Source organism: Nonomuraea muscovyensis, from assembly GCF_014207745.1.
GTDB classification, from domain to species: domain Bacteria; phylum Actinomycetota; class Actinomycetes; order Streptosporangiales; family Streptosporangiaceae; genus Nonomuraea; species Nonomuraea muscovyensis.
The window spans coordinates 282,111-392,242 of sequence record NZ_JACHJB010000001.1; the positions used below are offsets into that span (position 1 = coordinate 282,111).

General features: G+C 71.7%; 120 protein-coding genes, 1 tRNA gene and 1 pseudogene (2 of these 122 cut by a window edge). 68 read left to right on the forward strand and 54 right to left on the reverse strand.

Features of this window, described 5'->3' with window-relative positions; all coding sequences use genetic code 11:
- Window positions 1-210 carry the 3' end of a tyrosine-type recombinase/integrase gene (locus FHU36_RS01335; protein ID WP_221495728.1) on the forward strand. 492 nt of this gene lie to the left of the window's left edge, so only the last 210 of its 702 coding nucleotides appear in the window; its start codon lies beyond the left edge, outside the window; the stop codon is at window positions 208-210.
- A gap of 235 nt (window positions 211-445) precedes the next feature.
- On the opposite strand, the gene FHU36_RS01340 is transcribed toward FHU36_RS01335, so the two are convergent.
- A complete protein-coding gene (locus tag FHU36_RS01340) occupies window positions 446-661 on the reverse strand; it encodes a type II toxin-antitoxin system prevent-host-death family antitoxin (RefSeq protein ID WP_185081985.1) in 216 nt (71 codons plus the stop codon).
- A gap of 137 nt (window positions 662-798) precedes the next feature.
- On the opposite strand from FHU36_RS01340, the gene FHU36_RS01345 reads away from it, so the two are divergent.
- The 8 genes from FHU36_RS01345 to FHU36_RS01380 are packed head-to-tail and all read left to right on the forward strand — an operon-like array spanning window position 799 to window position 5,646.
- Window positions 799-1,368 (forward strand): DUF6907 domain-containing protein, encoded by a 570-nt coding sequence (locus tag FHU36_RS01345; protein WP_185081986.1) that lies wholly within the window; start codon window positions 799-801, stop codon window positions 1,366-1,368.
- Window positions 1,368-1,538 carry a hypothetical protein gene (locus FHU36_RS01350; protein WP_185081987.1) on the forward strand — a complete coding sequence of 57 codons (171 nt, stop codon included), beginning with the start codon at window positions 1,368-1,370 and terminating at the stop codon, window positions 1,536-1,538. Before FHU36_RS01345 ends, FHU36_RS01350 begins: the two co-directional genes overlap by 1 nt.
- A complete protein-coding gene (locus FHU36_RS01355; protein ID WP_185081988.1) occupies window positions 1,535-1,861 on the forward strand; it encodes a hypothetical protein in 327 nt (108 codons plus the stop codon). The genes FHU36_RS01350 and FHU36_RS01355 overlap by 4 nt, the downstream gene beginning before the upstream one ends.
- The gene (locus FHU36_RS01360; RefSeq protein WP_185081989.1) at window positions 1,858-2,760 is read left to right on the forward strand and encodes a hypothetical protein; all 903 of its coding nucleotides are present in this window, start codon (window positions 1,858-1,860) and stop codon (window positions 2,758-2,760) included. The genes FHU36_RS01355 and FHU36_RS01360 overlap by 4 nt, the downstream gene beginning before the upstream one ends.
- Window positions 2,761-2,771: 11 nt before the next feature.
- The gene (locus tag FHU36_RS01365) at window positions 2,772-2,996 is read left to right on the forward strand and encodes a hypothetical protein (protein ID WP_185081990.1); all 225 of its coding nucleotides are present in this window, start codon (window positions 2,772-2,774) and stop codon (window positions 2,994-2,996) included.
- Window positions 2,989-3,375, forward strand: coding sequence for a TraA-like protein (locus FHU36_RS01370; protein WP_185081991.1), 387 nt, complete (start codon window positions 2,989-2,991; stop codon window positions 3,373-3,375). The genes FHU36_RS01365 and FHU36_RS01370 overlap by 8 nt, the downstream gene beginning before the upstream one ends.
- On the forward strand, window positions 3,375-5,390 hold the full coding sequence (locus tag FHU36_RS01375) for a hypothetical protein (RefSeq protein ID WP_185081992.1): 2,016 nt from the start codon (window positions 3,375-3,377) through the stop codon (window positions 5,388-5,390). The genes FHU36_RS01370 and FHU36_RS01375 overlap by 1 nt, the downstream gene beginning before the upstream one ends.
- A gap of 10 nt (window positions 5,391-5,400) precedes the next feature.
- Window positions 5,401-5,646, forward strand: coding sequence for a hypothetical protein (locus FHU36_RS01380; protein ID WP_185081993.1), 246 nt, complete (start codon window positions 5,401-5,403; stop codon window positions 5,644-5,646).
- 261 nt (window positions 5,647-5,907) lie between these two features.
- Here the strand turns inward: FHU36_RS01380 and FHU36_RS01385 are convergent, their stop codons facing one another.
- Window positions 5,908-6,153, reverse strand: a complete 246-nt coding sequence (locus FHU36_RS01385) for a winged helix-turn-helix domain-containing protein (protein WP_185081994.1) — start codon at window positions 6,151-6,153, stop codon at window positions 5,908-5,910.
- Window positions 6,154-6,336: 183 nt separating this feature from the next.
- Here FHU36_RS01385 and FHU36_RS01390 point away from each other — a divergent pair, with 183 nt between their 5' ends.
- Both FHU36_RS01390 and FHU36_RS01395 read left to right on the forward strand, forming a co-directional pair.
- Window positions 6,337-6,549 carry a hypothetical protein gene (locus tag FHU36_RS01390; RefSeq protein WP_185081995.1) on the forward strand — a complete coding sequence of 71 codons (213 nt, stop codon included), beginning with the start codon at window positions 6,337-6,339 and terminating at the stop codon, window positions 6,547-6,549.
- Entirely contained in the window at window positions 6,546-6,764 is a 219-nt protein-coding gene (locus FHU36_RS01395; protein ID WP_185081996.1) for a hypothetical protein, read from the forward strand. The genes FHU36_RS01390 and FHU36_RS01395 overlap by 4 nt, the downstream gene beginning before the upstream one ends.
- Before the next feature lie 59 nt (window positions 6,765-6,823).
- On the opposite strand, the gene FHU36_RS01400 is transcribed toward FHU36_RS01395, so the two are convergent.
- From FHU36_RS01400 to FHU36_RS01460, 13 genes are all read right to left on the reverse strand, one after another.
- Entirely contained in the window at window positions 6,824-9,721 is a 2,898-nt protein-coding gene (locus tag FHU36_RS01400) for a hypothetical protein (RefSeq protein ID WP_185081997.1), read from the reverse strand.
- Complete coding sequence (locus tag FHU36_RS01405) at window positions 9,714-9,956, reverse strand: hypothetical protein (protein WP_185081998.1); 243 nt, start codon at window positions 9,954-9,956, stop codon at window positions 9,714-9,716. The genes FHU36_RS01400 and FHU36_RS01405 overlap by 8 nt, the downstream gene beginning before the upstream one ends.
- A 695-nt stretch (window positions 9,957-10,651) precedes the next feature.
- The gene (locus FHU36_RS01410; protein WP_185081999.1) at window positions 10,652-11,440 is read right to left on the reverse strand and encodes a hypothetical protein; all 789 of its coding nucleotides are present in this window, start codon (window positions 11,438-11,440) and stop codon (window positions 10,652-10,654) included.
- Window positions 11,433-11,609 carry a hypothetical protein gene (locus FHU36_RS01415; protein WP_185082000.1) on the reverse strand — a complete coding sequence of 59 codons (177 nt, stop codon included), beginning with the start codon at window positions 11,607-11,609 and terminating at the stop codon, window positions 11,433-11,435. The genes FHU36_RS01410 and FHU36_RS01415 overlap by 8 nt, the downstream gene beginning before the upstream one ends.
- A 9-nt stretch (window positions 11,610-11,618) precedes the next feature.
- Entirely contained in the window at window positions 11,619-12,032 is a 414-nt protein-coding gene (locus FHU36_RS01420) for a helix-turn-helix domain-containing protein (RefSeq protein WP_185082001.1), read from the reverse strand.
- Window positions 12,033-12,124: 92 nt separating this feature from the next.
- Window positions 12,125-12,349: a hypothetical protein gene (locus tag FHU36_RS01425; protein ID WP_185082002.1), complete on the reverse strand. Its 225-nt coding sequence runs from the start codon at window positions 12,347-12,349 to the stop codon at window positions 12,125-12,127.
- A 52-nt stretch (window positions 12,350-12,401) separates the two neighbouring features.
- The gene (locus FHU36_RS01430; protein WP_185082003.1) at window positions 12,402-12,824 is read right to left on the reverse strand and encodes a hypothetical protein; all 423 of its coding nucleotides are present in this window, start codon (window positions 12,822-12,824) and stop codon (window positions 12,402-12,404) included.
- 52 nt (window positions 12,825-12,876) lie between these two features.
- Window positions 12,877-13,071 carry a hypothetical protein gene (locus FHU36_RS01435; protein WP_185082004.1) on the reverse strand — a complete coding sequence of 65 codons (195 nt, stop codon included), beginning with the start codon at window positions 13,069-13,071 and terminating at the stop codon, window positions 12,877-12,879.
- A complete protein-coding gene (locus FHU36_RS01440) occupies window positions 13,068-13,250 on the reverse strand; it encodes a hypothetical protein (protein ID WP_185082005.1) in 183 nt (60 codons plus the stop codon). The genes FHU36_RS01435 and FHU36_RS01440 overlap by 4 nt, the downstream gene beginning before the upstream one ends.
- A gap of 9 nt (window positions 13,251-13,259) precedes the next feature.
- A complete protein-coding gene (locus FHU36_RS01445; RefSeq protein WP_185082006.1) occupies window positions 13,260-14,504 on the reverse strand; it encodes an AAA family ATPase in 1,245 nt (414 codons plus the stop codon).
- Complete coding sequence (locus tag FHU36_RS01450) at window positions 14,501-14,779, reverse strand: hypothetical protein (protein ID WP_185082007.1); 279 nt, start codon at window positions 14,777-14,779, stop codon at window positions 14,501-14,503. Before FHU36_RS01450 ends, FHU36_RS01445 begins: the two co-directional genes overlap by 4 nt.
- Complete coding sequence (locus FHU36_RS01455) at window positions 14,776-15,141, reverse strand: hypothetical protein (protein WP_185082008.1); 366 nt, start codon at window positions 15,139-15,141, stop codon at window positions 14,776-14,778. Before FHU36_RS01455 ends, FHU36_RS01450 begins: the two co-directional genes overlap by 4 nt.
- On the reverse strand, window positions 15,141-15,356 hold the full coding sequence (locus FHU36_RS01460; protein ID WP_221495729.1) for an AlpA family phage regulatory protein: 216 nt from the start codon (window positions 15,354-15,356) through the stop codon (window positions 15,141-15,143). The genes FHU36_RS01455 and FHU36_RS01460 overlap by 1 nt, the downstream gene beginning before the upstream one ends.
- A 150-nt stretch (window positions 15,357-15,506) precedes the next feature.
- Between FHU36_RS01460 and FHU36_RS01465 the strand changes: the two genes are divergently transcribed.
- Both FHU36_RS01465 and FHU36_RS01470 read left to right on the forward strand, forming a co-directional pair.
- Window positions 15,507-16,046 carry a hypothetical protein gene (locus FHU36_RS01465; RefSeq protein ID WP_185082009.1) on the forward strand — a complete coding sequence of 180 codons (540 nt, stop codon included), beginning with the start codon at window positions 15,507-15,509 and terminating at the stop codon, window positions 16,044-16,046.
- Window positions 16,047-16,059: 13 nt separating this feature from the next.
- Window positions 16,060-17,256, forward strand: coding sequence for a site-specific integrase (locus tag FHU36_RS01470; RefSeq protein WP_185082010.1), 1,197 nt, complete (start codon window positions 16,060-16,062; stop codon window positions 17,254-17,256).
- Window positions 17,257-17,375: 119 nt separating this feature from the next.
- On the opposite strand, the gene FHU36_RS01475 is transcribed toward FHU36_RS01470, so the two are convergent.
- Window positions 17,376-17,449 (reverse strand) — tRNA-Pro (locus FHU36_RS01475).
- Window positions 17,450-17,543: 94 nt separating this feature from the next.
- Between FHU36_RS01475 and FHU36_RS01480 the strand changes: the two genes are divergently transcribed.
- The 4 genes from FHU36_RS01480 to FHU36_RS01495 all read left to right on the forward strand — a co-directional run bounded on the left by FHU36_RS01480 (window position 17,544) and on the right by FHU36_RS01495 (window position 19,635).
- The gene (locus FHU36_RS01480; RefSeq protein ID WP_185082011.1) at window positions 17,544-17,969 is read left to right on the forward strand and encodes a hypothetical protein; all 426 of its coding nucleotides are present in this window, start codon (window positions 17,544-17,546) and stop codon (window positions 17,967-17,969) included.
- Window positions 17,970-18,037: 68 nt separating this feature from the next.
- On the forward strand, window positions 18,038-18,586 hold the full coding sequence (locus FHU36_RS01485; protein WP_185082012.1) for a hypothetical protein: 549 nt from the start codon (window positions 18,038-18,040) through the stop codon (window positions 18,584-18,586).
- 6 nt (window positions 18,587-18,592) lie between these two features.
- Window positions 18,593-19,429, forward strand: a complete 837-nt coding sequence (locus tag FHU36_RS01490; RefSeq protein WP_185082013.1) for a hypothetical protein — start codon at window positions 18,593-18,595, stop codon at window positions 19,427-19,429.
- An 11-nt stretch (window positions 19,430-19,440) separates the two neighbouring features.
- A complete protein-coding gene (locus tag FHU36_RS01495) occupies window positions 19,441-19,635 on the forward strand; it encodes a hypothetical protein (protein WP_185082014.1) in 195 nt (64 codons plus the stop codon).
- A gap of 108 nt (window positions 19,636-19,743) precedes the next feature.
- Here the strand turns inward: FHU36_RS01495 and FHU36_RS01500 are convergent, their stop codons facing one another.
- Together FHU36_RS01500 and FHU36_RS01505 are read right to left on the reverse strand one after the other, a co-directional pair.
- On the reverse strand, window positions 19,744-20,100 hold the full coding sequence (locus tag FHU36_RS01500; protein WP_312891386.1) for an ATP-binding protein: 357 nt from the start codon (window positions 20,098-20,100) through the stop codon (window positions 19,744-19,746).
- A 76-nt stretch (window positions 20,101-20,176) separates the two neighbouring features.
- On the reverse strand, window positions 20,177-20,950 hold the full coding sequence (locus FHU36_RS01505) for a SigB/SigF/SigG family RNA polymerase sigma factor (protein WP_185082016.1): 774 nt from the start codon (window positions 20,948-20,950) through the stop codon (window positions 20,177-20,179).
- 178 nt (window positions 20,951-21,128) lie between these two features.
- On the opposite strand from FHU36_RS01505, the gene FHU36_RS01510 reads away from it, so the two are divergent.
- On the forward strand, window positions 21,129-21,485 hold the full coding sequence (locus FHU36_RS01510; RefSeq protein WP_101782871.1) for an STAS domain-containing protein: 357 nt from the start codon (window positions 21,129-21,131) through the stop codon (window positions 21,483-21,485).
- Between the two features lie 8 nt (window positions 21,486-21,493).
- Here the strand turns inward: FHU36_RS01510 and FHU36_RS01515 are convergent, their stop codons facing one another.
- Window positions 21,494-22,201, reverse strand: a complete 708-nt coding sequence (locus FHU36_RS01515; RefSeq protein WP_246501911.1) for a GAF and ANTAR domain-containing protein — start codon at window positions 22,199-22,201, stop codon at window positions 21,494-21,496.
- Window positions 22,202-22,274: 73 nt separating this feature from the next.
- On the opposite strand from FHU36_RS01515, the gene FHU36_RS01520 reads away from it, so the two are divergent.
- The 3 genes from FHU36_RS01520 (at window position 22,275) to FHU36_RS01530 (ending at window position 25,999) form a co-directional block, all read left to right on the forward strand.
- Entirely contained in the window at window positions 22,275-24,107 is a 1,833-nt protein-coding gene (locus FHU36_RS01520; protein WP_221495730.1) for a SpoIIE family protein phosphatase, read from the forward strand.
- Window positions 24,108-24,242: 135 nt separating this feature from the next.
- Window positions 24,243-25,346: a glycosyltransferase gene (locus FHU36_RS01525; RefSeq protein WP_185082018.1), complete on the forward strand. Its 1,104-nt coding sequence runs from the start codon at window positions 24,243-24,245 to the stop codon at window positions 25,344-25,346.
- A 59-nt stretch (window positions 25,347-25,405) separates the two neighbouring features.
- The gene (locus tag FHU36_RS01530; protein ID WP_185082019.1) at window positions 25,406-25,999 is read left to right on the forward strand and encodes an FMN-binding negative transcriptional regulator; all 594 of its coding nucleotides are present in this window, start codon (window positions 25,406-25,408) and stop codon (window positions 25,997-25,999) included.
- Here the strand turns inward: FHU36_RS01530 and FHU36_RS01535 are convergent.
- Window positions 25,996-27,060 (reverse strand): PucR family transcriptional regulator, encoded by a 1,065-nt coding sequence (locus tag FHU36_RS01535; protein WP_185082020.1) that lies wholly within the window; start codon window positions 27,058-27,060, stop codon window positions 25,996-25,998. The two genes, FHU36_RS01530 and FHU36_RS01535, sit on opposite strands and share 4 nt — an antisense overlap.
- Window positions 27,061-27,135: 75 nt before the next feature.
- Here FHU36_RS01535 and FHU36_RS01540 point away from each other — a divergent pair, with 75 nt between their 5' ends.
- Both FHU36_RS01540 and pruA read left to right on the forward strand, forming a co-directional pair.
- On the forward strand, window positions 27,136-28,053 hold the full coding sequence (locus FHU36_RS01540) for a proline dehydrogenase family protein (RefSeq protein ID WP_185082021.1): 918 nt from the start codon (window positions 27,136-27,138) through the stop codon (window positions 28,051-28,053).
- A gap of 2 nt (window positions 28,054-28,055) precedes the next feature.
- The gene (gene pruA, locus FHU36_RS01545; protein ID WP_185082022.1) at window positions 28,056-29,729 is read left to right on the forward strand and encodes an L-glutamate gamma-semialdehyde dehydrogenase; all 1,674 of its coding nucleotides are present in this window, start codon (window positions 28,056-28,058) and stop codon (window positions 29,727-29,729) included.
- Between the two features lie 119 nt (window positions 29,730-29,848).
- On the opposite strand, the gene FHU36_RS45395 is transcribed toward pruA, so the two are convergent.
- Entirely contained in the window at window positions 29,849-29,977 is a 129-nt protein-coding gene (locus tag FHU36_RS45395) for a hypothetical protein (RefSeq protein ID WP_281394139.1), read from the reverse strand.
- Between the two features lie 355 nt (window positions 29,978-30,332).
- Here FHU36_RS45395 and FHU36_RS01550 point away from each other — a divergent pair, with 355 nt between their 5' ends.
- The 4 genes and pseudogenes from FHU36_RS01550 (at window position 30,333) to FHU36_RS01560 (ending at window position 35,771) form a co-directional block, all read left to right on the forward strand.
- Complete coding sequence (locus tag FHU36_RS01550; protein WP_185082023.1) at window positions 30,333-31,661, forward strand: cytochrome b; 1,329 nt, start codon at window positions 30,333-30,335, stop codon at window positions 31,659-31,661.
- A gap of 181 nt (window positions 31,662-31,842) precedes the next feature.
- Window positions 31,843-32,058: a BtrH N-terminal domain-containing protein gene (locus tag FHU36_RS44000; protein WP_246501913.1), complete on the forward strand. Its 216-nt coding sequence runs from the start codon at window positions 31,843-31,845 to the stop codon at window positions 32,056-32,058.
- A 112-nt stretch (window positions 32,059-32,170) separates the two neighbouring features.
- A pseudogene (locus tag FHU36_RS44005) lies at window positions 32,171-32,535 on the forward strand (DUF4872 domain-containing protein).
- A 128-nt stretch (window positions 32,536-32,663) separates the two neighbouring features.
- Entirely contained in the window at window positions 32,664-35,771 is a 3,108-nt protein-coding gene (locus tag FHU36_RS01560; RefSeq protein ID WP_185082024.1) for a S8 family serine peptidase, read from the forward strand.
- A gap of 1,085 nt (window positions 35,772-36,856) precedes the next feature.
- On the opposite strand, the gene FHU36_RS01565 is transcribed toward FHU36_RS01560, so the two are convergent.
- On the reverse strand, window positions 36,857-37,807 hold the full coding sequence (locus tag FHU36_RS01565; protein ID WP_185082025.1) for an RNA polymerase sigma-70 factor: 951 nt from the start codon (window positions 37,805-37,807) through the stop codon (window positions 36,857-36,859).
- Between the two features lie 256 nt (window positions 37,808-38,063).
- Between FHU36_RS01565 and FHU36_RS01570 the strand changes: the two genes are divergently transcribed.
- From FHU36_RS01570 to FHU36_RS01660, 19 genes are all read left to right on the forward strand, one after another.
- A complete protein-coding gene (locus FHU36_RS01570) occupies window positions 38,064-38,915 on the forward strand; it encodes an SDR family NAD(P)-dependent oxidoreductase (protein WP_185082026.1) in 852 nt (283 codons plus the stop codon).
- Window positions 38,916-39,791: 876 nt separating this feature from the next.
- Entirely contained in the window at window positions 39,792-40,937 is a 1,146-nt protein-coding gene (locus FHU36_RS01575) for a DUF418 domain-containing protein (RefSeq protein WP_185082027.1), read from the forward strand.
- Between the two features lie 255 nt (window positions 40,938-41,192).
- Window positions 41,193-42,365 carry a sugar ABC transporter substrate-binding protein gene (locus FHU36_RS01580; protein WP_185082028.1) on the forward strand — a complete coding sequence of 391 codons (1,173 nt, stop codon included), beginning with the start codon at window positions 41,193-41,195 and terminating at the stop codon, window positions 42,363-42,365.
- Entirely contained in the window at window positions 42,362-43,972 is a 1,611-nt protein-coding gene (locus FHU36_RS01585) for a sugar ABC transporter ATP-binding protein (protein WP_185082029.1), read from the forward strand. The genes FHU36_RS01580 and FHU36_RS01585 overlap by 4 nt, the downstream gene beginning before the upstream one ends.
- Complete coding sequence (locus FHU36_RS01590) at window positions 43,969-44,997, forward strand: ABC transporter permease (protein ID WP_185082030.1); 1,029 nt, start codon at window positions 43,969-43,971, stop codon at window positions 44,995-44,997. The genes FHU36_RS01585 and FHU36_RS01590 overlap by 4 nt, the downstream gene beginning before the upstream one ends.
- 134 nt (window positions 44,998-45,131) lie before the next feature.
- The gene (locus FHU36_RS01595) at window positions 45,132-45,923 is read left to right on the forward strand and encodes an SDR family NAD(P)-dependent oxidoreductase (protein WP_185082031.1); all 792 of its coding nucleotides are present in this window, start codon (window positions 45,132-45,134) and stop codon (window positions 45,921-45,923) included.
- A gap of 110 nt (window positions 45,924-46,033) precedes the next feature.
- Window positions 46,034-47,083, forward strand: coding sequence for a substrate-binding domain-containing protein (locus tag FHU36_RS01600; protein WP_185082032.1), 1,050 nt, complete (start codon window positions 46,034-46,036; stop codon window positions 47,081-47,083).
- A gap of 3 nt (window positions 47,084-47,086) precedes the next feature.
- Window positions 47,087-48,151: an ABC transporter permease gene (locus tag FHU36_RS01605; protein WP_185082033.1), complete on the forward strand. Its 1,065-nt coding sequence runs from the start codon at window positions 47,087-47,089 to the stop codon at window positions 48,149-48,151.
- Window positions 48,148-48,978, forward strand: a complete 831-nt coding sequence (locus tag FHU36_RS01610; protein ID WP_185082034.1) for an ATP-binding cassette domain-containing protein — start codon at window positions 48,148-48,150, stop codon at window positions 48,976-48,978. Before FHU36_RS01605 ends, FHU36_RS01610 begins: the two co-directional genes overlap by 4 nt.
- A gap of 15 nt (window positions 48,979-48,993) precedes the next feature.
- Window positions 48,994-49,950, forward strand: a complete 957-nt coding sequence (locus tag FHU36_RS01615) for an MBL fold metallo-hydrolase (RefSeq protein ID WP_221495731.1) — start codon at window positions 48,994-48,996, stop codon at window positions 49,948-49,950.
- Entirely contained in the window at window positions 49,947-50,621 is a 675-nt protein-coding gene (eda, locus tag FHU36_RS01620) for a bifunctional 4-hydroxy-2-oxoglutarate aldolase/2-dehydro-3-deoxy-phosphogluconate aldolase (RefSeq protein ID WP_185082035.1), read from the forward strand. The genes FHU36_RS01615 and eda overlap by 4 nt, the downstream gene beginning before the upstream one ends.
- Window positions 50,618-51,454 (forward strand): SDR family oxidoreductase, encoded by an 837-nt coding sequence (locus tag FHU36_RS01625; protein ID WP_185082036.1) that lies wholly within the window; start codon window positions 50,618-50,620, stop codon window positions 51,452-51,454. The genes eda and FHU36_RS01625 overlap by 4 nt, the downstream gene beginning before the upstream one ends.
- 11 nt (window positions 51,455-51,465) lie before the next feature.
- Entirely contained in the window at window positions 51,466-52,557 is a 1,092-nt protein-coding gene (locus FHU36_RS01630; protein WP_185082037.1) for a galactitol-1-phosphate 5-dehydrogenase, read from the forward strand.
- Window positions 52,554-53,618: a zinc-dependent dehydrogenase gene (locus FHU36_RS01635; RefSeq protein WP_185082038.1), complete on the forward strand. Its 1,065-nt coding sequence runs from the start codon at window positions 52,554-52,556 to the stop codon at window positions 53,616-53,618. The genes FHU36_RS01630 and FHU36_RS01635 overlap by 4 nt, the downstream gene beginning before the upstream one ends.
- Window positions 53,615-55,114: a glycerol kinase GlpK gene (glpK, locus tag FHU36_RS01640; protein ID WP_185082039.1), complete on the forward strand. Its 1,500-nt coding sequence runs from the start codon at window positions 53,615-53,617 to the stop codon at window positions 55,112-55,114. Before FHU36_RS01635 ends, glpK begins: the two co-directional genes overlap by 4 nt.
- 93 nt (window positions 55,115-55,207) lie before the next feature.
- Window positions 55,208-56,179 carry a shikimate dehydrogenase gene (locus FHU36_RS01645; RefSeq protein ID WP_185082040.1) on the forward strand — a complete coding sequence of 324 codons (972 nt, stop codon included), beginning with the start codon at window positions 55,208-55,210 and terminating at the stop codon, window positions 56,177-56,179.
- Window position 56,180: 1 nt separating this feature from the next.
- Complete coding sequence (locus FHU36_RS01650; protein ID WP_221495732.1) at window positions 56,181-56,768, forward strand: glucose-6-phosphate isomerase; 588 nt, start codon at window positions 56,181-56,183, stop codon at window positions 56,766-56,768.
- A 1-nt stretch (window position 56,769) separates the two neighbouring features.
- Window positions 56,770-57,744, forward strand: coding sequence for a phosphoglycerate dehydrogenase (locus FHU36_RS01655; protein WP_221495733.1), 975 nt, complete (start codon window positions 56,770-56,772; stop codon window positions 57,742-57,744).
- A 16-nt stretch (window positions 57,745-57,760) separates the two neighbouring features.
- Entirely contained in the window at window positions 57,761-58,681 is a 921-nt protein-coding gene (locus tag FHU36_RS01660) for a MurR/RpiR family transcriptional regulator (protein WP_185082041.1), read from the forward strand.
- 64 nt (window positions 58,682-58,745) lie between these two features.
- On the opposite strand, the gene FHU36_RS01665 is transcribed toward FHU36_RS01660, so the two are convergent.
- From FHU36_RS01665 to FHU36_RS01675, 3 genes are all read right to left on the reverse strand, one after another.
- The gene (locus FHU36_RS01665) at window positions 58,746-60,281 is read right to left on the reverse strand and encodes an MFS transporter (RefSeq protein ID WP_185082042.1); all 1,536 of its coding nucleotides are present in this window, start codon (window positions 60,279-60,281) and stop codon (window positions 58,746-58,748) included.
- 3 nt (window positions 60,282-60,284) lie between these two features.
- A complete protein-coding gene (bla, locus tag FHU36_RS01670) occupies window positions 60,285-61,265 on the reverse strand; it encodes a class A beta-lactamase (RefSeq protein ID WP_185082043.1) in 981 nt (326 codons plus the stop codon).
- A gap of 103 nt (window positions 61,266-61,368) precedes the next feature.
- Window positions 61,369-61,980 (reverse strand): TetR/AcrR family transcriptional regulator, encoded by a 612-nt coding sequence (locus FHU36_RS01675; protein WP_221495734.1) that lies wholly within the window; start codon window positions 61,978-61,980, stop codon window positions 61,369-61,371.
- Window positions 61,981-62,069: 89 nt separating this feature from the next.
- Here FHU36_RS01675 and FHU36_RS01680 point away from each other — a divergent pair, with 89 nt between their 5' ends.
- The gene (locus tag FHU36_RS01680; RefSeq protein WP_185082044.1) at window positions 62,070-63,008 is read left to right on the forward strand and encodes an oxidoreductase; all 939 of its coding nucleotides are present in this window, start codon (window positions 62,070-62,072) and stop codon (window positions 63,006-63,008) included.
- Here FHU36_RS01680 and FHU36_RS01685 read toward each other — a convergent pair.
- Window positions 62,974-63,597, reverse strand: coding sequence for an ArsR/SmtB family transcription factor (locus tag FHU36_RS01685; RefSeq protein WP_185082045.1), 624 nt, complete (start codon window positions 63,595-63,597; stop codon window positions 62,974-62,976). The two genes, FHU36_RS01680 and FHU36_RS01685, sit on opposite strands and share 35 nt — an antisense overlap.
- A 75-nt stretch (window positions 63,598-63,672) precedes the next feature.
- Between FHU36_RS01685 and FHU36_RS01690 the strand changes: the two genes are divergently transcribed.
- Both FHU36_RS01690 and FHU36_RS01695 read left to right on the forward strand, forming a co-directional pair.
- Complete coding sequence (locus tag FHU36_RS01690; protein ID WP_185082046.1) at window positions 63,673-64,944, forward strand: MFS transporter; 1,272 nt, start codon at window positions 63,673-63,675, stop codon at window positions 64,942-64,944.
- A gap of 46 nt (window positions 64,945-64,990) precedes the next feature.
- Window positions 64,991-65,797, forward strand: a complete 807-nt coding sequence (locus FHU36_RS01695) for a serine/threonine-protein kinase (protein ID WP_185082047.1) — start codon at window positions 64,991-64,993, stop codon at window positions 65,795-65,797.
- Between the two features lie 4 nt (window positions 65,798-65,801).
- Here FHU36_RS01695 and FHU36_RS01700 read toward each other — a convergent pair whose 3' ends face one another.
- Window positions 65,802-66,566, reverse strand: coding sequence for a lysophospholipid acyltransferase family protein (locus FHU36_RS01700; protein ID WP_185082048.1), 765 nt, complete (start codon window positions 66,564-66,566; stop codon window positions 65,802-65,804).
- Window positions 66,567-66,693: 127 nt separating this feature from the next.
- On the opposite strand from FHU36_RS01700, the gene dhaK reads away from it, so the two are divergent.
- From dhaK to dhaM, 3 genes are read left to right on the forward strand one after another with little or no spacing between them, the layout of a single operon-like run.
- Window positions 66,694-67,674, forward strand: coding sequence for a dihydroxyacetone kinase subunit DhaK (dhaK, locus tag FHU36_RS01705; RefSeq protein ID WP_185082049.1), 981 nt, complete (start codon window positions 66,694-66,696; stop codon window positions 67,672-67,674).
- Window positions 67,674-68,315 carry a dihydroxyacetone kinase subunit DhaL gene (gene dhaL / locus FHU36_RS01710; RefSeq protein WP_185082051.1) on the forward strand — a complete coding sequence of 214 codons (642 nt, stop codon included), beginning with the start codon at window positions 67,674-67,676 and terminating at the stop codon, window positions 68,313-68,315. Before dhaK ends, dhaL begins: the two co-directional genes overlap by 1 nt.
- Entirely contained in the window at window positions 68,316-68,696 is a 381-nt protein-coding gene (dhaM, locus tag FHU36_RS01715) for a dihydroxyacetone kinase phosphoryl donor subunit DhaM (protein ID WP_185082052.1), read from the forward strand.
- Window positions 68,697-68,738: 42 nt separating this feature from the next.
- On the opposite strand, the gene FHU36_RS01720 is transcribed toward dhaM, so the two are convergent.
- The 5 genes from FHU36_RS01720 to FHU36_RS01740 form a co-directional block, all read right to left on the reverse strand.
- Window positions 68,739-70,478, reverse strand: a complete 1,740-nt coding sequence (locus tag FHU36_RS01720; RefSeq protein WP_221495735.1) for a thiamine pyrophosphate-binding protein — start codon at window positions 70,476-70,478, stop codon at window positions 68,739-68,741.
- A gap of 15 nt (window positions 70,479-70,493) precedes the next feature.
- Entirely contained in the window at window positions 70,494-71,267 is a 774-nt protein-coding gene (locus FHU36_RS01725) for a cyclase family protein (RefSeq protein WP_185082053.1), read from the reverse strand.
- Between the two features lie 69 nt (window positions 71,268-71,336).
- The gene (locus tag FHU36_RS01730) at window positions 71,337-72,230 is read right to left on the reverse strand and encodes an endo alpha-1,4 polygalactosaminidase (RefSeq protein WP_185082054.1); all 894 of its coding nucleotides are present in this window, start codon (window positions 72,228-72,230) and stop codon (window positions 71,337-71,339) included.
- Window positions 72,231-72,285: 55 nt separating this feature from the next.
- Window positions 72,286-72,939 (reverse strand): Rv1352/Rv1906c domain-containing protein, encoded by a 654-nt coding sequence (locus tag FHU36_RS01735; protein WP_185082055.1) that lies wholly within the window; start codon window positions 72,937-72,939, stop codon window positions 72,286-72,288.
- Between the two features lie 88 nt (window positions 72,940-73,027).
- Complete coding sequence (locus FHU36_RS01740) at window positions 73,028-73,456, reverse strand: CBS domain-containing protein (RefSeq protein WP_185082056.1); 429 nt, start codon at window positions 73,454-73,456, stop codon at window positions 73,028-73,030.
- Window positions 73,457-73,614: 158 nt separating this feature from the next.
- On the opposite strand from FHU36_RS01740, the gene FHU36_RS01745 reads away from it, so the two are divergent.
- The 5 genes from FHU36_RS01745 to FHU36_RS01765 all read left to right on the forward strand — a co-directional run bounded on the left by FHU36_RS01745 (window position 73,615) and on the right by FHU36_RS01765 (window position 78,011).
- The gene (locus FHU36_RS01745; RefSeq protein WP_185082057.1) at window positions 73,615-75,009 is read left to right on the forward strand and encodes an aminopeptidase P family protein; all 1,395 of its coding nucleotides are present in this window, start codon (window positions 73,615-73,617) and stop codon (window positions 75,007-75,009) included.
- A 68-nt stretch (window positions 75,010-75,077) separates the two neighbouring features.
- Window positions 75,078-75,254, forward strand: coding sequence for a hypothetical protein (locus FHU36_RS01750; RefSeq protein WP_185082058.1), 177 nt, complete (start codon window positions 75,078-75,080; stop codon window positions 75,252-75,254).
- Between the two features lie 35 nt (window positions 75,255-75,289).
- Window positions 75,290-75,748, forward strand: coding sequence for a MarR family winged helix-turn-helix transcriptional regulator (locus tag FHU36_RS01755; protein ID WP_185082059.1), 459 nt, complete (start codon window positions 75,290-75,292; stop codon window positions 75,746-75,748).
- A gap of 59 nt (window positions 75,749-75,807) precedes the next feature.
- Entirely contained in the window at window positions 75,808-76,458 is a 651-nt protein-coding gene (locus tag FHU36_RS01760; protein WP_185082060.1) for an LppX_LprAFG lipoprotein, read from the forward strand.
- Window positions 76,455-78,011 carry an MFS transporter gene (locus FHU36_RS01765; protein WP_185082061.1) on the forward strand — a complete coding sequence of 519 codons (1,557 nt, stop codon included), beginning with the start codon at window positions 76,455-76,457 and terminating at the stop codon, window positions 78,009-78,011. Before FHU36_RS01760 ends, FHU36_RS01765 begins: the two co-directional genes overlap by 4 nt.
- On the opposite strand, the gene aspS is transcribed toward FHU36_RS01765, so the two are convergent.
- From aspS to pyrG, 14 genes are all read right to left on the reverse strand, one after another.
- Window positions 78,003-79,265, reverse strand: a complete 1,263-nt coding sequence (aspS, locus tag FHU36_RS01770) for an aspartate--tRNA(Asn) ligase (protein ID WP_185082062.1) — start codon at window positions 79,263-79,265, stop codon at window positions 78,003-78,005. The two genes, FHU36_RS01765 and aspS, sit on opposite strands and share 9 nt — an antisense overlap.
- Before the next feature lie 474 nt (window positions 79,266-79,739).
- On the reverse strand, window positions 79,740-81,146 hold the full coding sequence (gene der / locus FHU36_RS01775; RefSeq protein ID WP_185082063.1) for a ribosome biogenesis GTPase Der: 1,407 nt from the start codon (window positions 81,144-81,146) through the stop codon (window positions 79,740-79,742).
- Window positions 81,147-81,179: 33 nt separating this feature from the next.
- The gene (gene cmk, locus FHU36_RS01780; RefSeq protein WP_185084544.1) at window positions 81,180-81,815 is read right to left on the reverse strand and encodes a (d)CMP kinase; all 636 of its coding nucleotides are present in this window, start codon (window positions 81,813-81,815) and stop codon (window positions 81,180-81,182) included.
- A 163-nt stretch (window positions 81,816-81,978) separates the two neighbouring features.
- On the reverse strand, window positions 81,979-82,833 hold the full coding sequence (locus FHU36_RS01785) for a cytochrome c biogenesis CcdA family protein (RefSeq protein ID WP_312891387.1): 855 nt from the start codon (window positions 82,831-82,833) through the stop codon (window positions 81,979-81,981).
- 38 nt (window positions 82,834-82,871) lie between these two features.
- The gene (locus tag FHU36_RS01790; RefSeq protein WP_185082064.1) at window positions 82,872-83,441 is read right to left on the reverse strand and encodes a redoxin domain-containing protein; all 570 of its coding nucleotides are present in this window, start codon (window positions 83,439-83,441) and stop codon (window positions 82,872-82,874) included.
- Between the two features lie 177 nt (window positions 83,442-83,618).
- Window positions 83,619-84,752, reverse strand: a complete 1,134-nt coding sequence (locus tag FHU36_RS01795) for a prephenate dehydrogenase (protein ID WP_185082065.1) — start codon at window positions 84,750-84,752, stop codon at window positions 83,619-83,621.
- Between the two features lie 66 nt (window positions 84,753-84,818).
- Window positions 84,819-85,178, reverse strand: a complete 360-nt coding sequence (gene aroH / locus FHU36_RS01800) for a chorismate mutase (protein WP_185082066.1) — start codon at window positions 85,176-85,178, stop codon at window positions 84,819-84,821.
- A 71-nt stretch (window positions 85,179-85,249) separates the two neighbouring features.
- The gene (locus tag FHU36_RS46165) at window positions 85,250-87,163 is read right to left on the reverse strand and encodes a pseudouridine synthase (RefSeq protein ID WP_312891388.1); all 1,914 of its coding nucleotides are present in this window, start codon (window positions 87,161-87,163) and stop codon (window positions 85,250-85,252) included.
- Window positions 87,160-87,726, reverse strand: a complete 567-nt coding sequence (gene scpB / locus FHU36_RS43350; protein WP_312891621.1) for an SMC-Scp complex subunit ScpB — start codon at window positions 87,724-87,726, stop codon at window positions 87,160-87,162. The genes FHU36_RS46165 and scpB overlap by 4 nt, the downstream gene beginning before the upstream one ends.
- A 292-nt stretch (window positions 87,727-88,018) precedes the next feature.
- A complete protein-coding gene (locus FHU36_RS01815) occupies window positions 88,019-88,840 on the reverse strand; it encodes a segregation and condensation protein A (protein ID WP_185082068.1) in 822 nt (273 codons plus the stop codon).
- A complete protein-coding gene (locus FHU36_RS01820) occupies window positions 88,837-89,778 on the reverse strand; it encodes a ParA family protein (protein ID WP_101782914.1) in 942 nt (313 codons plus the stop codon). The genes FHU36_RS01815 and FHU36_RS01820 overlap by 4 nt, the downstream gene beginning before the upstream one ends.
- 117 nt (window positions 89,779-89,895) lie before the next feature.
- A complete protein-coding gene (locus FHU36_RS01825; protein ID WP_185082070.1) occupies window positions 89,896-90,801 on the reverse strand; it encodes a site-specific tyrosine recombinase XerD in 906 nt (301 codons plus the stop codon).
- 15 nt (window positions 90,802-90,816) lie between these two features.
- Window positions 90,817-91,428 carry an NUDIX domain-containing protein gene (locus tag FHU36_RS01830; RefSeq protein WP_185082071.1) on the reverse strand — a complete coding sequence of 204 codons (612 nt, stop codon included), beginning with the start codon at window positions 91,426-91,428 and terminating at the stop codon, window positions 90,817-90,819.
- Window positions 91,425-93,143: a CTP synthase gene (pyrG, locus tag FHU36_RS01835; RefSeq protein WP_185082072.1), complete on the reverse strand. Its 1,719-nt coding sequence runs from the start codon at window positions 93,141-93,143 to the stop codon at window positions 91,425-91,427. The genes FHU36_RS01830 and pyrG overlap by 4 nt, the downstream gene beginning before the upstream one ends.
- 110 nt (window positions 93,144-93,253) lie before the next feature.
- Between pyrG and FHU36_RS01840 the strand changes: the two genes are divergently transcribed.
- The 5 genes from FHU36_RS01840 (at window position 93,254) to FHU36_RS01860 (ending at window position 97,737) form a co-directional block, all read left to right on the forward strand.
- Window positions 93,254-93,919: an acyltransferase gene (locus FHU36_RS01840; RefSeq protein WP_246501914.1), complete on the forward strand. Its 666-nt coding sequence runs from the start codon at window positions 93,254-93,256 to the stop codon at window positions 93,917-93,919.
- A gap of 155 nt (window positions 93,920-94,074) precedes the next feature.
- The gene (locus FHU36_RS01845; protein ID WP_185082073.1) at window positions 94,075-95,250 is read left to right on the forward strand and encodes an NAD(P)H-dependent flavin oxidoreductase; all 1,176 of its coding nucleotides are present in this window, start codon (window positions 94,075-94,077) and stop codon (window positions 95,248-95,250) included.
- Window positions 95,251-95,299: 49 nt separating this feature from the next.
- On the forward strand, window positions 95,300-95,923 hold the full coding sequence (locus FHU36_RS01850) for a DUF4126 domain-containing protein (protein ID WP_185082074.1): 624 nt from the start codon (window positions 95,300-95,302) through the stop codon (window positions 95,921-95,923).
- Between the two features lie 577 nt (window positions 95,924-96,500).
- Window positions 96,501-97,106 carry a hypothetical protein gene (locus tag FHU36_RS01855; protein WP_185082075.1) on the forward strand — a complete coding sequence of 202 codons (606 nt, stop codon included), beginning with the start codon at window positions 96,501-96,503 and terminating at the stop codon, window positions 97,104-97,106.
- Between the two features lie 118 nt (window positions 97,107-97,224).
- Window positions 97,225-97,737: a Uma2 family endonuclease gene (locus FHU36_RS01860; protein WP_246501915.1), complete on the forward strand. Its 513-nt coding sequence runs from the start codon at window positions 97,225-97,227 to the stop codon at window positions 97,735-97,737.
- On the opposite strand, the gene FHU36_RS01865 is transcribed toward FHU36_RS01860, so the two are convergent.
- From FHU36_RS01865 to FHU36_RS01885, 6 genes are all read right to left on the reverse strand, one after another.
- On the reverse strand, window positions 97,738-98,229 hold the full coding sequence (locus FHU36_RS01865; RefSeq protein WP_221495736.1) for a hypothetical protein: 492 nt from the start codon (window positions 98,227-98,229) through the stop codon (window positions 97,738-97,740).
- Window positions 98,230-98,597: 368 nt separating this feature from the next.
- Window positions 98,598-99,332 carry a phosphotransferase gene (locus FHU36_RS01870; RefSeq protein WP_185082077.1) on the reverse strand — a complete coding sequence of 245 codons (735 nt, stop codon included), beginning with the start codon at window positions 99,330-99,332 and terminating at the stop codon, window positions 98,598-98,600.
- Between the two features lie 190 nt (window positions 99,333-99,522).
- On the reverse strand, window positions 99,523-101,631 hold the full coding sequence (gene uvrB, locus FHU36_RS01875; RefSeq protein WP_221495737.1) for an excinuclease ABC subunit UvrB: 2,109 nt from the start codon (window positions 101,629-101,631) through the stop codon (window positions 99,523-99,525).
- 35 nt (window positions 101,632-101,666) lie between these two features.
- Entirely contained in the window at window positions 101,667-101,801 is a 135-nt protein-coding gene (locus tag FHU36_RS45400) for a hypothetical protein (RefSeq protein WP_281394140.1), read from the reverse strand.
- 32 nt (window positions 101,802-101,833) lie between these two features.
- Window positions 101,834-102,067 (reverse strand): helix-turn-helix transcriptional regulator, encoded by a 234-nt coding sequence (locus tag FHU36_RS01880; RefSeq protein WP_185082078.1) that lies wholly within the window; start codon window positions 102,065-102,067, stop codon window positions 101,834-101,836.
- Window positions 102,068-102,308: 241 nt separating this feature from the next.
- Entirely contained in the window at window positions 102,309-102,476 is a 168-nt protein-coding gene (locus tag FHU36_RS01885) for a hypothetical protein (RefSeq protein ID WP_185082079.1), read from the reverse strand.
- A 182-nt stretch (window positions 102,477-102,658) separates the two neighbouring features.
- Between FHU36_RS01885 and FHU36_RS01890 the strand changes: the two genes are divergently transcribed.
- The 6 genes from FHU36_RS01890 (at window position 102,659) to FHU36_RS01915 (ending at window position 108,920) form a co-directional block, all read left to right on the forward strand.
- Window positions 102,659-104,278: an SPFH domain-containing protein gene (locus FHU36_RS01890; protein WP_246501917.1), complete on the forward strand. Its 1,620-nt coding sequence runs from the start codon at window positions 102,659-102,661 to the stop codon at window positions 104,276-104,278.
- Complete coding sequence (locus FHU36_RS01895) at window positions 104,275-105,522, forward strand: SPFH domain-containing protein (RefSeq protein WP_185082080.1); 1,248 nt, start codon at window positions 104,275-104,277, stop codon at window positions 105,520-105,522. The genes FHU36_RS01890 and FHU36_RS01895 overlap by 4 nt, the downstream gene beginning before the upstream one ends.
- A 14-nt stretch (window positions 105,523-105,536) precedes the next feature.
- Window positions 105,537-106,310 carry a sporulation protein gene (locus tag FHU36_RS01900; protein WP_185082081.1) on the forward strand — a complete coding sequence of 258 codons (774 nt, stop codon included), beginning with the start codon at window positions 105,537-105,539 and terminating at the stop codon, window positions 106,308-106,310.
- A gap of 148 nt (window positions 106,311-106,458) precedes the next feature.
- A complete protein-coding gene (locus FHU36_RS01905) occupies window positions 106,459-107,499 on the forward strand; it encodes a hypothetical protein (protein ID WP_246501919.1) in 1,041 nt (346 codons plus the stop codon).
- Window positions 107,496-108,110 carry a hypothetical protein gene (locus tag FHU36_RS01910; protein ID WP_185082082.1) on the forward strand — a complete coding sequence of 205 codons (615 nt, stop codon included), beginning with the start codon at window positions 107,496-107,498 and terminating at the stop codon, window positions 108,108-108,110. The genes FHU36_RS01905 and FHU36_RS01910 overlap by 4 nt, the downstream gene beginning before the upstream one ends.
- A 9-nt stretch (window positions 108,111-108,119) precedes the next feature.
- Entirely contained in the window at window positions 108,120-108,920 is an 801-nt protein-coding gene (locus FHU36_RS01915) for an inositol monophosphatase family protein (RefSeq protein ID WP_185082083.1), read from the forward strand.
- Here the strand turns inward: FHU36_RS01915 and FHU36_RS01920 are convergent, their stop codons facing one another.
- Entirely contained in the window at window positions 108,921-109,382 is a 462-nt protein-coding gene (locus tag FHU36_RS01920; protein ID WP_185082084.1) for an MmpS family transport accessory protein, read from the reverse strand. It lies immediately after the preceding gene.
- 31 nt (window positions 109,383-109,413) lie between these two features.
- Window positions 109,414-110,132, reverse strand: partial view of an ArsB/NhaD family transporter gene (locus FHU36_RS01925; protein WP_312891389.1) — the 3' portion only. Its footprint extends 454 nt past the window's final position; 719 of the gene's 1,173 nt are visible here — the last part of the coding sequence; the start codon falls outside the window, past its right edge; the stop codon is at window positions 109,414-109,416.

Consider the following 110,132-nt stretch of genomic DNA (forward strand, 5'->3'; position numbering starts at 1 on the left):
CATGACCTGCGGCACACCGGGCTGACCTGGATGGCCGATGCCGGCGTCCCCGTCCATGTCCTACGCAAGATCGCTGGTCATGGCTCGCTGACCACCACACAGCGGTATCTCCATCCGGACGCCCGTTCCATCGCCGATGCCGGGGAGGCGCTGAGTGCTCATCTCGCGGCCCGCCGGTCCCCAGATGGTCCCCGTCTGCGGGTCGTCTAGCTCATCGCCCGTAGCGGGCACACATACAAAAAGGTCTGTTGATCTGGGCTTTCAACCCGACCAACAGACCTTTCGACCTGTCGGGACGACAGGATTTGAACCTGCGACCCCTTGACCCCCAGAACAATGAGTCCAATCCTCTGGGGTTCATCGTGTCCATCTGTCCAGGTTTGGGCCTATTCTCTCCACCAGCGTCCACAAGGGTCCGTCTCGTCTGTGAGACAGGTGTGAGACGTCACTTCTTAGCGGCCCTATTCAGCAACTCGACAGCCGCGTCCACTCCCCCGGCAGCAACTACGGCGTCACCCAACTCCGCCGGCACGATGGCAGCTTGAGGCTTGCCCCTGCTCGTAAGGAAGTAGACGCGCCGCAGGAGACGTGCGGCGGCCAGCAGTTCGGAGAGGTTGGCGCGAGCTTCGGCGATCGGATGCTCTGTCTTCTCGGTGTCCATGCCGAGAATCTTAACATCAGGGCTTGATGTACATAAAGACGCTGTGTACTGTCAGAGATAGCAATCGGGCCTAGCCGGTGACTCCAACACCGACCAGGCCCTGAGTCCCGTCCCTGCGTACACAGAGGAGAGACCTAATGGGCAACTCTACGCCCGAGATCCCGCCCACCGTCCGTGAGCGCGCCCTGGAAGCCGGCCGCCGGGCCGTTGAGGACTACGAGCGCACCTACCAGGCGGAGATGCGCGCCCACGAGAACGCGGCCCACGCCCGCCAGTCCGGTACGGCTCAGCCCGCCCGGTGGCTGGCCGACGACCCGTGCCCCGACTGGTGCGTCGGCAGCATCGACCGCGAGGACGGCACCCACCCCGACGACCGCGCCCACTTCGGACCCACGCACATCGTGGAGCTGGTCACGATGGAATCGACCGTGTCCGGACACGACCGCTGGGAGCCGGTCGAGGCGCAGATTGCCCTCGACAAGCGGTACCGCGAGCGGGAGGCGCGCGTCATCATCGGCACCGGCGACGACACGCACGTCTGGGCGACGCTCGCCGAGGCCGAGGAGATCGCCACGACGATCCTCGACCTCGTCCGCCAGGCGCGCGGGACGTGGACGCCGGTCGTGCTGCCGTTCGACCCGAACGGCGGATGCCCCGACGCCACGTGTGCGAACTGCCACCCGCTGCCGGGCGAGGTGTCCGCGTGATGGCGGGCAAGGTCACGCTCGGGCTGCTGCTCGACGTCCAAGAAGTGCTTGAGCGGTACGGCTTCGCCCTGCCTGCCGACGAGCAGAAGCGGCACCTCGCGCACGCTGACACGGCGCTGGCGCTGGTGGCGCTGGTCGAGGCGTTCGAGGGACGGGGGGCGTCCTCGTGAGCTTCCCCCGCACCGCGGGTTGCCCCTCCTGGTGCGCTGAGCCGCACCAGGAGCCGGGCAGGCCCCACTTCGCGAACCTCGACCTCGTCGAGCACCTGGACGACTCCGACTGTCTCGTCGAGGTGAACGTCCAGCAGTTCGACGGCCGGGGCGTCGTCTTGGTGCTGTTCACCGACCGGGACGGCGAGATCAGCCGCGTGGAGATGTCGCAGGAGGCCGCCGGCGTCGTCGGCTACATCCTGCGGGAGTTCGACCGCCGCGGCGCCAAGGAGTTCGGGCACCTGCTGTTCGAGGCCGCGCAACTGCTGGAGGTGACCCAGTGAAACGCGACTGGGTTCTCATCGTCTCCGTGGTGCTCGTGGCCGCGTCCACGGTCATCGCCTCATTCACCGCTCAGGCCGGCCTCGGCGTGCTGGCCGGATGGAAGGCCGGCGTCGACGTGTTCGGCGTCGAGCTGCGGCTGTCGTGGCTTCTGCCGCTCACGGTGGACGCGTACGGCATCGGCGCTACCCGGATCGCGACGAACAAGCGGGCGTACTCAGCGGAGGTGCGCCGGCACGCGTTCGGTCACGCTCTGGCCGCGGTGGCGGTGTCGGTGGTCGCGAACGCGGTGTTCCATCTCATCGAGGCCGGCGTGATCGTGCTCGGCTCGTCGGCCTGGCTGCTGGTGGTCGCGGTGAGCATCGTCCCCCCGGTCGCGCTCGGCGGTCTGGCGCACCTGTTGAGCATCGCCGCGCGGGATGAGGTCGAGACCGTACCCGATGTACCCGCGGCTGTACCTGGCGTACCTGCAACCGTGGGCGAGAGCCCCACAGTTGAGGTCGAGAGAGTCGGCTACTCCCCCGCGACCAGTTCCACAATTGTGGAAAGCGAGCGATCCACGGCGACGGAGATCGCCGCTCCCCTTCGCTTCCCTTTCGCCGTACCTGCTGTGTACCCGCCTGTACCTGTGCAGGTCGCGCCAGTTCCCGATGCCGGGAAGTCGAACACGAGCGAGCCCGTCGAGCCCGCTGGAACTGAGGGTCAGGTACACGCCGGTACGGCCGTACTCGAGCACCCGCCGATCGTGCAGAAGGCCGTCGAGGAGTTCGCCGAGACGCTGCGCGGCGGGCAGACGCCGCCGGTCCGGGAGATCAAGGCGCGGCTCGGCGTAGGTACGGACCGGGCCCGCGAGGTACGCGTGTACCTCGACCGGCTCGCCACCTCGGGGGCGTCGTCATGAGGACCGCCTACGTGATCACCACAGCGCGCAACAGGCGGGCCGTCCGCCGTGTCCTGGCCACCGTCGTGGCCGCCGTCATCACCGCTGTCACCTGGCTCGGCCACGTCCTGGCGCTCCTGGGCGGCGCTGTCGACGCTCTGGTGACCGCGCTGCTCGGCCTGCCGCGCGTCTCGTACAGCACGCGCCGCGTTGCCGACGTCATCCGTGAGACCTGGGAGGAGGAGACCGGTGACTGAGCAGAAGGGCCACGGCCGGATCCCGGAGCTGTCGGCGATCCCGTGGGAGGGGCCGCGCTCCATCACTGACTACGCCCGGTTCGGGAGGGCGTTGTGTCGGGACCTCGGTGAGGAGTTCGCTCTCGGTTCGGAGGAGCTGTACGCGGTGCTGATCCGCTCGTTCAAGGGTCACCCGGTGCTCGCCCTGCTGGGCGCCCCGGACGTTCGGCTGCGGGCCCGCCGCGTGGTGAAGCGGCTCCAGCGGGCCGCCGAGCTGCAGAGGGGCGCCGGCGTGGAGCTGGTTAAGTTCCACGCACAATTCAGGAAAGAGTTCGTTGACGTGCTCCCGCAGGCCAAGCCTGAGAAGCGGCAGAAGACGTTCAACTGGGATGACGTGTGATGGCCGGGCGCACGAAGGACCTGGTGTCCGTCGAGACCGAGTCGAGCCTGTCGAAGGTCGCGGCCAAGGAGGTGTCCAAGCTCGTCACGCTGACGAGCCCCTGGGTGGCGTACGTGCTGGTGTTCGGCATCGGGTGCGCCTTCCACTTCATCCTCGACTCCGACGACCCGGACGTGGTCGCGTGGACGATGTTCCTGATGTCCGCCGCGGTGCTGGTGCTGACCGCGGTGACGTTCGGCCAGTCGCACGCCCGCGGCGTGTGGGGCAAGACCCACACCACGCTGACGACGCTGCTCGCCGGCCTGTGGGTGTGCGCGGCGACCGTCAACGGGCCCACCACGGTCGTCACCGGACGGCTGATCCTCATCGGCGGCGTCACCGTCGCCCTGACCTGGAACATCCGAACCGTCATCAGGATGAAAGGGCTCGACCAGCCTGGTGCCATCGCCGACCCGCTCGCGCTCCTGTTCGGTCAGGGCGCCGAGCGGGCAGGGATGCCCGCCGTCGAGGCGCGCACCGTCAAGGCGACCGCGCACAAGGTCGAGGGTGACGTGCAGTTGGAGCAGGGCCGCCAGGTGGCCGAGGACCTGACGCGGAAGGTCGGCTACGTCGAGTCGGGTATCGGCCTGCCGCCCGGCAGCATCAACACCGCGATAGACCCGGACGACGCCAGCAAGGCGAAGGTCGTCATCTCCGATCCGCGGGTGATGAAGAAGCCGATCCCGCGGAACTCCCCCTCGCGGCCGGGCCTGTCGATCGCCGACCCGCTCAACATCGCCCTCTGGCAGGACCTCGATGAGGTCGAATACTGCGTGGTCGGCCACCACCTGCAGATCATGGGGCAGACCGGTAGCGGCAAGAGCATCGGCGGAGCGTGGAACATCCTCGCCGAGGTCGTCACCCGCTACGACGTGGCGGTGTTCGCCGGCGACATCACCAAGGGAGAGCAGACGCTCGGCCCGATGCGTGAGGCGCTGCACCGGTTCGAGACGACCAAGGCCGGCGTCAAGGCGATGCTGCGCGAGCTGCAAGAGCAGGTCAAGGAGCGCACCAACTACCTGGCGTCCAAGCAACTGCAGAAGTGGAAGCGCGGATGCGGCCTGACGTACTGGATCGTCTGGTTGGAGGAGTTCCCGGACATCTTCGACTGCCTCAGCGACAAGGAGCAGGACGCGTTCCTGTCGATGCTGAAGGCGATCCGGTCCGCCGGCGGGACGATCGTCATGAGCCTGCAGCGGGCCGACTACTCGCAGATGCCGACCCTGGCGCGCGGCCAGCTCGCCAAGATGTGCTTCGGCGTCGAGTCGGCCCATGACGCGTCGTTCGGCCTCTCAGAGGCGCAGCAGGACGCCAACGCCCGCCCCGAGCTGTGGAGCAACAAGCAGCCCGGCATGGCCTACCTCGACGCCCCCAGCATCGAGGACACGCGGATCGCGATGCCGCTACGCACCTACGCGTGGGGCCTCACCGAGGAGGGGCACGTGGACGACGAGTTGGCCAACACGCAGATGCGCGCCCACGCCGCCCAGTGGCCGGCCGCTGCCAAGCCGGTCGACGTCACCACCGCGGCGCTGTCGAGGCTGCACGACGGCGGCCAGGCCGCCACGGCGCCGGCCGGGCTCCTGGAGGCCGACGCCGAGGACGACGACGAGGAGGTGCGCAACGTGGCCAGCGAGTACCTGGAGACCGACGACCCGGACCCGGAGGTGCGGGGCGGCCTCGACGACGAGATCCCCGACTTGGACGAGGGTGACCCGCCGATGCGGTTCGCGCCGCCGGCGCAGCGGATGACCGCCGAGGAACGCGGAGCGGCACTCATCAAGCACCTGCAAGACATGTGGGACGGCGGCGCCCGCGACTTCTCCAGCGGCGACCTCAAGCCGCTGTGGGAGAGCACGGACATGTCCCGCGCGTGGGTGCAGAAGACCCTCAAGAAGCTCGTCGAGGCGAACGTGCTCGGCGGATACGACGAGGACGCGCAGCGCTACCTCATGCCCGAACGGCCCGAGGTCTGAGGAGACGACCATGAAGCTGCTTCTCGTGATGTCCGCTCTCAGCGCGACGATCAGCCTCGCCGCGGGCGGCTGTGAGGACGCCCCACGCGCGGCCAAGGGCGATCAGGCCGGGATCGTCATGGGCCGGCGCGGCGACACCGAGTTGATGGTGGGGCCGCGTGACGGCTCGCCGGCGTTCGTCCGCAAGGCGACCCGCGCGCAGATCAAGGCGTGCACCAGGCGGCCGAGCATGGCCTACCCGGACTGCCTGCCGTAGGTCTCGCACGGCTGCGCGTGGGATGCGCGCAGCCGCCTTTTTGATCATGCTGCCACGGTGCCACGGTAGGGGTGCCACGCCCCTGCCACGGGGGTGCCACAAGGGGGTGCCACGGACCGTGGCACCCCCACTGACCTGTAACCCTCCCTCGCGTGGCACCCCCCAGCCCCCACACGGGTGCCACGCCCCCCGCACAGAGGTCCCATGAGGACCTGAGTGGCCGGGATACGTGCCCGACTTCTCCGCGACGCCGCGAAGAACTCAGTCGGTTGGCCAGTCCTCGACCGGCCGGACGTACACGCCCTTCTGCGGCAGGACCGTCACCCAACCCTCATCGCGCAGCACGCCAACCGCTCGCCGCGCCGAGCCGACCGCCACGCCCAGCTCTTCGGCAAGACGACGCTCAGCAGGGATCGGCATCCCCGGCTGATACTGGCCTGCCTTGATCCGGCTTATCAGCTCATCCGCAACCTGTCGCCACACATAGGCGTCCGGGCGAAGTTCCATGCACTGCACGCTACTGACCTGCAGTGATACTCATTCCAGCAGGTTGCAGCACACTGCACTAGGAAGTAGGTAGTAGCAGTGTGTAGCAGTGGGGTGCAGACTGAGTGCGGACATAGTTCGGGCCCGCCCACGCGCTGCGAACGCGAGGAACGGGCCCTCGATCGGACGGTGGAGGTCCGACCCATGAGCGAGCGTAACTCGCCCCCCGAGATCCCCGAGTGCTCTACGCACGTTGACGCCGCAGGCATCATCCACCTGCAACACAAGGGGACCGGCCGAACCGCCGAGGCGCACAGCGAACAGGAAGCAGTCCAGCAGGGGATGCTGCTGCGCATCCTCGCCGCGTACCGGAGGCCCGAGAGTGAGATCCCATTCACCACGGGCGACATGCCATGAGCCCAAGCATCATCCAGGTGTGGGCAGACAGGCACAGCCGTGTATGGGTCGACACAGGCAGGGTTCACCGCGAGTCCAAGCAGCCCATCATCGAGCTGCTGAACGGCGAAGCGTCCGGCGCCCTCGGCTGGGTCAACGCCCAGTTCGGCCCGCTACAGAACCTCTCCCTGCACAGCACCAACGAATCCAGGCGCGCGCCCGGCGGCACCCCGTAGGCACCCCATGAGCTGGTCGGCCCTGCTCGGCCGTGGAGGGACTGAGCAGGGCCGACCTTTCAACCACGAGCGTTCAACCTGAACGACAGGCGCTCCGACACCATGCCGATATCGGCCTGCTCGCGCACCTGCATGTTCTCGACCACGACCGGCGTGCGCTTCTCCATCCGGTCGATGCGGTCGACCACCGTGGCCAACTGCCGGACCACTTCCCCCATGCCAGCCCCACCGCCTGCGGCGCTGGCCGCGTCCGTCGAGCTGTAGCGGGCCATGGTGGGCGCCGACACGCGCGCTGTGTTCGACAGACCGCTGTCACCCCTGATGAAGCTGCCGCCGTAGTGGCCGGCGATCGAGTTCTCATCGACCGTCTTCACCGCGGGCTTCTTCACGTTCGGCTTGGGCCCGATAACCGCACCGGCCGAGCCGAGACCGGGCTTCTTGGTGCTGCCTACGCGCTTGCGCTTCGAGCTGCTGGCCGAGCTGGACCCCTTGCGCTTCCCGCTCTGATGCTCGGTGCGGCTTTCCGCCGAGGAGATCGCCTCAGCCACCGACGCCGCCGCCTCCGCGAGGTAGTCGACGCTGACCACGATCTGGTCAGTGGAGATCCCGACGACGTCGGCCAGGCCCGACACAGCGCCGCTCATGACCTCCGACCCGGCCGCGGCAGCCGCGCCCATCTCCGCGGACCCGGTCGTCCACGCCTGCGACATCGCGCCTGCCAGGCCGCCCGCCTCGGCGATCGTCTGCGTCAGCGACCCGGCCGCGCCCATGGTGTTCTGCAGCTCCTGCGTGGCCGCGTCCACGGAGCCGGTGATGGACGTTGTCGACATGGCCAGGCCGGTCGACAGCGTCGCGACCTTGTCTTCGGCCTCCCGGTTGAACACCTGCAGCCCGAACTCATTGGCGACGGTGCCCAGGATCTCGATGGCGCGGCCCCGGTACCGGGGGTCGTACGGGATGAACGCCTCGTCGCCGCTGCCTTCGCCGTACAGGATGCGCGGCTCGGAGGTGATGTGCGGCGGCGGCGACATCCGCCCGCCCGCCGACGCCCGGACGCCGCCGGCGGCGTAGCGTTCGATGCCGCCCATGGCGCGGTTCTTCTGCTCGACCGCCTTCCGCCCGGACGGGCTGTCGTAAATCGTCCTCACGTGGACGTCGACAGTGCCTCGCTGGCGGGCGACGTGCAGCAGGAACGCGGCGAGCTCCGCCTTACCCTTCGCCGTGTTCGCGTCGATCTCGACCTTCTTGCCGTTCGGCAGGATCTTCACGGCGTTGCCAAAACGATCGATCGCGACCGTGCCGTCCTTCGTCTTCGCGATCGTGATGCCCAGCGAGTCGGCCAGCGCGGCGATCGTCTCCCGGGCCGCGCCGTTCTTGCCCGCCCACTCCGTCAGCCGGCCGATGTTGTCCTGAAACGCCCTCGTCGCCTCCGTGGTCCTGCCGGTGCGCTCCATCTCGACCTTGGCCGCCTCGGAGATGGCCATCGTGACGTCCCGGACGCCCTGCAGCCGCTCCACCTCCGAAAGCTTCTGTTCCTTCGCGGCCCGGTTCGCGTCCTCGATCGCCTGCTTCAGCCTGATCTCGGCGTCGAGAGCCTTCGCGGCCGGGTCGAAAAACTCTTCCATCGCCTGCGACAGGTTGCGGATGCCGCCCTCGGCCGTCGTCGCGCCATCGCCGAGAGACTTCGACGCCGCCGCGGCGGCCGCCATCGCCTGGTCAACCGCGGCGAACATCGGCGGAGCGCCCTGCATGTTGCTGTAGAACTCGTCAGGCTTGACGCCGAACATGTACTCGAACGCCAGGTCGCTGCCAGCCTTCGGGTTGACCGGCAGCATCAGCGCCGCCTTGATCTCATCCGCCCACGACAGCACCTCGGCGCCCATGCTCAGGAGCTTCGTGGCGTCCTCCAGCAGGTTCGCCAGCATCGCCGGGTCCTCGTCGAGGATCTGCGAGAACGTCTCGAACGTGTCCCCCAGATTGGCCATGATGGCGGGCATCTGGTCGCCGAGGGCGCGCAGCATCTCGCCGAAGCTGCCCGACAGCCGTTCCAGGGACGGCCCGAGCGACGCGAGCCCGTCACCTACAGCCACAATGAAGGCGTCCACGTCCGGCACCAGGTCGCGAAAGATCCGCGCCAAGGTCGGCTTCAGCCGGTCGAACGTGCGCCCCGCCACGTCGGCAGCGCGGACCATGCTGTCCTCGAACGGCTCGGCAGCGTCCGCGAGGTCTCTCTTGATCGCCCCGACCGCGTCCGACCAGGCGAGACGCACCTTGTCCGACTGTGCCGCCGCCGTGATGCCCACCGCCGTCAGCGCCCCGCCGAGGGCGAAAACGATCCCCGACGCCGCGACGCTCGCCACCGCCGGGAGGGCCTGAATCGCGCCAACCGCCACCGCGACGTTAGCCGGGCCCGCCTTGCCGATCACGTCGAACGCGCCCGAGAACTTCTCGCCCAGGCCGCCCGCAGTGTCGCCGAGCATGCCCAGCCCCGCCAGGGCCGCGCTCGTGTCGACGTCCACCTTCGCCTTACGCCCGTCCAGCCGCTCAAGCTCGATCTCGACCTGGCGGAGCTGCTGCAACGCCATCCCGACGTCCGCGCGCACCAGCGGATCGGCTTCCATGTCTGACAGCTCTTGCAGTTCCCGCTCGATCTGCTGCATCTGCGACAGCGCCGAAGCGCCGTCGATGTCGACGCCGATCCGCTTGCTCGACAGGTTCTCCAGCTCGCGCCGTAGCTCCGCGAACTTGATCTCGGCCGGGCCGCTGTCCGCATCGATCTTGATTTTCGGCAGCGCTTTGGTGGCCGCTTCCAGACGCCGGCGCATCGCGTCCGCCGCGCCGCCCGTCTGCGTCATCTGCCGGCCGAGGGACTGCGTGTCCGTCGTGGCCTTCCTCATCCCCGCCTCAAAGCCGGCGATGTCCGCCCTGAGACGGATACTCACGCTCCGGTCAGCCATGCACGCCACCCCCCGTTGCCTCAGCGATGACGGCCTCGATCTCCGCCACCGTCAGCCCCTTCCGGTCGGCCACCACGGCGACACTCAGATCCTTCGCCGCGTCCAGCACCTCGACCAGACAGGCGACGTCGGCCGGCAGGTTCGCCCGCGCCCACTTCGCCATCCCGTGAACCGCGGCCAACCCCTGGTCGTCCAGAGCGTTGACCGCCTCGACCAGCCGCGCCCACGCGGCCACTGACGCCGGCACCTGCGGCCCCGGCCTGCTACTCGTCTCCATCGCTCCCTCTCAAGATCATCCCGCGAAAACCGTTCATACTGCGGCACCACGGAAATGCCTCACCCTCGGTCCTGCGCAGGTGCCTTTAGGGGGGTCGCGCCAGGTAGCTGTGTAGTCACTGTGTGTTCCATCCGCCTGGTTGCAGCTCTGCTGTTGCCTTGTCGTGGCAGGGCTTGCAGAGGCCGCGCCCGTGTCTGGGGTCGTCGGGGTCGAGTCCTTGCGCTTCGAGGTCTTTGCGGCTGACGGGCCAGTGGTCGGCCACGGTCGATGGTGCGGCCAGGCATATGACGCAGACGGGGTGCTTGGCCAGTACGGCGGCGCGGAAGCGGCGGCGGTGTCTGGTTCCGTAGCCTCGCTGTGCTGCTGTGCCGCGCGCTCTGTCGGCTGCTCGCTGGTGTTCGGGGCAGCGTCCACCTCGGACTAGGCGCGGGCATCCGGGGACCGTACAGACGCTCATGGCTTTACGCGGGGACATCTGGGACCTCCTCGCGCGCGCGTGCGTGGGGAGGTCTCAGGGGTCCGGACAGCGAGGGCTCTCCTCCCCGGTATCTGGGATGACCCGCGTTTGGGATGGCACCCCACCCCGGTGGTGCGCAGGCCGGGACGGTGCAGGAGGTGGTGACTGTCCCGGCCTGAGTCTTGGTGGTCATGGTCTAGAACCCGACCGCCTTGTACGGGGTGTTCCTGTTGGCGATGACCTCGGCGACGACGCGGGCTTGCTCGTCGGGTGTCGGCATCCACACTTCGGCGTTGTGGTCGGCGAAGTAGATGAGGGTCTGCCTGATGTTGAGGCCGTGCCAGGGTGGGCGGGCCATGGCCATGCGTGAGGGGTGCAGCTCGTCGTGGTTGCGCAGGTAGGCGTACCGGTTGTTGGGGTCTTCGGGGCAGCGGATGCCCTGATTCCACAGGGCGGCGCGGCCGGCCCTGATGGCGAGGTAGGTCTCGGCGAGCTGGTCGAGGTCGTCGCTGGCTTTGCGGACCTTGGCGGGCGCCGAGAGGAGGCGACGGGGTTCGGTGTCGCCGTGCTTGTGCAGGGTGGTCACGGCTTCGCGGATGGCTGCCCATGTCTTGTCGAGGGCGGGGGCGAGGTGGCCGGCGATGATCTGGTTGGCGTGTTCGCGGATGCAGGCGGCGACGCGGCGGGCGGCGATCTCTTGGGCCAGGCCGAGGAGTTCGATGGTGTCTTCGCGGATGCGTTCCTGCGCGCGGGCCTGCTCGATCTGCGCGGGGTCGGGGAGCGGCTGCCCTGCGTGGAGGGCGTCGACGGTGGCGACGGCGAGTTCCTGGGTGAGTTGCCAGGAGGATCGGGGCGGGACGGGCCACGGTTCGGCGAGGATTTCGGCGTGGACGTCGCGTAGCTTGAGCAGCTCGTCCGGCAGGGTGTAGGCGCTTTGGGCGGCGCCGTGGAACAGGTCGGGGCAGGGCAGGCTGTTCTCAGGCATCGGCGTTGTCCTCGCTGTTGTCGGCGGGCTCGGCGTTGTCGTGCTTGGGGGTGAGCCGGGCTTGCCGGTACAGCTCGTGGGCGATGGCTGTGCGCTGCTGGGGGCCGCGGTGGGCGAGTTCGCGGATGAGCTGGCTCATGTCTGTTGTGGGTGCGGGCTGCTCGTCCACCGGTGTCTCCTAGGCTGCTCGGCCGGCTCGGAAGTGTTCGACGTCTTCTCGTGTGATGAGCCAGCGGCCGGCGACCCGTTCGGCGGGTAGGCGTCCTTCGTGTATGGCTTTGAGGACTGCCCTGTCGGTGATGCCGAGCAGGTCGGCGGCGCTGCTGGTTCCCATCTGCGGGGAGAGTGGCACGGGTTCCGGCTGGTTCGTATTGGGAGTTCCGGTCGCGGAACTTCGCCATGCGGCGGCTGCTTGGCGGAGGGCGGCGAGGACGGCGTCGACTTCGGGGTCTTGGCCGCGGCGTTCGATGCGGAGCCGGCCGAGTTGGGCGTGACGTTCGAGCCAGGCCGCGACCCTGCCGGGCACGACGACGACGGGGCCGGTGGCGCCGTAGACGTAGTGCTCGGCGGGTCGGGGCAGGCTGTCTGTCATGGAGTCATCTCGATAGGTCGTCTGTCATGGTGCGGTTCCATGGGTACGCACCAGCCTTCTAATCGCTTGGCGGCGGACGACGTACGGCATGTCTACGAGGCGGAACGCCACTCGGCGGCGGCTCGGTCGAGGGCGGCGTATGCCGCGGCGATCGCGCTGTGGTTGTCGAGGTCGCGGCGCACGCCGTCCACGGATCGCGGTCGGTTGCGGCTGCATGAACCCTCTCCGCATCCGCATGCTGCGAGGTAGTCGCGGGCGAGGTCGCCGATGGGGTCGTTGCGGTGGGCCTGGCCAGCGAGCCATGCACCGAAAGTCATGTTGGTTCCTCTCGAAGGTGGGGTGTGGTTCTGATGGTTCCCGTCTGACGTGTCATCGGATACCTCCGATCGCGGTGATCTCGTGGTTGATGAGGACGCCGATGTACTCGCCCTTCTCCTCGGGGATGACGCCTTCCTGGATGTGGACGCCGAGCCGTACCTCGACGCGGTCGGCCATGACGTCGTCGACGAGGTCGGCGAGTGCGCGGATGGCCCAGGTGATGGCGCGGGCGTCGGCGCCGGTTATGGGGCGCGTGAACACGTCGAGGAGGAGGGCTTCGTGTACGAGGTCGAGGCCCTTGATGATCTGCTCTATGCCGCGGGCTTCGCGGTCTGCGCAGGGTGGGCAGGTCCATTGGTCGCCGTCGACGAACACGGCGAACGCCTTGATCTCGTACATGTCGCGGCAGCGCGAGCATTCGGCGTCTGCGGGGCCGGAGAACAGCGTCAGCTCGACCCGTGCGGGTGTGGCCATGGGATCCTCCTTGGAGGGCCGGGCTCAGTTCGGGTGAGCCCGGCCTTGATGGTCACGGGTGGTGCTTCTTGGCCACCGCGGCTGCGATGGCGGCGATCAGATCGTCGGTGTTGCTGTTGAGCCAGGACGTGACCGACTGCTGTACGGCGGCTTCGATGGTTTCGGGGACGCTGACGTCGTGCTGGCTGAGCCAGAAGTCCCAGGCATCGCGGACGCCCTTTGCGGTGGCGTCATGGCGCGCGGTCATGAGCGCTCCCTGATGGCGTAGGTGAGGCGGTCAACCGCCACAGCGAGGGCGAGCGCAGCGTGTACGCCAGCGGCGGCGAGGCACTCGCGGCCGGCCTCGGCGCTCTGCCCGTCCGCCTCGGCCAGGAACCGCTCGGCCTCGTCGAAGTGCTCAAGATACTTGTCGGAGAGATCGGTCACGAGGACCTCCTATTCTTCGTCGGTGTCAGGTTCGGGACCCATGCTGAGCTGGTCTTCTGACGGTTCTGACGCTTCTGACACGAGATAGAGGCCACGCTTGGGGCGTGTCAGCTTCCCAGCCTTGTAATGCCGTTCGAGGTACTTGTCTGCGTTGGCGCCGAACTCCTCGCGGACTTCCTTCGCGGTGGCGCCTTCCGGCTTCCTACGGATGAAGTCGAGGATCCCGGCGGAGGTCTCCGAGAGGTTGCTGGACTCTTCGCGCTTCTGTGCGTTGGCTTCGGCCTGCGCCAGGTTGGCCCCGTCGAGCGTCCACAGGCGACCGTCGAACTTCAGGGCGTACTCGGCTTCCGGCACGTCCCGGCCGGTGACCTTTAGCAGCCCTTCCTCGGAGCCGCGCTTACGCCCGAGAACCATGATCGTGTCGGCGGATCCGGCGAGGCCATTGGTGCCACTGACCGCCTCCACGAAGTCCTCTGTGGTCGCCTTGCGGTCGTGATGGATGACTACCAGGGACAGGCCGGGATGATCGTCAGCGATCCGCTTCAACCGGCCGCCGATGCGGTAGTCGCGGGCGTAGGCCGATTCGCCGGGTCTGGCGTCTGGCATCACCTTGCCGAGCGTGTCGAGGACCACAAGGGACGTCTCAGGATTCATGAACAGGAACGCCTCGATGACCTCGATCACCGCATTTGGCGGAACCTGAGTGACGTAGTGGTACGGGTCCGGGATGACGGCGTCCTCACTGCCGAGGATCAGCCGGCACCGGCTCTGCATGCGTCTGTCGCCATCCTCAAGCGCCAGATTGAGGACGTGCCGCGGCTTCGGGATGGGCAGCTTGCCGAGGACGCATGTGCCGTTGGCGATGCCGAGTAGGACGTTCCCGAAGAACCAGCTCTTGCCCACCTTGGGGGGCCCAATGGCGATCGTGAGCCCTTCAGGGATCAGGCCGGGCACGGAATACCGGAGCGGCGGGAAGTACTGGGCTGACAACCACGTGCCGTTGCGGACATTGACCGCGTCGAGAAGCGACTTGGCGCGAGCCTCAGGGGTGTCAGAACCGTCAGAAGCGTCAGAATCGCTGTTCACAGAGTTACGAGGTTCTGACCAGTCGGCGTTCTGTCGCTTTCCCTGAGGCTCACACTTGCAGTAGTCGGGGCGAGAGCCACAGCCTGAGCAGGCGTCGAAGCTTCCCCAGCCCTCCGTTTCGTGCTGACGGGAGACGATGTCCGCGCCGCACTTGGGGCAGGTCTTCACGCACTCTCCTCGCGGATGATGGGCTGCCCCGTCCAAAAATCGACGGGTCCGCCCCGGTACTCGCGTCCGCCGTGGCGGCGCATGCGGGCTTCGTAGATGGGGCCGCCCGGCCGGCGGCGCTCGGCGAGCTCGGCGGCCGTGAGAGCGCGGCCCGTGGCCTTCACCTTCTCGGCGAGGGCCGACCACTCGCGCTGCATCTCGGCCTCAGCTCGCCCCCGCCCGACCTCTTCGCCCTGGGCGAAGCCGAGCCGGTACATCAGCTCGTCGCCGGTCATGCGGCCACCTCCGAGTGCTGGCCGCGGTACACCCTGGCGACGACGATCCGCACGCGCTTGCCGCATCGGGAGCGGCGCATGCCGGGGATCTTCTCGGCTTCGCGGGCGTAGCCGGCGTGCCCGAGTCGGCAGTGCGGGCAGATGAAAACGGCAAGCCAGCGAGTACGACCGGGAGCGGGCGCGTACACCGACGCGAACGCGGCCGGGACACGGTCGAGGGCGTTCGCCGAGAGGGCGTGACGGCTGTCGGTCTCAGGCTGTACCGTGGCACGCGAGAGAGCTTGCGTCTGGTGGGCGTCGGTCTCGTTGCGGCCCTGGGAGGTGGTGCTCCCGGGGCCGTTCTGCTTGTCGGGTGGGTGCATCAGGCGGCACCGCCCAACGTCTCCAGGATGCTCGCGGTAACGACGCGCTTCTTGCCTCCAACGGTGATGACTCTCGCGGGGAACTCGTTCCTCTTGATCAGCTCATACACGTAGCTGCGGCTGATCCCGAACGGCTTGCCCCCGGTGACCGGATCCACCGTGGCCGGCCATGCCTTGATCTCTTCGAGAGTGGGAACGCTGATCTGCTTGTCCACCCCAACCTCCAATGAGTCTGTACAGCCTTATCGGCCCGACTTAAGGGAGTACACCGCATGGACATGTGACTCGTCAAACTCACTGGACAGACTCATGGGCCACATGAGGCAAACTTGTGGACGCTCGTGGACTGCCGTACGGTCTCCCCTATGACGCATCGCTGGCTTGTGGATCCTGACCTGCACCCGGACGTCCCGAAGGGCGACGACTACGAGCTGCAGGAGCTCGAAGCGAAGTTGAAGGAGGACTTCGGGGGCGACGAATGGCGCGTCTGGCATCACAAGAGCAGCGGCGTGCCGGGGACCGGCGTGGGTGCTGGCTACACCAAGAACGAGAGCGGCCGGTATGTGCTGTCGGCATTGGTCCTGATCGGGGACGCGATCACGACTGACATCGTCCGCAGAGTGCCCGTGGTCGCACTTGAGAACTCGATCAACATCAGCCATGACACGGTGCGGGAAGAGGTCGACAAGCTACCGCCGCTTCAGCGCACACCCGACATGAGCCCCGAAGAGTTCTCGCGGCTCGTCGCACGGCACTACCTGACGTGGGCCCGCGGCGTACCTCACCCGGCCGCGGCCATGGCAGCAGACGCGGGCGCCAAGCTGCCGACAGTCCACACATGGATCCGCGAAGCGCGACTTCGCGGGTTCCTGCCGCCAGCGAAGCGCGGCAAGTCATCAAGGTAGGGAGGAGCGTGATGTGGCCAAAGACCCCATCAAGACCGTCACGCTGAAGGACGGCACCAAGCGATATCGGTTCGTGGTCGACATCGGCCGCGACGAGAACGGCAAGCGCAAGCAGCTCACCATCACGAAGGACACAAAGAAAGAAGCTGTCGCCGAGTTGGCCCGCATCAGGCACCAGCGCAACACTGGCAGTCTGGTCGCGCCGAGCAAGACGACCGTGAACGAACTGCTGGACATCTGGGTCAAGGCGGCGACACGCGACGTCGAGGAGGGCACGGCATCGAACTATGAGAGCGCCATCAAGCCCGTCCGCGTCCGACTCGGCCACAAGAGGCTCCAGGAGCTCACCGAGGACGACATAGAGAGCCTCATTGACTGGATGCTCACGGAGGGCCGGCGCCGCGGCGGCCAGGCGGGAACCGGTCTTGGCCTTCGTACGGTCAGGCTCACACTGGGGCGCCTGCGCTCGGCGCTGAACCTCGCAGTGCGCCGCAACCTTGTAACGCGCAACGTCGCCGAGCACGTCACCATCTCTCGCGAGGCGAAGAATAAGGCGGCCAAGGCCAAGAGCAAGCCGTGGGCCGAGCCTGAGGTGAAGGCGTTCATCGAGGCCATCAAGGGGCATCGCCTGTTCGCGGTGATGCTCCTCGCATTGATCGCCAACCGGCCCGCTGAGGTGTGCGGGCTCCGGTGGGATGACGACGTGGACCTCGACGGCGCGGGCACCATCGCCATTGGCAACACCCGGACGATCGTCTACGACGCCAAGCTGAAGCAGGGCGAACGCAACAAGGTGGTGGAGAAGGGCGCCAAGTCGGACGCCGGCGAGAGGATCCTCCCAGCACCGGCACCGGTCGCTCGAGCGTTACGCGCCTTCAAGGCGTTGCAGGCCGCGGAGAAGCTGGCCGCCGGCGATGGCTACGAGAACTCCGGGTACGTCCTCGTGGACGAGTTGGGCCGGCCGTGGAAGACGGACAAGCTGCGGCGTGAGGCGTACAAGCTCATGGAGGCCGCGGGCGTCCGACGAGTTCGGCTGTATGACGCGCGGCATGCCTGCCTGTCGTGGATGGCGAACAACGGCGTCCCGGACACAGTGGTGTCGGCATGGGCGGGTCACAGCGACCTGTCGTTCACGAAGCGGGTGTACGTCCATCCCGATCCCGAGAGCCTTCGCGCCGGCTCGGACAAGCTCGCCGAGTTGCTGAGCTAGACATGATCAAAAGGCGTATGTGAGAAATTGTGAGACGGACGGCCTTAGGAAAGACCAAAGGCCCTGCCTCACCAAAGTGAGACAAGGCCCTGACCTGGACTTTCAGTCCTTCCAACCGGTCGGGACGACAGGATTTGAACCTGCGACCCCTTGACCCCCAGTCAAGTGCGCTACCAAGCTGCGCTACGTCCCGGTCTTGTGGCCGCCCCCTGCGGGGCGGGACGTCATAACCTTAGCGCACATCGAAGGGGCGCGCGTACATCGTGGGCGGGAGCGGAGGTGGGCCGGTGGGGCGGAGGCCGACGATCGACCGGGGCGAGCTGGCGAGGCTCGTGGGTGAGGGGTTGAGCGTGCAGGAGCTGGCCGCGCACTTCGGGGTGAGCGAGTCCGGGGTGCTGCAGGCCAAGCGGGCCGCCGGGCTGGCCAAGCCGATGCTGGACCACAGCCGGGCGGTGCCGTGGAAGGTGGCACGGGCGCACACGCAGTCGGGGCCGGCGACGAACCTGCGCAACCTGTCGGCCGCCGCGCAGGGCCGGCCGCCCGCGTCCGAGCGGCTGAACACCGCGTTGCGGTGGGCGCAGCGGCTCGTCGACGAGGGGCTGGACGTGGCCTACGACCCGGCCGAGGGGTTCGGGGAGGTCCCTGCGGCACCAGGGGGCTCACATGTCGCCGCGGTGCTCGCGGCGGCGCGGGAGGCACTGGAAGGGCGCTGAGGGGCGCGTTTCGACAGCGCGTTCGGGGGCAGTCGCTGGTCTCTACACAGAGACCGGAGGCGAACATCATGACCACCTTCATCTGGGTGGCTGTCGTCGTGGTCGCGGTGGTGGCGGTCGTCGCAGTCGGGTACGTGGTGCTCCAGCATCAGCAGCGCCGCAGCCGCCTCCGCGCACGTTTCGGCCCCGAGTACGAACGCCTGGTGGCCGAGCACGACAACAGGCGGGATGCGGAAGAGGAACTGCTGGCCCGGGAGCAGCGGCACGCGGAGCTGGACATCCGGCCGCTGGCGCCGGAGGCGCGTGACACCTACGCCAAGCGGTGGCGGGACGTGCAGGAGCGCTTCGTGGACGCGCCGATGTTCGCGGTGACGGAGGCGGACCAGCTCGTCGCCGCGGTGATGGCCGAGCGCGGATATCCGACGGAGGGCTTCGAGGAGCGGCTGGCCTACCTGTCCGTGGGGCACGCGGCCACGCTGGACCACTACCGCAAGGCGCATGAGATCAGCGGGCGCGCGGCACGGAAGGAGTCCTCCACGGAGGATCTCCGGCAGGCGATGGTGCACTACCGCGCGCTGTTCGAGGAACTGCTGGAAGAGACGACACGAGGACGGTGATCCGAGATGGCCGATGAGCTGAAAGTGCCGTCGCAGAAGCAGCGGGCCGAGCGGTCCGGCGGCTCGGGTGAGGACGACCTGCGGGTCGTCGTGGCCAGGGACGACGCCCCGGTGCACGGTTCCGCCGGTCACGACGACGTACGGGTCGCCTCAGGGGCCGGCGACGTGCGCGAGAGGGCGGGCGGGCACGACGGGTCACGGGCCGAGGACGAGCACGGGCGTAACCCCCACGTCGAGGACCCCCACCCCGAGAACCCCCATCTCGAGAACACCCACGTCAAGGACTCCCGCACCGAGGACACTCACGCCGAGCACATCCACTCCGAGGACATTCACGCCAAGGACTACAAGGACCCCTACACGGCGCCGCCCGAGGACGTGCCCGCGGCGGCGGCCGGGCCGGGGCCGATGGCGCGCGGGGAGGAGACCGGTGTGGCCGACGGCATGCCCGCGCACGCCGCGCCCCAGGAGACGGCGCTGTTCGATCGGGACCCCGCGGACGTGCAGGCCCGCTGGCGTGACCTGCAGGCCGGGTTCGTGGACGATCCGGGCGACGCGGTCAAGCGGGCCGACGGGCTGGTCGGCGAGGTCGTGGAGTCGCTCACGAGCGCGCTGACCCGGCGCACCAGCGAGCTGCGCGGCCGGTGGCAGGGCGCCGGCGAGACCGACACCGAGCAGCTCCGCCAGGCCCTGCGGGAGTACCGGGGCGTGCTGGAGCGGCTGCTCGCGGTGTCGAGCTCGGGCACGAGCGTGGGCACGAACGCCGGGACGGGCAGCGGGGCGGGCGCCGGCCTGAGCGCAGGGACGTACCCGAACAACACGACCACGACGACCACACGGTGAGGTGAGGTGCCATGCTCGCGATCGTCGCAGCGATCATCTTCGGCTTAGGGTTCCTGCTCGACCTCCTGGGCGCGCGGATCGCCCCCGGGATCAGCGGCACGACGTTCATGCTGCTCGGTCTGACGCTCCTCGCGCTGCACCAGGGCGGCGTCGGTACGGCCGGCGTCCGCGGCGGTGGGGGCTGGCGCACCCGTACCCGGCGATAGCCCCCTACCCGGCGAAAGCAGACAGGCCCGGCGGCTGTGCGACTCGTCGCGCAGCCGCCGGGCGTCGTCCATGGGGAAAGTCCGTCTGCCGCGGGGAAAGAAGGCGGCTCAGCCCTTGCCCTGGAAGCGCATGACGACCGTGCTGCCGTGGTCGCCGACCCGCAGGCTCAGGTCCAGGGCGAGCATGCGGGCCACCCACAGCCCCATCCCGCCCACGGAGCCCGGCATGGGCCCCGGCTTCCAGATGCCGTTGTCGTGCACCTCGACCACGATCTCGTCACCGTCGGGCCACAGGCGCACCTGACCGTCGGTGGTGCCGTGGGTGACGGCGTTGGTGGCCACCTCGTTGACCGCGATGACGAAGTCGGCGATGGCCTCCTCCGGCATCCCGGCCCCGCGCGCCCCCTCCTCGACGAACTGCCGGACCTGGGGCAGGTCCGGCAGCCGGAATCGGAGCGTCTTCACGGGCGTGCCGAGTGGCGGGCTGGTGGCACCCGCTTCCTGAGGATGGTGGTCCCCGTTCACCCGGCTATCCGCCCTCTCAGCCGACGAGCAGCTCCGTGCGGAGCTGGTCGAGGACTTTACGCAGAATCCTCGACACGTGCATCTGCGAAATGCCGAACTCCGCCGCGATCTCGGCCTGTGTCATGTTGCCGAAGAACCGCAGCAGCAGGATGTGCTTCTCGCGCGACGGCAGCGCGTCGATCAGCGGCTTGACGGCTTCGCGGTCCACCATCGTACTCAGAGTGTCGTCGTCCTCGGGGATCACGTCCCCCAGCGACGCGGCGTCGTCGTCGGCGCCGAGGGGCGCGTCGAGCGACAGCGTGCTGTAGGCGGCCGAGGCGTCGAGGGTGAGGAGGACGTCCTCCTCGGAGATGTTCATCTTGGCGGCCAGCTCCGCGACGGTCGGGGAACGGCCGAGGGTCTGGCTGAGGTCGGCGACGAGCCGGTTGAGCTCGGAGCGGCGCTCCTGGTAGAGCCGCGGCACCCGGATGGCCCAGGTCCGGTCGCGGAAGTGGCGCTTGACCTCGCCGGTCATCGTGACGACGGCGTAGCCGCGGAACGCGTGACCGAGCGTCGGGTCGAAGCCGTTGACGGCCTTCATCAGGCCGACGTACGCCGCCTGCAGGAGGTCCTCCAGCGGCTCGCCGCGGTAGCGGTAGCGCCGGGCGATCTCCATGGCGAGCGGCCGGTGCATCTCGACGATGCGCTCGCGCAGCCGTTCTCTCACGCTCTCGGGGGTGCCCTCCCTGACCATCTCGGCCAGGAGCTCTTCGGCGGTCATCTCCTCGAGAACGTATTCCTGCAGAGCCATCGCTGCTCCTCTATGGGTCGCAGGGGCGGCCTCCGCCGAATCGAAAAAAGCCCAGGCAGAGGCACACCTCGCGTCAAGTACGAGACGGAAGCCCTCTGCTGGACTTCGCCACCAGTATCCCCCGTTCCGCGGGATGTATTCACCCCCACCGCGGTAACAGTAGGGTTGCCCCGTGACAATGCCGGAGAACGGTGAGAGCTCGGCCGCCGCCCTGAGCCTGACCTCGTCGACAGCGGGCGAGATAACCGTCGTCAAGGTCGACGGCGTGCTCGACGCCACGACGCGCGAGCAGTTCGCCGACTACCTGTCCCTGGCCGGGCCGGGGCTGATCCTCGACCTGGCGGGCGTGACCTTCATGGACTCGCGGGCGCTGGGGCTGATCGTGCATCACTGGCAGACCAGCCTGACGTCGGGGTCGAAGTTCGCACTGGTCGGCGTCGAGTACTCCAAGTCCAAGGTGATGTGGATCACCGGGCTGGCGCAGCGGCTGCCGCTGTACGACACGCTCGACGACGCCCTGGCCGCCATCGGCTGACCTCGCTGTCAGGGGCGGCGGCGGGTCTTGCGCTGGTGCTCGTCGACCAGCAGCCGTGCCAGGTCGGCCACCTTGACCTGATGGTGCTGGGAGATCCGGCGCAGCTCCTCGAAGGCGGCCTCGGCCGTGCAGCCGCTCGTCTGCATGATGATGCCCTTGGCCTGGTCGATGACGGCCCGGCCGGCCAGGGCCTCCTGGAGCTGCGCGGCGTCGGTGCGCACCTCCTCGAAGTCCCACATGTTGGCCATGGCCACGCCGACCTGCTCGGTCAGCATCTCGGCCAGCGTGTGGGCGCCGAGGGGGGAGAACGCGCCGGGCCGTACGGAGTAGAGGCCGACGACGAGCAGCGCGGGCGCCACCGTGATGGGCAGGGCGAGCACCGAGCGCACCCCCCAGCGGGTGGCGAGCGCGGCGTAGCCCGGCCAGCGGCCGTCGGCGAGGACGTCGCTGACGACGACGCGGCCTCCGGTGTTGCGCGCCTCGGTGGAGGGCCCCTCGCCGAGGCTCCGCTCGGCCTCCACCAGCATGATCAGCTCGCTGTGCGAGCCCGACACCAGCACCCGGTGGTCGCGCCAGTGCTCGGCGGAGCCTCCGGAGCAGCCGGGCACGCCGGCCGCCAGGGCCGTGGTGAGCCCGCGCAACACGCTCTCGGTGGAGGTGTCGGTGCCGAGCCGGCCGAGTCCTGCCAGGTCACGGGCCAGCGCAGACGTGATCATCGCGGTGGATTCCATAGTCACAAGCCCCTACCCCTTATGGCTAGCATTATCCCATGTGGCGTAGCGTCGGAGCATGACAGTGCCGGACCTCGAACACGCTCTGGACGCGCTGAGCGCGCGCGTCTCCTCACTGCGTGAGGCGAGGACGGCTTACCCGTCCGAACTCGCGCCCACGCTCGACGCCGCGCTCGCGGAGCTGGACACGGCTGCCGAGCTGCTGGCCGAGGCCCGCGTGGAGCTCGACAAGTCAGCGCGACGGCAGAACGGCCGCAAGGACGGCCCGCAGCGCGAGCTCAAGCTGCTGCGGCAGGTGTTCCGGGCCTTCCCGGTGCCGGTGATCGTGCTCGACGGCGGCGGCGTCGTCAGGCGCATCAACCCGGAGACGTCACGGGTGCTGGGCAGTCCCGACGGCTACCTGGTGGGCCGGTCGTTCCCGCTGCTGGTGGACGTGTCGCGGCGGGCGGCGTTCCGTTCGCATCTGACGTCGGTGCTGCAGACCGGGCAGCCGGCGGCGTTCGAGACGCGGCTGGCGCACCAGGGCCGCAGCCACACCGTGCAGCTCGCGCTGACCAGGCTGACGATGCCGGGCGAGCCGCAGCAGATGGTGGCGGCCGTCGCGCTGCCGACCGAGGTGCAGTTGCCGGGGCCGCGCGCGGAGCGGCCGGAGCAGTCGGACGGCGCACTGCTCATGGCCGCCGCCCGGCGGCAGGACCTGCTGGCCCGCATGGGGGCGCTGCTGCTCGACGAGGAGGCGCTGCGCCAGCCGGTGGCGCTGCCGAGGGCCGCGCGGCTGCTGGCGGCCGACTGGGCCGACTGGGTGATCGCCGACATGGTGCGCGACGGACTGCCCCGGCGGCAGGTCGTGGTGGCGCCCAAGGACCACCCGCTGGGCGGCCTGGTGCGCCAGGTCGAGAAGGCCTCGCCGGCCATGAGCCAGGTGGTGACGCAGATCCTGGACCGCGGCACCGGCAGTGTGCACGAGATGGTCGACGACGAGACGCTGCTGGGGTTCTGCGCCGACGGGCCGCTGCTGACGGCGATGGGCGCCGGCTCGCTGCTGTGCGTGCCGATCGGTTCGGGCGACGGGGCGCTGACGCTGGTCAGGGAGCACGACCGGCCGCCGTTCACGCTGGCCGACCTGGCCGTCATGCAGGAGGTCGGGCTACAGCTCGGGCTCGCCGTACGGGCGCAGAGCAGCTTCCAGAGCCGGTCGCGGGCGGCCGACGCGCTGTCGGCCAGCGTCGCGCCGCGCAAGCTGCCGGACGTGCCCGGCTACGAGGCGAGCGCGATCTACCATCCCGGCGCCTCGGTGGGGGCCGAGTTCTACGACGTGTTCCCCGTGTCCGGCGGCTGGGGCTTCGCCCTGGGCGGGGCGGCCGGGAAGGGTGAGGAGGCGGCGTCGGTCAGCGCGATGGTCCGGGGCGGGCTGCGGGTGCTGTCGACGTGGGAGAGCGATCCCGACGTGGTCGTGGGCAAGGTGAACGAGGCGCTGGTCAGGCAGGGCACCGGCATGTTCGTGATGGCCGCCGCGGGTTTCGTCGAGGGCCGCACGATCCGCCTGTCGTCGGCGGGCCACCATCCGGCGGCGCTGGTGCAGCCCGACGGGAGCGTGCGGTTCGCGGCGGGCGGCGGGGTGCCGCTGGGCATCTCCCCCGTGGCCGAGACGAGCGTGGAGGAGCTCACCGTCGGCGTGGGCGAGACCCTGGTCCTCTATTCGGAGGGGCTGATCTCGTCCAGGAACGACCGGGGCGAGCCGTACGGGGAGGAGCGGCTGGCCGACGTGCTGGGCAGGTGCGCGGGTCAGGCACCGGCCACGGTGGTCAAGGCGGTGGAGGCCGACCGGCACGCGTTCTCGGCCGGGCAGGTGTGGGACGAGATCGTGATCCTCGCCCTCCGCGGAGTCTGACGCGGGCCTGAGCGAGAGGCCCTCAATGTCAGGGTTTGCGTTCGGCGCGGTTATGGGTAAAGTCTTGAGCACAGATATCCGTGCCTAAGACGCAGGCACACCTTGAAGGCTGTTTCCACGCTGCTGAGGTGTGCCATGAATATTGCGATCGTCGCGTCCGTCTCCGGCAACAAGCGCCACCACCTCCACTCGGTAGCCCGCGAGCTGGGGCGCGAGCACAACGTCACCATCTACTCCCGTCGTGACAGCGCCGAGGGCAAGCCCAGGACGCGGGTGGCCCCGGGGGTCATGCTGGAGCACATCGACGTGGGGCCGGCCCGCAGCCTCTCCCCCGACGACGTCGTGCCGTACCTCAACGAGGTCGGGCAGCACCTGTCGAAGCGGTGGCACGAGGAGCGGCCGGACGTCATCCACGCCTACTCCTGGACCGGCGGGCTCGCCGCCGTCGCCGGGGCCAAGGACATGAGCGTGCCGGTCACGCAGACGTTCACCACGGTCGACCCGGCGCACCTGAAGCTGGAGCGGGCCCTCGGCCGCCGCGCCAACGCGGTGATCGCCGGCTCGAACGACGAGGGGTCCACCCTCATCCGGCTCGGCGTGCCGCGCAACAACATCGCCATCGTCCCGCCGGGCGTCGACACCGAGCGCTTCCACCGCCAGGGCCCGGCGGCCACGCGCGGCTCGCATCGGCGGCTGCTGCACGTCGGCCCCCTCTCCCCCGACCGCGGCGCCCACACGATCGTCCGCGCCCTGCAGGGCCTGACGGACGTCGAGCTCGTCATCGCGGGCGGCCCCGAGGCCGACCAGCTCACCGAGGACAGGGAGGCGCGGCGCCTGCGCACCCTGGCCGAGCAGCTCGGCGTGGCCGACCGGGTGACCCTGCTCGGCCAGGTGAAGCGGACCGCGGTGCCGAAGCTCATGCGCGGCGCCGACGTCGTGGTGACGCTGCCGCGCGAGGCCTCGACGGGCACCGTCGCGCTGGAGGCGATGGCCTGCGGCGTCCCGGTGATCGCCTCGGCCGTCGGCGCGCACCTCGACTCCGTCATCGACGGCGTCACGGGCCTGCTCGTGCCGCCGGACCGCCCCGCCACCACCGCGCGGCTGACGCGCGAGCTGCTGTCGGACACGACGCTGCGCACCGCGCTCGGCTACGCCGGCGCCGACCGCGCCCGCTCGCGCTACTCCTGGGAGCGCGTCGGCCAGGAGCTGGTGCGCGTGTACGAGGCCGCCTGCGCCTGACCGTAGCCCGCGAGGGCCTGCCCCCGCCCGGCAGACTGCATGGATATAGGATCAACCGCATGTTGATTCATCCTTGGGACGCCGCCGGCGAGGAGCAGGCCCTCGCGTATGTCAGAGCCCACCCGTTCGGGCAGCTCATCGCCTCGGGGCGAGGGCGGGACGTGCCCGTAGTGGTGCCCACCCAGTACCTCCTGGCCGACGACCGGACCGTCCTGCTCCACCTGGCCAGGCCCAACCCGGTGTGGGCGGCCGTCGAGGAGAACCCCAAGGTGCTGCTGTCGGTGGCCGGCCCGTGGGCCTACGTCCCCGGCGCGTGGCGGGCCGAGCCCGGCACCGACCCCCGGCTGGGCGTGCCGACCACGTACTACTCCTCCGTCCAGCTCCTCTGCCACGCCGAGATCGTCACCGACGACGCCGGCAAGCTGGAGATCCTGCGCGCCCAGCTCGCCGACCTCGAACCCGGCGCGGGCGACCCGGCGCGGATGGCGCGGCTGCTGTCCGGCATCCGGGGGCTGCGGCTGGCCGTCGAGGAGATCCGCGGCAAGTTCAAGTACGACGGGCACAAGGACGCCGCGCACCGCGCGCGCGTCGCCGAGGGACTGTCGGGGCGCGGCGGGCCCGGCGACGACGCCGCCCTGCGCCACCTGGCCTAACGGAGGCGGGCGGCCTTGAGCCCGAGGTGGACGGCGAGGCGGGCGTCGCCGTCGGACAGGTCACGGCCCAGCATCCGCTCGGCCTTGCCGAGCCGGTAGTAGAGCGTCTGGCGGTGGATGCCCAGCTCGGCGGCGGCCTTCTGGGCGTGGCCGCCCAGGTCGAGGTAGGTCTCCACGGTGTGGGCCAGCTCGGTGTCGAGCGCGGCGGTCTCGGCGGCCAGCTCGCGCAGGTCGGCCTGGCCCAGCCGGGCCAGCAGGCGGTGCACGCCGAGGTCGTCCCAGTGGGCGACGGGCGAGAAGCGGGGGAAGTGCTCGGCGATGCGCAGCGCCAGTTGCGCCTCCCGCCAGCTCTGCCACGCCTCGCCCGGGTCGTCGCGGGCGGCGCCGACGCCGGCCGCGGTGCCGTACGCGCTCTGCACGGTCCGCGCGACCTCGGCGGCCAGGTGGGTGGGGGCGAGCAGGGCGATCGGCGAGCCGGAGCGGGCGAGCACGCCGCGCGGCAGCGTCCAGAGTGCGGCGACGCGGTCGTGCGCCTCGCGGACGGCGATCGCCGTGAAGGGGCCGCGCAGCCCGCCGGACAGCTCCAGGGAGGCGTCGGCGCGCTCCTCGGGGTCGGCCGACAGCAGCGCGCGCAGGCCGCGGCCGACGTCGCGGCGGGTGCGCGCCTCGCGGGCGAGCGCCGCGGCGGCGCGGGCGACGAGCGGCTCGGCCCGGCGCAGCACGTCGTCGGTGAGGCTGCCGGAGTCGAGCAGCCACAGGTAGCCGTAGGTCACGTCCTGGTGCCGCAGCGGCCAGCAGACGCGGGCCAGCACCTTCAGGTCGGCGTCGGCCGGGATGCGCACGGGGTGGCCGGCGCGGGCGATGCCGTAGCGCTCGAAGTAGTCGCGCACCTCCGGGGTGGCGCGCCGGCGCAGGATCGACTCCTGGCGCACGGTGTCGATGTCGCCGTGCTGGGCCCCGTACGCGAGCAGCCGGAAGGTGCGGTCCTCCAGCGTCGCCGACGCCCCCAGCACGCGGGCGATCTCGTCGACGGTCTCCTGCAGATCAGCCGAATTGTCCATGTGTATGACAGCCTGCCACAACCGGCGTTACGCGCGTCGATGGCCTCGCCTGAGCTGCGGTTTTAGGCTGGGGACATGCTGGGTCAACTGCTACTCGCCACATCACGGAGCGCCCTGGTGCGCCGCTCCGTGACGGGTCTCCCGCTCACCCGCAAGGTGGTCGACCGGTTCGTCGCCGGCGAGACCACCGGGCAGGCGCGCGACACCGTCGAACGGCTCAGCGACATGAAGCTGGCCGTGACCGTCGACCATCTCGGTGAGGAGACGCTCGACGCCGGCGCCGCCGCGGCCACCGCGAAGGCGTACGTGACGCTGCTGGAGGCGCTGCACCCGCTGGGGCTGGGCGACCGGGCCGAGGTGTCGGTGAAGCTGTCGGCCGTCGGCCAGCGGCTCGACGAGGCGATGGCGCTCGCGCACGCCCGCGAGATCTGCGCGGCCGCCGCTGCGGGCGGATCGCCGGTCACGCTCGACATGGAGGACCACACCACGGTCGACTCGACGCTGCGCGTCCTGCGCGCGTTGCGCGAGGATCACCCGTCGACCGGCGTGGCGATCCAGGCGTACCTGCTGCGCAGCGAGGACGACTGCCGCGAGCTGGCCGGCGAGGGCAGCCGGGTGCGGCTGGTCAAGGGCGCCTACCGCGAGCCCGCCTCGGTCGCCCACCAGAGCAAGGCGGCCGTCGACCGGGCCTACGTGCGATGCCTGCGGATCCTCATGGCGGGGAAGGGTTACCCCATGGTGGCGACGCACGACGACCGGCTGATCGCGGTCACGGAGCTGCTCGCCGACCGCTTCGGCCGCGCGATCGGCGACTACGAGTACCAGATGCTCTACGGCATCCGGACCGACAGGCAGCAGGCCCTGGCCGGAGCCGGCCACACGGTCCGCGTGTACGTGCCCTACGGCGACGACTGGTACGGCTACTTCATGCGCCGGCTGGCCGAGCGCCCCGCCAACGTCGCCTTCTTCCTTCGCGCCCTTGGGGGTAAGTGAAAATGGACGCCATCAGCAACGTGCCCACCCCCGCCAACGAGCGGGTGTACTCCTACGCGCCGGGCAGCGCCGAGCGGGCCGCGCTGGAAGGCCGGATCAAGGAGCTGGCCGGCGCCTCGATCGACCTGACCATGACCATCGACGGCCGGCAGCGGATGGGCGGCGGCGCGCCGATCGACGTGGTGCAGCCGCACAACAAGGCGGCCGTCCTCGGCCGCACCCACGACGCCACCGCCCAGGACGTCCAGGAGGCGATCGACACCGCGCTGGCGGCGGCTCCCGCCTGGCGGTCGCTCTCCTTCGACGAGCGGGCGGCGATCTTCCTCAAGGCGGCCGAGCTGCTGTCCGGGCCGTGGCGGGCGACGCTGAACGCCGCCACCATGCTGGGGCAGTCGAAGACCGCGCAGCAGGCGGAGATCGACGCGGCGTGCGAGCTGATCGACTTTCTGCGGTTCAACGTGGCGTACGCGCGCCAGCTCTACACCGACCAGCCGATGTCGTCGCCCGGGGTCTGGAACCGGATGGAGTACCGGCCCCTTGAGGGGTTCGTGCTGGCGATCACGCCGTTCAACTTCACCGCCATCGCCGGAAATCTGCCGACATCTGCCGCTCTCATGGGCAATGTCGTCGTCTGGAAGCCGTCGCCGACGCAGCAGTTCGCCGCGCACTTCACGATGCGGCTGCTGGAGGAGGCCGGCCTGCCGCCGGGCGTCATCAACATGGTGACGGGCAACGGCCAGGCCGTCTCCGAGGTGGCGCTGGCCCACCCCGACCTGGCGGGCATCCACTTCACCGGTTCGACGGCGACGTTCCAGCACCTGTGGCGGACCGTCGGCACCAACATCGGCTCCTACCGCGGCTACCCGCGTCTGGTCGGCGAGACCGGCGGCAAGGACTTCGTGCTCGCCCACCCGTCGGCCGACCCGGGCGTGCTGTCGACGGCGCTGCTGCGGGGCGCCTTCGAGTACCAGGGCCAGAAGTGCTCGGCCGCCTCCCGCGCCTACGTGCCGCGCTCGATCTGGTCGGGCCTGCGGGACGACTTCGTGTCGATGGCCGAGTCGCTGACCGTGGGCGACGTGACGGCCGACCTGTCGACGTTCATGGGCGCCGTCATCGACGGGCGGGCGTTCGCCAAGCACAAGGAGGCCATCGACCGGGCCAGGCAGGACTCCGGCGTGGACGTCCTCACCGGCTCCTACGACGACTCGGCCGGCTACTTCGTCAGGCCGACGGTCCTGGAGGTGGCGGACCCGGCGCACGAGGTGTTCGTCAAGGAGTACTTCGGGCCGATCCTGGCCGTGCACGTCTACGACGACGGCGACTTCGACGCGGTGCTGGACCAGATGGAGGGCGTCGCGCCGTACGCGCTGACCGGCTCCATCATCGCCCAGGACCGCTACGCGATCGCCTCGGCCTCCGACCGGCTGCGCTTCGCGGCGGGCAACTTCTACGTCAACGACAAGCCGACGGGGGCGGTCGTCGGCCAGCAGCCGTTCGGCGGCGCCCGCGCCTCGGGCACCAACGACAAGGCGGGCTCGATCTTCAACCTGATCCGCTGGGTGAACGCCCGCACGATCAAGGAGACGTTCGTCCCCCCGATCATCACGCCACCGTTCAGGGGCGACATCCCTCAGTCCGGATTCGAGCAGCCGGATCTGAAGAAGCTCGGCTACTAGACGAACCGCCCGAGCAGCCGCCGAACAGACGAAACACCCCGGGGCTCGATCTGAGCCCCGGGGTCGCGGCCGCAGCCGGGGCAGTGCCCGACCCCCGGAGAACGAGAGCGACTGCCTTCTCACCGGCCGAGCCCTGAAGATGTCCGCGACCGTCGCGGCACCCGCAGGGTCCCCGTCGCCGCCGACCAGGTGCCGCTGACCACCTCGTAGCCGAGCTCGTCGTTGTCGACCACCACCTCGTGGCGCACGTCGGCCCGGGACGGCGCGACGATCAGGCTCAGCGCGTCCAGCGAGACCAGGCTGCCACCGCCGCGACCCTCCCCGGACGCGGTGAACCGGATCTTGTGCGGGCCGGGCTTCAGCCGGACGTCGCCGAGAGGCGCTCGGCGCCGGCCGACTCCGTTCGGCCCCCATCTGGAGCGCTTTCCGCTGACTCCCTCTATATGACGTAACTCACCCTCGCCGATGGCCCATTGGATGTCACATTTCCCCGGCGATTTCCGTCTATTGCATGGAGTCGAAACGAGGAGGGGCCCAATGCACTCATGGGTGACGAAACGTCGGTCGTTCCGGTTCAGCCATTGGTCATTCATGTTCGCCGAAGTGGCGATCTGGTCTTTCGTCGTCCTGGTGCTGACCGGTCTGTTTCTCATGGTGTTCTTCAAGCCCGACATGTCTCCGGTGCTCTACCAGGGCGTTTACACGCCTCTGCGCGGCATTCCGGTCAGCAGGGCCTTCGACTCGACGATGCACCTGAGTTTGGAGGTGCGCGGCGGCCTGTTCGTCCGGCAGGTGCATCACTGGTCGGCGCTCGTGTTCGCGGCGGCGGTCGCGCTCCAGCTGTTGCGCATGTTCGTCACCGGCGCATTCCGCCGCCCACGCGTGCGGCAGTGGCTGATCTGGGTGACACTGCTACCGCTGGGAATGGCCGCCGGGGAGAGCGGCAACATTCTGCCCGACGACATGCTCTCCGGCGGGAGCCTGTGGTTGATCCAGTCAGTTCTCCTGTCGGTCCCCGTGGTGGGCACCCACGCCGTGCAACTGCTGTTCGGCTCCGAGTTCCCCGGGGAGAGCATCATCCCGGTGATGTACTGGGCGCACGTGCTGGTGATCCCGGCCGCCGTCGCCGTGCTCCTCGGCGCCCGCGAATGGCTGGTGCGACGGAACGGCCACTCGCGGTTCGCCGCGTCGGTGCCGGGGCGGCGGTCCGCACGCCCCGTGATGGCGGGCGCGACGCTCGGGGTCCTCGTCGTTCTCGGGGTGGCATTCCAGATCGCACCGATCTGGTTGTACGGCCCGGCGGGGCCGGGCCAGATCTCGGCGGGGTCGGTGCCCGACTGGTACATGGGGTTCCTCGACGGCGCTCTGCGGATCATGCCGGGGTGGGAGCTGACCATCGGCGTGTACACGCTCAGCCTCGCGGTCCTGGTGCCCGCGCTGGTGGTGCCCGGAGTCTTCTTCACCGTCCTGGCCGGCTACCCCATGGCGGAGCGGCTCATCCTCCGGCGCCTGGCCCGGCACGACGCACTAGGCCGGCCCAAGGCCAAGGGCCGCATGGCCAAGGAGGGGACCGGCCCCGCCACGCTCGACCGGCCGCGCGAGGCGGCGGTGAGGACAGGTGTCGCAGCCGCCGGCGTCGCCTTCTACGGACTGTTGTGGGCCGCCGCGGCCAACGACCAACTCGCTCACGAGTTCCAGCTCTCGGTGGAAGCAGTGACGATCTTCTTCAGGTTCGCCGTGGTCATCGGCCCGTTCATCGCCTTCTGGGTGACCCACCGGCTCTGCCTGGGCCTGCGACTGCGTGATCGGCACATCAGGGAACACGGACCGGAGAGCGGAGTGATCGTCCGGGGCGCGCGGGGTGGGTTCCACGATCGGTCCGGCTCGGACGATCACGGTCGGCTGCCGGCCGGCGCCGCGCCGCCCAGGTGATCCACGGGACCGAGGGAGGGCCGGACGGAAGGGGCCGCCGAAGCCGCCGCTGCCCCGTCGTGCGGCTGGACTCTCCCCCTGTGGGAGGCCTCATGCTACTCCCAGCGGTCCCCACCCGCGGTTGATCACGCAGGTGGGAACGGTGTGACCGTTCGCCGCGTCAGCATGAGGAGAGCGACGCATGACCATCGTGAAGGACATCGAGGCCCGCGGCATGCACCACTGCGAGACGACGGCGCTGGGGGTGCTGCTGCGGCATGAGGGGCTTGATCTGTCCGAGCCCATGCTGTTCGGGCTGGGCTCGGGCCTGTCCTCGTCTACTGGGACAGCAAGGGCATGGCGTCAGCCGGGCCAGCCTCGCCTCGGCGCGGGCCGAACGCGGCCCGATGACCGCTAGGCACCGATCCTTCACCATCACCCTGCCGGCTCGCCCGCTTTCCTGGTAGGACCAGGCCATCCCCGCCATCAAGGCCTGCGCCGACGCCTTCCTCACCGCGCCCATCGCAAACCTGGGCCAGCGGGGCATCGAGAAGGCCGGCAAACTGGTGCCCGGGTGGCTGGCGCGCGTCGGCGAGCCGCAGCAGGACCTGCCGCAGGCCGCCCTCCTCGTGGAGAAGGGCGGCACCGGTGGCGCCCTGTTCCGCGCCTCTATCGCGACTTCCTCGACGAGTGCACCCGGCTGATCGACGACGGCGACCTCCGCGCCGGTCACCAGCTGTACGCCGAGGCCGCCGCCCTGTGGACGGACGTCTCCGGCTTGATCGCGAAGGCTGGGGAGAGCGGCGACGCGGGATACCTCGAGCAGGCCGGCGTCATCCTGCACGATCTTTCGCGCATCGAGAAGGACGCCATGCAGCTGCTGCGTCAGTTGTAGCTCGAAGGAAGGCGTGACGGGCGATCTCGGCGGACGCGACACAGCCGGCCGGCACGCCTTGACCATACTCCGTTCAACGAAGTATTGTCGCTGCCGCATTCAAGATCACCTCTTGATGGAGGCAGTTCATGAGCTTAGGCGGCATTCTCGCATCCGCCCTACTCGCCGGCACGATCACCGTGGCGCCGCCGCCGCTGGACCGGCCGGCGCCCGCCGCGCCGGCCGGCGCCGTCACCCTCATCACGGGCGACCGTGTCGTGGTCACCGGCGGCGGCGTACGCGTGGAGCCCGGTCCGGGCAGGCCGGCGGGATTCGCCCGGCAGGTGATCGGGGGCCACCTGCACGTGATCCCGTTCGACGCCCGCCCGCTGCTCGCTCAGGGCGTCCTGGACCCGCGGCTGTTCGACGTGACGCAACTGCTGCAGTGGCGATACGGCGACGCCCACCGGCCCGACATCCCGATGATCGTCCAGTCGGTGGACGTGCCGGGAGCGCGGCGGCTCGCCGGGCTCGGCATGGCCACGCTCCGGATCCCGAAGAAGAGCACCGCCCAGACGTGGAGGGACCTGACCGGCGGTGGCACGCGGGCACTGACGGCCGGCAAGGCCAAGCTCTGGCTGGACGGCCTGCGTCCGTGGACTCTCGACAAGAGCGCCAAGCAGATCGGCGCCACCGAGGCATGGAAACAGGGCATGACCGGCGAGGGCGTCACGGTGGCCGTGCTCGACTCCGGCTACGACCCCGATCACCCCGATCTGAAGGGTGTGGTCGCTCACGAACGAAACTTCTCCGACGAGCCCGACATCCGTGACACCGTCGGTCACGGCACCAACGTCGCCTCCATCGTGGCCGGAGCCGGCGCCCAGTACCGGGGAATCGCCCCTGGCGCCCGGCTCGCCATCGGCAAGGTCGGCGGCCGCTTCGGTGCCACCGACTCCTCCATCCTGGCCGGCATGGAGTGGGCCGCGACCGAGGTCAAGGCCAAGGTCGTCAACGTCAGCCTGGGCAGCCCCGACACCCCGCAACTCGACCCCGTCGAACAGGCGGTGAACACGCTCTCCGAACGGACCGGCACGCTATTCGTCGTCTCCGCGGGCAACACCGGCCGGGCGCCGGTGCTCAGCCCCGGCAGCGCCGACGCCGCCCTGACGGTCGGCGCGGTCGGCGGCGACGACCGGGTCGCCGGCTTCTCCAGCAGAGGTCCCCGCGAGGGCGACCACGCGATCAAGCCGGACGTCACGGCGCCCGGCGTGGACGTCATGACCGCCGAGACGGGCGGCGCGCACGCGCCGTTCAGCGGCACCTCGGCGGCCGCGCCGCACGTGGCCGGCGCCGCGGCGATCATGGCCCAGCGGCACCCCACGTGGACCGGTCGGCAGCTCAAGGCCGCCCTCATGGGCAGCGCCGTCCCCACGCCGGACGCCACACCGTACGAGCAGGGCGCCGGCCGGATCGACCTCGTCCGGGCCCTCGCGCGGCAGGTCGTGGCCGAGCCCGCCGGCGTGTGGGCGGCCTTCCCCTGGGAAGGTAAGGGTGAACGCCTCTCGACCGGGACGATCACGTACACCAACTCCGGCGACGCCCCCGTCGCCCTGGACCTGAGCACGCAGGGCGCCGAGGTGCTGAAGCTGTCGTCGCAACGCCTCGACGTGCCCGCCAACGGCACGGCGTCGGTGACGCTGACCATCGACGCCACCGGCAAGGCCCCGGGCGACCACGTCGGAGTCGTCGCCGCCGCCACCGCCCAGGGCGAGATCCGCACCCTGGCCGGCGCGTACGTCGAGCCGGAGTCGTACGACGTGACCATCACCGCCGTCGGCAGGGACACCGACGAGCCCGGCGCCTACGCCCAGCTCTACGACCCGAAGACCGGCGCCGTCCGGACGCCGGTCTTCCAGGGCGGCACGGCGAGGATGCGACTGCCGGAGGGACGGTGGAACCTCTACGCCGAGATCAACGAACCCGCCTCGGTGACGGTCACCCACACCGCCGTCCGGGTCGACGACGGCGACCAGCGGATCACGCTCGACGCCCGCCAGGGCCGGCCGGCCCGCTTCACCGTCGACGACCCCACGGCCACACCCAGGAACGTCACCGACTTCACCGTGGGGCTCGGCCCGTGGTCGTTCGGCTGGCGGGAGTACGCCGACCCGAGCAAGGAGTTCTACGCGGTGCCCACGCGCGAGGCCGGGCTGCGCTACCACCTGAGGTCTGTCTGGGACTCCACGACCGGCGCCCTCTACGACCTGGTCGACCACCGCGCCGGCGGTTTCCCGGCGGACATGGGGCAACGGGCCGAGCGTGCCGAACTGGCGAAGGTGGAGGCGACGTTCCTCGCCTCCGGGGTCGCGGCGCAGGGCCAGCCCTACTTCACCCCCAGATTCGGTGAGGAACCGGGCAACGAGATCTACGCCACGCTCCCGCAGGCCGTGGCAGTCCCCGGCACCGTGACCTACTACCGCACGCCCGGGCTCACCTGGGCCAGCGCCTGGGTCACCGACACGTCGGACGTGCGGGACTCCGGCAAGGTCATGAAGCGCGGCCGCACGACCGAGGTGTGGAACGCCGCCGTCACCGGCCCCTCGTTCGCGGAGCCCAACGGAACCCGCACGGGCGACGAGCTCTCCTTCGACCCCGGCCGCCTGTTCGCCGACGGCGTCGAGGGCCGGACCGGCGTGGACGACGCCGCGACCGGCACCGCGACCCTGGCCCGTGACGGCCAGACGATCGCCGAGACCGCTCTGGCCGGCTGCCTGTTCCAGCCCTGCGCGCTGACGGCCGCGCTGCCCCCGCAGCGGGCCGAGTACACGCTCACCACCTCGATGCGCCGGCAGGTGCCCCACACGGCGCTGTCGTCGAGCGTGGAGTCCGTCTGGACGTTCTCGTCCGCGCGCACGCCCAAGACGAAGCCGCTCCCGCTGATCGCGGTCCGCTACGCTCCGGCCGGGCTCGACGCGTTCAACCGCGCCCGTCCCGGCACGGTGACCAAGGTGCCCGTCCGGATCGAGCGCAACCCCGGCGCGTCCCAGGCCAAGGTTGCCTCGCTCAGGCTGGAGATGTCCACGGACGACGGCGCGAGCTGGCTCCCCCTGCCGAGCGTCCCGACCGCCTCCGGCTGGACGGCCGTCGTGCCCAACCCGCGCACGCCCGGATTCGTCTCCCTGAGGGGCACGGCGACCGACACGTCGGGGACGACCGTCAAGCAGACTGTCATCCGCGCCTACGCCGTCGGCTGACGCGCGCACCGGGAACGGCGGAAGGCCCCGTCGATGTGCGCAGGCCGATAGCGCACCGGCCGGTGAACCTCGCGGAGTCGAGGGTGGCGAAGGAGGGCCGCCACCCTTGTCTCCCTTGCTGCCCGGGAAACGGCCGGGTGGCATCGGGGCACCTGACAGGGGATTGCCGATGAGCATCATGGCGACGGCGCCGAGTCCGAAGCCGACGTATCCGAGCAGTGCCTCCAGCCCGAGGATGCTCAGGGAGGTGGCCGCGATGGTCAGGGCGATGGCACCGCTGTTGACCCAGTAGGCACCGTTGAGCGAGCCGAGCCAGAACTGCAGGACCGCTGCCACGGCCAGGCCGCCGGTGATCGCGAAGGCGAGCGCTCCGGTGACCCGGCGGGCGGTGCCGCGGACGAGTCTGGTCAGCAGTATCACGGCGAGCAGCCCGCCCATCGCCAGGGGCAGGGATCCGGCGGCCAGGCCGGCGCCGCGCGGGTCGTCGGCCGGCAAGGCGGCGAGGTCGCGGATTGCGACCTTGGCGTTGGCGGTCTGTGCCTGCGCCTGGCTGAGCCCGGTCGCGACGCTCTGCAGGCTCTGGGCGACCGCTCCGCTGGCGGCGGAGGCGATGATGACCTGCGGGGTGCCGGCGCTGACGTCGATCGCCCCGTACACCTCCCGGTCGCGGATCAACCATTCGGCGGCTGCGGTGTCGGCGACCACAGTGATCTCGAAGCCGTCCGGCAGGCGTCGGCCGAGAGCGGTGCGGACTTGCTCGACCGCCGTGGCCGGACCGGCGACGGCGATCGGCACACCGTGGACCGACGAACGCACCGACGGCCAGGCGAAGGCGGTGAGCAGCACGGAGATGATCGCCGTGAGCAGGACGACTGCTGTGGCCACCGTCGGCCAGGGTGACGGCGGCGTGTCGGCTGCCAGGGGGGCCTCAGCGGCCATGTCTACTCCTCGAAGAGAACGTTCGCGTGCTTGGCACGTGGTGACGGGGCCGCCGAGCCTCTAGGCGCTTCTGCCGATGAGCAGACCTTCGCTCAGGGTGCTCCGCGCTTTGGCGATATCGTGATCACGGCGCGGCGGCTGAAGGACTACGTCAGCGTGAGTGGGGTCTCGGATGCGACGCGGGTGAGCTTCTCCGGGTTGCGGACGTAGTAGAGGCCGGTGATGCGGGCGTCCTCGACCCGGACCGCAATGACGCCGTCGATCTCGCCGTCCACGTAGAGGAGGAGTGCCGGGTTGCCGTTGACCACGGTGTGCTCACTGGTGAGCGCGACCCGGGCCTTGCCAAGGCCGCCGACGATCATGCGGGCCACCTTGTCGGCGCCGGTGATCGGCCGCGGCGCGGCCTGCTTGACGCCGCCGCCGTCGCTGATCAGGACGACCTCGGGGGCGAGCGCGTCAAGCAGGCCCTGCAGATCCCTGGTTTCGAGCGCGGCCTGAAACGACTCCAGCACCGCCCGGGCCTGGTTCGGGGCGACCTCCTCGCGAGGGCGGCGGGCATCGACGTGCCGGCGGGCGCGGCGCGCGATCTGCCGGACGGCCGCGGGGCTCTTGCCGACAGCGGCCGCGATCTCGTCGTGACTGATACCGAAGGCCTCACGCAGCACGAAGACGGCCCGCTCGGTCGGCGACAGCGTCTCCAGAACGATCATCAGCGCCATCGACACGCTCTCGGCGAGCTCGACGTCCTCGGCCACGTCCGGCGTGGTGAGCAGCGGCTCCGGCAGCCAGGAGCCGACGTACGCCTCCTTGCGGCGACTCATGGCGCGCAGCCGGTCGAGCGAGCGCCGGGTCGTGATCCGGACCAGGTAGGCGCGCTGGTCGCGCACCTGCCCCATGTCGACCTTCATCCACCGCAGCCAGGTTTCCTGGAGAACGTCTTCGGCGTCGGCAGCCGATCCGAGCATCTCGTAGGCGACGGTGAACAGCAGGTTGCGGTGGGCGACGAACGCCTCGGTCGCCTCGGTGGCGGAGTCCGTCCGGCCACCCCCGGCGAGCGGCTCGGCTCTGCCCGTCGTCGTCTCGCTGCGCTCGTTCATGGCCGGCTCCCGCCTGTTCGCCCTCGACTGTGCTCCACGCACAAGACGCCGGCCCGCGCCACTGTGTGACACCCCACGCTCGGTGGCGTACATCACATGACCGCACTGTCACAGAACCCGGGTCGCCGGCGCCTCATGGTCGTCAGGACGCCGCGCGAACGATCCGCGCGGAACGCGACTCCACGAGTGACCGCCTTGGCACCGTCGCATGGCGACCGCCGCGCGACCGCCACCGCGGAAAGAACGGAAGGACATCATGAGCAAGGTCTGGTTCGTCACCGGTTCGTCTCGCGGTCTGGGCCGCAACTTCGTCGAGGCCGCCCTGTCACGCGGCGACAAGGTGGCCGCGACCGCCCGGAACGCCGCGAGCCTTGACGAGCTGGTCGCCGCCTACGGCGAGGCGGTGCTCCCGCTGGAGCTGGACGTGACCGACAGGGCCGCCGTGTTCGAGAGCGTGCAGCGGGCCGGACAGCACTTCGGCCGGCTCGACGTCGTCGTGAACAACGCCGGCTACGCGCAGGTCGGCGCGATCGAGGAGCTGACCGAGCAGCAGTTGCGCGACCAGCTGGAGACCAACGTGTTCGGCGCGGTGTGGGTGATCCAGGCCGCGCTGCCCCGCCTGCGCGAGCAGGGTGCAGGGCACGTCATCCAGCTGTCCTCGGCGGCCGGGCTCATGGCGTTCGCGCTCAGCGGCGCCTACAGCGCCTCCAAGTGGGCCCTGGAAGCCCTGAACGAATCCCTCGCCCAGGAGGTCGCCGGCTTCGGCATCAAGGTGACCGTCATCGAGCCCGGCGGCTTCGCCACCAGGTCCGGTAAGAACCCCGATCCCCTCGACAACGGCCACATGGCCGAGGCCGACCCGATCTACGACGGCCTTCGCCGCCGTCTCGCCGGGTTCGCGGGCAAGCAGCCCGCCGGCGACCCGGCCGCCGCGGCCCAGGCACTCCTCAAGATCGTCGACTCCGACGACCCGCCCCTGCGGGTGCTGTTCGGGCAGGGCTTCTACCCGATGCTCCAGCAGGTCTACGCCGACCGGCTCAAGACCTGGGCCGACTGGCAGGACCTTTCGGCGGAGGCTCACGGCAACCTCGATCAAGAAGATCGGTGACCCTCGCGACGATCCGGGCCGAGCCCTGATTCCGCCGCCTGCGCTCGGCGTCCGGCAGCCCTGGCCACCCGGGAGGGCCCCTGCGGCTACGGCGTTCCGGATGGACGGGTGGCGCCGGCGCCGTGGCAGAGCCCGTGGCCTTGGTCCTTGACCCGCCACCGTGGCGGAGACACCCGGCCTCCTGAGTGCATGGTGCGGTGACACGACGACGGAACGATGGGTGTCGGGCGGCCGTAGATGGTCTGCGTGATGCGCAGGCGCGGAGGCCGGTGAGGACGATCGCCTCGCTCTCCACGCGGCGGTCGGGGGGTGGCCGGCCCGCAGGTCGGGGGGTGGCCGGCCCGCCGTTCGCGGTCAGCCTGAGCCTGGACGCGCGGTCCGGGCCCGGCCCGAGACGGGGATGTGGGGGTGCGCAGCCGGCGCGAACCCCTCGCGGCATGCCCGATACGGGTGTAATGTCCGAATTTGGGCTTCTTAGCCTTCGGGGGAGGAATCATGGCTAGGACGCATTTGTCACAAGGAGTCGACTTCAGGCACGATCCATGGCACCGCCGTCGCTGGTGGCGAGGTGGCGGCTGCCGCCGTCGCTGGTGGGGCGGCGGAGGCTGGGGCTGGGGCGGCGGAGGCTGGGGCGGCTGGTGGTAGGCCGACCGCGCCAGAAGCTCTAGCCGCACAGCCGGCAACCCGTGATCGGACTCCGGCCCTCACCTGCACCACACCCACCGGCAGGTGAGGGCCGGAGGCTTGCCGGTCGCCGCCGGGGGGCACGGTGCCGGCCGGCAGGTGGGCCAGGACACGGCAACCTGACTTTGGTCTCACGGGCCCCGACCAAGGGCCGATGCCGGCGAGGGCGCGCCGCGCCTAGCGTCAGGCGCCATGACGCATGTGCAGACGCCGCAGGCCGGCCGGGTGCACGAGATCGACGCGCTGCGCGGTTTCGCGCTGGCCGGCATTCTCATCGCGAACATCGGCTTCTTCGCCGACCCGGGCTACGCCGTGGCCGGTTCGCTGCCCATCACGGACGGCCCGGTGGCGTACACCATCTCCGCCCTGGTCCTGACGAAGTTCTACATCCTGTTCTCGTTCCTGTTCGGCTACTCGTTCACGCTGCAGATGCGGGCCGCGGAACGCGCCGGGGCGAGCGTCCGCGCACGGACCGCGCGGCGCTGCCTGGGGCTGTTCGCGCTCGGCCTGGCACAGGGGCTGCTGGTGTGGGTCGGCGACATCCTCACCCTGTACGCCGCGCTGGGGCTGATCCTGCTGGCTTTACGCGGCATCCGCCCCCGTACGGCGGTGATCGTCGCGACGGCCGTCCTCGGCGCACTGACCCTGTTCTGGCTGGCCCTGGCCGCGCTGGTGAGCCTCGACCCCGCCGCGGCGACGTCCGCGTCGGATCCGGCCGAGGCCGACCGGATCATGGCCCTGGCCACCGGCGGCCCGCTCGACGTGCTGCGCATGCAACGGGAGCTGTATCCGCCGCTCGCCGCCTCGATCTGGCTCTTCCAGGGGCCGACGGCGCTGGCCATGTTCCTGCTCGGGCTGGCCGCGGGCAAGACACGACTGCTGGAGGAGCCCGGCCGCTGGGCACACCTGCTCGGCCGCGTCCAGTGGGTGGGTTTCGGGATCGGCCTGCCCGGTGGTGTCCTGTTCGCCCTGACGAGCGGCTCCTCGGGTCCGGTCGAGCTGCTGGGACTGGCCGTGAACGGCCTCACCTCGCCGCTGCTCACCGCCGCCTACGTGGCCACGCTGCTGCGGGTCGTCCGGAGGTTCCCGGCGGCCGGACGCGCGCTCGCGCCGGCGGGCCGGACGGCCGCGTCCAACTACCTCGGGCAGTCCGTGCTCGCCTGCCTGGTCTTCACCGGGTACGGCCTGGCGCTCGCCGGGCGGCTGGAGCCGATCGCCGTCATGGGCGTCGCCGCGGCCGTCTACACGGTGCTGCTGCTGCTCAGCGCGTGGTGGCTGCGCTCCCACCGGTACGGGCCCGTGGAGTACGGCCTGCGCCGCCTGACGAACTGGACCTGAGACCCGTCAAGCGCTCCGGCCCGGCGCCGCCTGCCGGGCCGGAGGCGTAGGGGCCGGGGCTGACAGGGCCGTGACCTGGGGGATCTTGTGTCGGCAGCATTTCGAAGAAATTTCCACCTAGTTATTGACGTCTAGCAGGAAGTACTGCGAACCTCGTGCTGAGCGCAACCAGCCGGTCGAGGCGCCCCCTCCGGAGTCACGTCGTGACCCCGCCACCGCGCCCCTCGACGCCGGCTTCAGGAAAGGAACCCAGTGATGAGCGTTCTCCGCGGATCTCCCCGCCTCCTCGCCATCGCGGCGTCCGTCGCCGTCACGGCGTTCGCCGCCGGATGCGGAGGCGGCCCGGCCGCCCCGGCCGGCGGGGCGCGGCAGGAGACCAGCGGACCCGTCGCCGCCTTCGACGCCAAGGTCAGGGCCGACGTCGACGCGGCGCTCGCCGCCCAGACCGAGCAGACCAACCCGGTGCCCGCCGAGGGGCCGGCGGTGGTCCCGGGCAAGAAGCTCGTCATCATTCCGTGCGCCATGGCGGTCGAGGGGTGCGCCCGGCCGGCGCGCGCCGCGCAGGAGGCCGCGAAGGTCCTGGGCTGGGATGCCTCCATCGACGACCCGGCCGGTGACGCGTCCAAGATGTCCGCGGCGATCAAGCGGGCGGTCTCGTCGGGGGCGCACGGCATCGTCCTCAACTCGATCGACGCCGCCGCCGTCCAGGGCGACCTGCGGGCCGCCCGGAAGGCGGGGCTGAGCGTGGTGTGCGACATGTGCGGCGACACGGGCGGCCTCATCCAGTCGGTCAGCCCGCCCCTGGAGGAGAACGAGCGCGCCGGCTACCTGCTCGCCCAGCAGGCGTACCTGCTGACCAAGGAGCGGTTCGGCAGCGCGCCCAGGTTCATCGTGATGCTGGACGACGAGTTCGCCACGGTGCGGGCCCGGGCCGCGGGCGTCAAGAGGTTCATCGGCGACTGCGAGGCCGCCGGAGCGGGCTGCGAGCTGGCCGCCGAGGGCAGGCACCTCGCCGCCGAGATCAGCACCACGGCCCCGAGCAGGGTCGTGCAGCTCGCCCGGAGCAACCCGCGGCACAACGTGCTGTTCGCGGGCTACGACGCGGCGCTGCACTTCTTCGCCCAGGGGCTGCGCCAGGCGGGCCTGGCCGATCCGGCGAAGGTCATCGGCATCTCGGTCGACGCCGACGTGGCCAACACCGACGACATCCGCAAGGGCGGCTTCCAGGCGGCCTCGGCCGGTGTGGCGATGCGGCGCGTCGGCTACGGCATGGTGGACGACCTCAACCGGCTGTTCTCCGGCGGGCAGCCGGTCGCGCAGGGCATCTCGGTCAAGCTCATCACCAAGGCCAACGCGCCGGCCTCCGGGTCCTGGGACGGCGACTTCGACGCCACGCCGCACTACCTGAAGCTCTGGGGAAAGCCGTGACCGCCGCCCGCCCCCCGGTCGTCGCCGTCAGGGAGCTGTCCAAGACGTTCCTCGGCCAGCGGGCCCTGGACCGGGTTTCCCTCGAGGTCCGCGCCGGCGAGGTGCACGCGCTCCTGGGCGAGAACGGGTCGGGCAAGTCGACGCTGATCAAGTGCCTGGCGGGCTACCACGAGCCGGACCGGGGCGCGGTCGTCGAGATCGACGGTGTGCCCATGGCGCTGCCGTACTCCCCCGTCCGGGCGACCGCCGCCGGGCTGCTCTTCGTCCACCAGGACCTGGGGCTCATCCCGAGCCTGACCGTCGCCGAGAACTTCGCGATCGGCCGCGGCTTCGACGCCGCCCCGGCGGGACGCATCGACTGGCCGGGCATCCGGCGGCGGGCACGGGCCGAGCTGGCCGTCCTGGGTCACGACATCCCGGTGGATCAGCCGGTCGGGCGGCTGCCGCTCGCCGAGCAGACCATCGTCGCCATCGCCCGCGCCCTGGCCGGCGCGGGGCCGGGGGCGCGGCTGCTCGTCCTCGACGAGCCCACGGCCGCGCTGCCGGACGCCGAGAGCCGCCGACTTTTCGCGGCCGTACGACGCGTCGCCGCGAGCGGCGTCGGGATCGGGTACGTCTCGCACCGGCTGCACGAGATCCTGGAGATCGGCGACCGGGCGACGGTGCTGCGGGACGGGCGGCTCGTGGACACCGTGGACGTGGCGGGACTGTCGGAACGGGACCTCGTCAGGCTCATCGTCGGCCACGACGTGGACCGCGCGCCGAGCCGCCCGGCTCCGGTCCCGGCGGGAGCCGGAGCCGGCGAGCCGCTGCTGACGGTGACCGGACTTCGGGGCGAGCGGCTGCGGGGCGTCTCCTTCGCGGTCCGCCGCGGCGAGGTGGTCGGGGTGGCCGGGATGCTCGGCTCCGGCCGCAGCGAGCTGGCCAGGCTGCTGGCCGGCGCGCAGCGCCCTCGGGGCGGTGAGATCCGGCTGCGCGGGCGGGTGGTGCGGCACCGCTCGCCGCGCGAGGCGGTGCGCGACGGCGTCGCGCTCATCCCCGAGGACAGGCGCCGCGACGGAGGTTTCCTGCAACTGCCCGTCTCCCGCAATCTCACCCTGCCGTCGGTCCGGCGGTTCTGGCGCCGGGGACGGATCTCGGGGCGGGCCGAGCGGGCCTGCGTCGACGGGCTCCTGACCGAGTTCCGGGTCAGTCCGGCCGCGCCCGAACGCAGGTTCGGCGTGCTGTCCGGCGGCAACCAGCAGAAGGTCGTCATCGCCAAGTGGTTCGCGACCGCCCCGGACCTCGTCGTCTTCGACGAGCCGGTCCAGGGCGTGGACGTCGGCGCCCGGGCGGAGATCTTCGGGCTGGTGTCGCGGGCCGCCGAGCGCGGCGCCGGCGTCCTGCTCATCTCCTGCGAGCTGGACGAGGTGCTCGGCCTGTGCCATCGCGTCCTCGTCCTGCGCGACGGCGAACTGGTCGCCGACCTGCCGGGCGAGCGGCTCGACCGGGCGTCGCTGACCCGGCTCGTCTACTTCGGGACGGAAGGCACGACAGGCACGGCGGGCACGGCAGGGACGACAGGCACAACAGGCACGGCGGGCACGACAGTGGAGAAGGCGTCATGAGCACCTCGACAGATCACGCGATGCCCACCCCGCCCGGCGTGCGGGTGGCCCGATCGGTGCGCCTGCCCGGCGGCCGGAGCGAGCCGCTGGCCCTCTTCCTGGCCAGGGTGGCGCTGCCGCTGCTCCTGCTCGCGCTGGTGGCGGTGTTCTCGCTGCTGCGCCCGGAGACCTTCTTCACCCTGGACAACCTGGGCACGGTGCTGAGCCTGCAGGCCGTCCTCGGCATCCTCGCCCTGGGGCTGCTCCTGCCGCTGATCGTCGGGGAGCTGGACCTGTCGGTCGCCGCGAACCTGGGGCTCGGCGTCGTGCTGGTCACGGGTCTCACCTCGCGGCAGGGGCTGCCGCTGGCCCTGGCCGTCGTGCTGGCCGCCGTCGTGTGCACGCTCGTCGGCGTGCTGAACGGCCTGCTCGTCACCCGGGTGGGCATCAACTCCTTCATCGTGACGATCGGGATGAGCACTGTCATCACCGGCGCCGTCTCCGCGTACACGCAGGGGAACGTCTTCTACGACGGCATTCCCCCGTCGCTGCCGGCCATCGGGCAGGGCAGGCTGCTGGGCGTCCCGCTCCCCGTGGTGTACGCGGTCCTGCTGGCGGCCCTGGTGTGGTATCTGCTGGCCCACACCCCCGCCGGCCGCTTCCTCTATGCGATCGGCGGCTCGCGGGAGGCCGCGCGGCTGAGCGGTGTGCCGGTGCGCGGGCTCACGCTGCTGGCCTTCGCCGGCGCCGGCCTGCTGGCGGGTGTCGCGGGGATCGTCCAGGCGGGCGTCCTCGGCAGCGGCAACCCGACGGTCGGGCCGCCGCTGCTGCTGCCCGCCTACGCCGCGGTCTTCCTCGGCGCGACCGCGATCCAGCCGGGCGTGTTCAACGTGTGGGGGACGATCATCGCCGTGGTCACCATCCAGGTGGGCGCGACGGGGCTGGCGCTGGTCGGGGCGCCGTTCTGGATCGAACCCGTCTTCACCGGCCTGGCCCTCATCATCGCCGTCGCCGCCGCCCGCTATCTGAAGGGCGAGGCCCTGTAGCACGGGCCACCCGCCGTCACCGCCGTCCCATGCACCGCTGGCCCATGCACCGTTCGTCCCCTCACCGTTCGTCCCAACGCCGTTCGTCCCATCACCGTTCGTCCCATCACCGTTCGTCAAGGAGACAGAGCACGATGCGCATCGACCTTTCAGGCAGGACCGCCCTCGTCACGGGCTCGACCCAGGGCATCGGCCTGGCGACCGCCGTGGGGCTGGCCGAGGCCGGCGCCTCGGTGGTGGTCAACGGCCGCGGCGAGGCCGGCGTGCGACGGGCCGTCGAGCGGATCCTCGCCGCGCGGCCCGGCGCGGACGCCCGGGGGGTGGCCGCCGACCTGGCGACCGCCGCCGGCATGGAGACCCTGGTGGCCGCCGTGCCCCAGGTGGACGTGCTGGTGAACAACCTCGGGATCTTCGAGCCGCGCGACTTCTTCGACGTCGAGGACGCCGAGTGGCTGCGCTTCTTCGACACCAACATCATGAGCGGCATCCGGGCGTCCCGGGCGTACCTGCCCGGCATGCTGGAGCGCGACTGGGGGCGCGTCGTCTTCGTCTCCAGCGAGTCGGCGCTGCAGGTGCCGCCGGAGATGATCCACTACGGCATGACGAAGACCGCCCAGCTGTCGGTGTCGCGCGGCCTGGCCGAGCGGTGCGCGGGCACGGGCGTCACCGTCAACGCGGTGCTGCCCGGCCCGACCGCGTCGGAGGGGGTCGGCGACTTCGTGATGAGGCTGGGGGTCGGCGGGGAGACGGCGCAGGACGCGGTGGACGAGTTCGTGCGCAACCACCGGCCGACCTCGATCCTGCGCCGGGCGGCCACGCCAGCGGAGGTGGCGAACATGATCGTCTATCTCTGCTCGCCGCAGGCGGCGGCCACGACCGGCGCGGCCGTGTCGGTCGACGGCGGGACCAGGCGTTCCATCGCGTGATCCCGGCCTGACGGCGGCCGGAGCGCCGTCCCACGTCCAGTGATCGAAGAAATTTCTACAATGCGAAACATGCAGAAAGCTACTTCTGCTAGCGAAAGAGAGGTGCGGCTATGACCCCTCACGCCTCCAAGACCGCCGTGGCGGTCCTGGCTCTGGGGCTGGCAGCGACCGGCTGCGGCGGTTCGGCCGCGGGGTCCGGGGGCGCGGCCGGCGGCGACGGCGTCCTCGTCGGCCTGGTCACCAAGACCGATGACAACCCCTTCTACGTCAAGATGAAGGAGGGCGCCCAGGCCCGCGCCGAGCAACTCGGCTACGAGCTGCGCCCGCTGGCCGGCAAGGGGCAGAGCGACAACGACTCCCAGGTCCAGGCCGTGGAGAACCTCGTGGCCGCCGGCGCCGAGGCCATCCTCATCACCCCGTCCGACTCCAAGGCGATCCTGCCCGCCATCGACAAGGCCCGCGCCGAGGGCGTGCTCGTCCTCGCCCTCGACTCGCCCACCGACCCGGTCTCCGCCGCCGACGGCACGTTCGCGACCGACAACTACCAGGCCGGCGTGCTGATCGGCCGGTGGGCCAAGGAGACGTTCGAGGGCAGGCAGGCCAGGATCGCCCTGCTCGACCTCAGCCCGGCCCAGGTGGCCGTCGACGTGCAGCGCGACCAGGGCTTCCTGGAGGGCTTCGGCGTCGACGTCAAGGACAGGACCCGGATCGGCGACGAGTCCGACCCGCGCATCGCCGGTCACGAGGTGACGGACGCCAACGAGGAGGGCGGGCGCACGGCGATGGAGAAGCTGCTGCAGAAGGACCGCGGCATCAACCTCGTCTACACCATCAACGAGCCCGCCGCGGCGGGCGCCTACGAGGCCATCAAGGCGGCCGGGCTGCAGGACCAGATCACCGTCGTCTCCGTGGACGGCGGCTGCCCCGGCGTGCGCGACGTCGCGGGCAAGGCCATCGGCGCCACCTCGATGCAGTTCCCGATCAAGATGGCGACCGACGCCCTGGACGCCGTGGCGGCGTACCTGAAGGACGGGACCAAGCCGGCAGCCTCGGCGGGCCTCGACTTCACCGACACCGGCGCCACGCTCATCACCGACCAGCCCGCTCCCGGCGTGCCGTCGCAGGACAGCGCGTGGGGCCTGAAGAACTGCTGGGGCTAGGCCATGTCCACGAACCCGACCGGCGTCGACGCCGCACTCGACGCCGGACCCACCGGCCGGCGGGTCGGCGAGACGCTGGCCACGCCGCCTCCGCCGCCGCTGGTGCGCGTGCAGCGGCTGCTGCACGCGCACGCCCTCGTCGGCCCGACGCTGGTGCTCGTCCTGGCCTGCGTCCTGTTCGGCCTGCTCATCGGCCCGCGCTTCTACCAGCCGGCCAACCTGTCGCTGATCGTGCAGCAGGTGCAGATCATCGGCATGGTCGGGGTCGCGCAGACCCTCGTCGTGCTCACCGCGGGCATCGACCTGTCCGTGGCGGCGATCATGGTGCTGACGACCGTCGTGGCGGGCAAGCTCGCGGTGGACGCCGGCCTGCCGGCGCCCGTGGCGCTGGTGGCCGGTTTCGCCGTGGGAGCGGCGGCCGGAGCGGTCAACGGGCTGCTGGTCACCAGGCTCCGGGTGCCGCCGTTCATCGCCACCCTGGGCACGCTCAACGTGTTCGGCGCGCTCACGCTGCTGGCCTCGCAGAGCCAGACCATCCGCGGCGCCGACCTGCCGGGCCTGTTCCTGTGGCCCGGCCGGACGTTCAGCGCGCTCGGCGCGGAGATCACCTACGGCAGCCTGCTCGTGCTGGCCGCCTTCGGCGTCGCCGCCCACGTCCTGCGCCGCACCGCGTGGGGTGAGCACGTCTACGTCACCGGCGACAGCCCGGAGGGCGCCCGGCTGAGCGGCATCCGCACGGACCGCGTCCTGCTGTCGGTGTACGTCGCGGCGGGTGTGATCTGCGCCCTGGCCGGATGGTTCCTGATCGGCCGGGTGGGGTCGGTCAGCCCCTTCTCCGGCGAGAACGTCAACCTCAGCAGCATCACCGCCGTGGTCATCGGCGGCACCAGCCTGTTCGGCGGGCGCGGCCACGTCGCCGGGACACTGCTCGGCGCCCTGATCGTCGGCGTCTTCAGCAACGGACTGACCCTGGCCGGCGTGGACGTCCTGTGGCAGACCTTCACCATCGGGGTGCTGGTCATCGTGGCCGTCGGCGTCGACCAGTGGACGAGAAGGGTCGGAGGATGACCGCATCGACCGCCGGCGGCCGCGCGTCGGCCGCCGCACCGGACCGGCGGGACGTGGCCGCGCTCACAGCACGCGGCCTGACCAAGAGGTACGGCCACATCACGGCGCTCGACGGCACCGATCTGACGCTGCGCAAGGAGGAGGTCCTCGCCGTCGTCGGCGACAACGGCGCGGGCAAGTCCACGCTGATCAAGTGCCTGTCCGGGGCGGTCGTCCCCGACGAGGGCGCCATCGAGGTGGACGGCCGGCCGGTCGCCTTCCGCGGCCCGCTGGACGCCCGCGCCGCCGGCATCGAGACCGTGTACCAGCACCTCGCGCTCGCTCCGGCCCGGGACATCGCCGCCAACGTCTACCTGGGCCGTGAGCTGCGCCGCAGGGGCTTCCCCGGCTGGGGGCTGCGCATGCTCGACCGCAGGGCGATGCGCGAGAACACCCGCGCGCTGCTGGAGGACCTGGGGCTGCTGACCATCCAGAGCCTGGACCAGGCCGTGGAGACCCTGTCGGGCGGCCAGCGGCAGGGCATCGCGGTCGCCCGTGCCACCGCCTTCGGCAGCCGGGTGATCATCATGGACGAGCCGACGGCCGCGCTGGGCGTCAAGGAGTCCCGCAAGGTCCTCGACCTGATCCTGGAGGTCAAGCAGCGCGGGATCCCGGTCATCCTGATCAGCCACGACATGCCGCACGTCTTCGAGGTGGCCGACCGCGTCCACGTCCAGCGGCTGGGGCGGCGCATCGCGTGCGTGCCCACCGCCGACCTCACGATGGCCGAGGCCGTGGCGCTGATGACGGGCGCGGCCCAGCCCGGCCCCGACCAGAACACCGACTGACAGGGAGGAGGGCACATGCGCATCCCCTCGACGATCGCCGCGAGGCCCGGGACCGCGCCGCTCGTCCGCGCGCCGGACGACGGCCCGGACGACGACCCGCACAGCGGCACGGACGGCGGCACGGCCGGTGGCGCGGACAGCGGCACGGCTGGTGGCGCGGCTGCTGGCACGAGCCTGTGGTGGCTCGGCCAGGCCGGGTTCGCGCTGCGGCATCGCGGGACGACGCTGCTGATCGACCCGTACCTGAGCGACAGCCTCGCCGAGAAGTACCGGGGCAGGCTCTTCCCGCACGCCCGGATGCACGCCCCGCCGGTCGATCCGGCGCGGCTCACCGGCGTCGACGCCGTCCTGCACACCCACGCGCACACCGACCACATGGACCCGTGGACGATCCGCGACCTGCTGCGCGGCAACACCCCGGTGTTCGTCGCCCCCCGCGCCGAGCGCGAGCAGGCGCTGCGGCGCGGGATCCCCGCCGGGCGGCTCACCGGTCTGACCGCGGGCGAACACCTGGTGCTGGGACCCGACATCGAGATCCACGCCGTGCCGGCCGCCCACGAGGAGCTGGAGACCGACGAGCGCGGCGACCACCGGTTCCTCGGGTACGTGATCCGGCTGGGCGGGCTCACGCTCTACCACTCGGGCGACTGCGTCCCCTACCCCGGCCAGGCCGAGCTGCTGGCCGGGCACGGCGTGGACGTCGCGCTGCTGCCGGTCAACGGCCGGGACGCGCACCGGCTGGCCAACGGCGTGCCGGGCAACTTCACCGTGCGGGAGGCGGCGCGGCTGTGCCGGGAGGCGGGCATTCCCACGCTCGTCTGCCACCACATCGGCCTGTTCGACTTCAACACCGTCGATCCCCGGTGGGCCGCCGAGCAGCTGCGCACGCACGCCGCCGGCCTCGACTGGCTGCTGCCGGACCTCGCCATGCCGTACGAGCTGCGGCACCGGACGGAAGGGGACAGGCCGTGAACGACGTAGCGGCGCACCTCGCGCGGCTGGGCGTGGTCCCCGTCGTGGCGATCGACCGGGCGGCCGACGCCGCGGGCCTGGGCGAGGCCCTGCTGGCCGGCGGGCTGCCCGTGGCTGAGATCACCTTCCGGACGGCCGCCGCCGCCGACGCGATCCGCGTCCTGCGCCGCGCCGCGCCCGGCGTCCTCGTCGGCGCCGGGACGGTGCTCGACCCCGCCACCGTGGACGCGGCGCACGAGGCGGGCGCCCGGTTCGTGGTGACGCCCGGCACGAACGCCGCGGTCGTCGAGCGCTGCCTGCGCCTCGGCCTGCCGGTCGTGCCGGGGGTCAACTCCCCCACCGGCGTGGAGACGGTGCGGGCCATGGGGCTGCGGCTGATGAAGTTCTTCCCCGCCGTGCCGAGCGGGGGCCTGCCGATGCTCCGCGCGCTCCACGGCCCCTACCCCGATGTCCGGTTCATGCCGACGGGCGGCATCACCGCCGGCACGTTCCGCGACTGGCTCGCCGAGCCGAACGTCACTGCCGTGGGCGGCACCTGGATCGCCCCCGCGGCCCTGCTGGCGGACCGCCGGTTCGACGAGATCGCCCGGCGGGCGGCGCAGGCCGCCGGCGCTGATCCGGCCGGCCGTCTCACACCTTCGATCACGAACTCACCTGAGGAGACATCATGAGTGACACCTACGTGCCCGCCCCGGGGTCCGCGCTGACCGGACGGGTCGCCGTGGTCACCGGCGGCGCTTCGGGCATCGGCGAGGCGGTCGGCCGGATCTTCGCGGCCAACGGGTGCAAGGTCCTGCTGCTGGACATCGACGGGCCCCGCCTGGACAAGGTCGTGGCCGGCATCAGGGAGTCCGGCGGCGTCGTGGAGGGCATCCACGCCGACGTCACCGGCGAGGAGCAGGTGCTGGACGCCTTCGCCTGGGTCACCCGCACCTGGGGACGCCTGGACCTGCTGGTCAACAGCGCGGGCCGCGACTCCCTTTCGCCGCCCGTCACCGAGGTGACGCTGGAGGAGTGGCACAAGACCATCGGCCCCAACCTCACGGCCGTCTTCCTGTGCTGCCGCGAGGCGTTCCGCATCATGGAGCGGCAGGAGAGCGGTGGCCGCATCATCAACATGGGCTCGTCCTCGGCGCGCGTCGCCTCGGGTCCGGGCCACAGCCCGTACCGCGCCAGCAAGCACGGGATGATGGGATTCAGCAAGAACATCCTGCTGGAGGGCAAGGACAAGGGGATCGGCGTCACCGTCATCAACCCCTCCCACGTCAAGACGCCGATGACGGAGATCATCGACAAGGGTCTGTACGACGGCGACATCCCCGCCTACCTCGACGGCTGGCTGGACGAGAAGGAGATCGAGGAGGGCATCCACGCGAGCTGCATCGACGTCGCCAACGTCGCGGAGGTCACCCTGTACGTGGCCACCCGCACGCCCGACGTCACCATCCCGCAGATCGCCCTGTACCCCACGCACAAGGCACATCGCTACGGCATGGAAGTGTGAGGTCGGCGACGATGAAGGCAGCCGTACTCAAGGCACCGAACGTCCTTGACTACACCGACGTGCCCGATCCGGAGCCGTTCGGCGAGCGCCCCGTCCTGGTGCGCGTCGGCGGGGTGGGCGTGTGCGGGTCCGACCTGCTGCGCTTCGCCCGGGGCACGGCCTACCACTACCCGCTCGTCCTCGGCCACGAGCTGTCCGCCGTGGTCGAACGGCCGCCCGCGGACAGCAGGTTCGCACCCGGCGACAAGGTGGCCGTCTTCCCGCTGCTGCCGCGCCGCGACGATCCGCTGGCGCAGGTCGGCGAGTGGGCGCTGAGCAGTGACTACGACTACTTCGGCTCGCGCCGGGACGGCGGCATGGCCGAGCTGCTGTGGGTGCCGGAGGCCAACCTGATCCCGGTGCCGGCCGACGTGCCGCTCGTGCACGCGGCCATGGTGGAGCCCGCCGCCGTGGCGCTGCACGGCGTGCTGAAGCTGCGCGTCCCCGCGTGCGGCAGCGCGCTGGTCATCGGGGCGGGGCCCATCGGCGCGCTGGCGGCACAGTGGCTGCGCGTCCTCGGCTGGACCCGGGTGCTGGTCGCCGACGTGGACGCGCGCAAGCGGCAGGTGATGGCGGAGCTGGGCTTCGAGGTCGTCGACGCGGCGGCGCGCGACACCGTCGAGGCGGCCAGGGACCTGACGGGCGGCGCAGGGGTGGACGCGGCGGTCGAGGCGAGCGGGTTCCCCGAGACGTTCCTGCAGACGCTGGAGGCCGTCGCGCCGGCGGGGCAGGTGCTCGTCCTGGGCGACCTCAAGGGTGACGTGACGATCCCGCGGGACCTGATCTCGTCCCTGATCCGGCGCGAGCTGACCGTGCTGGGCACCTGGAACTCGAAGATCACCCCCGCCGGGCGGAGCGAGTGGGAGATGGTGGTCGAGCACCTGCGCCGGGGTGCCCTCCGGGTGGCCCCGCTCATCAGTCACACCCCGTCCCTGGACGAGGTGCCGGCGGTGCTGGCCGACATGGCCGGGCGCCGGGTCTGGTCCAACAAGGTGGTCTTCGCCGTCTCCGACGAGGCGCGGCGGGAGGCCGGGGCGCGCCCCGGCGAGGGGAGCACGCGATGAGGGCGGCCGTCTTCCACGAACCCGGCAAGATCGTCGTGACCGAGGTGCCGGTGCCGCGCATCGAGGCCGACGAGATCCTCCTGCGGGTCCGGGCCGCGTCCATCTGCGGCACCGACCTGCGCATCTCCAGGCACGGCCACTTCAAGCTGCCCCCTGGCCGGCCCCGCATCCTCGGGCACGAGGTGGCCGGGGAGGTCGTCGAGGTGGGTTCGCGGGTGAGCGGCCACGCCGTCGGCGACCGCGTCTCGCTCACGCCGAACGTCGGCTGTGGCCGCTGCTCCCACTGCCGTGCGGGGCTGAACAACATGTGCCCGGACTACGAGGCGTTCGGCATCACCCTCGACGGCGGCTTCCAGGAGTACCTGCGGGTGCCGGGCCTCGCCCTCCAGCGGGGCAACGTCTTCCGGCTTCCGGAGACGCTGAGCTACACCGAGGCGGCGCTGGTCGAGCCGTTCTCCTGCTGCTACCGCGGCCAGCGGGCCGTCGGCGTCGGCTATGAGGACGTGGTCGTGATCATCGGGGCGGGCCCGATCGGCGCGTTCCACGTCATGCTGGCCCGCCTGGCGGGCGCCGAGAAGATCATCGTGTCCGGCCACGGCGGCCGGCGGCTGGAGGCAGCCGGCCGGCTCGGCGCGGACGTCGTGGTGGAGGTGCCCCGGCAGGACCTGGCCGAGGTGGTGGCCGAGCAGACGGGAGGGCGCGGCGCCGACGTCGTCATCACCGCCGCGTCGAGCCCGCAGGTGCAGTCCGAGGCCGTCGGCCTGCTCGCCACCCACGGGCGGCTCAACTTCTTCGCCGGGCTCGGCCGGGACGGCACCGTCCCCCTCGACGTCAACGCGCTCCACTACAAGGGCCTGACGCTGACCGGGACGACCGGCAGCAGCAACGCCGACTACGCCCGTTCCCTGCGGCTGGCCGGGGAACGGCGGGTACGACTCGACCAGCTCGTCACCGCCGCATTCCCGATCGAACGCATCGACGAGGCCTTCGAGCACGCGGCGTCGGGCGCCGGGATGAAGGCCATGGTCGTCTTCGACGGCGACAAGGAGGTCCTGCCATGACCGAGAGGTACGTCATGGCGTTCGATGCCGGAACCACCAGCATCCGCGCCATCCTGTTCGACCACGCCGGTGACGTCGTCACCGAGGCGGCGCAGGAGTTCCCGCAGATCTACCCGGAGCCCGGCTGGGTGGAGCACAACCCGCTCGACATCTGGCACACCCAGATCACCGTCGCGAAGAAGGCGCTGGAGCAGGCGAACACCGACGCCGCGCGGCTGGCCGCCATCGGCGTCACCAACCAGCGCGAGACGGTCGTGCTGTGGGACCGCGCGACGGGGGCGCCCGTCATGAACGCCATCGTCTGGCAGGACCGGCGCACGGCCGGCTTCTGCGACGAGCTCAAGGAACGCGGCCTGGAGACGTACGTGCGTGAGACCACCGGGCTGGTGGTGGACGCCTACTTCTCCGGCACCAAGCTGAAGTGGATGCTGGACAACGTCCCCGGCGCGCGGGAGCGGGCCGAGCGCGGCGAGCTGTGCTTCGGCACCGTGGACAGCTGGCTGATCTGGAACCTCACGGGCGGCCGGGCGCACGTCACCGACTACACCAACGCCTCGCGGACCATGATGTTCGACATCCACAAGCGGCGGTGGGACGACCGGCTGCTCGCCGAGCTGGACATCCCGCGCGCGGTCCTGCCGGAGGTGCGGCCGAGCAGCGAGGTGTACGGCCACACCTGCGAGTCGATCTTCATCGACGCCCGGGTGCCCATCGGGTCGGCCATCGGCGACCAGCACGCGGCGCTGTTCGGGCAGGCGTGCTTCGAGCCCGGCATGGTGAAGGCCACCTACGGCACCGGCGCGAGCCTGGTCATGCACACCGGCTCCGAGCCGGTCACCTCCGAGCGGGGCATGCTGACGACGATCGCCTGGGGGCTGGAGGGCGAGGTCGAGTACGCGCTGGAGGGGCTGATCTTCACCTCGGCGGCGACGGTCCAGTGGCTGCGCGACGAACTGCGCATCGTCTACGACGCCGAGGACACCGAGTACGCCGCCCGGCGGGTGCCCGACACCAACGGCGTGTACTTCGTGCCCGCGTTCGTGGGGCTGGCGGCGCCGTACTGGGATCCGTACGCCCGCGGCGCGATCATGGGCCTGACCCGCGGCGCGAACCGCAACCACGTCATCCGGGCGGCGCTGGAGTCGATCGCGTTCCAGATCAAGGACGTCATCGGCTGCATGGAGGAGGACTCGGGCATCCGGACCCGGGAGATCAGGGTCGACGGCGGCGCGGTGCGCAACAACTTCCTCATGCAGCTGCAGGCCGACCTGCTGGACGTGCCGGTGGTGCGGCCCACGGTGGTGGAGTCCACCTCGCGCGGGGCCGCGTTCCTGGCCGGTCTGGCCACCGGCTTCTGGCGGGACCGCGAGCAACTCACGGCCGCCTACCGCGTCGAGCGCGAGTTCGTGCCCGACATGCCGCCCGAGCGCCGTGAGGCGATGTACGCGGGCTGGAAGAAGGCCGTCCGGCGGGTGAGGGACTGGGAGAGGGACTAACCCCCCGCAGCACGACATATCCGCGTTCCGTGGGTGCCGGCGATGCCGGTGCCTCGGACGAGCACGCTCTCGATCAGGAGAGGGAGAAGCAGCATGCCCCGACTCGAACCGGCCGGCGGCCCCACCATGTACTTCGTCGGCGTCACCACCGGCTCGTCCTCGATCATGAAGGTCTTCCCGAAGTGGGCGGCCGAGCTGGGCCTGGACGCCGCCATCCGCGGCGTCGACCTGCCGCTCGACGACGCGGCGGACGGCTACCGGTCCGTCGTGTCCTTCATCAAGGACGACCCGCACTCGCTCGGCGCCCTCGTCACCACCCACAAGCTGAACCTCTACAAGGCGGCCAGGGACCTGTTCGACGGCGTCGGGGAGGACACCGCGCTGCTGGAGGAGGTCAGCAGCATCTCCAAGCGGGGCGCCGAGCTGTGGGGCCACGCCATGGACCCGGTGACCTCGGGCCTGTCGCTGGAGGCGATCGTGCCGGACGGCCACTGGGCGGGCGGCGGCGAGCTGCTCCTGCTGGGGGCCGGCGGTTCCTCGCTGGCGCTCACGCTCTACCTGCACCGGCGCCGGGCGCGCGGCCTCGACGTGCCGTCGAGGATCGTCGTCACCAACCGGCGGCCGCACCGCCTGGAGGAGATGCGCGCCGTGCACGCCCGGCTCGGCACCTCGCTGAACGTCGAGTACGTCCACGCGCCCCGGCCCGAGCTCAACGACGAGCAGGTCGCCGCCCTGGCGCCGGGGTCGATGGTGGTCAACGCGACCGGGCTCGGCAAGGACCGGCCCGGCTCCCCGCTGACCGGCGCGGCCGTCCTGCCCGAGGGCGGCCTGGTCTGGGACTTCAACTACCGCGGCGACCTGCTCTTCCTCGACCAGGCCAGGGCCCAGGTCGCGGCCCGGGGGCTGCGGGTCGAGGACGGCTGGACGTACTTCATCCACGGCTGGACCCGCGTCATCGCCGAGGTCTTCCACATCGACATCCCCACCAGCGGGCCCGCCTTCGACCGGCTCGCCCGCATCGCGCGGTCCACGACGGCGCGGTCCGCAACCCAGAAAGGTGCCTGACATGATGACCCCGACCACCACCGTTCCCGCGACCGTGACGGCCTTCGACCTCGTCAGCGGCCTGTCGGCCCAGCGGCCCACGTTGAGGCGCCGCCTGTCGGCGATGGCCGCCATGTACGCCGACGTCGAGGCGGCCAGGGCCCAGGTGGAGCGGGACGACGTGCTCGTCTACGAGTTCTACGACATGGGCGTGCCGGAGACCTCGGGCGATGTCGCGTACGGCACGAGCATCACCTACCCCGGCAAGGTGGGCGACGAGTACCACATGACCAAGGGGCACTTCCACAGCGTCCTCGACACGGGCGAGATCTACTTCTGCCTGCGCGGCACCGGCTACATGCTCATGGAGAACCCCGAGGGCGACTGGCAGGCGGCCGAGTTCGGGCCGGGCCAGGCGGTCTACGTGCCGCGCCGGTACGCCCACCGCAGCATCAACACCAGCGCGACCGAGCCGCTGGTCACCTTCTTCGCCTTCCCGGGGCACGCCGGCCACGACTACGGCACGATCGAGACCAGAGGGTTCCGCAAGCTGTGCGTCGAACGCGACGGCGAGCCGGTGTTCGTCGACAACCCCAAGTGGGCGGGCTGACGTGTCCGCGCCGGCCGTCGACGCTCCCGTGACCGCGCCGCGCCCCCGTCGCGGGCGCGTCGCGGTGACGCCCCGCTCCCTGTCTGCTGCGGGCCATCCCGCCCTGTCGCGGCTGCGCGAGGCCGGGTACGAGGTCGTGTACCCGGCCCCGGGCCGCACGCCCACGCCCGCCGAGTTGCTCGCGGTGCTGCCCGGCTGCGTGGGCTATCTCGCCGGGGTGGAGCCCGTCACCGGCGAGCTGCTGCGCGCCTGTCCTGGCCTGCGGGTCATCGCCCGCAACGGCGTGGGCGTGGACTCCATCGACCTGGACGCGGTCCGCGAGCTGGGCATCGAGCTGCGGGTGGCGGCCGGCGCCAACGCCCAGGGCGTCGCCGAGCTGACCATCGCGCTGACGCTGGCCGCCTTCCGGCAGATCCCCTGGTCGGACGCCCGGCTCAAGCAGGGCGAGTGGCGCCGCCGGCGCGGCGCCGAGGTGGCGGGCCGGACGCTGGGTGTCGTGGGTCTCGGGCAGATCGGGCGCCGGGTCGCCGGGCTGGCGATCGGCCTCGGCATGCGCGTCATCGGGTACGACGCCCAGCCCGGCCTCACCCTCCGCCTCGGCGACCGGTTCCGGTCCGGCTCCCTGGCGGAGGTCGCCGCGGGGGCCGACGCCATCACGCTGCACGTCCCGCCGTCACCCGAGCCGCTGGTGAACGACGCGCTGCTGCGGCTGACGCGGCCCGGCACGGTGCTGGTGAACACCGCCCGGGCCGAGCTGGTGGACGAGCAGGCGGTGGTGAAGGCGCTGCAGGAGGAGCGGCTGTCGGCGTACGCCACCGACGTCTTCCCCACGGAGCCTCCGGCCGACCTGCGCCTGGTCCGGCACGACCGGGTGATCGCCACCCCGCACGTCGGCGGGTTCACCGAGGAGAGCGTCGAGCGGGCCACCACGGCGGCGGTGGATAACATACTGAGAGTTCTTGCATGTGGTGACTGACGACGCGAGGGTGACGATGGCCGAGCCTGTGCAAGATCCGACCGCGCTCTTGCACCGGATCGCCGGCAAACTGCCCTACCTGCCGCGGGCGCTGCGGGCCATCGGCGAGCACATACTCAACGATCCCGGCGCCGTGCAGACCATGTCCATCACCCAGGTGGCGATGGCCTGCGACGTGGCCGAGTCGTCCGTCTCCCGTTTCGTCCGCGAGGTGGGCCTCGACAGCTACCAGAGCCTGCGCCTGGCGCTGGCCGAGGCCTCCTTCGTCACCCGCGCCCAGGACCGCAAGGGCGTGGCGGAGCCCGAGAGCGGGGTCTACGACGGCATCGCCCGCGACGACCCCATCGAGGCGATCGTCGGCAAGATCGAGCGCAGCAGCCAGCGGGCGATCCGGCAGACGGCCCAGCGGCAGAACGTCACGGCCGTCGAGTCGGCCGTGTCGCTGATCGAGGCGGCCAACACGATCGTCTTCTGCTGCATGGGGTCCTCCAGCATCGCGGCGGAGGAGGGCGTCATGCGCTTCACCCGGGCGGGCAAGAAGTGCATGCTGTTCCGCGACCAGAGCGTCCAGGTGATGCTCGCGTCCGTCCTGCGGGCCGACGACCTGCTCATCGGCATCAGCCACTCCGGGCAGTCGGCGCCGATCATCCAGTCGCTGCGGCTGGCCCGCGAGCACGGCGCCCGGACGATCGGGATCACCTCCGCCGAGGGAGCGCCGATCACCGACCACTGCGACGTCAGCCTCTACACCTCCAACGTGCCCACCGGCGGCGCCCACTACGGCGAGGCCGTGACCGCCAAGTGGGGGCAGCTCCTCGTGATCGACGTGCTCTACGCGGCCTACGCGGCACGCCATTTCGACGAGACGCTCACCCACCTGGAGGAGACCTACCAGGTGGCGATCCGCCAGTCGCGCGTGGACGCCCCGCCGTCCTGACCACGACGCCCCGGCGTCCCGCGGGTGCCGGCACGCACGTACCTTCGTCACGCCCGGCCCGCCGTCAGGTGCCGGGCCCGCGGGCGGTCCAGCCGGCCGACAGGGCGGCGAGCGAGGCGAGAGCGGCCAGTGCGGCGGTCGCGCCCGCCGGGCCGGCGTCGAACAGGCGGCCCACCGCCAGCCCGCCGGCGAACGCCACCATGCCCGACACGAAGTTGATCACGCCGAAGTAGGCGCCGGACCGGCCGGGCGGCGCGTGCCGGACGGTCCGCTGGAAGATCGACGGCTCCAGCAGGCCCACCGCCAGCCCGCCGCACACCGCCGCGGCCGCCAGCCCGCCCACGTCCGCGCCGGCCGAGCCGGTGGACGGGATCAGCAGCGCGTACCCGGCCGCGGAGCAGAGCAGCCCGGCGGGGATGGCCCAGCGGCGCTCGGCCCGGCGCCGGGCCGCGACCAGGGGCTGGACGGCGGCGGCCACCAGGGCGGCCGCGCACAGGTAGAGGGTGGTGTGCTCCTCGCCGATCCCCCTGAGCGGGACGACCGTCACGGGCTGCGTGACGAGCAGCGTGCTGGGCGCCGTCACCAGCGAGAACCGGACGAACGCCCGGTCCCGCAGCACCGCCGCCACTCCCCCGGCCACCCCGCCCGCCGCCTGCGCGGCCCGGGACCGCAGCCGGACGGCGCCCCTCCTGGTGACGGCCCTCCTGATGGCACCCCTCCCCGAGACGGGCGTCCCCGAGACGGGCGTTCCCGAGACGGGCGTTCCCGAGACGGGCGTTCCCGAGACGGGCGTTCCCGAGACGGGCGTTCCCGAGACGGGCGTTCCCGAGACGGGCGTTCCCGAGACGGGCGTTCCCGAGACGGGCGTTCCGGTCGCGGGCACCTGGAGGCGGTGCAGGAGCGCGAACAGGACCGCGGCGGCGATCCACGCGACCGCCGCGACGCCCGCCAGGACCCCGAAGCCGCCCTCCGGCCCGGCCGCCCCCGGCAGCCCGCCGCCCAGCCCGATCAGCTCGCCCGAGCCGACCGGTTCGTCCGACCCGGCCGGGGCGGACGGGCTGAGGAGGCCGCCGAGGGCTCCCGCCGTCAGCAGCAGTCCGATCGGCGGGCCCGCCACGGCCGCGAGCTGCCCGGTCACCGTGTACGCCGCGAACGCCCGGGAGCGGGTCACCGGCGCGACCCCGGCCAGCAGTGACCGGTTCGCCGGATGGAACAGCGCCCCGCCCGCCCCGAGCAGCACGGCCGAGACCAGCAGCCCCGCCACCCCCTCGGCGGCCCCCAGCAGCGCGAACCCCGCCGCCCGCAGCACGCACGCCAGCAGCCCGGCCGGAGCCGGCCCGATCAGGTCGGTGAGGGCCCCGACCGGCAGGTACAGCCCGTACTGCACCACGAGCCGCACCCCGAGCACCAGCCCGATGGTCCCCGCGAGCAGTCCCAGGTCGAAGCGCAGGTGCGCCACCACGTGCGCCATCGCCGCGTGGAACCCGAGCGCCGCGGTGAGCTGGACCCCCACCAGCACCGCGACCACCCGCCGGTCGGCGGCGGCCTCCCGCTCGCGGGCCGCGGGCCTACCGGCGTGGGAGCGGCGGGTGCGCACCACGGGTCAGGAGGTCCTGCCCAGCCCGCGCACCAGCAGGGACGTGGCCTTGGCGATGGTGCCGTTGTCGACCTCGGCGTCCGCGGTGTCACGCCGGACGTAGACGGCGATGATCACCGGTGCGCCGGACGGCGGCCAGGCGATCGCGATGTCGCTGGCGGTGCCGTACACGCCGCCGGTCCCCGTCTTGTCGCCGACGACCCAGTCCTTCGGCAGGCCCGCGCTGATGCGCTCGCCACCGGTGGTGTTGTCCTTCAGCCAGCCGATCAGCCGGCGCCGGTCCTCGGGGACGAGGGCCTTGCCCACGGTCAGCCTCTGCAGGTCGCGGGCCATGAACGCGGGCATGATGGTGTCGCGCTTCTCACCCGGCTTCCAGTCGTTGAGCTGGGGCTCGTAGCGGTCCAGCCGGCCGACCGGGTCACCGAGCGAGCGGTAGTAGCGGGTCATCCCGGGCGGGCCGCCGATCTGCTTGAGCAGCACGTTGGCGGCCGTGTTGTCGCTGGTGGTGATGGTCGCGTGGCAGAGCCGCTCAGGGGTCAGCCCGTTCGCGATGTTCTCCTTGAGGCCGGTGACCGGGGAGTGCGTCACGACGTCGGACTCCTTCCACTTCAGGGTCCGCTCCATCAGGCCGGGGTCGGTGGTGCGGGCCTTGTGCAGCACGGCGCCGCACAGGATCGCCTTGAAGCTGGAGTTGCTGGGGAAGCGCTCGTGGGCGCGGTTGCCGACGGTCTTGCCGGTGCCCGTGTCGATCGCGTACGCGCCGACGCGGCCCTGGTAGGCGGCCTCCAGCTTCCGGAACTCCGCGCGGAGGTCGAACTTCGCGGCGGGCGCGGCCGTCGCGGCGGCGGCGTGACGGGCCACACCGGCCACACCGGCTGTGGCCGGCGTGGCGGTCCAGGCGGCTCCGGCGATCGTGGTGGAGATCGCCAGTGCGGAGACTCCCAGCTTCCTGCTGATGCTCCGGGTCCTACGGGGGTGGTGCTGCATTCCGGACTCCCTGTTCGCACTCATGGTGGGCAACGGGAGACGAGAAGATCAGAGAGCTCCGCGTGGTGTCCAATATTGATATCGGGCTCCGAATGATACCGGCTCACGTATGTATGCAGGTCAGGGCGCCCGCCCGGGCGGCGGCGAGGGCGACACGGACCGCCTGGTCGGCCGTCGCCGCGTCCACGGGCTCGGCCGTCATGAGCAGCCGGAAGTAGATCGGCGCGGCGAGCGTCCTGAGCAGCTCGCCGGGGTCGGTGCCGGCGGGCAGCTCGCCCCGCTCGACCGCACGGGTCACGACCGGGCGGGCCCGCCGGAGCCGGTCGCCGAAGACCTGCTGGCGCGCCTCGGCGATCTCCGGGAGCCCGGCCCCGCCGGAGAACATCGCCGCGAGCAGCGCCGGCCCGCTCCCGCCCGTCACCATGGCCACCAGGGAGCGGGCCAGCGCCCGCAGGTCGCCCTCGACGGAGCCGGTGTCGGGGACGGGGACGTCGGCCGCGGCCTGCCCCGCCAGGGCGTCCACGACGAGGCTCTCGCGGTCCTTCCAGCGCCGGTAGACCGTCGTCTTGTGCACCCCGGCACGTGCGGCGACGGCCTCGACGGTCAGCGCGGCGTATCCGTTGTCCACCAGCTCGGCGAGCGTGGCGGCGTGGACCGCGGCGCGCACCTTCGCGCCACGGCCCACCGGCCGGTCGGGAGGGGAGGCGGACTCCATTGCAACTCCAAGTTGCGATATCGGCGGATCGGATGCCACGATCGTATCGCAACTCAAAGTTGCGATAGGACCTCTCGAAAGGCACCGCCATGCGTTCCTGGACCTTCGATGCCATCCCCGACCAGTCGGGCCGGCTGGCGGTCGTGACCGGCGCCAACAGCGGCATCGGCTACGTGACCGCCCGCGAGCTGGCCCGCCGCGGCGCCCACGTGGTGCTGGCCTGCCGCAGCGCCGAACGCGGCCGGGCGGCGCTGGCCCGCCTCCGCGCCGAGGCGCCCGGCGCCCGGGCCGAGCTGCGCCCGCTGGACCTCGCCGCCCTGGCGTCGATCAGGGACTTCGCCGCCGGGTGGGACCACGACCGGCTCGACCTGCTGGTGAACAACGCCGGTGTCGCGATGGTGCCCTTCGCGCGGACCGCCGACGGGTTCGAGTCACACTTCGGCGTCAACCACCTGGGCACGTTCGCGCTGACCGGCCTGCTGCTGCCCGCCCTGGCGGCGGCGCCGGCGGCAAGGGTGGTGACCGTCAGCAGCGAGGGACAGCGGTTCGCCCGGTTCGACGTGGACCGGCTCGGCGCCGAACGGCGCTACAGCGCGCCGTTCGCGTACGTGGCCTCCAAGCGGGCCAACCTGTACTTCGCCGCGGAGCTGCACCGCCGGGCCGCGGCAGCGGGGCTGGCGCTGCGCAGCCTGGCCGTGGCACCCGGGCTCACCCGCACCAACGTGCTCACCGGCGGCGCCAACGCGGCCCGCGGGCGGCTCTACCGGTCGGCCACGGCACTGCTGGTGCGCCTCGCCTTCCGGCCGGTCGCCGAAGGCGCCAGGACGTCCCTGTACGCCGCGACGGCGGACGAGGCGCCGGGCGGCGGCTACGTGGCCCCCGACGGGTTCCTGGAGCTACGGGGCGAGCCCACGACCCGGCACCGGCCCCGCGCCCTGTCCGACGTCGCCACCGCCCGGCGGCTGTGGGAGCTGTCGGAGGAGCTGACCGGCGTCAGCCATCCGCTGCCGGCCGCTCACCGCCGGTGAGGCCCACCGGGAGGACGTCGAAGTGGACGACCACGTGCCCCAGCGAAGGATCCGGCTCGCCGCGCGACTCCCCGTCCCGCTGGTCGGCCATGGCCCGGTAGCGCTCCAGCACCTCGAAGACCTCGTCGCGCATCCGCGCCGTCTCCCCCGCCGTGAGCCGCAGCGAGCGGCGGCCCAGCCCGCTGGCCCGCACCCACTCCTCGGGCGTCGCCGCCTCCTCCTCCCGCCACCGCGCCAGCTCCGCGCCGCGCCGCCGGACGAGGTCGTCGAGGAGGGCTTCGAGGGCGTTCGCCGTCTCCTCGTCGCCGGGCGGGGCCTCGCCGTAGGAGAAGCCGCCCGGCGTGATCCGCCAGTACTTCTCCTTGCCCCTGCCCAGCTCCGGCGCCTCCTCGATCATCCCGTGCCTGGCCAGCTCCCTCAGGTGGTAGCTGGTCGCCCCGGTGTTCTGGCCGAGCAGGCCCGCCAGCCGGGTGGCCGTGGAGGGGCCGTGCTCGTCGAGCAGCTCGTACAGGCTCAGGCGCAGGGGATGGGCGAACGACTTCAGCGCGTTCGGGTCGAGAGTGCGCGCGGAAAAGGGCTTGCTCGACATAGCTGTGCACACCTATCTTTGCAAAGGAATCTATGCACATCTTTCCTTACATATCCTAGCGAGAGGGCGGCGCACATGGCAGGTCTCGGGCGGTCGTTCACGCATCTGTGGGCCTCGGCGGCGCTGTCCAACCTCGCCGACGGCGTGCTGAAGGTCGGCGCGCCGCTGCTGGCCGTGTCGATCACGCGCTCCCCCACCGAGGTCGCCCTGGTCGGGGCGGCGGCCACGCTGCCGTGGCTGGTGTTCGCCCTGCCTGCGGGGGCGGTCGCCGACCGGGTGGACCGCCGGCGCGTCATGGCGCTGGCGAACGCGGGCCGCGCCGGAGGGCTCGTGGCGGCCGGCGCCCTGGCCGCGTCCGGTGTGCTGAACCTGTGGCTCATGCTGCTGGCCGTACTGGTGGCCGGCGTGGCGGAGGTGTTCGCCGACACGGCCGCGCAGGCGGTCCTGCCGATGACGGTGCCGGCGGAGCGCCTGGCGGCCGCCAACGGCCGCGTGGTGGGCGCGCAGACGGTCGGCAACGACTTCGTCGGCGCCCCGCTGGCGGGCGTCCTGGTCACGCTCCTGCCCGCCGCCGTCCTCGGCGGCCCCGCCCTGCTGTACGGCGCCGCCGCGCTGCTCCTGCTGGGCATGCGCGGCCGGTTCCGGCCCGCCCGCCCCCCGCGGGCGGACGGGCAGGGAGCGGCGTCCATGCGACGGGAGATCGCCGAGGCGCTGCGCTATCTGTGGGGGCACCGGTTCCTGCGCACGCTGGCCCTGTCCGCCGGGGCGATCAACGCCGCGAGCGCCGCCTACTTCGGCGTGCTCGTGCTGTGGCTGGTCGGCGAGGGGTCACGGGTCGGCCTGGAGCCCAGCGGCTACGGGCTGATGATGACGGCGCTGGCCGTCGGCGCGCTCGCCGGGTCGCTGGTCTCGGAGCGGATCACCAGGCTGCTCGGCGAGGGCCGGACCCTGGTGCTCATGTGGATGGTCTCCGCCCTGCTGCACCTCGTGCCCGTGCTGCTGCCCGTCGCCTGGCTGCTCTATCCCACCGCCGTGGTGTGGGGCCTGGCCGGCGCCAGCGCGAACGTGCTCGTCATCTCCGCCCGCCAGCGGCTCATTCCCGCCGAGCTGCTGGGCCGGGTCAACTCCGCCTACCGGTTGATCGGGATGGGCGGGATGCCGGTGGGCGCGGCGCTCGGCGGGGTGCTCGGCGAGTTGGCCGGGCTGCCCGCCGTCTTCCTGAGCGCCACGGCCGTCAGCGTCGCCGCCGTCTGCCTCGTGTGGCGTGTCGCACCTAGGCGAATTTCGGTGCCTTTGACCAGCGATCATACAGTTGACCCCACATCTGGATCACTTTCGGCACCCTAGATCTGTGGTGAGATGACATGATTACCCCGGGCGACGAGGGGATGGCATGCGGGAGATCGGCGGACGGTACCTCCTGAACGAGGAGGCCGGTCGTGGGGGGATGGGAGTCGTCTGGCGCGCGTTCGACCAGCTTCTCCACCGTGAGGTTGCGCTCAAGGAGCTGACGCTCACCGGCGAGGCCGAGATGGTGCGCCGCCGGGTGCTCCGCGAGGCGCGGATGGCCGCCCGGCTCACCCATCCCAACATCATCACGGTCCACGACCTCATCGAGGAGGGCGGCAAGCTCTGGATCGTGATGGAGTACCTCGACGGGCTCTCGCTGCACCAGTTACTGTCGCAGGTGGGCACGCTGCCCGCGCAGTCGGTGGCCGCGATCGGCCAGCACCTGCTGGCGGCGCTGCGCACCGCCCACCAGGCCGGGGTGCTGCACCGTGACGTGAAGCCGGCCAACGTCATGCTCACCGGCGACCGCGTCGTGCTCACCGACTTCGGCATCGCCACCGCCGAGGGCGACATCCGGATGACCACCTCACGCCGGCTGCGCGGCACGCCCGCGTTCATGGCCCCCGAGCGCCTCTACGGCGGCCCGGCCAGCAAGGAAGCCGACCTGTGGTCGTTCGGCGCCACCCTCTACAGCGCCGTCGAGGGCCAGCCGCCCTACCCCGGCCAGGACGCGGCGACCGTGCTCGCCATGGCGCGCAGCGGCGGCTACCCGACGCCGCGCCGCGCCGGGGTGATGCGCCCCCTCATCGAGGGCCTGCTGCACCCTGACCCGGTGCGCCGCTTCACCCTGGAGCAGACCGCGGGGCTGCTGGCGGGCATGCGCGCCAGCAGCTACCAGGCGGCGATCTAGCTCCCTACAGCTCGTCCGCCCCGGCCCGCTTCTTCGCGCGGGCCTCGGCCTCGGCGGCGTCCATCGCGGCGGCCTCCTCCGGGGTGGGCGCCGTGCCGCCCAGGTGGGCCGGCTGCCACCAGACGCCGGGCGGGATCTCCGGGTAGGTCCGCTGCGCCCGGTCCACCAGCCCCGACAGCCGCTCGTGCAGGTCGGTCGTGTGCTTGGTGACGTCCTCGCCGCGCTTGGGATGCATCGGCTCGCCCACGATGATCGTGATGGGCACGTGCCGCTGCGTCAGCGCCTTCGGCCGGCCCTTGGTCCACAGCCGCTGGCTGCCCCACAGCGCCACCGGGATGATCGGCGTGTTGGTGGCCTGCGCCATGCGGATGGCGCCGTTCTTGATCTCCTTGACCGTGAACGACCGGCTGATCGTGGCCTCGGCGAAGACGCCCACCACCTCGCCGGACTTCAGCTTGCGCAGCGCCGTCGCGTACGAGCCGGCCCCGGCGCCCCGGTCGACCGGGATGTGCTTCATGCCGCGCATCAGCGGCCCCGAGATGCGGTGGTCGAACACGTCCTGCTTGGCCATGAAGCGCACCAGACGCCCGGCGGGCAGCGCGGCGAACCCCGCGAAGATGAAGTCGAGGTAGCTGATGTGGTTGCTCACCAGCACCGCTCCACCGGTCCGCGGCACGTGCTCGGTCCCTTCGAGGTGGAAGCGGTAGTCGAGCACGCGAAAGAGGGTCCGCGCGGCGGCGATCACCGGCGGGTACACGATCTCAGCCATGTGCTGAAGGTAGCCTAGGTCGCCCCGTGCTGGGCAGCCCGGCCGTTCCGCCGACCTCGCCCTCCCCGGTCCCCCGCCTGGCGAGGTGACGCTTGCGGACGGGCGAAAAGGGGCAGATGTTGTGACCATGAAGAAGCTCATCAACACGGCGCAGTCCGTGGTCGACGAGGCCCTGAGCGGCATGGCGGCGGCCCACCCGTCACTGCGGGTGCACGAGCGGGTCGTCTACCGCGCCTCGGGACCGCGCGCGGGCAAGGTCGGGCTGGTCTCCGGCGGCGGGTCCGGGCACGAGCCGCTGCACGCCGGGTTCGTCGGGTACGGCATGCTGGACGCCGCCTGCCCCGGAGAGGTCTTCACCTCGCCCGTGCCCGACCAGATCATCGAGGCCACCCGGGCGGTCGACGGCGGGGCGGGCGTCCTGCACATCGTCAAGAACTACACCGGCGACGTGCTCAACTTCGAGATGGCCGCCGAGCTGTGCGACGACGTCGAGGTGGCGAGCGTACTCGTGGACGACGACGTGGCCGTGGAGGACTCCCTCTACACCGCCGGCCGGCGCGGCACCGGCGCGACCCTGTTCGTGGAGAAGATCGCCGGCGCGCTGGCCGAGCAGGGGGCCCCGCTGGCCGAGGTGGCGCGGGTGGCGGCCGAGGTGGACGAGCGCAGCCGCTCGTTCGGCATCGCGCTGACCTCGTGCACGACGCCGGCGGCCGGCAAGCCGACGTTCGACCTGCCGGAGGGCGAGGTGGAGCTGGGCATCGGCATCCACGGCGAGCCGGGACGCAGGAGGGCGGCGATGGCCTCGGCACACGAGCTGGCCACCGTCGCCATGGAGGCGATCCACGGCGACCTGCCGCTCGCGGGCGACCTGCTCGTGATGGTCAACGGCATGGGCGGCACCCCGCTGATGGAGCTGTACGTGACGTTCGCCGAGGTCGAGGCGTTCGTCCGGGGCAAGGGGGCGCGGGTGACCCGGTCGCTGGTGGGCAACTACGTGACGAGCCTCGACATGCAGGGGTTCTCCGTCACGGTGTGCCGGCTGGACGACGAGCTGACCCGCCTGTGGGACGCACCGGTCGACACGCCCGGCCTGCGGTGGGGGCGCTGATGGACATCGGCTTCTTCGTCACCTGGTTCAAGGACGCGGCCGAGCAGATCAGGCTGCGCCGCGACCACCTGACGGAGCTGGACGCCGCCATAGGCGACGCCGACCACGGGGTCAACCTCGACCGCGGCTTCACCGAGGTGTGCAAGGCGCTGGAGGACTGGCCGCCCACGGCGCCCGCACAGGCGCTGCTGACGGCGGGCACGACGCTGATCCGCCGCGTGGGCGGCGCCTCGGGCCCCCTGTACGGCTCGGCGTTCCGAGCGATGGGCAAGGCGCTGCAGGACCCGGTGACGCTGCCCGGGTTCGCCGCGGCGTTCGAGGCGGGCGTCGTCGCGGTCCAACGGCTCGGCAAGGCCGCGCCGGGCGACAAGACCATGATCGACGCGCTGGCTCCGGCGTCGCGGGCGCTGACGGCCGCCACACAGGAGGGGCTGACGCCGTACGAGGCGTTCCACCGGGCGGCCGTCGCGGCCGAGGAGGGGTCGCGGGCGACGATCCCGATGCGCGCCCGCAAGGGCCGCGCCAGCTATCTCGGCGAGCGCAGCGTCGGCCACGAGGACCCGGGGGCGGCGTCGTCGGCGCTCATCCTCGGGGCGCTGGCCGGGGTGGCGGTCAAGGAGGCGACCAAGGAGGTGGACTGAGTGGTCGGGATCGTCCTGGTGTCCCACAGCGCGGGACTGGCGGCGGAGACCGTCGCGCTCGCCCGGAGCATCGCCGGTGCGGACGTGCCCCTCGCGGCGGCCGGCGGCACCGCGGACGGCGGGGTCGGCACCAGCCTCGACCTCGTCGAGCGGGCGATCCGCGCCGCCGACCAAGGGGACGGCGTGCTGCTCATAGCCGACCTCGGCAGCTCGGTGCTGACGGCCCGGCTGGTGACGGAGCCGGGCCGGATCGTCCTGGCCGACGTGCCGTTCGTGGAGGGCACGATCGCCGCCGCGGTGACGGCGGGCGCGGGCGCGCCGCTGGAGCAGGTGCTCGCGGCCGCCGACGAGGCCCGCGGCTTCCGCAAGCTCGCCGACTGACCGCACCCGCCCCCGCCTTCGCGGACTCTGCGGCCGACCCCCTCAGTGGCCCTTGAACGCCTCCTCCAGCCACCACGACGGGTGGTCGCGGGTGACCTTGGCGTGCACGAGCAGCGGCCGGTCACGCGGCCCGTTGAGCCAGGCGGCGACTCCGGCCAGCTCCGACGGGTGCGTGACGGTCACCGCGTCGAACCCGTGCCCCCGGGCGACGGCAGCCAGGTCGGCGGGCGGGAACCGCACCAGGTCCAGCGAGTGCCCGTGCGGGCCGAAGTGATGCACCTCCGCGCCGTAGGCCTCGTCGTCGTAGACCACGACCACCATCGGCAGGCCCAGCCGGACGACGGTCTCCAGCTCGGCGGCACTCATCAGCGCCCCGCCGTCGCCCAGCGCGGCCACCGGCAGCCGGTCGGGACGGGCCAGGGCCGCGCCGATCGCGGTGGCGAGACCCAGACCGATCGACTGGAACGCCTGGGTGAAGCAGAAGCCCTGCTCGTCCGGCACGTCCAGGAACATCGACGGATAGCCCATGAAGTTGCCCGAGTCGACGGCCACGATCCGCTCGACGGGCAGGAGGTCGTCCAGGGCGATGGTGAGCGTCCTGGGGTCGATCCGGCCGCCGCCGCTCTCGTCGGCGTAGGGCACGTCACGCCACCGGCCCTCGGCGCGGATCCGCCGGGCCAGCTCGGGCGCCCGCCGATCCCGCCGGGCCACGGCCCCGCCGGCCGGCCGGAGGGCCGCGGTGACCGCGCGGGCCGTGGCCGCGGTGTCGCCCACGACGCCGAGCGCCACCTGCCGGTGCGCGCCGATGGCCCGCTCGTCCACGTCCACCTGGACGACCGCGGCCCGCTCGCCGATCAGGGTGCCGTGGCGGGTGGTCCACATGTTCAGCGCGCAGCCCCAGCCGACGACCAGGTCGGCGTCGCGGATCAGCTCGGCGGCCAGCGGCGTGGCGAACCCGCCGCTGACGTCCAGGTCCCACGGGCTGCCGCGGAACAGGCCGCGCGCGACGGCCGAGGTGGCGAGCAGCGCCCCGGTGCGGGCGGCCAGCTCCTCCAGCTCGTGCCGCGCGTGCCGGGCACCGCGCCCTGCGACGAACACCGGCCTGCGCGCGCCGGCCAGCAGCCGCACCAGCCGCGCCACGTCCGCCTCTCCGGGCACGACCGCCTCCCCGGGCGCACCCGCGCCCTCGCCCGAAGCGGCCTCGGCCTCTCCCTGCGGGGTCCCGGCCGCTTCCCGGGCGGCCCGGTCGGCGGGGCAGGCGGCGTCGGCGGGGGCCGGTTGCGGCTCGACCGTGGCGGCCTGGACGTCGAGGGGCAGGTTGAGCAGCACCGTGCGCCGCTCCCGCCGGGCGGTGCGCAACGCGGCGACGGTCTCCTCGACCGCGTCGGCGGCCGAGGAGATCCGCATCGGCACCGCCCCGACCGCGCGGGCCAGGGCGTCCTGGTCGATGTGGAAGTTGGACCGGACGTCGGTGGCCTCACCGGCGAGCACCACCAGGGGCGTGCGGCTCTTGGCCGCCTCGGCGACGCCCGTCATGGCGTTGGTGAGGCCGGGCCCCTGGTGCACCGACAGGACGGCCACCGTGCCGCTGACCCGGGCGTACGCGTCGGCCATCGTCGCCGCGCCGCCTTCGTGCCGCGCCGCGACGAAGCGCGCGCCGTGCGCCACGAGGGCGTTGGTCACGTGGAAGTTGCCGCTGCCCACCACCCCGAACACGCCCCGCACGCCCAGCACGGCCAGCGTCCGCCCGACGGCCTCGGCCACGTTCACCGGGTCACCCATCACGATGCCCCGCGCTCACCGCTCGACCAGGGCGAGCACGCGGACCGGGCTGCCGGAGCCGCCCACGATGGGCAGCGGCGGGGCGACGACCACCGCGCCGGTCACCGGCAGGCGGTCGAGGTTGCGCAGTTGCGTCAGACCGTACTTGCCCGCCCCCAGCAGGAACGAGTGACACGGGAAGGCCGGGTCGAAGGAGTGGGCGGCGCCCGCGTCCGTGCCGACCGTCTCGACGCCGAGCCCGAGGACGGGCGTCTCCTCGGCCAGCCAGCGCGCGCACTCGACGGAGACACCCGGCGTGTGCGGGCCGGTCTCGTCGGCGTTGAGGAACGCCTCCTGCTCGCCCGACCTGGTGTCCCAGCCGGTGCGGTAGAGCAGCCAGCCGCCGTCCGGCAACGGCCCGTGGACCCGCTCCCACGCCTTGACGTGGTCGACCTGGAGGAGGAAGTCGGGGTCCTTGCCCGCCTCGGCCGCGAAGTCGAGCACGACGGCCGGGGCGAGCAGGCTGGCGGGCGGCACCTGCGAGACGTCCTGCCCGTCGCGGGCCGTCACCCAGTGGACGGGAGCGTCGAAGTGCGTGCCGGTGTGCTCGCCGGTGTGAATGTCGTTCCAGTACCAGGCCGGGCCGCGGTCGTCGTAACGGCTGATCTCCTCCAGCCGGAACGGGATCGTGTTGCCGAACGGCTCCGGCAGCCGAAGGATCGGGGTCTGCGACGACAGGGGCGCTGTCAGGTCGATCACCTCGATCGCGCCGTCACGCACACCCTGGACGAGGCTCCGCAGCACCGACATGTCATCCTCCTCGATGGCCTTGGACGCATCCTCCTACGGAGGGCTCACCGCCGCCAAACACCCGGGCGCTCACTTGCCCCGGCACGGCACCCGCTTGGCGTCGAGGTCCCAGTTCTTCAGCAGCGAGTTGAAGTTCTGGGCGTTCGAGCGGGCGCAGAACTCGCCGACGGGCAGCTCGTACTCCACCTGGAACACCGCCTTGCCCGCCTTGACGAACTGGTCGTAGCCGTAACGCCCGTTCTGCGCGGTGGTGCACTCGTCGTTGGCCCAGCACTCCTCGTTCAGCGCGAAGTCGTAGTACGGCAGGAGCTGCGGGATCTGCGTGACATCGTTCTTCAGCGCGATCGACATGCCCCGCTCGTGCGCCTCGTTGGCCAGCCAGGCGTTGTAGGCGAGTTGGTCGGCCCCGGTCAGCGGGAAGCCCGTGTCGTTGACGTAGCCGTCGATGAGGTCCGGCTCGACCGCGTCGAACCCGGCCTTCTTGCACATGTCCAGCCGGGCTTCCATGATCTTGCCGAGCGGGCCCTTGTACTGCCTGATGTCGAGCCAGCGTTCGCCGGGCCAGCCGTCCAGCTTCTTGCCGAGCACGGCGGCGGGGAAGCTCCGGGCGTCCGGCCGCCAGTTCTCGTAGGAGCCGGCGCTGATGTAGCAGACCACGCCCCGGCCGGGCTTGGCGGCCTTGAGCGCCTTGACGACGACGCCGTCCCGCGCCTCGAAGCCGTCGATGTCGTACATCTGCACGTCGAGGAACGGCTTGGTCGGCGGGGAGTCGAGCTGCCACTGCCAGCTGGTGTTGAGGGCGGGCCGCCAGCAGCCCTCGCAGGGCACCGGAGCGGGCAGCGCCGCGGCCTGGGTGGCCGCGGCGCTCGCGACCCTCTCGTCGCGCGCGGCGTGGGCCGGCGCGGGCAGGAGGACGGCGAGCAGGGCGACGGCCGCGACGGCCGCCGAGAAGATCTTGTGCATGACGGGCAACACTCCCGCGTCCCCGGCCCGCTTTCAAGCGATTCGGGAAGATCCGTCACATCCTGATCCACTCGGCGCAGCCACCCGTCTGGAACGCCTTGTCGGTCGCGACGATGGTGACGGTGGCGGCGCTCTTGGGCATGTCGGCCGCGATGATGTCGGCGGCCTGCGGGACGGTGCTCCTGAGCCGGGCCCAGTAGCACATCGGCTGCCCGGCGGCGGGCCCGGTGGTGCGGTAGGTGCCCGGCTGGATGTCGACGCCGACCACGAGCGTGCGGTTGACGGCGGGCGCGCCGACGCGGCCCGTGCCGCCTGTCGCAGTGCCGCCTGTCGTTGGGCCGCCTGTCGCTGCGGGCGGGGTGGCTCCGGGAGCGGTGGCCGCGGGCGGTGTCACCGCTCCGGGAGCGGTGGCGGACGGGCCGGCGGTGCCCGGCGGGGTGGCGGCCGGATCTCCCCCGCCGGGCCGGGTCGCGGCGGGGTCGCCGGTGGCGAGCGGGTCGCCGCCCGGCCCCGAGGACTCCGGATCGACCGGCTCCTCCATGGTCACCGTGACGCGGGGGGCCGGGGGCGCGGCGACCGTCTCACCCGAGCCCAGGCCGATCACGTACCCCAGCAGGAACCCCACCGCGCACGTCAGCCCCGACACGAGCAGGATGACGCTCGCGCTGCCGGTCGCCCGGGGACGCTCGGGCGGAGGTCCGTAGATCACGCGACCAGCGTCCCACCCCTGTCAACCACGCGCCGGCGCGCCCTGTCACCCGCCCTGTCAACGCTGCGGGCGGCCGTCACCCGCCCCGTCAGCGGTGCAGGTAGTCGACCAGCGACGCCTTCTCCGTCTCCAGCTCCTCGATGGCGCTCTTGACCACGTCGCCGATGCTGACGATGCCGACGAGCCGGCCGTCCTCGACCACGGGCATGTGCCGCACCCGGTGGGTGGTCATCATCTTGCGCAGCTCGTCGACGCGGTCGTTGAGGCTGACGGTGCGCACCTCGGCCGTCATGATCGCCGACACGGGCCCGTCGAGCACCCCCGCGCCGTGATCGTGCAGGTGGCGCACGATGTCACGCTCGGACACGATGCCGGTGATCGTGGCCCCGTCGGAGGAGACCACCACGGCTCCGATGTTGTGCTCGGCCAGCCTGGCCAGGAGCTCGCGCACCGTCGCCTCGGGCGACACGGTCGTCACGTCGCTGCCCTTGGCATGCAGGATCGTCCCGATGAGCATGTGCACCACCTCGGCTCTGAGTTACCCGGGGCGCGGACCGGCTAAGCGCCGCTCCCGGGTGCTATACAGGCAAGCAACCGGCGGGCGGGGCGTCAACCCCTGGGGCGTAGGCTGCTCTCCGTATCCCCACGCCAGCCGAACCACCCAGGACGCGCCAGATGACCGAGCGGCTCAACACCGGAAGCCACGACCTGCCCATCACCGACGAGCTGGCCGCGTTCATGCGGACCGGCTGGGCCGACACGCGGCGCGCCGAGGTGTCGCCGCTGCCGATCGCGCCGTGGGCGGCCAAGCGCCGCGCCGCGCTGGCGGCGCGCTTCCCGGGCGAGCGGCTGGTCGTCCCGTCGGGCACGCTCAAGGTGCGCAGCAACGACTGGGACTACCCGTTCCGCCCGCACAGCGCCTTCTCCTACCTGACGGGCGCGGGCGAGCCGGGCGAGGTGCTGGTCGTCGAGCCGTCCGGCGAGGCCACGCTGTACGTCCGGCCGCGCTCGCCGCGCGAGGAGGGCCAGGAGTTCTACCGCGACCGGCGCTACGGCGAGTTCTGGGTGGGCCGCAGGCCCGACCTGGCCGAGGCGGCGGAGCTGTACCAGGTGGAGTGCGCGCACCTGCGCGACCTCGACCTGAAGGGTCCCGCCCGGGTGCTGCGCGGTGTCGACGCCCAGGTGGACGCCATGGTGGAGCCGGGCGGCGGCGACGTGGAGCTGGAGTGCTTCCTGTCGGAGACGCGCCTCGTCAAGGACGAGTGGGAGGTCGGCGAGCTGCAGTCGGCGGTCGACTCGACGGCGCGCGGCTTCGAGGACGTCGTGCGCGCCATCCCGGCGGCGCTCGGCCACCCGCGCGGCGAGCGCTACCTGGAGGGCGTCTTCGGGCTGCGCTCGCGGCTGGAGGGCAACACGGTGGGCTACGACAGCATCGTCGCCTCCGGCTCCCACGCCTGCGTGCTGCACTGGATCCGCAACGACGGGGCCCTGCGCCCCGGCGACATGGTGCTGCTCGACGCGGGCGTGGAGACCGACACGCTCTACACCGCCGACGTCACGCGCACGCTGCCGCTGTCCGGCCGGTTCGGCTCCGTGCAACGGCAGGTGTACGAGCTGGTGTACGAGGCGCAGACGGCCGCCATCGCGACCCTGCGGCCGGGCGCGCGCTTCCGTGACTTCCACCGGGCGGCGATGCGGGTGATCTGCGAGGGCCTGCACGAGTGGGGCCTGCTGAAGGACTCTCCCGACGCGCTGATGGAGTCGGGCCTCCACCGCCGCTACACGCTGTGCAGCAGCGGCCACATGCTGGGCCTCGACGTGCACGACTGCGCCCGCTCGCGGGCCGAGGTCTACCTGGACGGGGTGCTGGAGGAGGGCCAGGTGCTGACCGTCGAGCCGGGGCTGTACCTGCAGCCGGACGACCTGACGCTGCCTGAGGAGTTCCGCGGCCTGGGCGTGCGCATCGAGGACGACCTGGTGATCACGGCGGACGGGGCGCGGCTGATGTCCGGCGCGCTGCCCCGCCACCCGGACGAGGTGGAGTCCTGGATGGCCGGCCTGCTGCGCTGACCGTCGTGGTGGCGGTCGTCACGCCACCTCAGCGGTGGGGGGACGGGTCCCCCGGATAGACTGAAAACATGTTCTATCGCAAGCCTCTGGAAGAGCGGATCGCCGACCGCGTGGCCGCGCGCAGGCCGCTGGAGGAGGGTAAGACCTTCGAGCACGGCCCCGCGAAGTTCGTGTTCATCTCGCTCATCGTCGCCGTCGTCCTCATGCACGTCGTGGGGGTGGCGATCGTCATGGCGTTCGCCTGACGCCTGCCGACGTCCCGTGCGCTAGATTGGAGATCATGAGCGCGCCTCGCTGGCTGTCCCCCGCTGAGCAGCGTGCCTGGCGAACCCACCTGGCGCTGCACAAGCTCCTCATGCACCGGCTCGACCGCGAGCTGCAGGAGCATTCGCTTTCCGTAAACGACTACGAGATCCTCGTCAACCTCTCGGAGAGCCCCGACCGGCGGATGCGCATGAGCGACCTGGCCGACGCGACGATCCAGTCACGCAGCCGCCTGTCCCACCAGATCTCCCGGATGGAGGCCAAGGGCCTGGTCATCCGGGAGGACTGCCGCGACGACCGGCGCGGCACGTTCGCGGTGCTCACCGACGAGGGGTGGGACACCATCCAGAAGGTGGCGCCCGACCACGTGACCAGCGTCCGCGAGCACTTCATCGACCAGCTCACCGACGACCAGCTCCACACGATCGAGGCCGCCTACCAGCCGATCGTCGACCATCTGAAGAAGCTGCGCTGACACCCAACCGATATCGGCGACGGCTCACGATCGTCCCCCGCTCTGGCTACGATCCCCGCATGGTCCGAAAGATCCTGGTGGCGCTCCTCGCCGCGCTCGTCACGGCCTGCTCGTCCGGCGGCGGCGCCGAGTTGCCCGACGGTCCCGGCCTCATGAAGAAGGCGGCCGAGGCGATGAAGACGGTCAAGTCGGCCGCCTTCTCCATCTCCACCGACGGCAAGCCGAAGGTGCCGGTGCAGAAGGCCGACGGCAGGCTGACCGCCGCGGGCGACGCCGACGGCACGATCACGCTCGACGTGCTGGGGAGCCTCCAGGAGATCACCTTCGCGCTGGTCGGTGACACCGTTCACTTCAAGGGCCCGACGGGCGGCTTCCAGAAGCTCACCCGCAAGGACCTGGCGCAGTTCTACGACCCGTCGGCCATCCTCGACCCCGCCCGCGGCATCCCGCAGCTCCTGGCCAACGCCACCGACGCGCGCGTCGAGGCCGCCGAGGGCGACGCCTACCGGGTCGCGACGACGTTCTCCGGCCAGTCGCTGACCTCGCTGCTGCCCGGCGTGACGCAGGGTGTCAACGGCAAGGTCTGGATCGACCAGGCGTCGAGCAGGCTGACCAAGGTGGAGCTGCCGCTGCAGGACGGCACGGTGACGGTGTCGTTCGCCGACTACGACGCGGCGGTCACGATCACGCCGCCGCCCGCGGCCGGATGAGCGGCCCCGCCCGCGCGGGCGGTCCGGTGCGGGGCGCCCGCCGGGTCGTGCTGGGCGTCGGCGGCACGGTGGTGCTGCTCGCCGCGCTCGACGCCTACGTGGTGGTGACCGTCCTCATCGACATCGCCGAGGACGTGGGCATCCCGATCAACCGGCTGGAGCGGGCCACCCCCGTGGTGACCGGCTTCCTGCTCGGCTACGTCGCGGCGATGCCGCTGCTCGGCCAGCTCTCCGACCGTTACGGCCGGCGCCCGCTGATCCACGCCTGCCTGGCGGCGTTCGCGCTCGGGTCGGTGCTGACGGCCCTGGCGGCCGGCGAGGTGATGGTGGTGGCGGGGCGGGCGGTCCAGGGCGTCGCCGGAGGAGCGCTGCTGCCCATCACGATGGCGCTCATCGGCGACCTGTGGGACGAGCGGGAGCGGCCGGTGGCCCTCGGCGCGGTCGGCGCGGCGCAGGAGCTGGGCAGCGCCCTCGGGCCGCTGTACGGGGGCATGCTGGCGCTGGCGGTGCCGGCCACCACGGTCCTCGGGGTGGAGCTGGGCGGCTGGCACGCGATCTTCTGGCTCAACGTCCCGCTGGCCGCGCTGGCCGCCGTCGCCGTCCACGTCACCGTGCCCGGCAGGCCCGCTGCCGAGGGCGCCCCGGCCGGCGCGGACGGCAGGGGACACGTGGACGGTGTGGGCGGCGCGCTGCTGGCGCTGGCCCTGGCCCTCCTGGTGGCCGGCCTGTACAACCCCGACCCGGCCAGGGCCGTGCTGCCGCCGTGGGGCCTGCCGCTGATCGGCGCCGGGATCCTGGCCGGGGCCGCGTTCGTGTGGTGGGAGATCCGCTCCCCCGTACGCCTGCTCGACCTGTCCACCACCCGTAAGGCTCCGCTGCTCGCCACCTTGGCGGTGAGCTTCCTGACCGGGGCTGCGCTCCTGGTCACCATGGTCTTCGTGCAGTTCGCCGCGCAGACCCTGCTCGACCTGGAGGCCCTGGAGGCGTCCTTGGTGCTCGGCCGGTTCCTCGCCGCCCTCGTGGTGGGCGCGGTGCTGGGCGGACTGCTGGCCCGCCGGGCGGGCGACCGGGTCGTCTCCGTGGCGGGGATGCTCGTCGCCGCCGCCGGCTACGGGCTGATGAGCCGCTGGCCGCTGGACCTGGCCGCGGCGCGGCTGGAGACGGACCTCACCCTGGCCGTGGCCGGGCTGGGGCTCGGGCTGGTCATCGCGCCCGTGTCGGCCGCGGCGCTGCGGGTGACGCCCGCCGCCCAGCACGGCGTCGCCTCGGCGGCGGTCGTCGTGGCCCGCATGATGGGCATGCTGATCGGCATCGCGGGCGTCTCGGCGTGGGGCTTCTACCGCTTCCAGTCGCTGACCGCGCACCTCGACACGCCGCTGCCGTTCGGCGTCGACCCGGCCGAGCACGCCCGGCTGCTCGCCGACTACCTGGCCAAGGTCGACGCCGCGCTGCACACCGAGTACACGGAGATGTTCCTGGTCACGGCGGTGCTGTGCGTGCTCGGTGCGGCCGCCGCGCTGCTCATGCCGCGGCGGCCGTCCTCGCTAGGGTGACAGCCGGTGCAGGTCGCGCGGGAAGAGCGCGGCCTGCCGGATGTTGGCCGCCCCGGTCAGGCGGACGGTCCAGCGTTCGAGGCCGATCGCGAAGCCGCCGTGCGGCGGCATGCCGTGCGCGAACGCCCGCAGATACCCCTCGTACGGCTCGACGGGCTCGCCCCGGGCGGCCAGCGCCGCCACGTAGTCACGGTGGTGGTGCAGCCGCTGCCCGCCGGTCACCAGCTCCAGCCCGCGGAACAGCAGGTCGAAGCCGTTGGAGTAGCCGGGCCTGCCGGGGTCGGGATGGGTGTAGAACGGCCGCTTGGACATCGGGTAGCCGGTCACGAACAGGAACTCCGAGCCGTGCTCCCGCAGCGCCCAGTCCGACAGCCACCGCTCCTGCGCCGGTGACAGGTCGGGCTCGTCCTCGCCGGTCATCCGCTGAGCCTCGGTGAAGTGGACGGCCGGGATCTCGGCCGGCACCTCGGGCAGCCTGAGGCCGAGGGTTTCGACGGCGGCCGGGGCACGGTGCCGTACCGACTCCAGCATGCCCGCCACGGCCTCGCGCAGGACGGCCATCACGTCGCGGTGGTCGCGCACGAAGCCCAGTTCGGCGTCGAGGCTGGTGTACTGGGCCAGGTGGCGCGCGGTGTCGTGCGGCTCGGCCCGGAACACCGGCCCCACCTCGTAGACCCGCTCGAACACGCCGACCATCGCCTGCTTGAAGAACTGCGGCGACTGGGCGAGGTAGGCGGGGCGGCCGAAGTAGTCGAGCGCGAAGACGTTCGCGCCGGACTCGGTGGCCGACTCGACGATCTTCGGCGTGTGGATCTCGGTGCAGCCGAGCCGGTCGAGCGTCTCGCGGAACCCGGCGACGCTCGCCGCCGAGATCTCCAGCGGCGCCCTGAGCAGCGGGTGCCGCAGCGCGACGGGGGCGTGGTCGAGGATCGTCGGCAGCGCGGCGGGCACGACGGGCCGGTAGAGGTCGAACGGCGGCGCCTCGACCGGCTCCGCCAGCACCTCGATCTCCGGCTCGGTCAGCTCGGCGCCGCCGGGCGCCTGCGGGCTCGCCCGCACGAGGCCGGTCACCCGGACGACGCTCTCCTCGGCGGGCAGCGGCGCGGACGTGACCGCCTGGACCAGCCCGGCGCGGTCGCGGACGACGAGGAAGGACACGGATTTCAGCCGCCGGCGGCGATGGACCCAACCGGCGATCGTCACTCTCCGGCCGGCGTGCTCCGCGAGCTCCGCCGACATGACACGAGAGATCATCACAGCTCCTGGTGAGACGTGCGTGATCCCTTGGGAGTGCGGGGGAGAAGGGAACTCCCGGTGCCACCGCACTTTCGCCGCCCGAACGTGGCGGCCTCCAGGACCCGATGACGGGGGTCAGGCCGGCGGGGCATTTCCTCCCCGCACTCGGGAGTGTCTTCGCCAGGAGGCGCGGGGCCGCCTTCGCAGCTGCCGGCGGCTCTCTGGACCCGCGCGGGTTTCCTGGGTACTCGTCTCCGTCTGCGTTTGGTGGAGGATCGTAGCCGCCGGGTCCCGGGAGAGGCAACCGGGTTGACCCGCGGTGTCCGCGCGGCTCGCACCTGCGGCGTTGCAGGAAGGCGTGGTCCACGACCGCGACGCCTCCGAACCTCCGTTGTCAGCCGGTCGCGGCCGTCGTGGTGACGGCCGTGCCACTCCGCCGCCGGACGGCCGCCGCCCGGCCGGTGCCACCGGCCGGGCGCTGACCTTCGGGTGTCACTTCTTGGCCTGGCCGCCGCCCTTGCGCTTCTCGCGGATCTTCATGGTGACCTCGATGGGCGAGCCGGCGAAGCCGAACTCCTCGCGGATGCGCCGCTCGATGAACCGCCGGTAGGTCTCCTCCAGCCAGCCGGAGGTGAACAGCACGAACTTCGGCGGCTCGACCGACGCCTGCGTGGCGAAGAGGATCTTCGGCTGCTTGCCGCCCCGCACCGGCGGCGGCGTCTGCTGCACCAACTCCGTCAGGAACGCGTTCAGGCGCGACGTCGGCACCCGCGTCGACCACGAGTCGAGCGCCTTCTCCAGGGCCGGGACGAGCCGGTCCATGTGGCGGCCGGTCATGGCGGAGATGTTGACCCGCAGCGCCCACGGGGTGCGGACGAGCTGCCTGTCGATCTCCTTCTCCAGGTAGTAGCGGCGGTCCTCGTCGACCAGGTCCCACTTGTTGAACGCCACCACCATGGCCCGGCCCGACTCGGTGACCAGGCCGATGATGCGCAGGTCCTGCTCGGTGAGCGGCTCGCTGGCGTCGATCAGCACGATCGCCACCTCCGACCGCTCCAGCGCCGCGCGGGTGCGCATCGCCGCGTAGAAGTCGGCGCCCTGCAGCTCGCGGTCGCGCCGCCGGATGCCGGCCGTGTCGACGAAGCGCCAGGTGCGCCCGCCCAGCTCGATCAGCTCGTCCACCGGGTCGCGGGTGGTGCCGGCCATCGGGTCGACCAGCACGCGCTCCTCGCCTGCCAGCTTGTTGAGCAGCGAGGACTTGCCGACGTTGGGCTTGCCCAGCAGGGCCACCCGGGCCGGACCGCGCTCGGTGCCGAACGTCTGCTGCGGTGTCTCGGGCAGCGCGTCGAGCATCTCGTCGAGCAGGTCGCCGCTGGAGCGGCCGTGCAGGGCGGACACCGAGTGCGGCTCGCCCAGGCCGAGCGACCACAGCGCGGCGGCCTCCAGCTCGAGCTGCTGGTTGTCGACCTTGTTGGCGGCCAGGATGACCGGCTTGCCGGACTGGCGCAGCACCGAGCCGACGACCTCGTCGGCGTCCGTGGCGCCCACCGTGGCGTCGACCACGAACACGATCACGTCGGCCAGCTCGACGGCGACCTGCGCCTGCTCGGCGATGCGCAGCCCCATGCCGGTGGCGTCGGGGTCCCAGCCTCCGGTGTCGACGACGGTGAACCGCCGCCCGCGCCAGTTGGCCTCGTAGGTGACCCGGTCGCGCGTCACGCCGGGAACGTCTTCGACGACCGCCTCCCGGCGGCCGATGATGCGGTTGACCAGCGTGGACTTGCCCACGTTGGGCCGCCCGACGATGGCCACGACGGGCAGCGGGCCGCTGTCGTCGCCGTGGTCGCCGGACACTTCGAGGTCGTCGAGCTCAGCCTCGACCCAGTCCCCCGTTGTCACGATTTTTCATCCTTAATGAGTCCCGCACCTTGGTCAGGTGCGCTCCTTGACCAGTCTCAAGACCTCCGCGATGACCTCGTCGAGGTTCAGCGCGGTGGTGTCGAGCTCGACGGCGCCATCCGCCATCGAGAGTGGATCCGTCCTGCGTGTCGAGTCGAGCCGGTCGCGCCTGGCCAGCGCGGCCTGCTGCGCCTCCATCGTGCTGCCGGCCAGCTCGGCGTTGCGCCTGGCGGCGCGGGCCTCGGCGCTGGCCGTCAGGTAGATCTTGAGCTCCGCCTCGGGTGCGACCACCGTGCCGATGTCACGGCCCTCGACGACGATGCCGCCGTCGCCGATGATCTGCCGCTGCATCGCCACCAGGCGGGCCCGCACCTCGGGCACCGCCGCGACCACCGAGACGGCCCCGGTGACCGCGTCACCCCTGATGGGCCCGGCCACGTCGACGCCGTCGACGTGGATGGCAGGGCTGTCGGGGTCGGTGCCGGAGGAGATCTCGGGCTCGGCCGCGCGGGCCGCGACCGCGCCGGCGTCGGCCAGGTCGACGCCGTGCTCCAGCATCCACCAGGTCATCGCGCGGTACATCGCCCCGGTGTCCAGGTAGCGCAGCCCGAGAGCCTTGGCCACCCCACGCGACGCGCTCGACTTGCCCGACCCCGAGGGGCCGTCCATCGCGACGACCAGACCGGTCACAGCCTCTCCCTCTGCACGTTCCACACCCAACCTGAAGAGGCTACCGCCTCGCGGCGGTCCTCTCCGCCGCCGGAGTGGCGTCGACGGATGTGACACGGCGGAAGCAGGCGGGCCGAACCGCTCGGCCCCGCTCCCCCGGGATTCAGCGAGCGTGCCGCCGCCGCACCGCGCGCAGCACGAGCGCGCCGACGGCGAGCAGGGCGAGCACGAGAGCGATCCAGCCCGCGCCGGCAGACTCCAGCCATCCCGCGAGGGCGCCCTGCAAGGCTGTCGCGGTGCCCACGATCGGGTCATCGGCGGACCCGCCGGAGAAGACGCGCAGCTCGTACCAGCCGTAGTACATGACATACAGCCCGGCCAGGACGAGCAGTCCGCCGCTGGCCCTGGACACGTACGGCAGCAGCCGCCGCAACCTGGCGACAGCGGCGGCCCGAGCGAGCGCCACCGCCAGGGACAGGACCGCGACGACCAGCCCCATGCCGAGCGCGTAGGCCACGAAGGCCGCCACCCCGCCGAGCAGGCCGGCGCCGGACAACGAGGCCGAGGTGACAGCCAGGAAGGGACCCACCGTGCACGACAGTGAAGCCACCGCGTACGACAGGCCGTAGCCGTACAGCGACAGCGGTGAGGCGGCGGGACGGCCGGTGGCCAGCCCAGGAAGTCGAAGCAGCAACTCGCGGCCGGTCAGCAACCACACGCCGAGTCCCGCCAGCAGCCCGCCGATGACGAGCGTCACCCACGGCAGGTAGCGGCCGACCGACACGGCCAGCACGGTGACGGCCACCCCGAACAGGCCGAAGACCGTGACGAAGCCCGCGGTCATGGCGGCCGACAGCAGCAGCGCCCGGCCGAGCGGCCCACGGCGGGCCGGCTCGCCGTCGGCGATCAGGAGGGTGAGGTAGGCGGGCAGCATCGCGAAGCCGCACGGGTTGAACGCGGCCACCGTGCCCGCGGCCAGGGCCAGGGCGAGCGGCAGGTCAGCAGCTTGCACGCGCACCCGTCCAGGTTGTCGACGGTGACGGCGGCACGGTGGCGCTACCGGCCGAGGAGTTGCCGGACATGGCCGTCCAGCGCGTCCTTGTCGAGCGGGCCGGACGCCTTCGTGGTGGAGCCGTCCGGTTTCATGAACACGAACGTCGACTGCTGGCTGACGCCCAGCTTGGTCCACACCACCCCGTTGGCGTCCGCGAGCTGCACGATGTCCCCGGTGCCGGTCCGCTGGACGAACTCCTTCATCGCCGCCTCGGTGTCCATGCCCGCCACTCCGACGAACGCGACCTCGCCGAACGCGGCGACCGCGGCCTTGACGGCGGGCGCCTCGGAACGGCACTTGGGACACCACGGCGCCCAGAACCAGAAGACCACCGGCTTACCGGCCAGGCTCGCGCCCTGGAACGGCTCACCGTTCAGTGTCTTGGCGGAGAAGGCCAGCGCGGCCGGCACCGCCGGCGTCGCCGGCGCAGCTGCCGCTGGGGACGTCACCGTGGCCGACAGCGGCGCGGTGCCGCGCACGGGGTTGGCCGCGTCGTCCCGCCCGGCGCTGCCGCACGCACCCGTCAGCAAGGCCACCAAGGCCAAGGCAGCCGTCCCTCGCAGTGTGATCATGCGCCCAGCGTAGGAGCATTCGCCCCCGCGATTCCTTACCAGCTCGTGACGGCGCCGGCGCGCTGCCGCCGGGTGCCCGCGCGCGTGGAGGAGCGCCTGACGAGCCTGGAGGCGTCCCAGGCCGCCTGCCGCCACGACCGCCCCTGAGGCCGGGCGCCTCCGTGTGTGTACGGGCGGTCAGGGGACCTGCCAGCCCCGTTCGTGGAGCGCCCGCGTCAGGACCGGCGCGGCCTCGGGCTGCACGGCCACCTCGGCGACGCCCAGCGGCAGGCCGGGTGCGTGCTCCAGCCGCACGTCCTCGACGTTGACCCCGACCTCGTCGCACACCTGGAACAGCTTGGCGAGCTGGCCGGGACGGTCACCGATGATCACCTGGACGACCACGTAGGCGGGCGCCGGGCCGCCGTGCTTGCCCGGGATGCGGCCGTGACCGGCGACGCCGCGTTTGAGCAGCTGGGTGATGTCCTGACGCGCGGTGCCGTCGCCCCCGGCCATGGCCCGCAGCGCGGACGCCGCCTCGGCCAGGTCGCGCGAGACCGCCTCCAGCACCTCGGCGACCGGGGCGGCGTTGCCGGACAGGATGCCCAGCCACAGGCCGGGGTCGCTGCCGGCGATCCTGGTGACGTCCCTGACGCCCTGACCGGCCAGGCCGAGGGCGACGTCGGGCGCGTCGGCCAGCCGGGCGGCCACGGCGGAGGCCGCCACGTGCGGGGCGTGGGAGACGACGGCCACGGCCCGGTCATGCTCGGCGGCGTCCACCTCGACGGGGTTGGCCCCGCACAGCTCGACGAGCCGCAGGACAGTGGCCCTGGCCTCGGGCGAGCTCTCCTTGGTGGGGCACAATGCCCACGGCCGGCCCAGGAACAGCTCGGCCCGCGCCGCCCCGGGCCCGGAGCGCTCGCGTCCGGCCAGCGGATGGGAGGCGACGTAGGTGGTCAGGTCGCAGCCGAGCCGCGCTGCCTGCTCGATGGGCTCAGCCTTCACGCTGGCCACGTCGGTGTAGCAGGCTGCGGCGTCCTGCCGCTGCAGGTCGAGCAGTTCGGTGGCGACGTGCCCGGGCGGCACCGCGATCACCGCCAGGTCGGCCCGCTCGCCGGGCACCTCCTCCCGCTGCACCGTGCCGGACTCCGCCGTGCCCTGCCGTGCGGGCCGCCACTCCTCGCCCGCGCCGAGCTCCCGCGCCAGCCGTACGGCACCCTGGTCGCGGTCGGTGAGCAGCACGCGCACCCCTTGGCGGCGCAGCGCGAGCGCCAGGGAGGTGCCGATGAGACCGGTGCCGACGACCAGCACGGTGCGGAGTTCGGAGGCCATGTCGGAGTCCTATGGATGCGGAGGTTGTCGTGGACCCGCGCCGTTACGCGCGGCTCACTGGGCGATTCACTGGGCGATGTCCTGGCGCAGGGCCACGGCGCCGCGCAGGTAGACGTGCTGGATGTCCGCACGTGGCCGGTCGGTCTCCACGTGCGCCATCAGCCGCACCACCCGGGGCAGCGCGCCCGGCACGTCGATCTCCGAGCAGCAGATCAGCGGCACCTCGTGGAAGCCCAGCTTGCGCGCGGCCAGCGCCGGGAACTCGGCCGTCAGGTCGGGTGTGGCGGTGAACAGCACGCTGATCACGTCGTCGGTGGTCAGCTGGTTGCGCTCCATCAGTGTGGAGACGAGCTCGGTCGTCGCCTCGATGATCGCGTCGCGGTCGTCGGCGTCCACCTGGATCGCCCCGCGGATCGCCCGCACCATGTGCTTTCGTCCCCTCTATAAGCCCGGGAGCCCGTGCGGACCTCCGCACGGGCTCCTGCGTTCTGGCCAGATTACAGCTTGACGGCGGCGTAGAGTTCGCCGACCTCCTTCAGGCTCAGCGCCCGGACCGTGCCCGGCTTGGTCCGGCCCAGCTTGACCGGCCCGAACTCGATCCGCGCCAGGTCGATGACCCGGTGGCCGGCCTCTTCGAGCATCCGCCGGACGACGTGCTTGCGGCCCTCGTGCAGCACGACCTCCACGAGCGCCTGCTGGCCGTGCTCCTGGACGATCTGGAAGGAGTCGGCCCTCGCCAGGCCGTCCTCCAGCTCGATGCCCTGCCTGAGCCTGCGGCCGAGGTCACGCGGGATCGGGCCGGGCACCTTGGCCCAGTACTTCTTCTGCACCCCGTAGCTGGGGTGGGTCAGCCGGTTGGCCAGCTCGCCGTCGTTGGTGAGCAGCAGCAGGCCCTCGGTCTCGGTGTCGAGCCTGCCCACGTGGAACAGCCTGGGCGCCAGCTCCTGGACGTAGTCGGCCAGGCAGGGGCGGCCCTGCGGGTCGTCCATGGTGGACACGACGCCGATGGGCTTGTTCAGCGCGTAGTAGACCAGGTCGGGGGCCGTGGGGATGCGCTTGCCGTCGACGTGGATGATCTGCTTGGCCGGGTCCACCTTCGCGCCGAACCTGCGCACCACCTGCCCGTTCACGGTGACGCGGCCGTCGCCGATCATCTCCTCGCAGGCGCGGCGGCTGGCCACGCCCGCCTGGGCGAGCACCTTCTGCAGACGCACGCCGTCGGGCACCTCGGTGGTGTCGCGCTCGTCGGTGTAGCCCTCGGGGTAGAGGTCGCGGTCGCGCATCGGCTGGCGGGCGGTCTTGAACCGGTCGCGCGGCGCGGCCTCCCCGCGTCCGCGGTCGCCGCCGTAGCCGTCGCGCCGCGGGCCACCGCCGTACGTGGGCCGGCCGCCGATCGTCTGCACGTCGTCGCGCCTGGGGGTACGGCCGGTGCCGGGGGTACGGCCACCGGTGCGGGGAGCACGGCCGCCCTCGTCACGGCTCGGGCGCCCGTCGTCACGGCGGGAACCGCGTGAGTCGGCGCGGAACCCGCCCGCGTCACGGCGCGAGCCACGCTCGTCGGAGCGGAAGCCACCCTCGTCACGGCGAGGACCACGCTCGTCACGGCGGGGACCACGCTCATCGGAGCGGAACCCGCCCTCGTCACGGCGAGGACCACGCTCGTCCGAACGGAAGCCACCCTCGTCCCTGCGGGCCGGGGAGCGACGGTCGTCCTCGCGGCCGCCGGCGTCGGTCCTGCCGTAGCGGGCGCGGGCGGGACCCGCGGTGTCCTCGCGGCGGCCGCTGCGGTCGGCGCGGAAGGCGGGACGCTCGGCCCGGAACGTGGGCCGCTCCGCGCGCCGGTCGCCGCCGTCGCGGTCCTGGTAGCCGCGGTCGTCGCGGCGCTCGTAGCGGGAGCCACCATCGCGCCGCTCGGACCGGAAGCCCTCACGCCCGCCGGACCGGAACCCACCACGGTCCCCGTCGGAACGGAAACCCGAGCGGTCACCACGACCCTCGGAACGGAAACCCGGGCGGTCGTCGCGACGCTCAGACCGGAACCCACCACGGTCCCCGTCGGAACGGAAACCCGAGCGGTCACCACGACCCTCGGAACGGAAACCCGGGCGCTCATCACGACGCTCGGACCGGAAACCCGGGCGATCGTCGCGCGAGTCGGGCTTGCCGAACCGGGCGCGGGATCCGCTCCGGTCGGCGCGGAACGAGTCGCGGGCGGAACCGTTCTCCCTACCGGAGTCGCTCCTGCCGTACTCGCCCCTGGAGTCGCGGCCGTGGCCGCGGTCGTCGTCGCGGCGGGAACCGCCGCGGGTGTCGTCCGAGCGGTAGGCGGGACGCCCGCCACGGCCGCTGGAGCCGCCGGTGCGTCCACGACCGCGTCCATCACCGGACGGGGTGCTGCGCCTGTTGATCACTTTGTCGTCTCCTCGAGATTCTCCACGTCGTCGGGGAGGAAGGGCGCGAGCTCGGGGAGCTCGCCGATGTCCTTCAGTCCCAGACGTTCCAGGAAGTATGAGCTTGTCCGGTAGAGCACTGCCTGGCTCTCCGGGTCGGTGCCGGCCTCTTCGACCAGCCCCCTCGCGACGAGCGTCCGCATGACGCCGTCGCTGTTGACGCCGCGGACCGCGGCGACGCGGGCGCGGCTCACCGGCTGACGGTAGGCCACCACCGCGAGGGTTTCGAGCGCGGCTTGGGTCAGCCGCGTCTGCTGGCCGTCACGGACGAACCGTTCGACCAGCGGAGCGCAGTCGGCACGCGTGTAGTAGCGCCAGCCGCCCGCGACCTCTCTCAGATCGAAACCCCTTCCGGCCGCCGTGTATTCCGCGGCCAGCGCCCGGAGCGCGGCGGCCACCTCGTGGGTGGGCCGCTCCAGCACCTGCGCCAGCGTCACCTCGGCCACCGGAACGTCCACGACCATGAGGATCGCCTCCAGCGCCGCGCCGAGGCCCGGCCCGTCGTCCGGCCGCTCCGCCCCCACACCGTCGTCGGGCTCACCCTCATCAGGCTCGACCTGATGACGGTCACCGGCGTCGGGCTGGGCGTGACTCGGCGTGCCTGCCGCGGACGGCGGCTCAGCAGCGGGGGGCGCGTCCACCGGCGTGGCAGGGGTCTCGTCGGCCACACCCGGGAAGGGCGTCTCCTCGCGACCCGGGGAGGGCGTCTCCTCGCGGGGCTGCGGCGGGACCACCAGGGAGCCCGGAAGGGTCATCCAGGCGGGCAGCGCCGCGTCGGAGGGCGCGCGGGGCGGGGGCGGGACGTCGTCGGGACGGTCAGTCATCAGTGGTCTTCTCCGCGCTCTCCTCGTAGTCGTCGCCCACCGCGACGTCCCCGTCGTCGCTCCCCGTCCAGGTGACGTACAGGTCGCCCAGGGGTTCGACCTGCTCGAACGTGACCGCCGACTCCCGGAAGAGCTCCAGGGCGGCCAGGAACCGGGCGATGACCTCGAAGGTGCCCTCGCAGTCGGCCACCAGGGCCCGGAAGGTGGCCCTGCGCATGCGCCGCAAGCGCTGGACAAGGATAGCGGCTTGCTCGCGGACGCTGGCCAGCGGTTGGTAGATGTGGCCGACGCTGACCGTGGGCGGCGCCTTGGGGGTGAAGGCGCGGGCGGCGATCCGCGCGAGCTGCTCCGGCCCGATGCCGAGGATCAGCTCGGGCAGCAGGTCGGCGAACTGCGGCTCCATCGGCACGGCGCGCGGGAAGCGCAGCGCCTCGTCGGCCATCCGGCCCGCGAAGACCTTCGCGACCTCCTTGTACGCCTTGTACTGCAACAGCCGGGCGAACAGCAGGTCACGGGCTTCGAGCAGGGCGAGGTCCTCCTCGTCCTCGACCTCGCCGGACGGCAGCAGCCGGGCCGCCTTGAGGTCCAGCAACGTGGCCGCGACCAGCAGGAAGTGGCTGGTCTGGTCGAGGTCCCACTCGGGCCCGCGCGAGCGGATGTAGGAGATGAACTCGTCGGTGACCTTCGACAGGGACACCTCGGTGATGTCCAGCTTGTGCTTGGCAATCAGCCCCAGGAGCAGGTCGAACGGGCCCTCGAAGACGTCGAGGTGGACTTGGAAACCCGTGGTCTGCTGCTGTGCCTCCGCCGTCACCTGGCCATTGTGGCAGGCGCGGGCCAGCGGGAGAGCACTTCGCGCGCCAGCTCGCGGTAGGCGTTGGCGCCGAGCGAGGACGGGTCGAACGTCGTGATCGGCTCACCGGCCACCGTGGCGTCGGGGAAGCGGACCGTGCGGTTGATCACAGTGTGGAAGACCTTGTCGCCGAACGCCTCGACGACGCGGGCCAGCACCTCGCGGCCGTGCAGGGTGCGCGCGTCGTACATGGTGGCGAGCAGGCCCTCGATCTCGAGCTGGTCGTTGAGCCGCTCCTGCACCTTGGAGATGGTGTCCATGAGCAGGGCGACGCCGCGCAGCGCGAAGAACTCGCACTCCAGCGGCACCATCACGCCGTGGGCGCAGGTGAGGGCGTTGATCGTGAGCAGGCCGAGGGACGGCTGGCAGTCGATGAGGCAGACGTCGTAGTGCGGCAGCAGCGGCTTGAGCACGCGGCCGAGCACCTGCTCGCGGGCCACCTCGGTGACGAGCTGCACCTCGGCGGCGGACAGGTCGATGTTGCTGGGCAGCAGGTCGAGGCCCTCGACACCGGTCTCCAGCAGCACGTCCTCGGCGGTGACGCCCCGGTCCATCAGCAGGTTGTAGACCGTGAGGTCGAGCTGCAGCGGGTTGATGCCGAGGCCCACGGACAGCGCGCCCTGCGGGTCGAAGTCGACGAGCAGCACCTTCAGGCCGCACTCGACGAGGGCGGCGCCGAGGTTGATGGTGGTGGTGGTCTTGCCCACCCCGCCCTTCTGGTTGACCATCGCGACCACCCGCGCCGGCCCGTGCTCCCGAGGGGGCACCGGGTCGGGGAACACCGGGCGGGGGCGCCGGGTGGGCCCCAGATTCACGCCGGTGGAGGGCGCGTCGGTCTTGGTGTCACCCCAGGGGTTGTCGGGGGTCCCCGGGGTCGAACCGTTGGTCGTCACAGTCACCAGCTCGAACCTCCCTGACGATCCCGAACCGGACCGTCCGGACGGACACTATGGCGTCACCACTTAACGCGGCAAGGCGGCACGCCGGGGGCGCCGCACGTCGCAAACGACTATAGATCACTGACGGGCGCGGGGATGCGCGGCGGCGTACACCTCGCGGAGCCTGTCGACCGTCACCAGGGTGTAGACCTGGGTCGTCGTCACCGAGGCGTGGCCGAGCAACTCCTGGACCACCCTGACGTCGGCGCCTCCGTCGAGGAGGTGGGTCGCGAAGGAATGGCGGAGAACGTGCGGGGATATCCCGTCGAGTCCGGCTCGTTCGGCGGCGGCCTGGAGCACCTCCCAGGCGCCCTGCCGCGTCAGCCGGCCGCCCCGCGCGTTCAGGAACACCGCCGGCGTGCCGCGGCCGTGGGCCAGCAGGCCGGGCCTGGCCCTGACCAGGTAGGCGTCGAGCGCGGCGCGGGCGTAGCGGCCGAGCGGCACGACGCGGGTCCGCCCGCCCTTGCCGCGCAGGCGCACCTGGTCGTCCTCCAGGTCGTCCACGGCCAAGCCGACGGCCTCGGAGATGCGGGCGCCGGTGCCGTACAGGACCTCCAGCAGCGCGCGGTTGCGCAGGGTCAGCGGGGCGCCCTCGGGACCGGAGGCGGCGATGAGCCGTTCGACCTCGTCGACGGCGATCGCCTTGGGCAGCCTGCGGAGCTGGCGCGGCGGCCGCACCTCGTGGGCGGGGTCGTGGGCGGTGACGCCCTCGCGCAGCGCGAAGCGGTGCAGCCCGCGCACGGCCGAGACCGCCCGCGCGGCCGAGCTGGCCACGAGGGCGGGGTGCTCGCCGTCGCCCTCGCGCAGCGCCGCCAGGAAGTCGCGCACGTCGGCCTCGCCCACCTCGCCCAGCGTGGCGCGGCCACGCGAGCGCAGGTGGTCGAGGTAGCGGCGCAGGTCACGACGGTAGGAGGCCAGCGTGTTGGCGGCCAGCCCCCGCTCCACCGCCAGATGGGCGAGGTAGCTGGACAGCACCGGCTCCACGAGTGGGTCCTTCCGTCACGCCTCTGGGGCGTCGGCGGGGCGCAGCGTGGCGTAGCCCTCGGCCGAGGCCGCGTACGCGGCGAGGATACCGGCCACGGCCGGGGAATTGTGGATCATTCCCGCGAGGGCCCGTCGCACGGCGTCGGCCAGCGGCACCCATTCGACCGGCATGCCGATCTCCTCGTGCCGGTGGACGAAGTCGCGCTCGGCCTCGGGGATCGGCTCCAGGTCGCGGGCGAGGAAGACGCGGATCCGCTCGTTCGTCATGCCGGGCGAGGTGATCAGGTCGATGAGCGTGTGCCAGGTGGCGGCGCGGTGACCCGCCTCCTCGGCGAGCTCCCGCGCCGCACCCTCGACCAGCGACTCCCCCTCCACGTCACGCAGGCCGGCGGGCAGTTCCCACAGCAGCCGGCGGGCAGGGTGACGGTACTGGCGGATCAGCAGGACGCGGTCGCGGTCGTCGAGCGCGACCACCGCGACCGATCCCGGGTGGACGGCGTAGTCGCGGTCGGCCACCTCGTCGCCGGGCATCCGCACGGTGTCGGTGACCACCTCGATCACGTGGCCCTTGAACCGCTGCTGCGACGCGACGACCTCCCACGACTCGGGGACGTCCTCGATCCTCACTTGGCCGCCTTGGCGACGGCGGACTGCTGGGCCGCGGTGGACTGCTTGGCGACGGCGGACTGCTTGGCGGCCACCCGGCCGTCGGCGTAGGCGAGGGCCGCGCCGACGAGGCCCCTGAACATCGGGTTGGCGCGGGTCGGCCGCGACCGGAACTCGGGGTGGGCCTGCGTGCCGATGAAGAACGGGTGCACGTCGGCGGGCAGCTCGGTGTACTCGACCAGGCGGCCGTCGGGCGACAGCCCGGAGAAGACGAGGCCGACCTTCTCCAGCCGCTCGCGGTAGGCGTTGTTGACCTCGTAGCGGTGGCGGTGGCGCTCGTCGGCCTTGGCCTTGCCGCCGTAGAGCTGCCTGGCCAGCGTGCCCTCGCCGAGCTTGGCGGTGTAGCTGCCGAGCCGCATCGTGCCGCCCATGTCGCGCTCGCCGGCGACGACGTCCTCCTGGTCGGCCATGGTGGAGATGACGGCGTGCTTGGTGTCGGGGTCGAACTCGGCGGAGTTGGCCTCGGCGATCCCGGCCAGGTGGCGGGCGGCCTCGATGACCATGCCCTGCATGCCGAGGCAGATGCCGAGCAGCGGGATCTTGTTCTCGCGGGCGTGGCGAATGGCGCCGATCTTGCCCTCGATGCCGCGCACGCCGAACCCGCCGGGGATCAGCACACCGTCGACGCCGTCGAGCTCGCGCTCGGCGCCCTCGGGGGTCTCGCAGTCGTCGCTCTTGACCCAGCGGATGTTGACCCGCGCGTCGTTGGCGAACCCGCCCGCGCGCAGCGCCTCGGTGACCGACAGGTAGGCGTCGGGCAGGTCGATGTACTTGCCGACCAGGGCGATGGTGACCTCCTTGGCGGGGCGGTGCACACGCTGCAGGAGCTGGTCCCACTCCTTCCAGTCGACATCGCGGAACGGCAGGCCGAGCCGGCGCACCACGTACGCGTCGAGCCCCTCGGCGTGGAGCACCTTGGGGATGTCGTAGATGGAGGCGGCGTCGACGGCGGAGACGACGGCGTCCTCGTCCACGTCGCACATCAGGCTGATCTTGCGCTTGATCGCGGCCTGCACCGGCCGGTCGGAGCGCAGCACGATCGCGTCGGGCTGGATGCCGATGCTGCGCAGCGCGGCGACGCTGTGCTGGGTGGGCTTGGTCTTGAGCTCGCCGGACGGGCCGATGTACGGCAGCAGCGACACGTGCAGGAAGAAGACGTTGTCGCGGCCGACCTCGTGCCTGATCTGGCGGACGGCCTCCAGGAACGGCAGCGACTCGATGTCGCCGACCGTGCCGCCCACCTCGGTGATGACCACGTCGACGTCGGGGCCGGCCATGCCCCGGATGCGGTCCTTGATCTCGTTGGTGATGTGCGGGATGACCTGGACGGTGTCGCCCAGGTACTCGCCCCGCCGTTCCTTGGCGATGACGTTGGAGTAGACCTGGCCGGTGGTCACGTTGGCCGAACCGTGCAGGTCGGTGTCGAGGAAGCGCTCGTAGTGGCCGACGTCGAGGTCGGTCTCACTGCCGTCGTCGGTGACGAACACCTCACCGTGCTGGAACGGGTTCATCGTGCCGGGGTCGACGTTGAGGTAGGGGTCGAGCTTCTGCATGGTGACCCGCAGGCCGCGTCCCTTGAGGAGGCGGCCGAGGCTGGACGCCGTGAGCCCCTTGCCGAGACTGGAGGCGACACCGCCGGTGACGAACAGATGCTTGGTTTGCGATGCGCTGCGCAAAGGGGCTCCCGTGGCTCGAGGCGTGGTCGAAGTGTCCACGGGCTCTCAGGATATCAAACAACGTCCCCGACATGCCGGAACGGTATGACCTAGCGGTAACTTTGGGCGCTATGTCAGTCGTACGGCGGGTCATGGGCACGCTGATTCACCGAGCCTACGCGGCGATCCGCGAAGCCGGCGCCATCACTGCGGGCAGTCCCGCGGGGCACCGGTTCCGCCGGATCGGCGACGGGGTCAAGATCGCCTTCCCGCCGGGGGCGATCTTCGGCGAGCGGTGGATCGAGATCGGCGACCACACGCTCATCGGCGAGCGGGTGTCGATCTCCTGCGGCATGATGCCCGGCCCCGACCTCGGACCCGACGCGATCCTGCGCATCGGCGGCGGCTGCTCCATCGGCCGCGGCTCGCACATCGTGGCCCACCAGTCGATCGAGATCGGCGACGACGTCTTCACCGGGCCGTACGTCTACATCACCGACCAGAACCACGTCTACGACGACCCAGACGTGCCGATCGGCAGGCAGTGGCCGCGCAACGCCCCCGTCTCGATCGGCGCCGGCTCGTGGCTGGGCGCGGGCGCCATCGTCCTGCCGGGCACGCGGCTCGGGCGGCAGTGCGTGGTGGCGGGCGGCGCGGTGGTGCGCGGGGAGTTCCCCGACCACAGCGTGGTGGCGGGTGTGCCGGCCAAGGTGGTGCGCAGCTACGACCCGGCGCTGGGCTGGAACGCGCCGACCGGCCACCCGCTGACATCGGACCGGCGGGCCACCGCGTCCTGACCCGCGCCCGACCACCGCGCCCGGCCGCCACGCCCTGACCACCGCGTCCTCATCACCAGGTCCTGACCGCCGCACCCTGATCCCCGCGCCCTGATCGCCGACTGATGGGTCCGCGAGGCTGGACCGAACGATATTCGGACCGTTAGCGTCAGGTCATGCGGACCGCTATCTGCGAGCGCCTGGGCATCGAGTTCCCGCTGTTCGCCTTCAGCCACTGCCGTGATGTGGTGGCCGCGGTGACGAACGCGGGCGGCTTCGGGGTGCTCGGCGCCATCGCGTACTCGCCCGAGCAGCTCGACACCGAGCTCACCTGGATCGACGAGCGGGTGGGCGGCCGGCCGTACGGCGTCGACGTGCTCGTACCCAGCAAGATCGACGCTTCGGCGCTGGACGTGGACGCCCGCCTGGCCGACGCCATCCCCGAACGGCACCGCGACTTCGTCGCGCACCTGTTCTCCAAGTACGGCCTGACCGCCCCGCCCTCGGGTGTGTCACTCGGCCCCGTGGCGGGCCCTGCCGCGCGCTCCGCCGCCTCCCCGGCCGCCGGGTCGGCGGACGAGGTGGGGCGGCGGGTCACCGCGGCGGGCGCGACCGGCCTGATCGACGTGGCGCTGAAGCACCCCATCGGGCTGATCGCCAGCGCGCTGGGTCCGCCACCGGCCGAGATGGTGGCCCAGGCACGCGAGGCGGGCGTCCCGGTCGCGGCGCTGGTCGGCACCGTCGAGCACGCGCGCAGGCAGGTCGCGGCGGGCGCCGACCTCATCGTGGCCCAGGGCACCGAGGCGGGCGGCCACACCGGCGACATCTCCACGATGGTGCTGGTCCCGCAGGTGGTGGACGCCGTCGCTCCGGTCCCGGTGCTGGCCGCCGGCGGCATCGCGTCCGGGCGGCAGATGGCGGCGGCGCTCGCGCTCGGCGCGGAGGGCGTGTGGTGCGGGTCGGTCTGGCTGACCACCGAGGAGGCCGAGACGGCGCCCGCGGTGAAGCGCAAGATGCTCGCCGCCTCCTCGCTCGACACGGTCAGGTCGCGTTCCCGTACCGGCAAGCCGGCCCGCCAGCTCAGGTCGGCCTGGACCGAGGAGTGGGACGCCGCGCAGGAGAGCCCCGGCCCGCTGGGCATGCCGCTGCAACTGCTGATGGCCGAGGAGGCGATGGCCCGCATCGGCGCCGCCGCCGAACGCGGCGAGCCGGGGGCCGTGGAGCTGGCCAACTACTTCGTCGGCCAGGTCGTGGGCCAGCTCGACCAGGTGAGGCCGGCCCGTGAGGTGGTCTACGAGATGGTCAGCGAGTTCGCCGACGCCGTGGAACGCCTGCACCGCCTGTCCGGGTGACGTTCCCGCGGCCCGCTCGCGCTCCGGGGCGGGCGGGCAGACTGGAGTCATGCTCGCTGCGCTGACGGGGCTCGGGTTGTCGACGGCCGCCGGACTGAACGCCTACATCCCGCTGCTCGTCGTGGGCGTGCTCGCCAACCTCACGGACGCGGTCAGGCTGCCCGACGGCTACGGCTGGCTGTCCAACTGGGGCGTGCTCGCCGTGATCGCCGTGCTGCTGGCCGCCGAGATGGTGCTCGACAAGGTGCCGGCCGTCGACTCGGTCAACGACGCCATCCAGACGGTGGTACGCCCCGCGTCCGGCGGCGTGGTGTTCAGCGCCACGAGCGCCGCCGCCGAGCTGGACCGGTCGACGTGGATGACCGAGCACCCGTGGGCGGGCTGGCTGCTGGGCATCGTCCTGGCGCTGGCCGTACACGCACTCAAGGCGGTGTCCCGTCCGGCGATCAACGCGGGCACGGCCGGCGTGGGCGCGCCGGTGGCGAGCACCGTGGAGGACGCCGGGTCGCTGGGCATGAGCCTGGTGGCGGTGTTCGCGCCGCTGCTGGTGGTCGTGGCGCTGGTTCCGCTGGTGTTGTTCGGGTGGTGGGCGGTCAGGAAGGCCCGCCGCATCCGCGCCCGCCGCAGGCAACGCGCCGCGCCCCCGCCCTCGGGCCACCCCGCCGAGCGCTGATCGCTCCCATCCAAGGGCTCGGCGGGTGGGGCCGTCGGCGGCACCGCCGCGATCAGCCGGGAAGGTCAGTACGGTCGACGGCGCGCGGGTAGGCGCAGGGGCACAGCGCCTCGGACTTCCTCCCGACGTACACCCACAGGCCGCGAGCGGTCTTCTTCTTGCCGCCGCTCGTTGTAGCAGGTCGCGACGGCACGGACGGATCCGCTGCCACGCGTGCAGTCCGCCCAGGTCAGGTACGGCTTGACACCCTTGGGGACATAACCGGCACATCGTCCGCACGCCGGTATCCCGGCCACAACCCGCCGGAAGCACCGGCTCATCCGGGGGGCTGACGGAGTCTCCCTCTCCGGGCTGACGCGCTCACGACGAGCCCGTCCATACCATCGGCGGGCGCGGCCGATGTCCGACGCCGGCGGCGTAGGCCGCGTGTGGGCGCTCCACGGCCCCCGCCCAGACGCCCACACGCCCTACGTCCCGCCGGCTGCCTCCCGCCGTTCCGTGGCCGCATGCATTGGCGTAGCAAGGTCCACCGGCGCATCGGGCGCACTATCCTCTAGGGCAGTGACCCGATCAGGAGGTGGACGCGATCAGCGAGTTGCTTCTCATCGTGCTGGTGGTTCTGGCGTTCCTCCTGCTGCTGACCGGGGTGGGCGTCTACTTCCTGGTCAAGGTGGGCAGGAAGGCGGCGACCAAGGCCAAGCAGGCGACGACCCGGCTGACCACCCACGTCAACGCCATGGGCACCGGCGACGCGGCCGAGGTCGAACGGCTCCGGCTCGACCTGCGGCGCGAGGTGTCGCTGACCCGCCAGGCCGTCGAGCAGGCGCAGCAGCAGGGTTGGGGCCTGGGCGACCTGCCCCACCTGCTGGCCGACCTGACCCGCCAGGCCGACGTGCACGACGCGCAGCTCGGCATGTACGCCCAGCAGCGCCGCGTGTCGCCGTACGTCGACCACGCCACCCTGGGCAAGCTCCGGGAGCACCAGGCGAAGCTGACGGCGATGTGCGCCCGCCTGCGCGCCGACCTGCTCGGCCACCAGGTGCACCACGCCGGCTCGGGCATCGACGACCTGCACGCCCGCACCGACCTGGAGCTGGAGGCCCGCCGGAGCACGCCCGACCCGCTGGACGAGATCGACGAGCTCTACCGCAAGACCATGGAAGAGCGCAGAGACCGCCCCTGACGACTACGGCACGTGACATGATCGGTCCACGGCGTGATATCGCCGAGGAGGCATAGCGATGAGCACAGCCCTTCCGGAGTGGTTCTACCCCGGCCCTGAGGGTGGGTGGACCGCCGACATGCTCGACCACCTCCCCCCCGACGCGCCCCCGCACGTCGAGCTGATCGATGGGTCACTCGTCATGATGTCACCGCAAACCGCATTCCACATGCTCACGCTTCGGCTGCTCGAGCAGTCCCTCAAGCCACCTCATGAGCTTGTCGTCGCCCGTGAGATGGCCATAACTCTTGGCATGCGCCAGCGCCCCGAGCCCGACATCCTGCTGGTGAAGCGCTCAGCGCTGGAGTCGCAGGTGACGACGTTCAACCCACAAGACGTCCATCTGGTCGTCGAGGTCGTATCTGAGGAGTCGGTGGATCTGGACCGCACCACCAAACCGATCAAATACTCCGACGCGGGCATTCGGCATTTCTGGCGAGTGGAGCAGGAGGACGGACACCCCGTGGCCTACACGTTCGAGCTGGAACCGGCCGTACGCGCATACGTACCCACCGGCATCCACCGCAAGCGACTGGTCACGAACATCGGCTTCGATGTGGACCTCGACCTCGACCTCGACCGCGTCATCTGATCAGCCGCCTCCCCACTCCTCGTAGACCCTGGCGGCGATCGCCTCGATGTCGGCCCCCTTGTTCGCCATCGCGCGGGTGGCCTGCGCCTGCGCCGTGGTCGGCGTCACGCCCTCCAGCAACACCGGCAGCGCCATCGCGCGCAGCAGCACCTCGGTCGGCGAGATGCCCGACGGCCGCCGCACCACCGACACGTTGACCCGCAACGCGTGCTCGTTGTACGGGTGCACTCCCGGCCGGGGCGTCTCGACGGCCGCGTACCGGAAGCCGTTGGCCAGGTCGCAGGGCCCGCACCCCGCGGGCCCGCGGCTCAGCCGCTCCCCGCACTCGTCACAGGCCAGCCGGTCGTAGGCGGCGTCCACGACCCGCCAGTCGTGCCGGTCGGGCTCGTCGACGACCATCTCCGCGATGGCGACCTCGTCATCCGGCCGCACCGTGCCGAACTCCCGCGCCAGGAACGCCCGCCATCCGTCCTCCACGATGCCGTCCACCATCCGGGCGCACCGAGGACAACCGGGAGCGCCGGCCGGCTCCCGATGGGAGCATTCGTCACATCTCCGCATACGGGCACCGTACGCGGCGGCTGGCGGCACTTCACGCGATTATCCGCCACCCCCGACCTACCTCTGTGACGGCTTGCGCCGGTCCGCCACCTGGCATCGGGAAACCGCCGCAAGCCCGCATCCGGCGGCCGGCCAGCGCAGACGGTGCTCTCTCAACCCGCCCAGGCGAACCCGGCGTCCGGAGCGCCGTCCCACGCGGTCGTCGTGCTCCACACGCGATGGTGAGTAGGCGCAGTCGGCACTCCGGCTCACGGAGGAGCGGCGTCACAGACGGCGCTCCGGCTCAGCGAGGAGCGGCATCACAGACGGCGCTCCAGCTCACTGCGGTGGTGGGCGACCCAGGCGTACGCGGCTCGCAACGACCCGGGCACGCCCGCGTGCAGCAGCCGGCGCATCGCGGGGTCTCCCGCCGCCGCGCCCGCCTCGATCCCGTGCCGGCAGCGGTCCTGCCACCACAGGATCGTCTCGACGAGGCCGTCACGGCCGGTCAGCCCGTAGGCATCGCAGATCAACCGCAGCGAACGACCGGTATCGGCGAGGTCCGTCACCGAGGGGCCCAGGTCGAGGTACTGCCAGCACACGTGGGCGACATCCTGGATGCGGGAGCCCGGCGCGGCCAGATCCCAATCGATGAACGCGACCGGCAGCAGGCCGTCGTCCGGGCCCCGGTACACCGTGTTCTTCGGGGACAGGTCGTTGTGGCAGACGACCTCCTCCGCACCGGCGAGGGCCGTGCCCGCCGTCAGGTCGTGAAACTCGCGGACCAGCTCCGCGACGCGGGCCAGGGCCCGGCGCGAGGTCACGCCGGGTGTCCGGCACTCCTGCCAGGGGACGTGGCCGGGGATGTGGCTCAGTATCTCGCGGTCGCGCTCGTCCACACCGAGGAACCGGGGAGCTGCGGGCCAGCCTCGTTGTCGCAGGAGTTTCAGCAGCTCGTGAACGAAACGGCTGCGGGAACGCAACGGCCGGCGCACGGTGTCACCGACCCTGACGACCTCGTTGATCCAGCCTCCGGGTAGGCGAATCTCCTCCACGCACCGCCTCTTTCGCGCTCGACGACGTGATCCACGCCGCCTACGGCTGCAGCCGAGCAGCTCCCCACGGGTGCCCGGCCGGAGACCTCCCGGGTCGGCCGGTCCGGTGTCGAATGCCGCCCGGGTCGGCCGGTCCGGTGTGTCGAGTGCCGCCCGTACGGACGTTTTCCGGCGGGGGCTGGGTGCGCCTCTACCTGACCCCTGCCTCCTTCATGTCGCGCAGCTCGCGCTTGAGCTCCTTGATCTCGTCGCGCAGCCGGGCCGCCACCTCGAACTGCAGGTCGGCCGCCGCCTGGTGCATCTGCTCCGTCAGCGACTCGATCAGCGACTCCATCTGGGCGCGCGGCATCTCGCCCGCGATGGCCTTGGCGTGCTGGCCCGCCTGCTTGGCGGCGAAGCCGGGCACCGGCGCCTTGCCGCGGGACTGCTGGCGGCCGCCGCCGAGGAGCTTGTCGGTGTCGGCGTCCTCGCGCTGCAACGAGTCGAGGATGTCGGCGATCTTCTTGCGCAGCGGCTGCGGGTCGATGCCGTTGGCCTCGTTGTAGGCGATCTGCTTGGCGCGGCGCCGGTTGGTCTCGTCGATGGCCCGCTCCATCGACGGGGTGACCTTGTCGGCGTACATGTGGACCTGGCCCGAGACGTTTCGGGCGGCGCGGCCGATCGTCTGGATGAGGGAGGTCTCGGAGCGGAGGAAGCCCTCCTTGTCGGCGTCGAGGATGGCCACCAGCGACACCTCGGGCAGGTCGAGGCCCTCGCGCAGGAGGTTGATGCCGACGAGCACGTCGAACTCGCCGACGCGCAGCTCGCGCAGCAGCTCGATGCGGCGCAGCGTGTCGACCTCGCTGTGCAGGTAGCGAACCCGGATGCCGAGCTCCAGGAGGTAGTCGGTCAGGTCCTCGGACATCTTCTTGGTCAGCGTGGTGACCAGGACCCGCTCGTCGCGCTCGGCGCGCTCACGGATCTCGTGGACCAGGTCGTCGATCTGGCCCTTGGTCGGCTTGACGACGATCTCGGGGTCGACCAGACCGGTCGGGCGGATGACCTGCTCGACCACATCGCCCTTGACCCGGCCCAGCTCGTAGGGGCCGGGCGTGGCCGACAGGTAGACGGTCTGGCCGATGCGCTCCAGGAACTCCTCCCACTTCAGCGGCCGGTTGTCGAGCGCCGAGGGAAGGCGGAAGCCGTGGTCGACCAGGGTGCGCTTGCGGGAGGCGTCGCCTTCGTACATGGCGCCGATCTGCGGCACGGTCTGGTGGGACTCGTCGAGGACCAGCAGGAAGTCCTCCGGGAAGTAGTCGAGCAGCGTGTTGGGCGCGCTGCCCGGCTCGCGACCGTCCATGTGGCGCGAGTAGTTCTCGATGCCGGAGCAGGTGCCGATCTGGCGCATCATCTCGATGTCGTAGGTGGTGCGCATGCGCAGCCGCTGGGCCTCCAGCAGCTTGCCCTGGCGCTCCAGCTCCTCCAGCCTCCCGGCCAGCTCCGCCTCGATGCCGCCCACGGCCGCCGCCATCCGCTCCTCGCCCGCCACGTAGTGGGAGGCGGGGAAGATGTAGAGCTCCTCGTCCTCGGTGATGACCTCACCGGTGAGCGGGTGCATGGTCGAGAGCTTCTCGATCTCGTCGCCGAACATCTCGATGCGCACGGCGAGCTCTTCGTACTTGGGGATGATCTCGATCGTGTCGCCGCGGACCCGGAACGTGCCCCGCGTGAAGGCGAGGTCGTTGCGCGCGTACTGCATGTCGACGAGGCGGCGCAGCAACTGGTCGCGGTCGACATCCATGCCGACGCGGAGCCTGGCCATGCGGTCGACGTATTCCTGCGGCGTGCCCAGGCCGTAGATGCACGACACCGACGCGACCACGATCGTGTCGCGGCGGGTGAGCAGCGAGTTGGTGGCCGAATGGCGCAGCCGCTCGACCTCGTCGTTGATCGAGGAGTCCTTCTCGATGTAGGTGTCGCTCTGCGGGACGTAGGCCTCGGGCTGGTAGTAGTCGTAGTAGGAGACGAAGTATTCGACCGCGTTGTTGGGCAGCATCTCGCGCAGCTCGTTGGCGAACTGGGCGGCGAGCGTCTTGTTGGGCTGCATGACCAGGGCGGGCCGTTGCAGCCGCTCGATGAGCCAGGCGATGGTGGCGGTCTTGCCGGTGCCGGTGGCGCCCAGCAGCACGCTGTCCTTGGCCCCGGCCTTGACGCGGCGCTCCAGCTCGGCGATGGCCGTCGGCTGGTCGCCGGAGGGAGTCATCTCGGTGACGACCTCGAAGGGCGCCACCTTCCGCTGCAAATCAGTGACCGGTCGCATGCTGCCACTGTAGGCCGCGTCACCGACAGAAAGCGTCACCCGGTGATGGGCACCCCCCGCATCGGGGTGAACCCGAACAGCGTGACGTCCACGCTGGTCACGTCCACGGGCGGGGCGGTCATGAGCACGAACATCCGGATCCGCCCGCCCGGCCCGAGCGACTTCAGCACGGTGGTGGAGCAGCAGGCGGAGGTCGCATCCGTCAGGCGGTCCGCTCGCCGATCCTGGGGAAGGGAGTGGTGGAGAAGACCACCTCGACCGGCACCTCGAAGTATCCGGCGATCCGCAACGCCAGATAGAGGCTCGGGCTGTATTCGCCGCGCTCCAGGTAGCCGACCGTCTGGTAGTGCACTCCCAGCGCCTCGGCCAGCTGCCGTCGGGTGACGCCGCGTTCGGCGCGCAGGAGGGCGATGCGGTTGTAGACCGTCTCACTCATCGGGGCTCATTGTGTCAGCCGATGCGCTGGAGTGCCTTTTCACGACGGCCGGCCGAGCCGGACTCGCGCCTGGCCGTGCGGCGCAGGATGGGCGGGGGGAACAGCAGCCCGGCCGCCCCGCGATGGCGGTGAGCCCGCCGGCCAGCACCATGAACAGGCCCGCGACCGCCACGAACGCCATGCCGCTCGGGGCGGTGAGCGACAGCCACACCACCCGGCCCACAAGGTAGCCCACCATGCCCTATGGCAGGGCCTTGGCCCGCGGCAACGTGCCGTCCTCGCGCTCGACGGCCAGGGTGCCCACGGTCCCGGTGAGACCGTTGAAGGCGACGCCCATGCCGAGCATGCCCGGGAGCGCGGCGGCGCCGGTGGAGCTGACGCGCTCGTCCGGCTCGCTCCTTGCGCCCATCACCACTCCTGATAGTAGATCTACTACATCGATAGCACACCTGCTATTCAGCGCAATAGACCTGTGATGTGCATTGCAAGCGAACAGCAAGCCGCAGCCGATACGGTCAAAACCGGCCTGTAGCGGAAAAGGAAGGTGCTATGTCACGACCCAGAGAGGCGCTCCGACAAGCAGGTCAGGGCATGGCCCAAGCCGTGGCGCAGGGCGGCGACCTGCGGCAGGCGGTGGGCCAGGCCGTCGGCCAGGTCGCGCAGTACGCCGGACAGGGCGGGCAGTACACCGGGCAGGGCGGGCAGTACGGGGGCCAGGGCGGGCAGCAGGGGTTCGCGCTGAACCCGCACGACTTCGCCGCCGCTCGTGACGGAGGGGTGTCCATCGGCACCCTGATCGAGGCCAGGACCGCGTCGCTGAACGAGGCCGGCGAGATCGTCAACCGCAGCTTCGCCGAGAACGGCATGCACGTCATCTCGCCCGTGGTGATCCCCAAGAGCGGCACCGCGAAGGTGCTCGTGCCGCTCGCCGTCCTCGTCGCACTCGGCCTGATCGGCGCGCTCGGCAACGTCATCCCGCGGACCGAGCTGTTCTTCGGCCCCCACTACTGGGCCGTGCTGGTGCTCGCCGCCGCGTTCCTGTGGTGGCGGCGCAGCGTGGTGATGGTGCCCGAGGGTTGCAAGGCCCTGATCACCAAGTTCGGCAAGCTCGTGCACATCGCCGACCCGGGCCGGGTGACGCTGTTCAACCCGTGGAAGCGGGTCAGCTACATCGTCAACACCACGCGCGAGTACCCCTTCAACGCCCCCATCAGCGAGGCGCCGACCCAGCAGGGCGTCAAGGCGAGCGTCGACCTGTTCCTGCAGTTCAGGATCGAGAACCCGGCCGAGTTCATCTTCGTCCTCGGCTCGGTCAGCGGCTTCCAGTCCAAGCTGCAGAACGCCATCAGCGAGGTCACCCGCTCCCTCATCTACGCCCAGCGGGCCGAGGACATCTACGACCTGGTGGGCGAGAGCACCCTCGGCATGCTGGAGAGCCTCAACCAGCAGTTCCTGCCGGCCGTGCGGCTGACCGACGTCAACATCACGCACGCCGAGCCGTCCAGCCAGGAGTACCGGATGGACCTGGCGGCCCCCGAGATGGTGCGGGTCGCCAAGGAGGCCTACACCTACGAGTACGAGCTGCAGCTGCGCAAGGAGCAGAACGAGGGCGACCTGGTCAAGGAGCTGGCCGGCCTGCAGGAGACGCTGAGCGCCATCCAGGCGGAGATCGCCGGCTACCAGGCCCGCATGGACACCGCACTCGAACGCGCCTCCCACCAGGCCACGGCACAGGCCAGGCAGCGCCTGGTCGAGGCCGAGTCGACGGCCAACGCAAACTCGGCGCTGCTGCAGGCGCAGGCGCTCGACATCAGGGCGCTGAGCGCGGCCGAGGCGCCGGAGATCCTCGACTACCGCTTCCAGCAGGACCTGCTGGACAAGCTGGAGTCGGTCGCGACCCGGCTGCCGCAGGTGGTGCAGGTGGGCGAGCAGACCGACATCGACTTCCTGGAGCTGGCCCAGCAGCTCGTCGGCGGGAAGGGCACCGCGCTGTTCTCGCCCGAGGACATGACCGCCATCCGCTCCAGGCTCGGCGAGATCGGCAGGCGCGTGGAGAACCGGGAGGCCGAGATCGCCGCGCTGCTCAGGAAGGTGGCCGAGGACGTCTCCGAGGCCCCCACCGTCGCCACCGCCACCGCCCCCGTCCCGGAGACCCCCGCCGAGACCACCGCCCCGATCCCCGTACAGAAGCTGGAGCGTGAGGCCCGATGAGCGGGCGCGAGTTCTCGAAGATCAAGGAGTCGCTGGCGTCCTGGTCGGAGATCCGCCAGCTGCTGCGCGGCGGCGAGCAGGGCCAGCTCGTGCCCGTCGTCATCCCCAAGGACCGGCGCGGCTTCTCGTGGATGACGCTGGTGTTCGTGGCGCTGTACTTCGCCGGCATGGCGGTCGTGACCGACGTCAGGGCCGTCGCCGCGCTCGCCGCGGTGTTCCTGCTGGCCCTGGCGGCCATCCTGATGTGGCGCAAGGCGATCATCGAGATCGAGGAGGGCACCACCGGCGTGCGCAGCCGCTGGGGCGCGATCACCGGCACGCTGCCGCCGGGCCGCCACTACCTGTGGCTGCCGTGGGACCGGGTGGACGCCGTGGTCGACACCTCCACCGAGATCCCCTACTCGGCGCCCATCGTGGCCTGCCCGACAGCCGAGAACGTGCCGCTGAAGTCGATCGAGTTCTTCCTGAAGTTCCGCATCGTCGACCCGGTGGCGTTCGTCCGCACGATCGGCGCGGGCAACTTCGACCTGGTGCTGTCGAGCGCCGTGCAGGACGCGATCAGGCAGCGCAGCCGCAGGGTCAACACCGAGCGCGCCTACGACCTGCGCGGTTCCGACGTGGGCGACATGCAGGATGCGCTCAACCGCCAGCTCGGCCGGTACGGCGTGCGCGTCACCGGCGCCAACATCCCCGACGTGCAGCTGCCCGACCAGTACCAGCAGCACCTGGCCACCCGCGAGAAGGTCGCCAAGGAGCTGTCGGCCTACGAGCGCGAGTGGGAGCTGACCCGCAAGCGCCGCATCGACACGCTGCTCATGGAGATCGAACGGTCCAAGAAGACCCGTGACGCCCGCGTCGTCGAGGTCAGGGCCGCCTACAACACGGCGCGCAAGGACGTGGCCCGCATGCTGGAGGAGCAGGAGACCGAGGCGCAGCGCGTGCGCTGGGAGATCGAGGCGCGTGGCCGGGCCGAGCTGACCTCCGCCGAGAACGAGGCCAAGGCGCTGCGCCGGCTGGCCGAGTCCTACCGCGACAACCGGGCCGTGCTCCAGTACGAGCTGGCCAGGCGGCGGCTCGACGTGGGCGCCAAGCTGGCGGAGAACGCCCCCCAGCCGCTGGTCGTGCGCACCCAGCAGGGCGCCGGCGACTCCGCGCTGTCCACGCTGCTGCTGGCCCAGCTGCTGCCCCGCATCTCGGCCGGGCAGATCTCCGGCAACCACAACGGCCACGCCCCCAACGCATAGGAGGAGAGAACCCCATGGTGTTCCGCAAGCTGATGGCCGCGTTCGGCGCGGGCGTCGAAGTCGACACAGTGCTGACCAACGCCACCGTCCGGCCCGGCGAGGCGCTGAAGGGCGTCGTCCACTTCCGCGGCGGCGGCTCCGACTACAAGGTCGAGGGCATCTTCATCGACCTGACCGCCGTGGTCGAGGTGGAGAGCGGCGACAACGAGTACAAGACGACCTACAGCTTCCTGCGCCAGCAGGTCGCCGGGACGTTCCAGCTCGCCGCGGGCGCCCAGCACAGCCAGCCGTTCGAGATCCCGATGCCGTGGGAGACTCCGGTCAGCGCCGTCGCCGGACACCCGCTGCCCGGCATGAAGCTGGGCGTGCGGACCGAGCTGGCGCTGGCCGGCGCGATCGACAAGGGCGACCTCGACCCGCTGTTCGTCGGCCCGCTGCCCGCGCAGGAGCACGTGCTCGGCGCGCTCGGCCGGATGGGCTTCCAGTTCAAGAAGGCCGACCTGGAGCGGGGCACGCTGTACGGCTCGACGATGCCGTTCTTCCAGGAGATCGAGTACTTCGCGGGCGGCCAGTGGCGGCGCTACTTCAACGAGCTGGAGCTGACGTTCATCGCCGGGCCGCGGCAGATGGACGTCATCCTGGAGGCCGACAAGCGGGGCGGCTTCCTGACCTCCAGCCACGACACCTACAACAGGTTCACCGTCCACTACGACGCCGACCCGGCCGCGGCCGAGCACGCGCTGCAGCGCGGCCTGGAGCAGATGGCCCGCCACCGCGGCTGGTTCTGACCCGCCGGACACCCCGGGCGGTGCCGGGCCGCGGCCCGCGCCGCCCGTCGAGCCGGGCACGGGTTTATCTCCCTCGTGCTGGCAGTCGCGTGGGGCGATCGTTACCATGACGTCGGGGACTGACTGATCGTCGGATGCGGGGCCAGCGATGTCACGGTTCATGTCGGCGTGGAGCCGGGCCGCACCATGGGCCGCCAAGAACGCCGACGGCGCGATCGCCCTGACGCTGGCCATCGTGGTCGGCGTGCTGGGCCTCATCCCCGAGGAGATCTTCGGCAAGGAGGGCGCCGAGGTCCAGCAGCAGCTCGTCAGCGCCGCGACCCTGCTGATCCTCGCGCTGGTGGCCACGGCGCTGCTGCGCGACCGGCTGCGGCAGGCGCCCGTCGAGCGGACGATCACCTCGGGGGCGCTGGCCGGCCTGCCCGAGCGCCTGGACCGGCTCGACCAGATCGACACCCTGGTGGCCGGCACCCGCAAGGCCCTCGACGCCCTGCAGCTCGTCCGCGTGCTGGGCAGCAGGCAGGAGATCGCGCAGGCGCACGCCGAGGCGCGCAAGGACACCACCCGGTGGAGCTTCAAGGGCGGCACCGGCACCTACCTGCGCGCCGTCATCCTGCCCGAGTGCGTGGCCGCCTCGCGCCGGGTCAAGCGCCACCTGACGGTCCGGGTCGAGGTGATCGACCCGACCAACGCCGAGGTGTGCGAGACCTACGCCCACTACCGGCGCTCCCTGTCCGACGCGCCCGACGGCACGGGCGAGAGGTGGACGACCGACCGGGCGCGCAAGGAGTCCTACGCCACGATCCTGGCCGCGTTCTGGCACCGGCAGCGCTACGGGCTGCTCGACATCGGCGTGGCGCTGTCGGCGACGATGACGACGTTCCGCTGGGACCTGTCGGCCACCCGGCTGATCATGACGGTCGAGGACCCCAACCGGGCGATGACGGCGCTGTCCGGGACCTTCTACTACGAAAACTGCGACACCGAGCTGCGGCTCAGCTTCGAGCAGGCGCGCCGGGTGCCGCTGGAGATGTACAAGAAGGTGCCGCTCAGCGACGAGCCGACCGTCGAGGAGGTGCAGGAGCTGTTCGAACACATCGGCGTGCCCCTTCCCCGGTCGTACAACGAGCACGACGTCGTGGACATCGCCCGCAAGGCCCTGCGGGCCGTCAACCCGTACGCGCCATGAGCCGCCAAGGGGTCTACCAGGAGATCGCCGGGGGCCGCGCGCGGGCCTGGGCGCTGGCGGCCCTGTCGGGTAGCGTCACGGCCGTGCGTCATCCGCTCGGCTTCGTCTGCCTGCCGCTGGAGCGGCAGGGCGGCGAGGGCGTGTGCCTGCACCTGTGGTCCGGCAGGTTCGCCCCCGCCGAGATCACCACGTCGCAGATCCACTGCCACAGCTGGGACCTGGTCAGCCACGTGCTGTACGGCCAGGTACGCAACGTGCACGCGGTGGTCACCGACGCCGGGCCGGATGCCACGCACCGGGTGTTCGAGGTGGTCAGCACCGCCGACGGCGACCACATCACGCCGACCCGCCGCACCGTGCGGCACGCGACCGGCCGGGTCGAGAGGTTCGGGCCGGGCCAGACGTACACACTGCCCGCCGACAGCTTCCACAGCAGCGTGGTGCCCGCGGGCGGCGAGGCCGCCACGATCGCGCTCGGCAGGAGCCGGCCAGGCGGCCGTGACCTGTCGCTCGGCCCGCTCCACGGGGGCGTCCACCGGGTCCGCCGGCGGCCGCTCGACGCCGGTGAGACCGCACACGTGGTGAGCCTGATAGCCGCCCGCCTGACCTGAGGGGTGCCCATGGACCTGCAACACGCTCGCGCGGTCGCGGTCGAGGCCGCCGAGGCGGCGGGGGCGCTGCTGCAGTCCCGTGCCGGCGGGGCGCTCGGGGTGCGGGCCAAGGGCGCGGCCGGCGACCTGGTGACCGACCTCGACCTGGCGTCGGAGAAGCTGCTGCTGGAACGCATCCTCACCGCGTTCCCCTCCCACGCGGTCATCGCGGAGGAGGCGGGCCTGCTCGGGGCGGCCGGCGGGGAGTGGACCTGGCTGGTCGACCCCCTCGACGGCACCAACAACGTGGCCATCGGGCTGCCCGCCTACGTCGTGGGCGTCGCGCTGTGCCACTGCGGGCGGCCCGTGCTGGGCGTGGTCCACGACCCCGTCTCGTGCCAGACGTGGTCGGCCATCCGCGGTGGGGGCGCCGTCACCACATCGGGCGCGCCGCTCGCCGCGCCGTACCACCCGTCGCCGCACGGGCCGCTGCTGGCGTGGACGCAGGGGTACGACGTGGCGCGCGACGACCCCGCCGCGTGCGCGCTGAAGGCCCGGCTGGAACTGCGGGCCAGGCGGATGCTGCAACTGTGGGCGCCGCTGCTGTCGTGGGCGATGCTCGCCAGGGGCGACATCGACGGCATCGTCGGCTACCGGGCGGAGGCGGTGGACCTGCCCGCCGGCGCGCTGCTCGCGCGGGAGGCCGGCATCGAGATCCGGGCGCTGGACGGCGGGCCGTTCGAGGACCGCTTCGACGGCACGGCCGACGACCGCAGCTTCGTCGCGGCCCACCCGCGCGCCCTGCCCGGCCTCCTCGCGCTGGTCGGCTGATCAGCCGGCGGCCTGGTCCTTGATGGTGTACTTGCACATGCCCTCGCCGTCGGCCACCTTCTCGCCGTCGACGGTGATGCGGCACTTCGCGGCCTCCAGCATGCCGTTGTCGGCCCGCACCGAGCCCGCCACGATGGACACCAGGCGGCCGACCCGCTGCTCGGCCGCGGTCATCTCGACCTTCTCCGTCTTCGACCAGGGCAGGGCGGCGTCCGTGACGCTGCCGCTGGAGCCGGCGACGTAGGCGATCGGCTGCATGTTCTTGCCCTTGCCGAGCACCTCCAGCTTGACCGTGTGCACCGCGCCCTGCGATGCGGGAGCCGTGGAGGCCGACGCCTCGGCCGAGCTGGAAGGAGCGGCCGCGGGAGAGGGGGCGGCGGGGGTGGAGGAGCCGCATCCCGCCAGAGCGGCGGCAGCGAGCGTCGCGGATATGGCCAGTCCGAAATGTCGCATGACAGTCATGCGCATCATTGTCCCGGAGACTGACTGCCCGTCAGGACGTCGCGACGAGCGCCCACACCGTGAGCGGGAGGCCGACCAGGGCGAGCCCGGCACCCGTGAGCAGGAAACGGCCCATGGGCACCTGGAGATCGTGCCGGCGGCACGACTCGAACCACAGCAGCGTCGCCAGCGACGCCCACGGCGTGACGACCGGGCCCACGTTCGTGCCGACGAGCAGGGCGAGGAGCTGGTCCTGCCGCTCGCCGGCGACCACCGCCTCGACCGCCGTGTACGCGGGCAGGTTGTTGATCGCGTTGGCCAGCCCGGCGCCCACGGCGGCCGTCCGGTACGGGTCGTGGCCGGGGCCGAGCAGCCCGGCCATCAGGTCGGCCAGGCCGTACCTGCTGAGCGTGGGCACCACGAGGAACAGCCCGGTCACGAAGATCAGCAGTTGCCAGGGCACCAGCCCCCAGCGGAGCCGGCGGCGGTCGCGCACGGCGAACGCCGCGACGACGATCAGCGCGGCGGCCGCGGCGGCGACCCCCACCTCCACCTCGGCCAGCAGCGCGCCGATGAACAGCAGGCAGGCCACGGACGCGGCGGCGAACAGCACCCGGTCGCCGACCGGCTCCAGCACCGGTGGCGTGTAGCGCAGGTCGCGCCGCTCGCCCCGACGCCAGTAGAACACCCACAGGAACGCCATCGTGACCAGGATCGACACGAGCTGCGGCGCCGCCATGCGGCCGGCGAACGCCTGGGCGTCCAGGCCGA

Coding starts and splice junctions, on each gene's coding strand:
- FHU36_RS01750 (WP_185082058.1), top strand. CDS start 75,078: ATGTTCTATCGCAAGCCTCTGGAAGAGCGGATCGCCGACCGCGTGGCC.
- glpK (WP_185082039.1), top strand. CDS start 53,615: ATGACCGAGAGGTACGTCATGGCGTTCGATGCCGGAACCACCAGCATC.
- FHU36_RS01690 (WP_185082046.1), top strand. CDS start 63,673: ATGGCAGGTCTCGGGCGGTCGTTCACGCATCTGTGGGCCTCGGCGGCG.
- FHU36_RS01350 (WP_185081987.1), top strand. CDS start 1,368: ATGGCGGGCAAGGTCACGCTCGGGCTGCTGCTCGACGTCCAAGAAGTG.
- FHU36_RS01600 (WP_185082032.1), top strand. CDS start 46,034: ATGACCCCTCACGCCTCCAAGACCGCCGTGGCGGTCCTGGCTCTGGGG.
- cmk (WP_185084544.1), bottom strand. CDS start 81,815: ATGGACGGCCCCTCGGGGTCGGGCAAGTCGAGCGCGTCGCGTGGGGTG.
- FHU36_RS01795 (WP_185082065.1), bottom strand. CDS start 84,752: ATGGCCTCCGAACTCCGCACCGTGCTGGTCGTCGGCACCGGTCTCATC.
- FHU36_RS01570 (WP_185082026.1), top strand. CDS start 38,064: ATGAGCAAGGTCTGGTTCGTCACCGGTTCGTCTCGCGGTCTGGGCCGC.
- FHU36_RS01915 (WP_185082083.1), top strand. CDS start 108,120: ATGGACCTGCAACACGCTCGCGCGGTCGCGGTCGAGGCCGCCGAGGCG.
- FHU36_RS01575 (WP_185082027.1), top strand. CDS start 39,792: ATGACGCATGTGCAGACGCCGCAGGCCGGCCGGGTGCACGAGATCGAC.
- FHU36_RS01720 (WP_221495735.1), bottom strand. CDS start 70,478: ATGGGTGACCCGGTGAACGTGGCCGAGGCCGTCGGGCGGACGCTGGCC.
- FHU36_RS01505 (WP_185082016.1), bottom strand. CDS start 20,950: ATGGCTCTGCAGGAATACGTTCTCGAGGAGATGACCGCCGAAGAGCTC.
- FHU36_RS01630 (WP_185082037.1), top strand. CDS start 51,466: ATGAAGGCAGCCGTACTCAAGGCACCGAACGTCCTTGACTACACCGAC.
- FHU36_RS44000 (WP_246501913.1), top strand. CDS start 31,843: ATGACCATCGTGAAGGACATCGAGGCCCGCGGCATGCACCACTGCGAG.
- FHU36_RS01745 (WP_185082057.1), top strand. CDS start 73,615: ATGACCGAGCGGCTCAACACCGGAAGCCACGACCTGCCCATCACCGAC.
- FHU36_RS01730 (WP_185082054.1), bottom strand. CDS start 72,230: ATGCACAAGATCTTCTCGGCGGCCGTCGCGGCCGTCGCCCTGCTCGCC.
- FHU36_RS01895 (WP_185082080.1), top strand. CDS start 104,275: ATGAGCGGGCGCGAGTTCTCGAAGATCAAGGAGTCGCTGGCGTCCTGG.
- FHU36_RS01725 (WP_185082053.1), bottom strand. CDS start 71,267: ATGTCGGTGCTGCGGAGCCTCGTCCAGGGTGTGCGTGACGGCGCGATC.
- FHU36_RS01660 (WP_185082041.1), top strand. CDS start 57,761: ATGGCCGAGCCTGTGCAAGATCCGACCGCGCTCTTGCACCGGATCGCC.
- FHU36_RS01395 (WP_185081996.1), top strand. CDS start 6,546: ATGAGCCCAAGCATCATCCAGGTGTGGGCAGACAGGCACAGCCGTGTA.
- FHU36_RS01595 (WP_185082031.1), top strand. CDS start 45,132: ATGCGCATCGACCTTTCAGGCAGGACCGCCCTCGTCACGGGCTCGACC.
- dhaK (WP_185082049.1), top strand. CDS start 66,694: ATGAAGAAGCTCATCAACACGGCGCAGTCCGTGGTCGACGAGGCCCTG.
- dhaL (WP_185082051.1), top strand. CDS start 67,674: ATGGACATCGGCTTCTTCGTCACCTGGTTCAAGGACGCGGCCGAGCAG.
- FHU36_RS01490 (WP_185082013.1), top strand. CDS start 18,593: ATGGCCGATGAGCTGAAAGTGCCGTCGCAGAAGCAGCGGGCCGAGCGG.
- FHU36_RS01695 (WP_185082047.1), top strand. CDS start 64,991: ATGCGGGAGATCGGCGGACGGTACCTCCTGAACGAGGAGGCCGGTCGT.
- FHU36_RS01625 (WP_185082036.1), top strand. CDS start 50,618: ATGAGTGACACCTACGTGCCCGCCCCGGGGTCCGCGCTGACCGGACGG.
- FHU36_RS01860 (WP_246501915.1), top strand. CDS start 97,225: ATGCTCGACCACCTCCCCCCCGACGCGCCCCCGCACGTCGAGCTGATC.
- FHU36_RS01525 (WP_185082018.1), top strand. CDS start 24,243: ATGAATATTGCGATCGTCGCGTCCGTCTCCGGCAACAAGCGCCACCAC.
- FHU36_RS01890 (WP_246501917.1), top strand. CDS start 102,659: ATGGCCCAAGCCGTGGCGCAGGGCGGCGACCTGCGGCAGGCGGTGGGC.
- FHU36_RS01650 (WP_221495732.1), top strand. CDS start 56,181: ATGATGACCCCGACCACCACCGTTCCCGCGACCGTGACGGCCTTCGAC.
- FHU36_RS01850 (WP_185082074.1), top strand. CDS start 95,300: ATGCTCGCTGCGCTGACGGGGCTCGGGTTGTCGACGGCCGCCGGACTG.
- FHU36_RS01400 (WP_185081997.1), bottom strand. CDS start 9,721: ATGGCTGACCGGAGCGTGAGTATCCGTCTCAGGGCGGACATCGCCGGC.
- FHU36_RS01560 (WP_185082024.1), top strand. CDS start 32,664: ATGAGCTTAGGCGGCATTCTCGCATCCGCCCTACTCGCCGGCACGATC.
- FHU36_RS01390 (WP_185081995.1), top strand. CDS start 6,337: ATGAGCGAGCGTAACTCGCCCCCCGAGATCCCCGAGTGCTCTACGCAC.
- FHU36_RS01565 (WP_185082025.1), bottom strand. CDS start 37,807: ATGAACGAGCGCAGCGAGACGACGACGGGCAGAGCCGAGCCGCTCGCC.
- FHU36_RS01385 (WP_185081994.1), bottom strand. CDS start 6,153: ATGGAACTTCGCCCGGACGCCTATGTGTGGCGACAGGTTGCGGATGAG.
- FHU36_RS01760 (WP_185082060.1), top strand. CDS start 75,808: ATGGTCCGAAAGATCCTGGTGGCGCTCCTCGCCGCGCTCGTCACGGCC.
- FHU36_RS01675 (WP_221495734.1), bottom strand. CDS start 61,980: ATGGAGTCCGCCTCCCCTCCCGACCGGCCGGTGGGCCGTGGCGCGAAG.
- aspS (WP_185082062.1), bottom strand. CDS start 79,265: ATGATCTCTCGTGTCATGTCGGCGGAGCTCGCGGAGCACGCCGGCCGG.
- FHU36_RS01700 (WP_185082048.1), bottom strand. CDS start 66,566: ATGGCTGAGATCGTGTACCCGCCGGTGATCGCCGCCGCGCGGACCCTC.
- FHU36_RS01755 (WP_185082059.1), top strand. CDS start 75,290: ATGAGCGCGCCTCGCTGGCTGTCCCCCGCTGAGCAGCGTGCCTGGCGA.
- FHU36_RS01345 (WP_185081986.1), top strand. CDS start 799: ATGGGCAACTCTACGCCCGAGATCCCGCCCACCGTCCGTGAGCGCGCC.
- FHU36_RS01790 (WP_185082064.1), bottom strand. CDS start 83,441: ATGATCACACTGCGAGGGACGGCTGCCTTGGCCTTGGTGGCCTTGCTG.
- FHU36_RS01420 (WP_185082001.1), bottom strand. CDS start 12,032: ATGACAGACAGCCTGCCCCGACCCGCCGAGCACTACGTCTACGGCGCC.
- FHU36_RS01580 (WP_185082028.1), top strand. CDS start 41,193: ATGAGCGTTCTCCGCGGATCTCCCCGCCTCCTCGCCATCGCGGCGTCC.
- FHU36_RS01615 (WP_221495731.1), top strand. CDS start 48,994: ATGCGCATCCCCTCGACGATCGCCGCGAGGCCCGGGACCGCGCCGCTC.
- FHU36_RS01645 (WP_185082040.1), top strand. CDS start 55,208: ATGCCCCGACTCGAACCGGCCGGCGGCCCCACCATGTACTTCGTCGGC.
- FHU36_RS01635 (WP_185082038.1), top strand. CDS start 52,554: ATGAGGGCGGCCGTCTTCCACGAACCCGGCAAGATCGTCGTGACCGAG.
- FHU36_RS01905 (WP_246501919.1), top strand. CDS start 106,459: ATGTCACGGTTCATGTCGGCGTGGAGCCGGGCCGCACCATGGGCCGCC.
- FHU36_RS01425 (WP_185082002.1), bottom strand. CDS start 12,349: ATGACTTTCGGTGCATGGCTCGCTGGCCAGGCCCACCGCAACGACCCC.
- FHU36_RS01485 (WP_185082012.1), top strand. CDS start 18,038: ATGACCACCTTCATCTGGGTGGCTGTCGTCGTGGTCGCGGTGGTGGCG.
- bla (WP_185082043.1), bottom strand. CDS start 61,265: ATGCAGCACCACCCCCGTAGGACCCGGAGCATCAGCAGGAAGCTGGGA.
- FHU36_RS01495 (WP_185082014.1), top strand. CDS start 19,441: ATGCTCGCGATCGTCGCAGCGATCATCTTCGGCTTAGGGTTCCTGCTC.
- FHU36_RS01880 (WP_185082078.1), bottom strand. CDS start 102,067: ATGAGTGAGACGGTCTACAACCGCATCGCCCTCCTGCGCGCCGAACGC.
- FHU36_RS01530 (WP_185082019.1), top strand. CDS start 25,406: ATGTTGATTCATCCTTGGGACGCCGCCGGCGAGGAGCAGGCCCTCGCG.
- FHU36_RS01520 (WP_221495730.1), top strand. CDS start 22,275: ATGACAGTGCCGGACCTCGAACACGCTCTGGACGCGCTGAGCGCGCGC.
- uvrB (WP_221495737.1), bottom strand. CDS start 101,631: ATGCGACCGGTCACTGATTTGCAGCGGAAGGTGGCGCCCTTCGAGGTC.
- FHU36_RS01465 (WP_185082009.1), top strand. CDS start 15,507: ATGACGCATCGCTGGCTTGTGGATCCTGACCTGCACCCGGACGTCCCG.
- FHU36_RS01865 (WP_221495736.1), bottom strand. CDS start 98,229: ATGGTGGACGGCATCGTGGAGGACGGATGGCGGGCGTTCCTGGCGCGG.
- FHU36_RS01740 (WP_185082056.1), bottom strand. CDS start 73,456: ATGCTCATCGGGACGATCCTGCATGCCAAGGGCAGCGACGTGACGACC.
- FHU36_RS01410 (WP_185081999.1), bottom strand. CDS start 11,440: ATGCCTGAGAACAGCCTGCCCTGCCCCGACCTGTTCCACGGCGCCGCC.
- FHU36_RS01910 (WP_185082082.1), top strand. CDS start 107,496: ATGAGCCGCCAAGGGGTCTACCAGGAGATCGCCGGGGGCCGCGCGCGG.
- FHU36_RS01765 (WP_185082061.1), top strand. CDS start 76,455: ATGAGCGGCCCCGCCCGCGCGGGCGGTCCGGTGCGGGGCGCCCGCCGG.
- FHU36_RS01840 (WP_246501914.1), top strand. CDS start 93,254: ATGTCAGTCGTACGGCGGGTCATGGGCACGCTGATTCACCGAGCCTAC.
- FHU36_RS01900 (WP_185082081.1), top strand. CDS start 105,537: ATGGTGTTCCGCAAGCTGATGGCCGCGTTCGGCGCGGGCGTCGAAGTC.
- FHU36_RS01450 (WP_185082007.1), bottom strand. CDS start 14,779: ATGACCGGCGACGAGCTGATGTACCGGCTCGGCTTCGCCCAGGGCGAA.
- FHU36_RS01680 (WP_185082044.1), top strand. CDS start 62,070: ATGCGTTCCTGGACCTTCGATGCCATCCCCGACCAGTCGGGCCGGCTG.
- FHU36_RS01540 (WP_185082021.1), top strand. CDS start 27,136: ATGCTGGGTCAACTGCTACTCGCCACATCACGGAGCGCCCTGGTGCGC.
- FHU36_RS01885 (WP_185082079.1), bottom strand. CDS start 102,476: ATGGGCGCAAGGAGCGAGCCGGACGAGCGCGTCAGCTCCACCGGCGCC.
- aroH (WP_185082066.1), bottom strand. CDS start 85,178: ATGGTGCGGGCGATCCGCGGGGCGATCCAGGTGGACGCCGACGACCGC.
- FHU36_RS01920 (WP_185082084.1), bottom strand. CDS start 109,382: ATGACTGTCATGCGACATTTCGGACTGGCCATATCCGCGACGCTCGCT.
- pruA (WP_185082022.1), top strand. CDS start 28,056: ATGGACGCCATCAGCAACGTGCCCACCCCCGCCAACGAGCGGGTGTAC.
- FHU36_RS01510 (WP_101782871.1), top strand. CDS start 21,129: ATGCCGGAGAACGGTGAGAGCTCGGCCGCCGCCCTGAGCCTGACCTCG.
- FHU36_RS01535 (WP_185082020.1), bottom strand. CDS start 27,060: ATGGACAATTCGGCTGATCTGCAGGAGACCGTCGACGAGATCGCCCGC.
- FHU36_RS01380 (WP_185081993.1), top strand. CDS start 5,401: ATGAAGCTGCTTCTCGTGATGTCCGCTCTCAGCGCGACGATCAGCCTC.
- FHU36_RS01455 (WP_185082008.1), bottom strand. CDS start 15,141: ATGCACCCACCCGACAAGCAGAACGGCCCCGGGAGCACCACCTCCCAG.
- FHU36_RS01610 (WP_185082034.1), top strand. CDS start 48,148: ATGACCGCATCGACCGCCGGCGGCCGCGCGTCGGCCGCCGCACCGGAC.
- FHU36_RS01430 (WP_185082003.1), bottom strand. CDS start 12,824: ATGGCCACACCCGCACGGGTCGAGCTGACGCTGTTCTCCGGCCCCGCA.
- FHU36_RS01605 (WP_185082033.1), top strand. CDS start 47,087: ATGTCCACGAACCCGACCGGCGTCGACGCCGCACTCGACGCCGGACCC.
- FHU36_RS01515 (WP_246501911.1), bottom strand. CDS start 22,201: ATGATCACGTCTGCGCTGGCCCGTGACCTGGCAGGACTCGGCCGGCTC.
- FHU36_RS01375 (WP_185081992.1), top strand. CDS start 3,375: ATGGCCGGGCGCACGAAGGACCTGGTGTCCGTCGAGACCGAGTCGAGC.
- FHU36_RS01685 (WP_185082045.1), bottom strand. CDS start 63,597: ATGTCGAGCAAGCCCTTTTCCGCGCGCACTCTCGACCCGAACGCGCTG.
- FHU36_RS01435 (WP_185082004.1), bottom strand. CDS start 13,071: ATGACCGCGCGCCATGACGCCACCGCAAAGGGCGTCCGCGATGCCTGG.
- FHU36_RS01590 (WP_185082030.1), top strand. CDS start 43,969: ATGAGCACCTCGACAGATCACGCGATGCCCACCCCGCCCGGCGTGCGG.
- FHU36_RS01340 (WP_185081985.1), bottom strand. CDS start 661: ATGGACACCGAGAAGACAGAGCATCCGATCGCCGAAGCTCGCGCCAAC.
- FHU36_RS01845 (WP_185082073.1), top strand. CDS start 94,075: ATGCGGACCGCTATCTGCGAGCGCCTGGGCATCGAGTTCCCGCTGTTC.